The sequence below is a fragment of the Pseudoalteromonas sp. AWH4_217 genome, from assembly GCF_056161105.1.
The window spans coordinates 1-115,343 of sequence record NZ_JBSWYM010000007.1 but is presented as its reverse complement, the minus strand read 5'-3'; the positions used below and the strand labels follow the sequence as shown (position 1 = coordinate 115,343).

Below are 115,343 nucleotides of genomic sequence, written 5' to 3'. Positions count from 1 at the left end.
GTAAACAGATAAACGTAACCATTGATTCTGTGGAAAACTGGGAAGCGGCTGCGCATTTTGGGAATAAGTTGAAATACGCCCCCAAACGCGACAATGCCTGCACCGATTGCGTGGGCAGCAAAAGCCAGGTTACCCGCAAAGTCTCCCGCATGATAGGGGGTCGCCCCCATTACCTCCCAGCGATTCCAGATCTCCATATTGTCATTGATCACTGAAAATCCGTAAAACTTGATGATGTAATAAAAGAAAAACCATTGCCCAAGCAGCACGGATAGAAACCAGAATATCACACTGCAACTGAGTGCGTTCCTGGCGGTCTGTAATGACAGAGGCTGGCGCGACTTTATTGTGGTTGTTTTTTTAATCGCTTCTGCTGGAGAAGCATTTTCGAGTGTTTTGTCCATTTTGACGTCCCCTTAGCTGTGGATATGTTGGTAAGTTTGCTGAAAGGGGAATGTTCTGTCGTTCGAATGGGCCTTTTAGAACCTAATTTATAAGACAGGGTACAAGAAAGCAGGCGCTTAAAGCGATGCTCAGTCGACGAGAAGCCGGTTGGGAAAACAGCTTTAAAAGCAGGGGGACGGTATCAAAATTAAGAATTATAACTATATTAATCAAATGACTAGTGTTTTTCTATCGTGTTTTTACTGATAGCAGGTAGCCCTCATCTACCTGCTTTTACATCGTCTAAATAATTTGCTTGGTGAACGTCGCCCAGCGGTCAGTTAACCGGGTTTATAGTTATGAAACTGGCGTAGCTTGTTGCTGAGAGGGGGCTGATTTAACCCTTTTTCCGTTGAGCAAAACACCTATCAAAGTGTGTCTGACCAGTAGCTGGTAGCTCAGCAGACCGAGGGCCATGGTTGCAGACACGGCGACGAGTATTTTAAGCCAGGGCGACAAAGCGGTATTACTCAGTGGGAACTGGATATACATTAGCACAGGTACATGGATCAGGTAGATCCAGTAAGAGGCATCCGACAAATATTTGTTTAGCTGACTGAATCGGTTGAGCCATTTATAGCCTGCCAAAAAGGCCACACCAGTCCAGGCCACAATCGCAATCGACTGAGCGATGACAACATAGATATCTATCTGCTCAGGTGTTGTTACTCCTGTATTGGCCGCGCGAATTATGGCTTCCAATGAGGGAGAAGGTGGCATGAGATAAAAATAAGGCACTAATGACAGACACGCTATTATCAGCAAGGGACTAAAGTATCGGGCATACTGCTGCACCCGGATATAATGGTGGTAAAGTCCGCCACCGACCAGGAAGAGAACGCCGTAAAAACCATAGGACCAAAGCTCTGGGTAGAGTTTATCGGGAGCCGGGAATGGCACCAGCTGCTGATATAGTGCGACCGTAAGCAAAATGGGTAAAGCCACAAGCAGAAAAGCCGGGCGGACAACCACTGCCAATATCGACTGATACAGACTGGCGTGTTTTTGCAACAGCCAAAATAGTAAACAGAACTGGGTCAGATTCCATAAAAACCATAAATGCATAGTCGAGATAATAGGCTCTTTCACAGACTGAAAAACCGTAAACAGGGCTGGTTTTTCGTGAGTAATTTCAGCTCCCCAGCCAAGTGCGTGGAACAGCACCAGCATGGTCAGAGGAAAAAACACCACAAATGGCAGCAATAAGCGCTTAAGGCGATTAATAATAAAGCCATTGCCACCGCGTTTACTGATAAGCAGGGCTGCACAAAACCCGGCGATGACAAAAAACAGCGGCATTCTGAATAAGTGGGACCAGATAGCAAAGTAGTCAAAAGCAACGTGGTTGGTCGGATCGGCGGTAAACCAGATATTTGAAAAGTAAGGGCCATAGGCCAGCGCAGCATGAAACACGACACCCAGTAACAAAGCCAGACTACGCAGGTTGTCTATATAATGAAAACGAGGAGAAGATTGCATAACGTTTGTCCTTAAAAACTGCAACTTTGCACAGATTATCACCAAATGTCTTGAGAGAACAACTATATAGGAACAGTGTGTGGTTGAGAGTTTTGTTATGGACTGGAGAAGTAAAAGTGGCTGTTTGATTTGTGTGAGTGGTGTTGTTTTTTTATTTTTGCAGTGTTAGTTTTGTGTGTGTTGATTTCTAACAAGAAATTGACAGGCTTATCCATCTGTGAGTAATTCTTCGGATGGTTAGATATAAACACAAAACAACAATGATTAGTGTAGAAAGGAATGACCATGAAATTAAAAATCAAAAAAAATAGCATCAAAAACCTGTCTAAAACTAAAGACCAGCTAAATCAAGAACAAACTGCGCAAATCGCGGGCGGCTATTTAAGTCAGGCCTGGTATGGTAGTTGTGGCCCGTTTTCTTGTATCCGAAAATAATACTTAGCTCCGTCTAAGTGAATTGGCTCATTTACCCGCATTAGATGAGCCATCTTGCAAAAAAGGGCTGCATTTTGTGTTTTCTGTGGCTTCCCGATATTTTGATTCTATTACCTTCCATTAATGAAAATCCGCTGCTTTACTATTCTTCCGGGTATGCGGCGCCTGTAAATATGCACTATCGTGATTAGTTCACAACATTCTTTGTAGTATTGCTCGTCCACCAAGCTGATGCTTTATCACAGCCAAAATATGTAAAGTGATCATGAACAGCAATAAAATATTGCTGATCACATGTAGTCGGGCAAATACGTCCTGCAGGCTCGTGGTGCTGAGCAAAGGCGGCACAGTAAACAGGCCAAACACGCAGAACGAGTGCCGCATCATTAATACACCGGAGCACATCACAATAGTCGTGAGTAAGTAAATGAACTTATGTGCTGCACAGGCAAGCTTTGCCTGATGTTGATTGAGTTGTTCGAGCTGGGTCGGTGGTGTGCAGGTAATTCTATGTGCCAGACGCCAGAGGAATAGCGGAAAATAGACGAAGGTCAAAGAGACATTGAAGGTACTGAGTGTTTTCTTGATTATGTTGTCCACTTCAAATAAAGCCATGTAAAAACCAGAAAGCATTGCCCACAGGATCACGGCGGCTGAGATCCAGTGAAGTGCACGTGCCGTGCGGTCAAACTTATCTGTAGAAGTTGTGTAGGTCATTTTAGCAGTCCTTTTTTTACTCACGCTACGCTGTGGAGAGTTAAAACACGGTTAAAACTCCGATGCACTGAACCTGGTACCATGGCGGTTGAACCGGGCAGTGTGTCTGTGTGGCCATTCCATCATCCGTAAACCAGTCTGAGTCGGCATATTCACCCATTTCGTACTAAAGTTTAGAAGGTCACTGCGCGAAATTGAGATGTCTGAATATGAAAAAAAATAAAGTACTAAGTGTTATCGGATCAATGCCTTGCATTATCCTCGATGCGAACAAAGCCGTGTGCCAGGTTGCTGTAAAAGTAGCAGGTGGCGTCGCATGACTGGCTATTTTATACAGGCTTTTATTTATCTGGCAGCCGCCGTCATTATGGTGCCGCTGGCAAAAAAACTGGGACTGGGCTCGGTACTTGGCTACCTCATTGCCGGGGTGATTATTGGTCCTTTGTCCGGGATGGTAGGCGAAGAAACCATAACAATTCAGCATTTTGCTGAGTTTGGGGTGGTTATGATGTTGTTTCTGGTCGGACTGGAGCTGCACCCTCAGATGCTTTGGCAAATGCGTCACCGATTATTAGGCCTGGGCGGGTTACAGGTCACCGGTAGCGCCGCTCTTTTGGCGCTCATTGCTTGGTTACAGGGCCAGCCTGTGAGCGTCGCAGTGGCAATCGGCTTGGTATTCTCTTTGTCGTCTACTGCAATTGTACTGCAAACCTTTAATGAAAAAGGCCTGACAAAGACAGAAGGCGGGCACAATGCCTTTTCAGTGTTGCTGATGCAAGATATTGCCGTGATCCCCATACTGGCATTTATTCCGGTTCTGGCACTGCCCGAGTTGGTCAGTGCTGCACAGACGATGCAAACCACGGCGCAGCACCATGAATCACTGAGCTTAGTGGCTGGGTTGCCAACCTGGGCCTATGCCGGTGCGATTTTTGCCAGCATCGCAGGGGTTGTCGTGATAGGGCATTACCTGAGTCGCCCCTTGTTTCATTATGTTGCTAACTCAGGGCTACGGGAGATCTTTGTTGCAACCGCCTTGTTGCTTGTCATTGGTATTGCCGCTTTGATGAGCCTGGTGGGGTTATCCCCGGCTTTAGGCACCTTTCTGGCGGGTGTGGTACTGGCCAACAGTGAATTTCGTCATGAGCTGGAATCAAATATTGAGCCCTTCAAGGGCTTATTGCTGGGGCTGTTTTTCATTACAGTTGGGGCAGGTATTAACTTTGCCATACTGTCTGAGCATCTGCTCCTAATCATCACACTCACACTAACGGTGATGCTGGTCAAAGCTGGCGTACTGTGGGCGCTGGCAATGCTGTTCAAAATTCGCAACAGTGATCGCTGGTTATTTGCTCTGAGTTTGTCTCAGGCTGGCGAGTTTGGTTTTGTACTTTTGAGTTATGCATTGCAAAACCATGTTATTCCGGCCGCGACTGTGAGCTTGCTACAACTCGTTGTGGCCTTATCCATGTTTCTGACACCTATGCTGTTTATTCTCTACGACAAAGTCATATTACCGCGCTATCAGCAGACCACTAATCCTCAGGCATATGATGATATCCAGGAGCAGGGTCAGGTGATTATTGCGGGGATTGGTCGATTTGGTCAGATTGTAAACCGATTACTGATCGCCAATGGCGTACACACAGTGGTCATGGATCTCGATGTGAATCAGGTTGAGTCAATGCGTCGGATACAGGTCAAAGCCTACTTTGGAGATGCGACACGGCCTGAGCTATTGCACACAGCCGGTATTGAACAGGCCGCGTTACTGGTTGTTGCCATTGATGATCGGGAAAGTGCCAGAGCACTGGTGCATGCAGTTAAGCAAAACCACCCAGGCGTAATCGTACTGGCCAGGGCGTTCGACAGGGGTCATCACTATGAATTGAAACACGCCGGTGCCGATGTGATTGTCAGTGAGACGTATCATTCAGCATTAGACTTGGGGGCTAGCGCACTGACTTGCCTTGGTTTTGAACCTGCACTTGCCGAGCAGAAAAAACAGGCTTTCTGGGAAACCGAAAAAGCAGCATCGGAGCAACTGTATGATACCTGGCAACATGGCAGTGAAGGGCAGCAGTACGACCACGATTATCGTAAGCTCTTTATCCAGACTGAAGAGGCCATCAAACAAGCGATGCAATCCGACATCGCCGATGAACAGGGGCATGGAGGTAAAGGGCGCTGAGTAGGATCTACAGCACCAATACTGGCGCAGACAATGGCAGAGCTGATATGCTACGCGCTTTTAGCGACAACTGAGTAAAAAACATGATTGACGACAAAGAACTGATCAGCACGCTGGATGAACTGGAGGCCTTTTTGAGGTTGGTGGAAAGTGGCGGTCTGGGCCTGAATAATGCCGCAGGTGTTGCACTGGCGACCAATAATAGCAATGGTCGACCGTTTGTAGCAGTACTGGATGACAATCATCAGCTGATCCTCGGCCGCTGGGTCACTCAGGACGTGTTTGACAATGGTAAAGACCTAGTACGTCAGGGGCCGAAAAAAAGCCACTAAAATTCCACCGCTCAGATGTATCGGGTCGCTTTGATTTGTTTGTGACGAACTCAATACGGGTAAATTTGAGTATAGTTTTATTCGCGACTACCAACCGAGCAGCCGCTAAGATAAGCGGCTCTCATCCAGATGGAAAAATGCGACCTGATCGGTCAGTACTCGTGCCTGGTTTTCCATGGTTTTACCCGACTTTGACGTGGTTTCCACCAAAGAGACATTTTGTTGGGTAATGCCATCCATTTGCGCAATGGTTGAACATACTGCGGCGATACCGGATGCCTGCTCCTTACTGGCATCGTCAATGTTGGCGACCATGTCGCTGACCTGTGCAATCGACTCCGTCAACTCATCGAAAGTTGTACCAGACTCGTAAACCAGTTTGCTGCCTTCGCTCACAGCATCGACGCTGTTTTTGATGAGTGTTTTTATCTCTTTGGCTGCGCTGGCACTGCGTTGTGCCAGGTTACGCACTTCACTGGCCACGACAGCAAACCCTCTGCCTGCCTCACCCGCTCTGGCAGCTTCAACGGATGCATTCAGTGCCAGCAGGTTGGTTTGAAAGGCAATTTCATCAATCACGCCAACGATATCGGAGATTTTTCGGCTGTAGTCTTCGATATTGCCGACAGCACTGATGGCATCCTCAATGGTGTGCTTACCACTAACCGCTTTTTCACGGACAACCGTTGCCCGTTCAGAAGCTGTGGTTGCGCTGATCGCATTGTTTTTCACGGTTGCGGTAAGTTGTTCCATAGTGGCCGCTGTTTGCTCCAGACTGGCTGCCTGACTTTCAACACGGCTATTGAGCTCTTCATTATTGCTGGCGATTTGTCTGGCGATGTCAAACACTTGTGCAGCACCGTTGTTAATTGTCTGCACCAGCTCACTGAGTTTATCAAACAGTCCATTCATCGCCTTGGTAAGGACAGAGAAATCCTCTCCCAGTTCTGCCGTGATACGATGGGTTAAATCGCCTTGCTCAAGCGCAAAAATAGCATCTTTGATATGCTGTACGGCTTGCTTTTGCGCCGTGATATCTGTGGCATATTTAACGACTTTGACCGGGCGACCATGCTGGTCCAGTATGGGGTTATAGGTTGCCTGTATCCAGACCTCAGTCCCATCTTTGGCAATTCGCATGTACTGTCCTGAGTCAAATTCACCACGGTTGAGCTGCGCCCAGAACCTTTGATACTCGTCACTTTGCGCCTGTTCCGCGGTGGCAAACATACGGTGATGCTGGCCTTTTACCTCGTCGAGTGTATACCCCATGGTGGCCAAAAACAGGTCATTGGCCCAGACAATAGTGCCGTCCATTTCAAACTCAATCACCGCCTGAGATTTATGAATAGCCTTTACTTGTCCCTCCAGATCTGCCGCTATCTGTTTCTGACGCGTGATATCCATGGCGTATTTAACGACTTTTAGGGGGTTACCTTCATCATCACGGATGAGATTGTAAGTTGCGCTGATCCAGATTGGTTTGGCATGTTTACCAAGTCGAAAAAACTCACCAGACTGAAAATGGCCGTTTTTAAGGTCAGCCCAAAACTGCTGATACTCTTCGCTTTGCGCATATCCGGACTCAACAAACAGTCGGTGGTGTTGCCCGATGACCTCCTCTTTTTGGTAACCCATCGCTTCTAGAAAGTTGTCATTGGCGTCTAAAATGGTGCCATCTAACTCGAATTGGATCACCGCCTGGGAGCGGTTTATGGCATCTATCTGACCCTGTGCTTCAAAAGCCCTGAGTTTGTCTGCGGTGATGTCAGAGGCGAACTTCATGATCTTCCAGAGCCGGCCATTTTCATCGTAGAGAGGGGTATAGTGTGCCTGGATCCAGACGGGATCGCCGCGCTTATTGATTCTCTTAAATTCTCCAGACTGCAGTTCGCCCCGTCCCAACGCCTGCCAAAAAGCGGTGTACTCGTCACTGACAGCATCTGCCGCAGTGACAAACATCCGATGGTGCTGCCCCTGGATCTCCGTCAGCTGATAGCCCATGACATCGAGAAAGTTCTGGTTTGCGGTCACTATGGTGCCATCCAGGGTGAACTCAATAACCGCCTGTGCATCGCGGATCCCGTCAATCTGGCTGGTCAGGTTGATCAGGGTTTGGCGCTGCTTTGAAATATCGCTGGCATACAGCAGGATTTTCGATATTTGTTGCCGGCTGTTTGCCACGGGAACGAGCTTAGCATGTAACCAGGTGAACGTTTGTTCATCAATTTGCCAGTTAAGGTCACATTCAACAGACTCGCCCGCACAAAGTGCTTCCCAGTGGGTTTCATCAAGCGGCTTGTTGACCACAAACTGCTGATAATGCTCATTGAGCAAATGCTGTTTTGGGGTTCCCACCAGGTTTGAAAAATGGTTATTGGCATTGAGCATGGTGCCCCGCAGGTCCAGCTCTGCCAAGGCTTGTGCGTCTGACAGCGCCTGAGTGATTAACGCGCTGTCCATCAAAGGCTGATACTGTGCAGTAACGTCCTGAAGCACAGCAAAGGACTGTGTACTATCTGCCAAACAAAATTGCACTGAGACGGTGTACAGAGACCCTTCGGTATTATGCATGCTACAAATCAGGGCTGTATGTTGTTCAGGGCTTCGCAGTGCATCACAAAGCGCCTGATACTCGCTTTGATGATTGCACAAGGCCGACAGCGTTTTGGGGACCGCGCTGTTTGCTAAGGCCAGCATCGCCCTGAAAGCCTGACTGGAAGCGAGTATATTGCCCTGCTGGTCGAGTTTTAGCCAAGGTAATGTTTGCGGTAAGGTGACTTGTGGTTCGGAAGTTTTTGTTTTAGCAAAGCCAAAGAGCGCCATATCACATCCCAGTATGTTGTCATTTATCTATAAACACTATAGACAAGGAATAACAGGGCACCAAAGTTTGACATATTAGATTCTGTTTTTATGGGGCTGGCATTTGGTATGCAGCCCCAGCACATGAGTCTCAGGTATCGCTTTCGTTGACCAGAATAACCTTACGATGCGGGAAGGGGATCTCGATGTTGGCCTTATCGAGTGCTTTTTTCACCTGTTCAGGCACGGAATAGAGCACATCAAAGTAATGTGCACCTTGGCAAAATGGCCTGACCAAAAAGTCGACAGAGCTATTGTTGAGTGACTCCACTTCAACAAAAGGTGCAGGCTCCGATAAAATATGAGGATGAGCCTGCAATACGGATTGGATCACGGCTCTGGCATCATCAATACTCTCACTGTACGCAATGCCAAACCGCATATCAACACCACGAATACTGTGATGGGAATGATTAACAATTTTGCTGCCCCATATATGACTGTTCGGGATCACTATCTGCTGGTTATCAAAGGTCTGCAATATCGTAGTAAACATATCAATTTCAGTCACTTTACCAAACTGGCCTGCGGTGTCGATAAAGTCATTGACCTTGTAGGGGCGGAAAATGAGCAGCATGACGCCCGCTGCGAGGTTGGATAAAGTGCCTTGCAGTGCCAGTCCCACCGCAAGCCCGGCGGCACCGAGCAATGCAATGATCGACGCGGTTTGCACGCCGAAACGGTTAAGCACTGCGATGCCGACAAAGGCCAGCACAGTGTATTTGGCGACACTACCAAAGAATTTAAATAACGTGTCATCCAGCTTATCGTAGCGATTCGCAACAGACACCACGGCTTTATAAGCCTTGCCCGCCAGCCAGATGCCAATGATCAGAATGAACAATGCCAGTACTAAGTTAGTCGCCCAGTCAACGGCCACAGGTAAATATTGATTGATATCGATTTGTTCTAGAAAGCTGTCCATAGACCAACCTCGGTATTAGAGTTTAATGAATCGCCTTTGTGCGCTTAAAAACTAGTTGCTAACCCGAGATTGTTCAACCTGAATGGGATTAGATTGCAAAGGAGGAGAGGATTTGCAGCAGCAGGGAGAGTGTGCATTCCCTCCTGCTGCGCAGCACTATACCAGCCCCATAGTCACGCCAGCCAGTATAAAAGTGATCACCAGCCAGACAATATGCAGCTTCAGTTGTTTTAACAGGTAAAAACCCACCAGGACAAGGGCTATGTCTTGTGCTGACTGCACTGCACTGGTAAAGACTGGCTGATAGAGGGCTGCCACCAACAGGCCAACCACGGCGGCATTGACGCCGCTCAGTGCGCCTGCAATGGCGGGGCGTGAGGACAGTAGTTGCCAGTTTTTGAGCACCCCCAGCAATAACAAAAAGCCAGGCAGAAACACGGCCAAAGTTGCCAGTAGTGCACCTGTGATTGGGTTTGCTGGCATGAGTGTATAGCCGAGGTAAGTTGCAAATGTGAACATCGGGCCGGGAACAGCCTGAGCTGCCCCATAGCCGGTTAAAAATGCATCCTGACTGAGGCCGTCGCCAAGGATATTTTGCAGTAGTGGCAGCACCACATGACCACCCCCAAACACCAGGCTGCCAGCCTGATAAAAGTCATTAAACAGGGCAACAGACGGGTTCATATGGGCAACAAAAGGCAGGCCTAAGAATAAGCCGGCAAATATAGCCAAAGGCAGCCAGTTAGCCTTAAAAGGTGAACCGGGACGTGTCGTCTGGGTGTTCCCTTTCAGGTAAAGCATACCAACCAGAGCCGCCAGGATCAGTACACCCATTTGAGTCATAATTCCCGGCAGCAGCAACAGGGCTATTGCCGTGATCAAACACAGGCTGACTGTGAGCGTGCTTTTGCAAAAGTTTTTATACATTCCCCAGGCGGCATCAGCAACGACCACAATGGCAAGCAGTTTCAGACCATGCACCAGGTTCTGAAACACATCCGTGTCAGTGACATGGCTGGCCATCAGGGCAAGGAGCACCATGATCATGACCGACGGTAAAGTGAAACCAAAGAAGGCCGCACAGGCGCCTCCCAGACCACCGCGTTTGTAGCCAAGCGCAAAGCCGACCTGACTTGAGCCCGGGCCGGGTAAGAACTGGCTCAACGCTACCAGCTGAGCATAGTCAGCATCATCCAGCCACTTGAGTTTCTCCACAAAGGTTTGGCGAAAATAACCAATGTGGGCAGCCGGGCCACCAAAGCTTATCCAGCCGAGTAAAAAGAAGGTTTTAAAAATAGTGAACATAGTAGCGTGTGCTCTGTTATCAGGACTGACGATAGAGTAAAAAATGACGTAGAATGATTCAAATTAATAGTTTTGATTCAGACTATGAACTATATAGGATTGAGAGTATGAGCTTCAATGATGTGCCATGGCGCCAGATAGATCTCAATTTACTGGTCGCATTTGCCTATTTATATCGTTGTCGCAGTGTCAGTCAGGCGGCCGAGCAAAGTTGTGTCAGTCAGTCGGCAATGAGCCACAGCCTGGCAAGACTAAGGCGCTTGTTTGACGACGAGCTGTTTGAGCGCAAAGGACATGTCATGGAGCCCACCGAATATGCCCATCAGATCGCCCCTGCTCTGGAGCAGCTGCTGGATACTTTGTCCGAGACGTTGCTCAATAAAGCTCAGTTTGTGCCGCAAAAGTATGACGGGGTTTGCCGCATCGGCCTGACTGATTATGCTGAACTCAACTTTGCGCCTGTGATTTACGATCGCATTCGTGCAGAGGCGCCTGAAGCGCAGATCAGTTTTGTTAACGTCAATCGCAGCAACTACATTACCCTGACCGAGAAAGAGAAGTTGGATCTGGTTATTGGCAGCATTACCGAACCAGACGAGTCTTTTGACAGTCTTATCTTGTACACAGAGCGTCATGTCTGTCTGGCAGACCCTGTACAGTTTGCAACACAAATACCTCTGGATCTGGCGGCCTTCGCTGAGACTGAGCATGCCCTGGTCAGTCCGGATGGGCGTTTAACCACTCAGGTGGACCAGTTGCTGGCCAGAGCGGGATTAACCCGCCGGGTAACTGTGGCGAGTCGTAATTTTCTGACGATACAACGCTTGCTCAGACAGCGCCGCCTGGTTGCCATTGTGCCATTAAAAATGGCGCAACTGGCATGTGAAGATGCAGGCCTGAGGTACTTTGATCCACCATTGCCAGTGCCGGACTTCGACATTGCTATGTTGTGGCTGAAGAAACGTCAGCTGGATGACAAAAGTGTATGGCTCAGAGGATTAATAGGAAATGCGCTGGCAGAGCCGACTGTGGTTGATGATACAGAAAAGTGAGCGGGCTGTGGCTAGTAGCAAATAACTAAGGTGGCTATGGCGCGAGTCCATAGCCTGGTCGGCTACCGGCCGTTGCACTCATTGGTAGGGCAATCTTCCGTGTAGGAATCATCACATTCACCCGTCCCACTGGTGTTTTGGCACTGATCTACAATGGAGAAATGACCTCCTGCAATCTGGCGAGTGGCGGCTTTGTTGAGATGCGTGCTGTCCAGCGTCAGTGACTTCAGAGGTTTTTTTTGTAAAGTGAGTATCATCTTAATTTCCTTGATTAGTCTATTCGTGTGTAAGGGCTAGATGCCACCGCAGTGATTGGGGCAGGCTTGCCCTCCGGACATATTGGAGGGGCCAAACCCACCAAATACTTGTGGTGTGAGTTGCAGTTTTAATGCCTGCTCTTGCGCAGATAATGTCTTCAACTTTTTCTTAACCAGACTTATTTTCATTTTATTTTCCTTATAATGTTCAACTGTACCTTATATCGGTTTAACCCTAACACAGTTAGAATGAATCGGGCAACTATAGCGTATATTCGCCGATATCCAGATATTAAAGGTCTATGCTGATGGGAGCCGATGAGGCTCCATCGGCACGACACGCCTCCAGCAAATGTTCACTGAAAACCCCTGCTGCAACGACTATCTCTGTAGTTTTATTTTGGATCTCCTTCAGGCGTTCGGCAAAGTGTTGCATGCGCTGTGTTGAGACTGATGGCCTTACTGTACAACTGCGAATAATCGCCAGGCTTATTTCATTGATGGCACTGGCTTGTGCCAGAGTTGTCTGCAGTCCATGCAACGTCGGGGTTTTGGCAAGCAGAGGCGCTAATAAACGGTAATCAGTATGCCAGGCTTTAAGCGTGGCGGTAATGTGCTGCAACGCGTTGCTATCGCCTTGTCTGAACTGTGCCAGTTTTTGATAGAGCATTAGCATGGTTTGATTCTCTACTGGCAGGAAGTCCACCAGCTGATCCAGGGGGGCATTTTGATGATACAGCCCCTGCTGATATTTTATGTGATGGCGGGTATAGTAGCTGGCAGGCTCCAGCTGTTCGGCAAAACGTGTCAGCACTGCCAGGTCTGCATCACTGGACTGTGAGCTGAGCAGTGATTGCAGACCCCGGCGAAACTGCTTGTCATGATGCAAGCCAATGGCATCGGCAAAAGTATACAGTGCATGAAGGCGCTGATACATGGCAGCTTCATGACTCACTTTTCGCTCTGACCAGAGACGCTCAGCGATTGTAAACAGGCGCGGCCAGCTGCGTATATCGAGGTTTTGCTCCGTCACCAACTCACTCCACAGCGTCGCCTCGCCGCCTAAAATATTGCTTTTCGCCTCTGCGTTCATGGCACTCAGGAAGGGCATATTTACAAAGTCAGCATGAGAAAAATGTGCAGCCAACTTACCTGTCACCGGATAGACTGCGTTACCAATGAGGATCCGCCCTGAAATACCTGCCGTTTTATCGAGTGTCAGCTCGGCGCGGGTCGGCCCCATCCAACTGTCAATAGTGGCATTGAGTCGCGACAGACCTGCATCGGGTGATATCAAGTGGTTATCGAGCCGGGCTTGCTTAAACGGCCTGTCATTCAGTTGTATGTAGGCATGGCGGACCGATTGTTGTTGTGTCACCAGTACCAGTTTGCCCCTGACTGCACTGCCTTTGAGCCTTGGCATGGTAAAGTCCCAGGCCTGAATCGCGTCCTGAGTGTTTACCGGGTGTGGTTGGTGCAGATCAGTATCGAACGGTTCATTACGATAGTGGTAGCTGGCAGGCTGTGGCTGGTCGATATAAAAGCCGGCTGACAACAACGCAGGGTATCCCTGAGCCGCAATTTGGCTGAGGCTGGCTTTACCGCGCCAGGATTGAACCATTACATCTTTATCCAGCGCGGGATGAAATATCTCGTCCCAGCCCATCATTTTTTTGTTGTGACTACGCAAGATGGCCTGTACTTTGTGGTTAAAATGAGCCTGAAGATCGGCATTCGTATTAAGCTTATGCTGATGCATATATGACTGCACACGCTCACTGTTCTGCCAATGTTTTGGATCTACTTCATCGCCCCCAATATGCAAATAAGGATCAGGAAAGAGCTCGGCCAGTTCAGCGACAATGGCGTTAATAAAGGTATAGACCTCGGGTTTACTGGGGTCCAGCAATGGCTCAAACACGCCCCATCCATCTTCCATCTGATAGGGGTTCACTTCTGTCATCAGCTCGGGATAGGCAACCGCAATTGCAGAGGCATGCCCGGGCACGTCAAATTCAGGGACCACCCGGATCCCAAGGTTGCTGGCGTATTCAACAACCTGCCGGATTTCGGCCCGGGTATAATACTGACCGTCTGACGCAAGCTGGTGTAGCCTGGGATACGCTTTGGATACGAAGCGCCAGCCCTGATCATCCGTCAGGTGCCAGTGAAAGACATTGAGCTTAGCTGCGGCCATACCACGCAACTGACGCTTAATTGCCGGAACCGAAATAAAATGGCGGACGCTGTCGAGCAGCAGTCCACGCCAGGGAAATCGGGGGCTATCTTCTATATGCAGAAGCGCCAGTTCGCGACTGTCGCGGGCAAAATAGAGTAGCTGACTGAGAGTGGCCAGCGCATGCAAGGCACCAAAATCACTCGGCGCGCTAATCGTTATGCCAGTTTGGGTGATACTGAGTTGATAGTGTTCATTCTGCCCGAGTTGTGGATGCTGGTGAGAGGCACCTTGTGGAGTCTGTACAGTCACAACTAAGGGCAATGAGGGCTCGGAGGCGGCAGCCGACACCTGATAGCCAAACTCAATGAATTGCTCTCGATAGTAAGCCTGAATAAATGCGCTGCGCTGAGCTGACAGACCATTTAGCGACAGTATTAACGGCCGGTCTAATGTAAGTGTTTGTGCCGACTGCACGAGTGAGGTGGGCGCAGGCATCAAAATTGGCGTGTGGTTATGCGCCTGAACCTGCCCAGTAGTAAGCATCATTAAGCAAATAAACACGCTATAAAGCAAAGCCTTAAGATGAGTCATCATAGTGATCATGTCCCTGAAAACATCGAGCAAAAAGAGGTCTATAAAATCGTGTTTATGGGAACAGTGCAAATGAGAGATTTTCAATCAGTCAGGTAGTGTTGCCTAAGCGTTGTAATCCTGCGTACTGTTTTCAGCGCAAATCCGGATTAGTACCATTAAAGCGATTAACAAAGCCAGCTCAGGACTTTTGCAATGCCCAGACCTTAAGTGTTAACTGGCCATTGCCGAATTCAAAGAGCCTGCACAAAAGCGGGAGCTGATTAACATGTCAAACAGCGGGGCGATCGAAAACCAGGATTATGACAGTAAAACTAATGTGTTAAAAGAAACGACTCGCTACCCATGCCCATTCCCAGAGTAGGGTCGGGGTACCTCTCTTGAGATCACTGGTTAGCCTGTTTAATAAACAGTGAGCCTCAGCCGGTATGACCACCGGCTGAGACCATGATTAGAGTTCATTAAAGACTTTGGCTCGCAGTGCTTCGCGAAACGCGTTAACCATATTGTGCTTGTCTTGTTCTGTTTGGCGGTTAAATACGCGGTTGTAGAATATGCTGATGCTGACGTCTTCTTTCGGGTAGTAATAGCTTCTTGATATATAGCCATTGTTGTAACCGCCATGCGTATAAGCCACTTTACCTGACAAAGACGAAAAAGTGCTTTCTTCTGTTTTGCGCACAATCCCGGCACCGTACTCCCTGGTTGCATCCATGGTGTTCAGGTTTTCGAGCATTTGCATTTTAATCGCCGCGTTAAACGGTGCCTGGGTTTTACCAAAGGCGCTGAAAAACAAGCTAAGATCTTTTGGTGTGCTCACCATTCCCCCATCTGCAGCTCGATACCCCAGCTTGATGTGGCGGTAGCTAGTGAGGCCGTCCTCTTCCATTTCATAGCCATGTACCAGTTCGCCAACCACAGCTTCCCTCTGATAGTAATAGGTTTCGGTCATCCCCAGTGGCTCCAGGATCTGCTGGCGAATCGCAATAGCAAGGTCGTAGCCCAGTAAGTCATCCAATATTATCCCCAGCAACAGGTAGTTTGTGTTGGAGTAGTCGAAACGACTATCGACTTCAAACTGTGCTGGTTCATCATAAATATAGCTCAACATTTCAGTGACTTGCCAATCATGATTGGGCTCTGCTTTGATTTTATGCCAGAACTGCGGAACACTCAGATAGTCCTTCAGGCCGCTAGTATGACGCAGCAGATGACGGACCCGGATGGTACTGGTATTAGGCAAACGAGCGTTAATCTCTTCGGGCAGGTAAGTGTTGATTGGGCTGTCAAGGTCGAGCTGGCCTTGCTGGGCCATGAGGTGTGCCAGCGTCGAGACAAAGCTCTTAGTATTACTGGCAATACGGAACAGATGCGCCGGTTTGAGTGGTTCATTGGTGTCTTTATTGGCCAGGCCACTGGTGTAGGTTGAAGACCACCCAGGTGTATCTATATAAACCGATACGCCAGTTAATCCTGCGTCAACGACCTGATCAAGCAGGCTTTGATAATCAGCATGGATATCAAACTGAATAGGCTGACTGGAATCACTGAGCGTGACGGGCATATCAGCCGACTTAGGCTTTGAGGAATGGGTCACGTTATTATCACTGCCGCAGCCACTGAGCATCAGACAGGCGGTACAAACCATCATTGAAGGAACTTTCATAGCTTTGCCTCTTGTTGTTTTATTCCGGTTATATCAGCCACTTTGCAGGCGAGTGTCCTGATCGATAAGGAAACACAAGTATAAGGTTCAGAAGAGGCGAAGATATCAATTTAAGGTATTGAATTTAAAAGTTAACTTATTTCCATTGGCTATGATTGAAGTGGAAGAGTCAACGCTTGATTTAGCGCTGACCCTGAGCTGGCAGGTGGAAGACGCTCACAATTACAGGCGCTTTATTTCTATCATACCTATGTAGTCACCTGACTGGGCATGCACCCCTTGTGAAAAATCGCTGTCACTGGGGTCGCTGGTAAGTAACATTATCGGCTCCGCGGGGCTGGTGGCCTGGTTCGCTGAACTAAACCGCGGTCCGCTGTCGCTGCCTGCATCATACACCTTAAGCTGAATGGTCTGACTGTCAATCCACTGATTGTCTGTGAACAAAGGGAAGCTTTCTAGGCCTATAAACCAGTCCGGACTCGGGGCGACCATGGAAACGACGCTCAACAGAGGGAATTGCTGACTGGCTTCAAAGGTAAATGTGACGCTTTTGGCACTGCCTGAGACGCCTGATTCATCAATGAGATAATTTGAATGTCCTGCGTTCTGAATGGTACTGATTTCGTCTTTTAGTGCGGTCTTAGATCCTGTTTCAGCCATGCTGACCATACCGGCAGAGGCCGTGGTGTTAGGTTTAAAGATAAACCCGTCTTGATTATGGGTGAGTCCGACCAAAGGAGAAAAGTGCGAATTACCCGGGAAGTTGGTGGGAAAATTGTCGGACTCCCAGGTCCGGGTAAATGTGAGTTGATAAGTCACGGTTTCTGCAGCCTGATCACCATTATTGGCATCTGTGCTGTCGTTGCCACTGGTGTCTGAGTCTGAGCTTGTATCCGTATTATTTTGCGTATTTGTGCTGGTCGTATCACTGGCCTCTGTGTTTACCGTGTTACTGGTGCTGGTTGGTTCTCCACCACTCCCTCCACCACAAGCACTCAGAGTAAATAATACCAGTGCGCAAAAAGGTATACTTGCTATGTTCATATTGGCCTCGTGTTAGTGAGTCAGAATGTCGACAAGAAGACCCGACAACCGGCAAGGTTATTTCACTTTTTGTACAATAAATGTACTTTTAATTTTGCGGCAGGTTATTAAAGACGCCAGTGGTGTATGCGTCCAGTATCTTTAGTTTGTACCTACATGAGAGATCCTCAACTGTTTTTCTACAACGAGTATGTAACACTCTTAAGGCATTTCGTTATTCAAGGAACCTATATGAAATCTCTAATTTTAACGGCACTTTTGAGTGGCACAGCCATGGCTAATCCTTTATTGGGCAGCTGGGAATTCGTCGAAGGACAGTATGCAACAGAATCGGGTATCGTCTCTGCCAAGGCGCCCGAGCTAACCTCTGTTAAATTGATCACACCCACGCACCATAGCTACATCACCCAAAGCCAGGGGAAATTCAAATACGCGGGTGGAGGAACCTATGTACTCAAAGGTAACCAATTTATTGAGACCTACGAGTATGGCAATGTCAGTACTCTGTTGGGCAGAGAGATGGCCTTTACTTATAAGGTTGAAGGAGAGCTGTGGCACCATGAATTGTATGAAAATGGCAAGTTTGTGGAGCGGGAGATTTGGAAGAAAATAAAATAGCTTGGCTATTTCGTCAATGTGCGGACACTTCATATGGCATATCTAATTTGTTGTGTTATTTGCAATTATAGGTGTCCCCCCTAGACTAACAGTAAGGTCAGTGTGGTACCGGGGGCGTCATGAAACTTTTTGCATGTATGGGGGTGGTGATCTGGCTGTCCATAATATCACCCGTCAAAGCGGCAACAGTACAGGTCGTCACCGAATATTTATACCCGTACCAAATCAAAAATGAAGATGGCAGTTTAGGTGGATTTATGACTGAAGTCGTTCACGCGCTGTGCCAGCAGGCCGGTGATATACCCGATATTAGCGTGATGCCCTGGGCGCGTGCCTACCAGACAGCCGTGACGACAAAAAATACACTGATCTATTCGATAGTTCACACCGAAGCCAGAAGTCCCTATTTTCACTGGATTGGTGAAGTCAAAACGGATCCTATCTATTTATGGGGTCTGGCTCGACGCTTTCCCGCGCAATCTGACTCGCTGCTGTTACTTAAAAATCATCGGGTGGCGGTTCTGAGAGGCTCTAATGTTGCTCAGTATCTGGCAAAACGTCAGTTTTCTCATCTTAAACCACTCAGTTATGAAGATCAGCTGCTGCGGATGTTGGAAAAAGACCGCCTTGACCTGGTGGTCGGGACTGAACAAACCATCTGGCAACGGGCGAACAAGGCTGGTATGGATTTCAATACCCTGGCCAAAGTTGCGGAGCTGACAGAGCTCAATACAAACCTCAGTATTGCCTTCAACATTGCCTCTGACCCTGAGCTGGTTGCCCGCTACCGTGATGCGTTTTCGACCATCAGCAGTAACGGCAAGTTAGCGGGGATACAGCAAAAATGGTTTGACTATATTCAGGTTGCAAAACACTAAGCCAGACCCGGTATAGTCCCGGGTCTGGCTGCGCTATTTACTATAGAATTTTACTTACTAGAGAGTGTCACCCAAAGACACAGGTGCTGAGGTTTGTGCTTTGATGGCATCGAGGACACCGACCAGCGTTGCATGCTGACTATCCGGGTGTGCACGAAGACTGATACTGGTAAGTTCGCCTTGCGCACCAAGACGGGCAATATTGATACTGACAGTATCTATATCGATTTTTCTGTTGTTTAGATAAATCTGGTTTTTTGCGTCAATCGTAAAGACGGGTGTCAGGCTCGGCACAATTGAGGTTACGGCCTGATCGGTTCGATTGATTGGCAGGGCAGTTTCCCGCATAAAACTTGCGGTAACGATAAAGAAGATCAGTAGAATAAAGACAATATCCAACATGGGGTTCATGTCTACGGTTACGTCAGAAGCGCCAGAATGATGTGCAGATTTAGTCATAATGTTAGGTCCTTTTTTGTTATTTCCTTTTCAGCGTAGACCCTATATGTTAGTTTAGGTTTAATGTACCGTTAATGTTTACAAACTTTTACTTTAGCCTGAGTTTGACGCTGTGTACGCGCATATATCAATTAAACATCACCGATTTTGGGGCTAAGGACTCAATTTGCATTTATATCGTCATTTAGTACTAAAGTTTAACGGTTATGGGTCGATTACGATTATAATGTAAGCCATTGTTGTTAGTTTAAGCGTTTGGCTTAAGCGACAAGTTAAGACATCTATAAGGAAAATAGCATGAAAGTGAACACGCACAGTGGCGGGCCTGCAGCGCAACTTGATCTGCAAAGCAAGGTGGCCTCTTCAGGTAACCTTAAAGACGCAAAACAGCCCGTTTCCAGCTCACCCGGCTCAGCACAAAGCACACTTGCCAAAGATGTATATCACGGCGCACAAGCGCCATCACCGGCACTCGTTTATGATCGGCCTCTGACTATCACCTCATCGGAAAACCAAGAAACACCAGAGCAATACAGTGAGCGAATGGATGCTGCAACTGGACTATTGTTTGCTGTTTCGATCCCTAAAATTGCAGAGGATATGAGTGCTGAGTTTGCCAAAGTGACTAAGGAAATTGAGCAACTATCTCCGGGGCTGAGTGACAAAGGCTGGGGCTTTTCCGTCAATGAAGACGGGGCACTGGTGGTCAGCGGTGATGACCTGACAGACAGTGAAAAGCAACTGCTCGAAGAGAAGCTGAATGAAAACGAAGAGCTCGTGGCTTTGGCAAAAACCTTTCAGGATACAATGATGGAAGGGATTGAGTTGCTTAAAGGCCCCAATGAAAGTGGGGACTACTGGGCCAAATACGATATTAATCGCAGCAACTTTGCCGACATTATCGACTTTAAAGCACTGATGGAAGAAAGTAGCCAGAGTGACGCGCAAGTTAAACTGGGTGATGCGAGACTTAACCAGTTTACACTTGTAGATAGTATTGGTGGTCAGTTGCAGCGTAATGCCAGACAGCTATAACTGCTTTTGATACGGAACAGGCCAGCAGACTGGCCTGTTTTGATGTTGGATTAATTACGAGTGCTCGATACTAAATCCTGATCACACAAGTGACCAATGTAGACATATGGGTGCTGAGTACCACCGATGCCAATGACTTTCTCTTCATAAGAATCGATTTCAATCCGCCATGCACCGACCAGGAAGTCTGTGCGCCAGGTATTTCTGTAGCCCATGCTGTATGACGAGTGCTCTACGGTGTAATCACTAAAGCAACGGCCTAAGTTAACACCACCAGATGCTTTACCATTTGCATCAGATGTTACGACAAAATCTTCATATGGGTTTCTGACGTCATCAATTGAGTCAAAATCTCGGATCAGCTTAAACGTGGCTTCAGCGCCTTCGACAGGGTGGCCTTTGGAGTCATTCAACGTGACTGTCCAGTTAAGATCCCGGTATGCCTGAGTGGTCAGGTAGGGGGCTTTAAATGCTGAATATGGGATCCGCTCTACCCCATGTTCGCCACTGACCGAGTCATGGGAAAACGACGCGACCACTGAGCCCAATACGAGAGTATATTGATTAGCCGGGTTATTTTGTAGATTTGGGTTGCCACTCACCCGAACTACAACACTTTGGTTTTCCTGCAGCTGAGAAATAGTCTCGGCTTTGTTTACGGCGACGGGTTGCCAGTTACCACCATTGTATATTTCCAGTACAAACTCATCCGTTTTCGCTTCGTCCTCGAGTTTTACAATGAGGTCCTGGCCCCGCACGGCGGTGAAGGCGAAATAGTCGTAGTCGAATACGTTGTCTATGTTTCCTTTCACACGGTTTTGTTTGTCGGGCAACATGGTGACAGTCGCAATTGAGTCATTCGCTTCAAAGTCGTCAAGCTGAGCCTGAGTAGATGATATGGCGCCAAACTTGATATCGGAGCTATCCGTTGCTATCACATCCATCAGCCAATAGTAATGACCAGGCTCCGTCAGAGCGGCGGCCAACTCATCGGCATTCGCTGCATTGGCAGAATTGGCCATCAGGGTAAAGGTATTGTCCGGGTTGTGACGCACTATGCTGAGATTAATATTGGTGTCGGCTGACTGACCGAATAGAAACGCTGTCGTTTTACCAGGCTCTGTGACTTCAAAGTGAAAACAAGGTTTCTGTCCTACCGTCATACCGCCGAAAGGGTAAACGGTGTTGAGTGACAAAGTCTGACACATGGGGGTGATGGTACTGGCTGCAGGGGTATCTGCCTGGGCCGCACGTATAACCGAGTTAAATAAGTGTGTTTTGGGTGTCATGTCCAGTGTTGACGACTGAGCTGTGACTTTGGCTCCTGTGCTAAGGTGATACAATGCATCTGTGGGTAATTGTGATGCAAGAGCTAGGGTAGGCATGCATGCTAAAACACTCAATGTTTGCATTAATTTCATAATCAAATATTTCCTTTTTGTTTTTTATGTCGTTCATCGACGGTTCCAAAAGTGGAACCTTTTGCATTATGCATATCCCTATTTTAAATACAATATAATGAGTTTAATTGTTTGATTTAAGACAAAAATAGTAATTGATCAGTCTCTAAAGTGGTCGATAACATGCTCAGAGGATTGCGGGGAAAGCAGCCAGTGCAAAGCGCACCGGCTGTATCAGGTAATTTTAGCGTTTCTTCTTTTTGCCCTGCACGGCTTTGAAGCGCGGGTTATCTTTGCAGATCACATACACGCGACCGCGGCGTTTGACGACCTGACAACCCGGGCGGGATTTGGCACTTTTTAATGAACTGAGTACTTTCATGGTGATTATCCCTTTTTGCCAGCAAGATTCTTAAAGCGGCGATTGAATTGTGCAACCCGACCATCGCTGGCAACCAGTTTCTGCTTACCGGTATAGAAAGGGTGAGATTCACTGGAAACGTCAATAGGTACATACGGATAAGTCACGCCGTCTACTTCTACTGTGCGATCGGTTTTAATCGTGGAACCAACGATAAAATACTTGTCTACCGAGGTATCGTGAAAGGCAACTAAGTGGTAATCAGGATGGATATCTGGCTTCATTTTCTTCTCCAACAATTCAGTGCGTGTGTTATATCATAACAAAACATAAATGGGAATGGTAAATGAAAGTAATTCGCAATTGTATCTCCGGGTGGGGAAGAATTGGTTTATACCAATTTGCTTAATCAAGTGTTCTATTTTGAGGCGAGAAAATAGGCTCGATAACAAGGCGAAAATTTTGCTATTTAGTTGTTCTAAATGAGAAATTTTTAACGCCGTTAGCGCCCTATTTGCTCCTTCAAATTGAACAGGTATTAAGTGAAATTGGTATTAGGTGTGGCTACTTGAGATGGCATTTGAACATGTCATCTCAAGTAGCTAAGTGCAGGTCAGGGCAAGGCGTTAACGGGTAAGTTTACGGGCTCTGAAATTGCGTCCTTTCATTTTTCCGTCGCTGATGACCTTAACAGCCTGATTGGCGTACTTACGCTCCACGGCAACATATGAGGACATAGCTGTGACCTTTATCTTACCTATTTGATCGCCACGCAATACCTGGTTAGCGGTCAGTGCACCCAGGATATCACCCGGACGCAGTTTGGCTTTTTTGCCGCCATCAATTTGTATGGTTACCATAGGGGCACGTTTAACTTGATTCGCAAGCACCTGCTCGCCAGGCACAGGAGTCGGTTCAATCTCCAGGCTGAGGTAATCTTCCAGCATATTCACTTTATGGGACTCTTTATAGCTCATCAGTGAACAGGCGACGCCGGTTTTGCCAGCCCGGCCGGTACGTCCGATTCGGTGGACATGTACCTCGGGATCATGGGCTATATGATAGTTGATAACCATATCAACATGGTCAACATCGATACCCCGTGCCGCCACATCGGTTGCAACCAGGATGGTTAAACTGCGATTCGCAAAGCGTACCAGCGTTTTATCACGATCTTTCTGATCCAGGTCGCCATGCAGGGCCGCGCTGTCAACGCCATAGCTCTGCAACATATCACTGACATCCTGACACTGTGCTTTGGTATTACAAAACACCACCGCTGCCTCGGGCTGAAACTGACACAGTAGCTTATGAAGTGCAGCATCCCTCGCTTCATTGTCGGCCACTTCATAGAAGTGCTGCTCTATGGTGCTGTGATCATGCTGTGCAACAACTTCCACTTTAACCGGGTCGCGCATAATATGACCCACCAGTTGCTCAATTTTGGCCGGGTAGGTGGCGCTGAATAACAGGTTCTGACGCTGGGGTGGGCAGTGTGACACGATACAGTCCAGCGCTTCTTCAAAGCCCATTTCCAGCATACGATCTGCTTCGTCCAGGACAAAGGTATTGACCTCATCCAATGACAGACGCCCCTTACGCAGGTGCTCCTCAAGGCGACCAGGTGTTCCAACCACGATATGGGCACCATGCTCCAGCGAGCCAATTTGTGGCCCCATGGGAGCGCCGCCGCACAAGGTCAGTACTTTGATATTATGGATGGCACGTGCCAGCTTTCTAATCTCTACGGCAACCTGATCTGCCAGCTCGCGGGTAGGGCAAACCACCAGGGCTTGCACCCTAAAGCGTTTTACTCTCAGGTTGCTAAGCAAACCAAGGGCAAATGCCGCGGTTTTACCAGAACCGGTTTTTCCCTGACCTATGACATCTTTGCCGGCCAGGATCTGTGGCAAGGTCTGGGCCTGAATTTCTGTCATGGTGTGATAGCCAAGCGAGGTCAGGTTATCTAACAAAGACGGTGATAGATTGATACTGGAAAAGGGCGTAGAGGTACTCATAGCGGGCTTCTTTTTAATTGAAAGAGTGAGTATAACATGACACGCAGGCAGAGCGCGCAATACCGTGCCTGCCTGGTGACATAGGGTGTCGAGATTTAAAGCGCTCCGAGAGGCTCTTTAGTTTGGCTTTTTCTGTGCCGCAGATTTATTGCCGCCGGGTTTGCTCTGATTATTGGCAGGACGTCTTCTGCGGCGTTTTGGCGCAGCGGTTTTATCATTTCCGGATTGCGACTTTTGGCCGTTTCTGGGCTTGTCTGCCTGTTTGCGCTGTGCGGATTGCTCCGCTGTGGCTGCTTTGGGTTTCTTAGGCTTTTTCGGTTTTTTTGGCTTAATCGGACGAGTGTCCAGTTTTGACTCAGGCACCGGGTTTTGTGGCTCGAATCCAGGCTCTACAACGCGTGGGATCAACTGCTGGATCAAGCGCTCAATGCCGAACAGATCGCTGGCAACATCTTCACTGACAAACGAGACAGCCTCACCGGTGGCACCGGCACGACCGGTACGGCCGATACGATGTACGTAGTCCTCGTACACATTGGGCAGGTCAAAGTTGACGACGTGGGGTAATTCCTGGATATCCAGGCCTCGTGCCACAATGTCAGTGGCCACTAAGACGCGTAACTCACCATTTTTAAAGCCTGCAAGTGCCTTCATTCGCGCACTCTGGCTCTTATTGCCGTGGATCGCTGCGGCGTTAATTTTACTCTTTTCGAGGTCGCGTACCAGGCGATTAGCGCCATGTTTGGTGCGGGTAAAGACCAGCACCTGTTGCCAGCCATGTGTGTTAATCAGGTGTTTGAGCAAGGCGGTACGACGGCTTTTATCTATCGGGTAGGCCCACTGAGTGACGCTTTTGGCGGTGCTGTTGGCCGGTGCCACGGAAATCTCAACGGGATCCTGAATAAGTCCCTTGGCGAGGGAGCGGATCTCATCAGAAAATGTGGCCGAGAATAGTAAATTCTGGCGTTGTGATGGCAGCAACTTAATTAGGCGTTTAATGTCGTGGATAAACCCCATATCCAGCATTCTGTCGGCTTCGTCGAGCACAAAAATGTCTAACTGATCGAACTTCACCGCATTTTGTTGGTATAAGTCGAGCAACCGCCCCGGTGTCGCCACCAGTACATCGGCCCCTTTGCGTAGCTTCATCATTTGCGGGTTGATCTTCACGCCACCGTAGACAACCTGGCAGGACAAAGTCAGGTGTTTACTATACAGTTCAACACTTTGCCAGACCTGATCCGCCAGCTCGCGGGTCGGTGTCAGGATCAGTGCTCTGACTTGGTTGGCTTTTACTTTTGGTTTGCTGCTCAACAGCTCCAGCATGGGCAGGGTAAAGCCTGCTGTTTTGCCTGTGCCTGTCTGGGCTGCGGCCATAATATCCCGGCCTTGTAAAATGGCTGGGATGGCTTGCTCCTGAATAGGGGTTGGTGTTGAGTAACCCTGATCGGCTACGGCTTGATTAATTTCGGGAGATAAGCCAAGACTGCTGAAGCTCATGTTTGTGTACTCTGAAGAATGCGGGCCGGAAGAGTACAAGATTTACCCCAACATAGCAATTTTTGTCATCAGTTTGATGTGGATATATGCGCGCGATATACGCACATTATGAGTGCCTTGAAGATCAGTCCCGGCTCAGTTTAACGATTACTCAATCCGGTGAGTGAAAGCGTGTAAGTGAGCAAATACGACTAATGCGAAACCCGGCACCAGAGATGAATATGATCACGTCTTTTATATAGGGGTGAAGCCTGGACTCAGGAAGGCGTGATGACACTCGAAATGCCAGGCATTTCATTTTATGACTGGAGCTCACTGTTCGGTCAATAGTTCAGCAACGGGGATCTGGTAAAAACGAGCCAGGTCGCCTGCTGTGCGGTAATATACCCGGTTACCGCACTCGGCACGTTTCAGCGTGGCAATTGACACACATAAAGCCTGATCCTGGCAAGCGCATGCCAGTTTCTCCTGACTCAGGCCGAGACCTTTTCTTAGCTCCTTGAGCCGATGACAATTGAGTTTGACTCTACCGTCCATTGAAGTGCTCCTGACTGGTTTGGATGCTAAGGCTAGCAGCCCTGAACGCTTTTTGCCAAATTGTTAAAGCCAATTAAAGTGTCCACTTTTTACTACACACTGTCAGCATTTTTTCACCCTAATGTCTTAGATTTAGGGGCAAAGAAACTGATACCAAACTGATACTAAACTGATACCAACAAGCGTGTGATTCGCATCTACACTGAGTGCCAGTTGAATAAGCCCCGCATGGTGCGGGATTACTGGAAATAATAAGGAAACAATTATGTCTCAGACAGTTCATAACCTGGGTGCCTATGGTTCAGTTGTACTGGCGAAAGATTTCAGCAAAGACTTTATCAATGCGTTTGAGCACATTAATCAGCGCGATGGTGTAAAAATCACCCCACTGGCAGGCCAGTCTCAAGTAGTTAATGGTATTAACTATGCGTTCTACTGTTTGGTTGAGCCAGTTGTTGCGCCGGACGTGGCAAAAGTGAACAAACTTGAGCTTATCGTGATCCATGCGCTGGATGACAAATACACCGAAACAGCAGAGCGTATATTAAGTCGTCCCGTACTTGTTCCACCTATCGGTTCGTTCGATGGTGTAGCACTGCGTGATGAGTTCACCGATGCTGAAAAAGCGGCGGCTGAGCAGATTGAATCACTGGTTGGTGTACGTTATGACATTCTGGCGGCTCAGCAACAGGTTGTTGCAGGTCTGAACTTTGTATTCTATACAGTGGCTACACCAGCCACACGTAATGGCCAGGCTTTCTTCGCTGAAATTGAAGCGCACCGAAACTTGGACGGCAGACTTGAAAACTTCAATCTGATCCCGGTTCAGCCATAACCTTAACTTTTGGCAACGTTGATGTTTTGCCGCCCGGTTGATCCCGGGCGGCTTTTTCGTTTTTGCCTGTCTGTCAAGGGTAGCGTAACCTCAAGGCCGGTTGGTTTATAAAGTCATGATGGGCTGTGTCGTCAGAAGCCAATAAAGCAAGTTTGAAGGAACTCATGCACGAGCACACTTGTACCCGGATGTCTTAATCATTGCTTGCTATACTGAGTGGAAACACTCTGAGGGAACCAACAATGAGAGTCATTCTGCTCGCTATTTTACTGTTTACAGCACAGGCTTCAGCCGATGAAAAACAAGCCCCACCACTGAACCCCGCTTACAAAGGGGAGCATGGTATGGCGCTGATGAACCGAGGTTCACGCATTTATGCGACTAACTTTCCGTCGTACGGCTTACCCAATGATATCCATGTCGTTTACCGACTGGAGAACCCGGATGTGGCTTTTCTGAGTCTGGTTCGTGATGCCAAGCTAATCACCATTAAACCGGAGCCGTTTAATTTGCAACGACTGGAGCGGGGAGAGGAAGTTATGATCACCGCAGATGTTTATGAGGGACATTATGCGCGTGGAGGCAGGCTGGTATACCCACAAAGACAGTTGGTGCTCAGTGATAAACTTTTTGCCCGAAAGCTCAGCAAGTTGGAGCCTGCGTCGCAGTGGCATGAGTATGACATGATTGAAATCAACAAAACGGAACGTATATATGTCCACAAAATACAGCAAAGACCCAGTTTTAACCACCTGATTTTTGTAGACTTAACGGGGGCGTGCCTGCAAAAATTCCGGGCTTCTAAACGGGTACCCAGCGAAGGTGAATTGGCTTATAAGTTTATTAACTGCGGGACACTGAAACAGCTTTTCTATGATGCTGAGAGTTATATGTGACAGGCGGCATAGAGCCGCCCACTTACCCACAGTAGTGTGTGCCTTTTACCTTAAAGTATAATATTTAAGGAGATGTTCGATGTTGTTGTTCATAGCCATCGCCTGACGCGAGTGCGGTAATCCTCGTAATGTTCAGCAAATTTATTATGCATAGCCCGTTCTTCATGGCGTATGTACCAAAAATCGACCACCACCACAAATAACAGGGTTAACCCGAGTGACCACAGCGTTGCACCACACAGCAGCGCACAGCCGAATAGCGCACTACTCAAACCCAGGTACATTGGGTTCCGCGAATAAGCGAATGGCCCCTGTGTGATCAATTTATCCGGTTCGCCAAAGGTCATGATGTTTGTCTCAGCCTGCTTAAAAAGCCCTTTAGCCGCTTGTGCCAGAAAAAGACCGCCAAGTAAGAAAGGTAGCCCGAGCAGGTTGTAAGGGGTGAGTAGAAGGTGTGTCAGTTCGTTATACCAGCAACCGACTATGATTATAGATACAAAAAAAATCAGTAATATTGGGGGCAGTAATCGCTGCATTGTGGATCTCCATTCATTGAGGGGGTTGAGGCACTCTAGCAAGCGGTTTGCAACGTGGCCTTAACCTAAGTTAAGCCCATTTGATTTCTTATTCGGGACAAGGCAACGTCGGTGATCCCCAGATACATGGCAACCTGGCGTAATGGGATCTGGTGGTAGGTATCGCTGAATTCGAGCAAAAACGCCTGATAGCGCTCGGTGGCACTTTGCATCAAAAAAGCCGCTTCGCGTTTTTCTTTTTTAATCACCAGACGCTCGTACAGATGCCGGACAAAAGTGGCTACTTCGACGTGCTGTTCCGACAATTCGAGCAGTGTGCTGTAGTTGATAACCGCAGTGGTACAGTGGGTGATGGCTTGCGTGGCAAATGGGCTGGGGCAACCGGTCACCAATGAGCTGACGCTGGTAAATGCGCCGCCTGGCTGGACCAGAGATTTATTGCGCTCGTTACCTTGGCGATCCAGATAGAAATAGCGGCCAATACCGTCAAGTAGAAAAGAGACGGTTTTAACCCTGTCGCCACAGGCAAAAATTGCGGTGTTGGGCGGGTAATGCTGAATGGACATAGCGTGTGACAGGCGAGATATCAAAGACTGTTCGAGGGGGGAGATCTGGTTCAGTGTACTGTGTAGTAAAGCAAAATGAGACATGTCCATTGTGTTTCTAATTCCATTTTTTTGGGGTTATTATGCATGTTCATGGTGGGAGCACCAAGGGAAATCATGACCACACGGTAGCCGTTTGCCTATGGCGCAAGGTAGAGCCCGACAGTGGGCTCTGATATGGCTGATGTTGTGTCGTCCAGCGGGCGTAGTGACAATCAGACGATGGTTTACTGCGCAGGCTCTGAATGGGTTGTGCCAACGTTCAGGTGAACTTTTATAATCACGGCCTTTTAAAAATTCGAGATTTGCGGCTCAAAGTGCACCCGCATGGAATACAAAGGGCCGCACAAGTAGCCCTTTTTGGTTGGGTCGAGTTAAAGCGGATTGCCGTTTTTGTCAAAGGCATCAAACTGGTGGCCATCAGGCCCACCATCTCGGGGTGGGATGAGCACATCTATAGCGTTGCTGCCAGCCACCGCATTGGGGTCGGTGAGTGAGCGCAAGAAGGTGGCCAGGTAATGTATTTCATCACTGGTGAAGTGTTTGATGATGGCATCATCGCCTCTGTCTGAATTTGCTCTGTTCTCGGCGTTAAGTGCCAGAACAAACTCTTCGCCTCCACCAACAATCTCGCGGCACTGCGCTGTTGTCAGGTGCTGAAATTGTGGCAGCTGGCAGGTTTCAACATTGTGATAAAAGCTTTCCAGAGAACCTGTTACGTCATTATAGTGTTCGATAACACGCTCTAGTGTGGGGAAAACACCTTTATCGCCGTAAGGCGCAGTGATCCCAACATTGAGCAGGCTCGGCATGCGGAACTGGTTTTTGGCATTACCATCGGCGACGGCGTTAGGCCCAATCTGCGGGTAAAGCGGACCGCGGGTTTTTTCCGGGGTAAACATCACGCCATCGTGGCAGTTAGCGCATCCTGCTGAGGTGTAAAACAGTAATGCTCCGCGTTTTTCTGTATTGTTGAGGCGAGCCATGTCACCTTCGATGTAGTTGAAAAAAGGATTGTCGATAAACAAGAATGAGGCCTGATAAGCCGCAAGTGCTCTGGCGATACGCAAGAAATCAATCTGCTCGTCGCCGTAGGCTGCTGCGAAGTGGCTTTTCCATTCATCGGCCAGACGGCTGGCAATAAATTCACGATAGACTTGCGGGGATTCAAAGCTGGTTGGATCGCCCATTTCAGCGGCTGCGGTGACAGGGAAATGAGCCTGAGCCATTAACAGACGCAAGGGATCTGTATTGGCAACCTGGCTGTTCATCAGTCGGGTTACGTCATCTTCTGGGGTCATAATCGGGGCCGTGGATACCAGGCCCACTTCACTTTCACGGTTGCTCTGACGCAGTTTTACCCTTTGATCCCAGAACATACTGTTGACCCACAGGGCCGTGTTGCAGATCTGCGGCGAACTGCGTCCAACAGAAGGGATAGTACTGCCGTCGGTGCGGCCCAGTCCGATGACATCTGGGTTCTCAGCATTGACGCCGATGGATAAAGACAGGCCATCGCCTCCACAACCTTGTGCAGGGTGGTGGCAAGAAGCGCAGGAGGTATCATAGTTTTGACTCAGCGCCTTACTAAAGAACAGTCGTTTACCCAGATCAATCAGTTTCGGGTCTTCCTGTCGACGATAGCGGGCCACATAGGCCTGCATATCTTCCAGCCCCTGCTGCAACTCATAATGTTCAATGACTTTGCCCATGCAGGTATCGAGCTGCTCATCCGTTACGGCATTGAGGTCGTTAGTACCGCACAAATCGACCAAACGCGCAATGCCAATATTTATTACTGAACCATTGCGCATGCCATCATTGCTATCACTTGCCAGCGTAGTCACCGTTTCGGTGTTTGACGGTTCACTGGTGAGCTTGTTTTTATCTTTACCCTTGGCAAAAGCTTGCACAAAGTAGCTGTATTCAGTACCCGCCATCGCACTGTCATCCTGGTAAAAGGTGAGTGTGGTTCGGGCAATGCGTTTGCCATCCCGATAGATGCGATAGCCTTTAATGTTGCTGGTATCTTCCGGTGCCTGCCAGCTTAGCGCAACTTGATTGCTGCTGTGTACTTTTGCTGTGAACTGTTGTGGGGTGGGGAGTAGGTTGGTGTCTGCCTGAACGAATGTTGACCATAAGCTCATAGGCAGCAACCATAGCCCGAATATTCTTGCTTTCATAGGTATGATCCTTAACAACAGTGTGTGGTTGGGTAGCGCTTGCACACTGCTGTCTGTAACGTAACTGAGAGTGTGTATTGCCCCCGCGGCATATCGCCGGGAAGGTCATTATTGTGTGGAATATAAAATTGCGATTCCAACATTAGTGTAGGAATGAAATAAGGAAGAAATGTGTATATTTTGACTTTTTAGTCATCCTTTATTCTGTTTTTTGCCATTTTGTATCTAGAGCATTTATTCAAAAGTGACGTTTTGCCCCTGAGGTATAAAACTTTCTAGATCAGCGTGTTACCATGTTCCGATATTGACATACATAAGCAAATTGGGTCAGCCCACATTAAGTGTGGGCTTATCATTTAGAATGCAGCTGATAAGGGATGTTAAAAATTCTAAAGTGGGATCTTTTGTATCACCAAATTGAACAGGTAATTATTTTCACGTTCAGTTCGTTTGACCGTCATAAGCGCCTGCTCCTGTGTACTTTTTCGTTTAAACAGGCCATCTTTGTGATTAAGCGGGTGATCCGGAAAGTACAGTTGAGTCAGTAGCGTGTCATAACCCAGCTTAGACGCTTTAAGGTGAATATGCGGTGTACGTTGACTACTGGCATTGAGCGGGTAGGCACCCGGGAATACGGTTTTGAAACGAAACCGCCCTTGTTTGCCACTTTGTATAATGGCCCAGGCCTGAAAGTGTTCATCGATAGGTGCCTCGCTGGTATCGTGAGGGTGATGATACTTACCAAAAGCATTCGCCTGCCACAAGTCTAACGTGACATCTTCAACGGTATGTCCCTCGTGATCAAATACTTGCCCGGCTATTTCTATATGCGTTCCCTGAGCCACACCTGATTTTCCGGCCACCTGGGTCAGATCAGCATCCTGGTCTTTTTGTGGGATAATGGGGTAATAGGGCCCTTCCATTTCTCTGGGAGTCAGCATTGTTTGAGCCTGTGCGGCGGAGGCAAAAGCACCTGCCAGCGTGCCTGCTGCGAGATTTTTAATAAAGTGACGTCTGGAATTGTGCGACATAAAACACCTGAATTTACGTTGTTATCTGCTATTCAGCTTAGGATGCGGTGTATTCTGATGTCTTATTAAAAAGCTATTTTTTACTTAAATAGATTTATGTTTGGTGCAAGTAAGTCTATAACAATTTGTAATATATAGTTTTATTTCCGATCTGCGTCACTTTTACCAGTGAATGCGTCTTTGGAACAGTTTGGGCTTAGCTTAGGTTAAATGTGCCTCCATATGCTTTTGGGTTCTTGAGTTGATGTACCGATCACGGTTTTTCTACAACCAGATAAGTGTGAACCTCTGGGTACTGGTCGAACTCTAAATGTCTGATAATGCAGCCCATGTCGATGAATAGTTGTAAGAACCCGGTTACACCAAGTGACGAATAGTAAACCTCTGGCCCCATAGCATTGTTAGTGTGGCAACCAGCCTGCGTTGTGCCACCAAATGAAAATATAAACACGCCTCCGGGGTTGAGGCTGTTGATGATCTTAGCGAGCGCCGGCTTTTGCTCCGATAAAGGTATGTGCCAGATGCTGTCCCATGCTGTTATAAAGTCATATTTATCTGGCAACATGTAGGTGCAAATATCACCCTGCACAAAAGAAATATCTGGATGCTTACGCCTTGCCAGAGCGAGCATCTTTTCTGAAATATCTAAACCAGTTGGCTTAAAGCCTTCATTAACCAGCAACTCGATAAAACGACCGGTGCAACCGCAACCAATATCCAGCGCATTGCCGCGATGTTTAACAAAACGAATCGCCCTCTGGTGTTGTGCAATGCCATTGGTCATATCAAACTCCTCACGCTCCCAGAGGTGGGTAATTTGATTGTAGGCTTTTCCTATTTCTTTTGGCTTCATGGCTGGTTTTCTGAAGTTAAAACACCTATGGGTTTACTTACAACGAGTGCCGTTATCAACAAACCGATACGCCACAAACTGATTCTTTCCATTATTGGGCTGATTCGGAAAAACTGGAGCATGCTCAAAACGGCCATTTAAAACATCATGCCAAAAACACCTTACTTGTTTTTGGGGATGACTTTCTGAAATCGTCTCTAACTTTGACCGAATATCCTCGTCATCCAACAACAGCTCTGCAAATGTAAAAGTAACATCTATCTCATAAGCGCTCATGTTATTGTTGTCCAACATATCGAGTATGACAGGCTTATATTCTGTTTTGTTTTCCATAAATATCTGTACAGCACCATCATCCCAACCTGAGCCCATTAAGTTCATCTTATGTAATAGAAAGATTTGCACAGTCTTGCTCGTCAAAACAGCGATATAAAGCAATAACAGTAAGAGTAATAAGTTTCTAAAAAACTTGACTAAAGCCACGGTATTCCTTTGTTGTATAAAGCTAAGTAGAGCACTTTATCAAGGTTGAACCTTTGATCAAGTGCTGTGTCCAATTACCAGGCTAAACTAAATGCTGAAGTATCAGCCTTCTAAGTCTTTTAGGGTGTGAAGAAATAGAGCGATTGGGGATGGTACTTTTTTAAGTCCATCTGCCGGTTCTTGCATCAACTTCCCTCCGGGCGTCTTTTTGGAAAGATCATAGAGCAGTGTTGTTAGGTACTCGCCTTGAACACTGTGGCTTAATCAGTCACCGCCGCCGCCATCAGAGCTTCCACCGCCGCCAGAATCGTCGTTACTCAGCTCTATACTAACTCTGGTTTTACCTTTTGATGTGCTGAAGGAGCTCAGAATGAAAACAACACCTCCAGCGGCCAATAACCAGCCTATTTGTTCCGGTGACGTTGAAGTCAGTTTTTCATATCCGATATAAGTAAGCGCACAGCCTGCAATAAATGGTATTAATTTCATCAGATTACTCTTCCAGTTGAAGCCCTGTATTATTGATAAAACACCCACTCCAGAAATTGTGCGTTATACCAAAGCAGGTGATATTGACATAAGTACTTTCGGGCAACTCCCTCAAGCTGAGTGTCTTTTATTTCAGAATTAACGCCCTCATTTTGGGTTGTGACGATATAGAGTTGTCATTTTTCCATTGCTACTCTTAAAAGTAAAAACTTTGTCATTTAGCTTAATGATTTCATCGCACCAATGCGTACCAGTAGGTATAAATTCAGGGTGAGATGTTTTGCTGATGGTTAAACAGCTACTAAGCTTAAACTTATGTTTTACTTGATAGGTTCCCTCGAGCTTGTACTTTACTGGTGTCTCGGGAATTTGCCCCCAAGATTTAAGGCTGCCATCAGCGAAGTACTGATCATATCCCCAAAATGTTTTCCCTCCATCTTCTGAGTTTCCCCAAATTCCAATCAAGTCTTTTGGATTTATTTCGCTCGCATTCGATGAAGATATACCAATAAATAAAGCTGTTAAAAAGATAAGTTTTTTCACCGTTCCTTCCTAAAAATTATAGTTGTGCACTCACCACAATTAATCTGTTGGTACACCGTCTGACTATATTGAAAGTCAGCCATTTAAGGTTATATGGGGTTTTAACCTATCAACAATCACAGGGCTCCTCAAGCGGCTTTACTTTGCGCAAAGCAAGCTCAGCGGTAAAGGAGGCTAATCAGATCCCGCATGTCAATCGCTACTTTCATGTTTAGTTAGTGCTTAGAACAATAGCTCGCAGCAATTTGGCCTTATCTTCCATATCAGCTCAGGTATGCCTGTTTATTGTTATCTAGCCACGTTCGGCTATTCCTTGTTCCAGGCACTCAGAATTTAGTCTGCCCTGCGGGCTAATCACACTACGCACGGCGATAAATAAGCATACGGCAATAGACACACTCATCATGACCCAGACGGCAATCATGATCATCACCTGATATTTGATGGCGACCATGGGGCTGGCACCGCCGAGGATCTGGCCGGTCATCATGCCGGGCAGCGATACCAGGCCTGTAGTGGCCATGGTTGCCAGAATAGGTGCCAGTGCTTTTTGCAGCGCATTTTGTACAAAGGGCAAAGTGGCCTCGCGCACCTGTGCACCCAGTGACAGTGCGGCTTCATATTCAGGCCAGCGGGTTTTAAAAGCATCGAAAAAGTGTTGCAGGCAAACGATGTTGGCATTGAGGCTATTGCCCAGCAACATACCGGCCAGCGGGATCAGGTACTGTGCATGGTAATAGGGCGTTGGCTGGATAATCACCAGGGTGACAAAGCTTAACAGGGGTAAGAGTCCGGCACACAACCCGGTAAACACGGCCACAAAGAGCGGACGCCTGGGCAGCCGGGCTTTACTGACAATAGCGCTACTGCCGATGAGTAGCATCACCAATAACCAGGCGAGGTTCACCCAGAGATTATTGAGGGTAAACAGATATTCCAGATACAGGCCGACCAGTAATAACTGTACGGCCATGCGGATCAGTCCAATCACGGCTTCTTTGCCAATATTGAGCTGATACAGCGCGTTGATAGCAAAGGGCAGCAGCAGGGTCAGGCTAAACAAGCCCAGCTGCCACCACTGGATGTCGATTACCTGTTGCATCTGGGTGTCTGGCTAATATAAGTGTTTTAATTACAGTCGATTATTACACACAATTATTATACAGAAAGCCATTTAAAATCACCCGGTGGCCTTACTTGCGAAATAAGCTGCTATTGCAAATCACTCTGCCAGTAGTTTGCTTACCCGGGCGTGCTCGGCTTTCGCTTCGGTCATGATTCGGTCGATCAAGACCTCAACGGGTTCGATGTCACGGATCATTCCCTGTGACTGGCCAATAAACTGGACGCCGCGTTCCAGATCGCCCCTGATTGTGGCGGCTTCCAGCTTTTCGGTGGCGGCGCCAAAGAGGGTCAGCATACGGATTTTGTCGAACTGAGCCAGTAAGCCCAGTAGTAATTTCCACAGCGGCATATCGACCATTTTTGAGGCTTTAAAGGACTTAAAAACGGCCACGATGGGGTTCATCGGGCGGCGGGTGGCTTTTTCTGCCATCGGGGTTTTCATTACCCGGGCGTAGAGGCCATCGAAGTTCTTAGAATAAATGGTGTCGGCGACCTTTTTATCGACCACCGCCTGTTTAACATTCTGATGGACCGGGCTTTGTGTGCTGGTTGCCAGCCGAGAGCCCATGGCAACGGCATCGGCCCCCAGCGCCAGTGCCGCCAGCAGGCCTTTGCCATCGGAAAATCCACCTGCCGCGATAACGGGAATGTCGACCAGCTCAACAATGTTGGGCACTAAGCAAAGGGATGTGACTTCACCGCCATGCGCGGCGGCTTCGTGGCCGGTCACCAGCAGGGCATCAGCGCCACTTTTTTGCGCGGCCAGCGCGTGTTTTTCGGTTACGACTGTGGCGATGGTTTTGCCGCCGTAACGTTTTACGGCTTCCACTATCCAGTCGCCTTTACCCAACGAAAAGTTAATCACCGGTACTTGCTCAGCCAGCGCGACTTTGGCGTTTTCTTTTGCGCCGGGCATCAGCAAGGTGATCCCAACGCCAAAGGGTTTGTCGGTGAGGGTGCGAATTTTGGCAATGGCCTGACGGGTTTGCTCCTGCGTCAATGGTCCGGTGGCTAAGATCCCCAGGCCGCCGGCATTGGATACCGCTGCAACCAGCTCAGGAACTGAGATCCAGCTCATGCCAGGTAAGACGATGGGTTTTTCTATGCCCAGTAAGTCGGTAATAGGTGTTTTCATGTTGATGATTTTAACTGGTCTGACGTGTTGTAAGCATACCGGGAAAATCGCTCAGAAGAAAAGTGAATATTGCACCAAAGCGCACATTCGACGGTTAGGGCGTTTTCTCTTGCACGGATAGTTGTACATCCTTTTGTGTATCGACTTTTTTCTTACGCTTCTTTTTTAGTCGTTTGAGTTCGGCCTTTTTTACGTGTTTGGCAATCCACTTGGCCATTTTGCCCATCAGTATGGGCGGAAAGTCGTGCCCCAGGCCCTCTACCACTTTTAGCCGTGCCTTGCGGATCTCGGCGGCGGTTTGCTCACCTGCCGTGAGCGGAAAAATCGGGTCGTGGGTGCCGTGGATCACTAAGGTTGGCGCCTTGATCCGGGTTAACAGGTGGCGTCGGTCGCCGCTCGCGGTGATGGCGGCCAGCTGGCGTTTAAACCCAGCCGGATTATGGGCCCGGCTGATATGCATGGTGGCCTGCTCTCGCAGAGTGTGTTCGTCTCGCGGATAGGCGGGGCTGCCAATCAGCTGATTAAGCCTTACATTATATGAAATCGCGGCCTGTCGACAGTTATCGCGGGGCGTGATACGTGCCAGTTTGATCAGAACCCCCAGGCTTTTCCCTGAGATCAACTGGTTGTTTGAGTTAGACATGATTGAGGTCAGGCTGAGCACTTTTTTGCGCTGCTTGGCGGCCAAAATCTGCGCTATCATACCACCCATAGACGCGCCAACCAGGTGAGCTTTTTTAATTTTCAGTGCCTTCATCAGTGCCAGTACATCGTCTGCCATATCTTCGAGCGAGTAGGGCGCTTGTTTTCCAAAGGGGACCTTGCGGCGTAACCAGGTTTTAAACAGGTTAGGGGTGCCGTAGTCGTCCAGATGGCTCGACAAGCCGCTGTCGCGGTTATCGAAGCGGATCACTCTGAAGCCTTTGTCTACCAGACCAAAATACAGCTCATCGGGCCACACCGTCATTTGTGCGCCCAGCCCCATGATCAAAATAATGGCGGGTGCATGTCGGTTACCACAATCCTGATAGCTCAGGGTAATGCCGTTTGAGGTTTTAATGCTGCGCATAGGGTTTTTTAGTGCGACTCTACGGTTAAGAAAAAAGTATAGCGCATAGAGAGTTACAATCTTGAGCTGAAGGCGAAATGAACAAGAAAATTTTTACGAAAAAAGTAAAAAATTGACTTGCGTACGAGGGGGAATACATCAATAATCAGCGCGCCACAGCTGGTGGTTATTTAAACTAAATTCAGGAGCAAAAAGAGTATGGCAAGCAAACGCAGCCAGTCCCACGAACATTTACGGGGCGACATAAAAGACAACGCTTTAAAAGCATTGGTAACCAGCCCGCTGTTTAGAAGCAAAGTAGAGAAAAGCAAAAAAGGCAAAGGCAGCTACCGTCGTAAGGACAAACACCAGGGCCGAGAGCCTTACCTTATGGCAGCTTAGGCGAGCAATAAGATAAGGCTTTCGACAAACAGCTGTTATATTACTAAGCTTGTGGCTGATTAAATAAAAAGGAGCAACCAGATGGGACTATTAAGTGGGTTACTAGGCAATGCCAGCGAAGTAGACAGCGATGAGCTGGATAAGCTACTCAACGACACCCTGATTGAAGGGGAAAGTGTAGCGCAGGCGTACAAAGTGATCCGGGATATGTTTGTGTTTACGAACAAGCGCCTGATCCTGATAGACAAGCAGGGAGTCACTGGCTCGAAAGTCGAGATGCTGAGCATTCCGTACGGTAAAATCACCAAATTTAGCAAAGAGTCGGCGGGTCATTTCGATCTCGACGCGGAGCTGAAAATTTGGATTGGCTCAGAGCCCGAGCCGCTGACCAAAGAGTTTAAAGCGGGCGATAACATCAATCAGGTGTATAAAATCATTTCTCAGTATTGCCTGTAAACGCAATACCATAGGTTTTTGCAAAGAGGTCACCACGGGCCTTATCCAGGATAAGTGCCCGGGAGTCCGGTACTCTTTGCAGCCACCCTCGCTCAAGTGCATCATTTAAAATCCAGTGTCCCAGGCTACCTGCCAGATGGTTACGCCGTTCACTCCAGTCCAGACACGATTTACAGATCGGGCGCTTTTTTTTCCTAAGCGTTTGAACGCAGACACCCAGTTGCTCAAAAAAGGCGATCCCCTTTGGAGTCAGCAGGGTTTCAGCTTGTTTGTCCTCTATGTAGTTAGCTTCAGCCAGCGCGTCATAAAGCTGTATACCCAGCTCACCCGCAATATGGTCATAACAGACGCGTGCTTGTCGTAAGTAGGGGTCCGCTGGCCCTGTGTGTGTTTTCAGTGTTATTTCACTACTGAGCGTCAGGAGTTGCTCAATTAACCCTGCAACCTTCAGGCTTTTAAGCTGGAAGTATTTGTGCCTGCCTTGTTTTCTGACCGCCAGTAGCGAGCCTTCAACCAATTTCGCCAAATGGCTGCTGGCAGTCTGAGCAGTTATATCCGCTTCTAATGACAGCTCCGTTGCTGTCAGCGCTTTACCCGACATGAGAGCGATGAGCATACGGGCTCTGGCGGGCTCGCCAATTAAACTGGCAATCAGGGTGATGTCGGGTTCGTGCATAGGAATAGTTCGATACAGGCCGAAGCATAGCTATTGGGTGGTCTGTATAGTGCCTAAAAACACTAACGGAGACAATGTACTATGATCACTTGTTTTATCGAATATCAGTTAGACCCGAGCAAACTGGCGCTGTTTGAGCAATATGCCCGAAACTGGGGGGAGGTCATCCCAAGGTGTGGCGGAGAGCTGGTTGGCTACTTTTTGCCACACGAAGGCACCAATTTTGTGGCTTATGGCTTGATCAATTTTGCCAGCCTGGCCGAATACGAGGCGTATCGGGTTCGACTCAAGGCAGATCAGCAAGGGCGGGATAATTTTAACTTTGCCCTTAAAGAGCGGTTTATTTTGCAGGAAAAACGCAGCTTCTTATCTTGTGTTCCGCAGACGTTTTTGCAGGGAGTGAACGCACAGTGATAGCCGTTATTTTTGAAGTGACCCCGCACAGAGAAAAGCGGCAGGTTTATCTAGATGTTGCGGCGGACCTTAAATCCAGGCTACAAGAGATAGACGGGTTTATATCCATAGAAAGGTATCAAAGCCTGAGCGACTCCGATCGGTTATTGTCACTTTCATTCTGGCGTGGTGAGGCGGCGGTACAACAATGGCGAACACAGGAAGAGCACCGAGCAGCCCAGCAACAGGGACGGGAGCACATCTTTGAGCATTATCGCATTCGCGTGGCTGCGGTGGCGCGCGATTACGGCAGCCATGACCGGAAACAGGTGCCTTAGCTAACCGTCTGAGGCAACTCAATCACCATTTTCAACCCGCCCAGCTCACTGTGCTGGGCATAAATGGTGCCCTGATGCGCTTCAATCAGGCTCTTGCAAATAGCCAGGCCCAAACCTGAGCCGCCTGTACGTCGGCTGCGAGATTTTTCTACCCTGAAAAGCCGTTCGAATATTTCGCTCAGGTGCTCATCTGCAACACCCGGTGCGGTATCTTCCAGGGTGATGTAGATGTGCTTTTGCTGCTGCCAGACTGTCAGCCGCTGTTTACCTGGTTTATCCGTATATAGCGTACTGTTGGCAATCAAATTAGTGAGCACTTGCTTGATGCGATCAACATCCCAGCTGACAGTGACTGCACCGGTGAGCTGAATGCGGGCTTCCCAATCAAAGCCTTTGCCATGCGTAAACTGAGCAAATTCCTGCTCCCACAGTACCATCACTTCTGTCAGGTTACATTGCACCAGGTTCAGGTGCAAACTTTGCGAGTCGGCCATCGCCAGTTGATGAATATCCGAGATAAGGCGGTTGATGTCCGAAAGCTTACGGTTGATGGTGTTGTAAGAGGCGTCTACATCCTGAGCGATATTGAATTGCAACGCCTCAACCTGCAACTGTAAGGCGGTCAGTGGTGTGCGGATCTCATGGGACACATCTGCCAGCATCGCATTCTTTTTATCCACGACTTCTTGTAATAGTGTTGCCCGCTCCGCCGCCAGTTTGCGCTTTTTAACCTGCCGATAGGCAAGTGCTGAAATCAGAATAAACAAGGCAGCTGACGCCAACCACCAGGCGCGCAGCTGCCACTCTCTTTGGCTGAGTTCAGCCTGATGAAGCGCTCTGTCCAGGTTCAGGCTTTCAATTTCCTGCTGCTTGCGCATAAACTCAACTTTGCTTTGCAGGGCTGCCAGAGTGAGATTATGCTGGTTCTGCCCCAGAGCATCACTCAATGTGTGGAAAGCCTGAGTTTCGGTCAGTGCCTGCTGATGTAACTCAAGTGCCTCAAAAGAGATTGCGCGCAACTCATGGAGTTCAAGCCGATGTTTTTTGTCCTGCATTGAAGTGGCAGCAGCCAGTGCTGTGTCGCTCAGTGCGATAGCGTCATCATGGTGTTGTTGTGCCTGCGCCAACTTGATAGTGCTGATCTGCAATAGGACCTCGATTGAGTCAAACTGGTGCTTTTTGGCCAGTGCCAACCCTTGCTCCAAATGTGTTTGTGCTTTACTGAGGTTATTTTGCTTCAGTGCAATTAGGCCTTGCAGGTTGAGCACTCTGGCTTGGCCGGTTTTTGAGTCAACCTCCAGGTAGAGCCCGTACGCTTTGCGTGCATATTGCTGTGCAGTCTCATATTCCTGACGTTCCAGTTCGATATAGCCTATCTTCATGGCACTGTTGCCAATGTGTAATTTATTACCGCCTCGTTCATCAAGTGTATGAGCCTGTTGAAAGTGCGGTAGGGCTTGCTCGAAGTTATCCATTTTCCGATACACTTCGCCCGTTTCGTATAAGGCATCGGCAATACTCGCTCTATCATCCAGTTTAGTGGCCAGCTCAAATACCTGGGTCAAAGTCGCCAGAGCGGTGGTGTAATCACCTAAAATAGCCTGGATAATCCCCAAATTTTGTAAAGCACTGAGATAGAGTAAGTCTTCACCGAGATCCCGTAACACATTGGTTGAGCGCTGAGCGATTTGCAGTGCCTCGATATATTTATCCTGACGTCTAAGAACAGAAGATATTCGTTCATATGACCTGGCCATTAACTCGTTATGGCCAATAGCCAGGGCATCCTCAAGTGCATCTCGGTAGTGCTGCTCAGCCTGAGGAAAATGGTTTTGCTGGTCTTCTATGTAACCTAGCAAAAGCTTTGAAAATACAGGGTAGTATGCATCTTCAAGTTGTATTGAGCGAGTGGAGAGCTGATTTGCTGTAGCTTTAGCCGCCTCATAATCCCCCTGACGTATATACAAAAAAAACAAGGATTCAAGGGCCTGAAAGTGTATATCGGGTGCATCGTGTACAGGCATGTCAAGCAATGACAGATAGGCGTCTATGGCTTCTTGCTGGTTAAGCGTTTGCGCATGTGCCAATTGCTGGCGTGCTGTTTGAACAGCTTCTGATGGTGGGGCTGCTGTGCTGTTTTCAGCGTAAACTATCGGCACGTCGGACATGATGAGTAGTATTATCAGCGTGCCTTTTTGAAGCCATGCAAGCGGGTGGGAAAAGCCTAATACGCGGCGGGTAATACAGATATTCAGCATTGTTTCCTCAAAGCAAACACGCACACAGGGCGAGCAAATTATGCTGATATACTAACCCGATTTATCCCGTGCTCTCAATAGCTATAACTTTTCCAGGCGGGCGACGAGCTCTTTGGCCGGTACGTAGCCAGGTAACGCTTCTCCATTTGGTAGCAAAATGGTTGGCGTGGACTGAAAGCCAAATTGCCTGGCCAGTGCGACCTGGGTATCCAGTGAGTGTTTACACGCTGCGTTTTCAGCTGGGGTTGGCGTGCTGCGCATGGCTGCGTCCATTGCCTCGTTAGGCCTTTTAGCACAAAGGGTTGCTGCTGTTTTTTCGTAGGCTGGACTGCCTGCGCGACCTCTGGGGATCATAACGTAATGGACGGTGACGCCCAGCTGATTCAATGCAGGCAACTCTTTGTGGAACTTACGACAATAAGGGCAGTCGATATCGGTAAACACAGTTATACTATATTGCTCGTTGTTTGCCGGGTAAGTAAGTAGTTGCTCATAAGGGATGTTAGCCATGTTCTGCTGGTTGGCGATTTGCTGTATTTTGGCAATATGATCCACCCGGTTACGCACATCAATGACACGACCACTGAACAGGTAATTGCCATCTTTTGATAGCAGTAAGTGTTCATTGCCCAGGGTGAGGCGATAGAAATCGTCCGAGTAAGGGTGCAGTTTAAAGTCAATGTCTGTCCCCGTCAGCGCCCGCAATTTATTTTTTGCTTTTTCCATAGGGGTAACAGGTGTCTCAGAGACTGGGCTTAGCGACTGGGCAGCCAGAGGTGGGGCGCTTAGCAGGGCTGTACCAAGCAGTAAGGTAGCAAACTTACAAGACAAATTCATGGTGATTATTTCCGGTTGTGATTAAGTTACACCGGTTATAGCGTGTGTTGCCACACAGGACTTATAAATTCGTCTTAAGCTACCTATAATATTCTATCAAACTAATAAAATCAGCATCTTAAGCCAATCTCTCGCGACTTGTCTGAACGTCATGGTTTGCAGGACATAAGCGCATAGAGGTCGGTCCCGGCTGGGTAAGCTGCTTGCACAGGGTCGCCTGCTGCGGGTGTGAGTCTGGTGTTGTGACCAGTTGTACCGTAGCGTTTTGTAATTTGGGTGAGTGCAAAGGTGTGGGTTGCGCCAGAAGCAAGTCGGCGATCCGCTGTTGCATGACCACAGCACTGCAAATTGCCTGTTCATCTATGGCCTGTTGTCCCTGAATGGCAAAATCCAGTGCTTCAGTAAATCGGGCCTGGCTGGCAGATAGACGGCTCAGCACGTCGGATGCCTGAGAAAAATAATAGCTATTGGCCAAAGTATGTTTAACAACATTATTGGCATAATGTTGTGCCTGTGCAGTGTCTTTGAGTTGCAGCAGGGTTTCAGCCATCAGTAACTGAGCTTCGATTGAGTCCGGGTTTTCCTGAAGACTGAATGTCAGCCATTGCTGTGCGTGTGCGTAGTCCTGTTGCTCAAAGGCAATGATGGCCTTGTGATAAGCCGTCAGCGCGGGCAGAAAGGTTGGTGTTGTGGTTGCACTATGCTGACTGTTTAGATAGGCGGTGCTGACGGTACCCAGAGACAATACCACTGAGGCCGCCAGAGCCGCTAGCTGGCGCATTGAGCGAGCAGAGACTCGTTTGGTCTTTACCTGCCAGCAGTAACCCTGATTTGGGTAGGTGCGGATCAATTCCTGCTCAGGTGCCAGCTTTCTGAGCTCGCTGATCAGCTGAAATAAACGGTGGTCTTGTACATAGGTATGGCCCCAGACCGCTTCAATGATCTGCTGTTTGGTGACAAGAATATTGGCATGTTGTAACAGGTAGCCTAGCACCTGGGCGGCTTTTGGGCGCAGTTCCAGCGTCTGTTTTCCTTGCTTAAGCGTATGGGTCTGGCAGTCGAAACGGTATGATAAAAAGCGGTACTCGGCCATGTCAGTCCTTCGGGAATGTCCACAATATAGGCCTAACCTTATCATAAAGATGAGAAAAAACGAGTACAGTGGCAGGATTTGTTTTCGCTTGCGAATAAGGTATAACAAAGACACTTTTGCTTTCAAACCGAGCGCTTACTATGTTGCGTCTTGTCATTCAACTGTTTCCCGTATGGGCCATTGCACTAAGTGTGTGTGCATTCTATTCACCGGCGCCATTTGCTTCCTTAAAGACCGCCATTATTCCTCTGCTGGCGTTCATCATGCTGACCATGGGATTAACCCTGACACCTGGAGACTTTCGCCATGTTCTCAGCCAGCCTAAAGCTGTGCTGACGGGACTTGTCTTGCAGTTTAGCGTGATGCCTGTGGTGGCCCTGTTGATTGCTATGTTGTTTCAGTTTGATGCTGATCTGACTCTGGGCATGGTGCTGGTTGGGTGTGTCGCCGGAGGCACGGCTAGCAATGTGATGTGTTTTCTGGCCAAAGGCGATGTCGCTTTATCTATTTCCATGACAGCCATGAGTACCTTGGCTGGCGTGATCCTGACCCCCTTGCTGGTTGAGTTACTGGCCGGTCAGGTGGTGGATATTCCGCTGGCCGGAATGATGCTGAACTTACTCAAAATCGTGTTGTTCCCGGTACTGGCAGGCGTGTTGATCAATCATTTTTTCAGCACGGCAGTGAAAAGACTCGCACCGTTATTACCCCTGTTTTCCGTGGCTGCTATCGTGCTGATCATCGCGATTGTGGTGGCGTTAAATGCTGCTACCTTGCCAACCATAGGGCCAATTGTGGCGTTGGCTGTGGTGCTGCACAATACGACAGGGTTGTCACTTGGGTACCTGGTTGCCAGACAGCTGGGTTTACCTGAAAAAAGTTGCCGAACGATAGCACTGGAAGTGGGGTTACAAAACTCGGGTCTGGCGGTTGCGCTGGCGATGAAGTTTTTTGCCCCGGCCAGCGCGCTGGCCGGGACTTTGTTTTCAATTTGGCACAATGTCAGTGGCTCCGTGCTGGCTGCCTGGTGGCGAAAGCGCAGCCGTGATGCTCAACCTCTGCCAGCCCAGCCGCCACAAGAAGTGCCGGATGCTTAGATAGAAATCATGATCAGGCCTAGAGCACAGAGAATGGTCAGACCGATAAAAAGATTAGCAATGTTACTGGTGTCACCAACCGGCTCAATACGAACTTCAGGTTCTGGCATCTCTTTATGGGTCATGTTGTAAAAGTCGGGATGACCCACCTGCTCCTCCAGCTCCTGATCTTCCGCCCAGTCAAAGTGCAGGTTCAAAAATACCAGGACTTCTATATCCAGTGGAGTGACCTCAGCTCGCTCCGACTTTTGATAGTTCAGTATGGCGTAAAATATCCGGTGCGAGGCTGCTCGACGGTTTTGCACATCCACGCAGGCAGGGTGCTCAATCAGTAACTGCCAGGCGCCTTGCTGATTGCGGCGATAGGAGTTATCCAGCAGCTCCGCCAGCTCTTCTTCAAACTCCTGCATTTCCTGATTGTTAGCAGGTGTGCTCGGTTCAACATGGCTTACGTGTTGTTCCTGGACGGAAAAATCGGGTTGCTCCGGTGCTTCGGGTAAAGTGGCTGGGGGCGCAGCTTCTGGTTCAGCCTGTGTGTCAGGCTGGCTGTGCAGCGCATCTGTTGAGCCCAGTTTCACGCGTTGCTGTGGTTGCTCTTCCAGATAAGCTAAAGCCGCGTCGTAGGCCGCACGCAGTTGTTGAAACCCCTCAGGGTCTTCATCGGGTTTACATAACTTAAGCTTACTTGTGTAGGCACGTTTTATGGTTTTTTTATCGGCACCGGGGTCAATGCCCAGTACTTCCCAGGGATTGTCTGTCACTTTTACTCACCTAATTCTTCTAAAAACCGGGTAATTTCCTGATATGCCTGATCGATACGCTGGCTGTCCTGACTGCTTAGCGCAGCTTCCCAGTACGTGATTAATTCTGCGATTTGCTCACGGTATTGGGCACGGCTTTGTTCGTAGATGCGCTCCAGTTTCGCCATCAGCAGTCGGTTACGTTGCTGCGCTCTTGGGTGCACTTTGAGCTTTTGCATTTTCTCTTTTAGCTGGCTCTTTTCCCTGTCCGTCAGCGTGGACGATGATTGCTCAAAGGTCTGGCTGAAAGTTTGCTGTGTGCTTTCTACCGTAATGTCTACGTCCAGCAGGCCACTGATATCGTAAGTAAAGCGTACCCGGATCATTTTGTCACCAATGTCGCCTGACTTGGGCAGCGGCACATCAATTTCACCCAGTTTGATATTATTTTTGACATAGCGGCTTTCACCCTGAAACACCGTCACCAACAGCTGCTTTTGATCTTTGTGGACAGGAAAAAAAGTACGCTCTTTGCTGCATGGTAAGACCGTGTTGCGCTCGATAATGGGGGTAAAGTATCCACCGACCTTGCCATCGGTATCGTGTTCATTGTGGGTATCAGTGCCCAGGCTGAATGCAGAAACGTCGGTCAGCACCACATCATCCAGGGCGTCATTTTTATCCACCAGACCAGCCTGAATACCCGCGCCAAGAGCAACTACCAGATCAGGGTCGAGCTGGGTGGTTGGAAAGCACTTGAGCGCTTTGATAAGGCATTGTTTATAGATATTCATGCGCGATGCGCCGCCAACCATCACAATGTGGTCTATGTCTGAAGGGCTCAGACCTGCGTCATTAAATGCCCGCTCAATGGGTGAGAGTAAGCGGTTTAGCAGCGGCTGACAGATGTCGCGCATTTTCTCTTCAGTGAGCTCGTAGCTCAAGGTTTGTCCGTCTAGTTCTATATCAAAGCTTGATTGCTTTTCGCCACTCAAACGACATTTACACTCGTCAATCAAACGGGTCAGGTTTTGTTGCTGATGTTCGTTAAGTTGCTGGGGTTCCAGCTGGTGCTGGCGCAAAAAATCTGAAATCAGCAAGCCGGTAAAGTCTTCACCACCCAGGTGATTGTCGCCCGCGGATGCTTTGACTTCCATCACCCGGTCGAAGTATTCCAAAATGGTCACATCAAAGGTGCCGCCGCCCAGGTCCAGGATCAGATAATGGGTGTCATCTTCTTCGGATTGCAGGCCATAGGCCAGCGCCGCCGCCGTGGGTTCATTGATCAACCGCAACACCTCCAGACCGGCGAGTTCGGCTGCCAGTTTGGTGGCCTTGCGCTGATAATCGTTAAAGTAGGCTGGCACACTGATCACGGCTTGCGTCACAGGCTGTGACAACTGGGCTTCGGCATCTGCTTTAAGAGATTTGAGCACCAGGGATGATAACTCAGCAGCGCTATAATGTTGCTTGCCCAGTGTTACGGTACGCTGCGTACCCATATAGCGTTTAAATAGCGCGGTGGTTTGCAATGGGTGTGAGATCAGCCGCTCCTTTGCCGATTTGCCTACCAATACTTCGCCGCTGTTGTCGATACCAACTACTGAGGGTGTCAAATAATCGCCCAAAGAGTTGGGGATTAACACACTTTGTTCGCCATCCCAATAACTGACTGCACTATTGGTTGTGCCTAAGTCGATACCTACCGTGATCATCACTACTTCCTGAGTTTGTAAAATCAGCGCTTAGTGTATTGACTTTGGGTATGGGAGTAAATCACTGCTACCGTTTTTGCATTTATTTTCTTATAGTCGTAAATCGATGAAAAAATATTCCAGGTAGTTGTACGTCTATTCTGTACACCTTGTCAGTGCATGGCGCAGGTTCTTGGAGCTTGTACGCGTGCTTTGCAGCATAAAAGGTAACGAATTTTTTCAGTTTCAGCTAAGAAGAGGTATCTCAGTTATGTTTCCACAAGCGCCCAGTGCCGTTGTGATGATCCGGCCACACCATTTTTTGCCCAATGAAGAAACCCGGGCCGACAACAGCTTTCAGTCTCAGGACCAGCAATTTGACGGCGGCATCAGTCAACAGGCCTATGAACAAGTATCGCGTGTGGCAGAGCAGTTGGAGGAGGCGGGAGTAAGGGTGCACTTATTTGAAGATCTGGGCACGGATACGCCCGATTCAGTATTTCCTAATAACTGGTTTTCGACGCATGCAGGAGGACAAATTGCCATTTACCCTATGTATGCGAAAAATCGTCGCAGGGAGCGTCGCACAGACATTATAGAGCTGCTTAAACGTGAGTATCGGGTACAAGATGTAATCGACTATTCTGGTCTGGAATACGACGATCTGTTCCTGGAAGGCACGGGGGCTATGGTGCTTGACCATATCGAGCGTGTTGCTTATACGGCGCGATCTAAACGCACGGATTCACATGTGCTTGAGCGTTTTTGTAGTCACTTTAATTTCGAACCTATGGTATTTGATGCCATCAGTGAGCAGGGCGTGCCTGTCTATCACACCAATGTCCTTTTATGTGTTGGCAGTGATTACGCGTTGGGTGGGTTTGACATGATTGTGGATCCAAAACGGCGCGCAGAAATTAAACAAAGATTGCAGCTCGCAGGTAAAAAGCTGATAGAGTTGAGTGAGGCACAAATCAATGCGTTTTGTGGCAACGCCCTGGAACTTAGCTCAGACAAGGGTCGTATTTTGGCGCTGTCACAAACGGCATATGATGCACTGGCGGCAGAACAAATAGCGGTACTAGAATCATGTGTCAGCTTATTGCCGCTGAACGTCTCTGCGATAGAACTCGCGGGCGGTTCGGTGCGCTGTATGCTGGCGGGTGTGCACTTGTCCCGGCGTTAGACGCCGGGAACAGTAACAATAATTACAACAGGCAGGTGAGTATGATGGCATTTATTGTAGACCCGATTAACAATCTTCTTTGGGGACAGGGCCAGATACTTATTTACCTGCTGCTGATCGCCGGAGTGTGGTTTACCTGGCGACTGAGATGTGTCCAGTTTCGCCATTTTGGCCACATGTTCAGCGTGATGAAAGGTAGCATGAGTGGAGACAGTTCTGGGATCAGTTCTTTTGCTGCATTGTGTACCGGCCTATCTGCGCGGGTGGGCACAGGAAATCTCGCCGGCGTCGCAATGGCTATATCTCTGGGCGGTAGCGGTGCGGTATTCTGGATGTGGGTCATTGCGCTGCTTGGCATGGCGACCGGGTTTGCGGAAAGTGTCTTAGGTCAGTTGTATAAAGTCCGCGATGAGCATCGTGAGTTTCGCGGCGGTCCTGCCTATTACATTCGTGCTGGCCTGGGTAAGCCTAAACTGGCGGTGGTGTTTGCGCTGTGTTTATTCCTGGGATATGGCTTTAGTTTCAGCGCCATGCAGGCTAATACAATTGCTGAGGCACTCAATAATACCTTTGCCATTAATCCGCTTTATACAGGCCTGGTGATTGCCGCGCTGGCTGGCATGATAGTGTATGGCGGCTTGCGCAGTATCGCCCGGTTTGCTGAACTGATCGTGCCATTTATGGGCCTGGCGTTTGTCGCAACGGCTCTGGTGATCTTAATTATCAATATTACCCAAGTACCTGCTATGTTGCTGGATATTATTCAGTCGGCATTTGGCCTGACCGAAGCCGGTGCAGGGGCATTGGGCGCTGCCATTAAAAATGGTATTCAGCGAGGTTTGTATTCAAACGAAGCCGGGGCAGGCAGTGTTCCCCATGCTGCTGCAGGCGCGACACCTGTGCCCAATCATCCGGTTGCACAGGGATATGTGCAAATGCTCGGTGTGTTTATAGATACTCTGGTGTTATGTAGCTGTACTGCTGTGGTGGTGCTATTGTCAGGGTTACCTGTCAGCGGCGAAATGGCGGGGATCAGTCTCACTCAAAACGCCATGCAATCGCACTTTGGAGAAGCGGGCGAGTATCTGATAGCAGCTGCAATTACCTTGTTTGCTTTTACCTCCGTGGTGGCCAATTACGCTTATGCAGAGAGCAATCTGCACTTATTTAAATTGGATAACAAAGCTGGGCGCCTTGGTTACACGACGGTTTACCTGGCTATGGTATTGTGGGGCGCAAGCGCTACCTTACAACAAGTCTGGAGCCTGGCAGACATGGCACTGGGGTTAATGACCTTAGTGAATATTTACGCCATCATTCAGCTCACCCCGACCATTATGAGTCTGACCAAAGACTATCAGACCCAGAAAAAGTCAGCCCAGACAATCCACTTCGACCCCACCAATGTCCACTACCAAGGCTCCCTACACGAGGATGTTTGGGTTCAGCAAGACCGAAGCAAAGCTTCGCAGCTTGCTGAACGCTCAGCCATGGATGGATGAGCCGGAAGCCCTCCACAAGGAGGTGTTTCTACTCGTAGCTAAGATTAAGTATCTCTTTTTTGCGAATTGTGGTGCAAAGTCAGGCTTCAGCTTGGTCTTTGCGTAAGGTGAAATGAGCCATTTTTACTGCTGCTAGGTAAGTAAAGCCACAAACCATGACAGAGAAATCAGCCCACTCGGATTACAACTTTGTATACTTACCGCCATCATGTGTTTGATACTGGCGCTGCCCATAAACTATTCGCAGTGTGATTTGTGATGTTAGCCTGTAAGCACATACCGGATCCAAGCCGGCATGACCATGGTGTAGGTTGTTCATGTTTACAGATTGACTGTGAGCATCAGCATACTAAGCTTTGTCATTGTGCATGATGTGTAATCTACCAGGTATTCATGTGGTTTGTGTTCACCCCAGAGTGTCGTCATAGCTCGGAGGTGAGCACTTCATACTCACTGTTTTCACAGTATTGAACTGAATTGCTACTCCAATATCGCAAACCCGCGAAATTCTCCAACCCGTAAAAAAGATCATAAACTTTCTAAACCACAGAGCCTTTTGGCTCGTAATGTCACTAACAAATAAAGCTGGACCAGTCCTGAGAGCACATAATGCAGTTAACGAATGATGAGCAATCAAGAGTCATCGAGATGGCGTGGGAAGACAGAACGCCGTTTGAAGCCATTGAGCAGCAATTCGGATTAAACGAATCGGCGCTGGTCCGACTAATGCGTACTCACCTTAAGCCTGCCAGTTTTCGACAGTGGCGCAAGCGGGTGAGTGGTCGGGCAACCAAGCACGGTAAGTTACGACCAACAGGGGTTTCCAGAGGTTATTGCCCGACACAATATAAGCATCGCTAAGCAGAGCGCGTAATTTAAGCAGGCTGGCTATCAGGCGTGGCAGCTGGGCGTCTGCGGATAAAAAAGGCACTCAGAATGCTCAGTAGCAACACTGTTGCTAAGCCGATCGCCCACAATAGGATGCCTGAGCGCGGTGCGCTTTGCACCTGATAGCTGGCATTAAAGCTCAGGCTTAAAGGCGTTTGGGCTGTGTAAGTGTATTTTTCGCCGTTTCGGGTGCCAAATTCTGCAACCTGAATAGACAGCTGGGTTTCACTGGTATTGGCTGGAGCAGTGAAGTACAGCCGGGCAAGGCGACCGCTACCGGCAGCACTTTGTGCTGGTGCGACCTGGCTTGCGATATACTGGATCTGTCCTGTTTGCAGATCCGCTTGGTTACGCAGGGTGTAAAGGTGTTTCTTATTGAGAAAGTCACCCTGTTCCAGTTGTGTGCCCTTGGCTTTAGCGTCCTGATCAATAAGGGTGACAGACTTGGCGTCGTAGCTTAGGGTTAGCTGTACGCCGTAGACTTCAGGCAGGTTTTCCGCCATCACATCCACATAAAATTCGCTGCCGGTTTTGATTTGTGAGTTAGACGTTTTAAGGTAAATACGCCCTTGCTCTGCAAAAGCACTCAGGCTCAACAGTAACGCCGCAATACACACCATATATTTCATCTTGTTGCTCCTTAAAATTGTTGTAAAGGGGTTAGAGTTAAACCCTAACCCCATGTATTAATTACCAGCTTTGTGGTCCTTGCTTACCAAAGTTGGCACCCAATAAAGTGAGATCCTGCAGGTTGATTGCAGTGTCGCGGTTAAAGTCGGCGGCCATCACATAGCCGTTTTGTTCGCCTTCAACAGAGCGATAAGCCCCCAGCAGTAGCGTCAGATCAGCAATGTCGATGTGGTTGTCGCCATTGCTGTCACCACCCACCAGGTTGATCTGACCAAAGTCGATATCGGCCTGGCCCGCCGCCAGGTTGACCTGCTTTTCGGCCGTGAGGTATCCCGGAGCACTTAAGGTCATAGTGACGTCACCCAGACCAACGCGCACAGAGAAACTGCCATCCGGGTTGATGGTGACGCGCTGTCCGTTAATTAAGAGCGTGACAAAGATGTAGTCGCCAGCGGTGCTCAGGTTGGAAATATTACCCGTTAAGGTGACGGACTCCGCGATGGTGAAGGTGTAGTCGGTACTGTTTTGTAGCAGGTAATTGCCTTGCTGGTCGGTCATTTGTGCTTGCAAGTTTAGATTAACGGTACCCGCTTGCTCAGCAATCAGAGTGACAGCGGCAAAGTCGCCTTCGCCCGATTTAGCGGTGGCCGGGGCCATCAGCGCCAGTGCGCCATCCCATTGGTTGTCGCTAATACCCATGGGTACAGACAGGCGCTCATCTGAAGGCAGGAACTCGCCATATTCACCACCAGAGATACGAGCTTTGCTGGTGTCACTCAGGCTGACGACGGCATCCAGACCATAAATGTCAGTACCTGATACTTGCAGGGGTAGTGTGACAACATCGCCTTGCAGCACCTCTGTTTGTGGCAATGAGAGTGTCATTGTATCGGCTTGTACTGCTTCTAGCTGGAATCTCTGAGCATAAATATCGTAATCATCGGATGCTAATCGACTAGACCAGCTAACGACAAAATCATTGTCGCTGATTGCGCTAATGACAGGAGCTATTTGACGGTCTTCGGTGGTTGTGTTAACTAAGAATTCACTACCATTGCGACTGTCATCGCTGTTAAATGCTTGCGCAAATATTCCTTCCCAAGAGCCATCCTGCTGATAGCTTTGCCATGTAATAACATAGCCTCCATTGTCAAGCGCTGTTGCTGAAGGAAGTGACATGTTGCTATCTGTATGCGAATTAACCAGAATATCTGCACCGGCAAGGGTGCCATCTGCACGAATGCGGCGGGCATATATGCTTGGTTTATTTGAACTGGGGTTTGTGCTCTGCCACGCAACGATCAAATCATCATTTGCCAGGCGGATGATTATCGGTGTCCAAAAACCACTAGAAGCCTTGTCACTGACACGGATGACAGCTCCTCTGGTTGAACCATCTGAATTGTAAATTTGTGCGTCAACGCCGCTTGATGAACGCTTTGCCAGAATGAAGCCATTTGCCTCTAACCCAGCTGTGCTTGAGTAGCGCCAGGCTTCGTCCAAAGATATTGTTGAGTTCACCGGTGAGCCTTCGGCACTATAGGTTTTTAAAAGTAACTGATTAGTATAGGTTATCTGGTTGTATTCAGCCCAGCTGAGCACGAAACCGCCGTCGTCGAGAGCACTTATGAAAAGGTCGTTTACGTTTCTTGCGCTAGTTGAGTGTGCAGATATTGTGTTTCCTAACGCAGTCCCATTTATGTTAAAACGCTGCGCCAATACAGTAGAGCCTCCTGGCCCACCTCCTGAGCTTGTCTGCCAGGCAACGACAAAACTGCCGTCTTTCAGAGTCGCGACTACAGGTGTCTCCTGAGCTCCATAAACATCCGCGTTTACCCTGAACTCGTTTCCTACGAGCTCACCTGAAGTGTTGTAACGCTGTGCATAAATGCCGTCACTGTTGCCATCCTGCTCAGCACTTTCCCATACTATGATGAAATGTCCGTTACTGAGGCGGCTTATGGAGGAGCCTATCTGGACATCAGCAGTATGCGTATTGACCAAAAATTCATTACCAACTTTTATAGGTGTTTGTGCCTGGCTAAGAAAGGGCAGGCTTGATAAAAAAACGGGCAACGTTGCACGAACAATACGTGTGCCCAGAGAGAGGGTTTGGGCTGAGGTAGCTCGTTTTTCTGTTGCTTTTTGAAGTACCATTTTCATTGTCGTTTCCTTGAATGCGTTGGGTAAGAAGTATTGCAAGTACACTTCATCGAAATGCCGGCATAAATTACAAATACAGCTTGCCGATGTGAATAGGGTGTTTACCCTATTTCACTTTGTGCATGGTTGCTTTGAACATTGGGGTGATCTAATGGAACACCCCGCGTTATTACTACCAGCTTTGTGGTCCTTGTTTACCAAAGTTGGCACCCAGCAAGGTTAAATCCCGCAGGTTGATAGCGCCGTCGCGGTTAAAGTCGGCGGCCATCACATAGCCATTTTGGTGGCCTTCAACAGAGCGATAAGCCCCCAGCAGTAGTGTCAGGTCGGCAATGTCGATGTGGTTGTCACCATTGCTGTCACCACCCACCAGATTGATCTGACCAAAGTCAATATCGGCCTGACCTGCCGCCAGGTTGACCTGTTTTTCGGCCGTAAGATACCCAGGTGCACTTAACGCCATAGTCACGTCACCCAGGCCAATGCGCACAGAGAAACTGCCATCCGGGTTGATGGTGACGCGCTGTCCGTTAATTAAGAGCGTCACAAAGATGTAGTCGCCAGCGGTGCTCAGGCTGGAAATATTACCCGTTAAGGTGACGGACTCCGCGATGGTGAATGTGTAGTCGGTACTGTTTTGTAGCAGGTAATTGCCTTGCGAGTCGGTCATTTGCGCTTGCAAGGTTAGGTTGACGGTACCCGCTTGTTCAGCAATCAGGGTGACAGCGGCAAACTCACCTTCGCCCGATTTGGCGGTGGCGGGGGCCATCAGTGCCAGCGCGCCATCCCATTGGCTGTCGTAGATACCCATAGGCACGGACAAACGTTCATCCGACGGCAGGAACTCACCATATTCCCCGCCAGAAATACGGGCTTTGGTGGTATCGCTTACGCTAACAACTGCATCCAGGCCATAAATATCGGTACCTGATACGTGTAGAGGCAGTGTGATAACATCGCCTTGCAGCACTGTGGACTGAGGCATGGAGAGTGTCATGGTATCGGCTTGTACTGCTTCTAACTGGAATCTCTGTGCTCTGATATCGTAATTACCTGACGATTCTTCATGTCTCCAGCCAATGACAAAGTCATTATTACCCGTCACGCTAACAACTGGTTGAAGTTGCTCGCGATCTGTCATGGTATTGACCTGTATTTCTTCGCCAACTTTGCTGTCTTCGGCCGAAAAAGTCTGAGCAAACACCCCTCCTTCACTGCCATCCTGCCCATCACTCACCCAGCTGATAACATAGCCACCATTTTCCAGCGCGTCAATCGTAGGGGTTTCCTGTGTACCGGTACTATGGGTATTTACTCTAAACTCAGTGCCTTTGGCAGTCCCACTGTCGTCAAAGCGTCTGGCATAGATGCTGGTCTGGTTGCTGCTTTGCCAGGTGACGATTAAATCGCCATTGTTTAAGCGGCTAATGGCGGGTGATGAGTGTTGATAACTTGAATTTTGACTGACGGGAAATGCAGCACCAATGCTTTTTCCATCGGCATCATATCGCCGAGCAAAAACACCTTTGGCATCTCCAGCGCTTTGCCAAGCAATTACCAAACCTCCGTTATTTGTGCTGGCGACGGCTGGGTGGAGAGTATTGTATGGCATTGCAATTTCAGAGCCTACACTATTGCCGTTAGCGTCGAAGACTTGAGCTTTTACCCTGTTGCGCTGCTCGTTGCCTGGGCCATTCTTTTCTTCCATACTAACAATATACCCGCCGTTGCTGAGCGGGGTAATGGCTATATCACCGAAAAAATCAGCCGAGCCATTATGTATCACTGATTCATTTCCCAGAGGGCTACCGTTGGCTTGGAAGCGTTTTGCATGAAGGGTGCTTCTCCCCGCTCCCTCATTTTTACGCCACACAATTACAAAGCTACCGTCGTTTAACTGAGCAACTTGAGGTGCTGGTTGAGTATAGGTGTTTGCGCTATTGACTTTAAACTCGTCACCAAGGGGCTGACCGACAGCATTAAAGCGTTGGGCATAGATACCATAACTATTGCCATCCTGACCGTAGCTACTCCAGGCAAATATATAGCCGCCATTATTGAGCTTACTAACCGCTGGTGAGCTTTGAGAATTTTCGGTGAAACTATTAACGGTATAAGCTGCACCTGCTTTAAGTGGTGTCTGTGCATAGCTGAGTAGTGGCAATCCGCACATGCCGATCAAAAGCGCTTTACGGGTGATTTGTGCTAACACACTAAGTGGCGCCTTGCGATTTGTAGCGTGTTTTGCTGATCTCGATTTCATTGTCTGTTCCTTGAATTCCTATTGATATCAAATTGCATTTGCATCTCGATGAAATGCCCGGCCAAGGTACAAGTTTGATTTGCTGATATAAATAGGGTATTCCCCCTAATAGCTATCCTGGGACAGAAAAAAGGACAGCCGGGCTTACCCTCGTTAGGTGCTCATGCAGGTACTGCGAGCCTTAGTTTACAACGATAAGCCTTCCTCAATCGCAAAACGCACCAGCTGAGCTGTTTTTTTAAATCCCAGTTTTTTCATAACCCGGGTACGGTGCGCATCTACTGTTTTGGCGGAGATAAACAGGGCCTCTCCAATTTCCTTGTTGGTTTGGCCCAGGGATATATGGTGAATAATTTCTTTTTCCCGAATGGTTAACTCAAAATCTGCTTTGTTATTACGATAACTTTGTAATTCAGATTGATGACTGGCACTGATATATTGCCTGCCAGTGTGTACAGTCTGAATGGCTCTGATAAGTGAATGAAATGCGTCGCTTTTGGGTAAGTACCCATGTGCGCCCGCCTCGAGTGCATTGTCGATCACTTTTATGTCGCTATGCATAGTGAGTAAAATCACTCGGGTTTTAAGGTCTCTCGCTTTGATGCGCTGGCACACACTGAGGCCGCTGACTTCGCCCATTGTGATATCAAGAATCGCGATATCCGGTTCATGTTTAAGAATGCACTGCCAGGCCAGTTTACCTGAATCGACATCAGCAATGACAGTGCCGACCTTGGCTGCTTGGATCAGTGCAAGCAGTCCCTGCCTGACGATATGGTGGTCATCCGCAACGATGATTTTCATTATTGTTTTTATTGATGGGTAATTTCTTATATTTCAACATATTACTGACTCACTTTGAAATATTATCGGTACTGAGCAAAAAATTGTTTTAAATATTAACTGTTTTTATATACAGTTGTGTATATGCAGTGTATTTGTTAACAAAACAGGAAAAAAATGAAGTATATGGGAAGTTGTCACTGTAAAGCGGTGCAGTTTGAATTTGAAAGTGAGAAGCTCACAGAAGCGTTACAATGCAATTGCTCTGTTTGCATAAGAAAAAACGCCATAATGTCGAAGCAAAGCTTCTCGGAACATGCCTTCACACTGTTGTCGGGTAAAGACAGTTTAAGTACCTATCACTGGGGCGATTGTGATGTTAATCACTATTTTTGTAAGGTGTGTGGTATCTACCCCTTTCATGATACCAGCTATGAGCCGGGCTGTTACCGGGTCAATCTGGGTTGTGTCGATGGACTTGATCCAAGGGCGCTTGTAATTACTGAGTTTGATGGTAGAAATCAGTTGTAAAGCAAATAGCCGCCTTGTGGCGGCTATTTGGCTATTTCACGGGTTAGTTTGCTAACAGAACTTAAAACTCCATCTGAAAAGTCAAAGAGACCTGACGAGACTTACCAATGTATTGCTGACCATAACTGGTGAACGTCTTGCCCTCGTTGTCGGCTTCTTTGAAATAACTGCGGATATAATCTTTGTCGAATAAGTTTCTGACATCCAGACGCACGCTGTAGTTATCCCATTTGTAACCTACTTGTGAGTTCACAATTAAGCGCTCATCGTTCACTGGTTCATTATTTAGGGCATACTTGTCCGCTTCCAATGACACTTTAGGGTTCATATAAGCTAAGCTTGACCCTGTGTATTTGGCGTTCACGTTAATGTACAGACCACTGTCAAAGGTGTAGTTGGATGCCACATTGGCTGTCCGTTTAGGTGCATCGGCAAACGGACGACCGGTCTGTGGGCCAAATTCCGTGAACTTGGTTTTTGCCAGACCAGCCCCCGCGGTTATCGACCAATTTTTGCTTGGGTAAAAGAATACCTCTGCTTCCCAGCCCCTTACCTCAGATTCACCGGCATTGACGGTTTCTGTGTCGTACAGTGCACCAGAAAGGCGCTGTTTTACCTGCTGGTCTTTCCATTCCAGCATAAATGCGTTGGCATTGACTACCAGTTTGCCATCCAGCCATACGGAGCGGAACGATAACTCATAGTTGTCGGTGTACTCTGGCTCGTAACTAAAGATACGAGAGCGGGCCATGTTAAAGCCCACCCCACCTGAGCGGTATCCTTTTTGGTAAATAAAGCTGGTCGATATATCCTGATTAAAGTGATAAGTCGCCCCCAGTTTGGGTAACCAGGCATTAAAGTCTTCAGTCGACTCAGGCTCTACGCCAGAGGCTGAGGCAGCAAATCCATTCAGATAAGCATTGATCCCAGTCACAAGCGGGCTCAGTTGCGCTGGTACCTGAGTTGGGTCAGGTAAGTGGTTATCTATAGTGTAAGCGTTGTCTGCGCTATTGGTTTGCTCTTCTGTGTCGTATCGCAGGCCAGCCAGTAGATCGATTTGATCTGTGACTGACCAGGTTACATCACCATAAATCGCCGCAGTCTTGATTTTTTGTGTTAAACCGTAGTTCATATTAAGGACAACGGGGTCGATATTAGGATACAAAGGCGCAGCCATCGCTGCCGTTTGCGCTGCAACTTCGACAGGTAGCCCTTGTTGCATGAGCAATCCGGTAACAGCCGTTGTAAAGTCCGATACACCCACCGCTTGTTGCAGGGTCAGGATACGTTGTCCCTCAGCCCGGTCATCAACATCAACTTGTGATGCGTACAAGCCAAATGCGGCCTGAATGTCGTCAGATTCATAGGTTAATCTGAGTTCCTGACTAAAGGTCTCATCCGTACGGCGATTGGCATTGTCTTTAACTATCTGGGTAGGTTGCATATCGCCATCCCAGTTATAGCCATAGTCAGATTCGTTGTATGTGGTAATGGAGTGGAATGACGTTGTCTCATTCACATCCCAGGTAACTTCCAGGTTATAGATATCGGTTTTGGTTTCTTCCCAGATTGGGGAGTTGAAATCTACGGTACGGTCAAACGGAGACTCACCAAAGTCGTAAAGACTCCAGAAAACACCGAAGCGATTGTCATTGTTGGTGTAAGTCAGTAGCACATCGATGTCGTCGTTTGGTTCAAACAGCACTTTGGTGCGCAGGGTCTGACTTTCTTCGAAATTAGACGTATCACCGCGAGTAATGTTGTCAATGTCACCGTCGGTTTCTTTGTCTTCATAGCTGATTCTGAATGCCAGCATATCGTCTATCAGGCCCATACCACCGGCGAACGCAAATTCCTGCTGACCATGCTGGCCAACGGTGGCTTTAAATTTAGCGGATGGCTCATAGGTTGGGTCTTGCGAGCGGATCATAATGGCACCCGCCAGCGCGTTGCGCCCTTGCAGAGTCGACTGGGGACCCCGGAACACTTCAACCTGTGCCAGATCCCAGACAGACAATCCGCCACTTTTAACCATGCGAAATGGCAACGGTGCACCATCGAGGTACATACTGGTTAAGAAGCTACTGCCGCCACCTGATACAGAGAACGAATCAATGCCACGTATTCTGAAGCCATCATTAAAGTCGCCTGATACGTTTGGCATCATGGAAAAGACATCATTGATATTCTGTAGATTGTGCTGTTCCATGTCCTTGCTGGTAACGACTGCAACACTGCTTGGGGTATCTTGCAAAGTCCGGTCTATTTTTTGACCTTGTACAACAATTACATCCAGTTCTTTTGTTTCATCTGCAATAGCGGTTGATGCAGTAGCGACAGAAACCAGTGCTAAACCAACAGATTTAGCCAGAATATTCAATTTCATACGTTAAGCTTCCAGAGAGTTTAGAGAGTTAAATCATTTTTCGGGAATAATACTTGATTATTCTAAAAATACAAATGATATCCACTATCATTTGCAAATGCGGACCTAAATAATCTCTTTCGTTTATCTGACCGTTCGGTAGTCAATTGATTCGACAATCTGATGGTTTGCACAGCAGCGATGGTGCTGATGCCGAGTTAGAACTTCTGGTTGGGGCATCTCATTGACAGGACTTGATTTGCAATGCAGGCTGGTTAACAGTCATTCACGAAAAGGAGTGCACCCATTGGCTTAATGCCAGGCGGGGTTTTATGGAATGTGGCGAAACAAACCGTGAATTGGGTAGTGCGCAACATCAGAATCAGAACTTTCTAAAATCAGGCTTTTCTAAATAAATCATACCTCTAAATGTTTTTGTCTCGTATTTTTGTAGCATCGCAGTCACCTGTTTCGGCTTTTTGTCGCATTTTATTTGAGCGCCAACGCACACTTATTGCACTGCCTCTGCAAGTAACATACGGTTAATAAGTTTTTTGAAGTGTTATGTTGTAACGCTTTGGGTAATCGACACAATAATAATAGGGAAAATGTATGCAACAACTAAAACTTGGCCGCGCGATGCGCATTGCCTTGCTGGGTGCAGCCACGACACTGTGCAGCCTGCCTGGCCTGGCCGCCAAAAGTGATGAAGGGGTGTTATCAGCTGCCACCTTCAAGGGGCTGGAGCTGAGAAATATCGGGCCGGGCTTTATGTCGGGCCGTATTGCGGATATTGCCATCGACCCCAAAGATACCAGTGTTTGGTATGTGGGTGTGGGCTCCGGCGGGGTATGGAAAACCAATAATGCCGGTGTGACCTGGCAGCCTGTTTTTGACGATCAGCCGGTATATTCGATTGGTGCAGTGGTGCTGGATCCAAATAACAGCAATACTGTTTGGGTCGGCACAGGAGAGAACGTTGGGGGTCGCCATGTCAGCTTTGGTGACGGTATCTATGTGAGTCATGACGGCGGCGCAAGCTGGACCAATATGGGCCTGAAAAACTCTGGCCATATTTCAGAAATTATCGTGCATCCAACGGATTCAAATATCGTCTGGGTAGCCGCTCAGGGGCCGCTATGGAGCAAAGGTGGTCAGCGCGGATTGTATAAAACCATCGATGGCGGTAAAACCTGGGACAAAGTACTGGGTGACAATGACTGGACGGGTGTAACCGATGTCGCAATCGATCCGCGCGATCCGAATGTACTGTATGCCGCCACCTGGCAGCGCCACCGAACTGTAGCTGCGTATTATGGCGGCGGCCCGGGTTCCGGGCTACATAAATCAACCGACGGTGGTAAAACCTGGCAAAAACTATCTCAGGGATTGCCTAACGGGGAAATGGGTAAAATTGGCCTGGAAGTTTCGCCCATCAATCCGGATGTGGTATATGCCGCCATTGAACTAGACCGCCGTACCGGGGCGGTATACCGCTCTGCTGATCGTGGTGCGTCCTGGGTTAAAGGTGCCGATGCGGTAGCAGGTGGCACCGGACCGCACTACTATCAGGAGCTCTATGCCAGCCCCCATTACTTCGATCATATCTATCTTGCTGGTGTGCGTTTACACGAGTCAAAAGATGGTGGTAAGTCTTTCAAAAGAATGGAAGAAAAAGACAAGCATGGCGATAACCATGCAATGGAATTTATCGCGGGTGACAAAAATTACATGATGGTGGGGTCAGATGGTGGTTTATATGAAAGCTTTGACAGCGGCACCCACTGGCGTTACCACGAAAATCTGCCTGTGACTCAGTACTACAAACTGGCACTGGATGACGACAAGCCGTTTTATAATATTTACGGTGGAACACAGGATAACAATACTCAGGGTGGCCCGTCTCGTACACTCAACAGCCATGGTATTCTGAACACCGACTGGAAAGTGGTGTTATTTGGTGATGGCCACCAGCCAGCAACCGAGCCTGGTAATCCGGATATTGTGTATGCCCAATGGCAGCAGGGTAACCTGACCCGTTATGACCGCACTACGGGTGAGATGGTGTATATCAAGCCGCAGCCTGGCAAAGGTGAAAAGCCCGAGCGCTTTAACTGGGATGCCCCTATTCTGGTCAGCCCACACAAGCCATCGCGTTTATATTTTGCCTCACACCGGGTGTGGCAATCTGAAGACCGTGGCGACAGCTGGACGCCAATCTCGGGCGATCTGACCAAAAATCGTGAGCGTATTCATCAGCCTATTATGGGTGGTAAGCAAGGCTGGGACGGCGCCTGGGACATGTTTGCGATGTCGCAGTACAGCACCATTACCTCTTTGTCGGAGTCGCCATTGGTCGAAGGCCTGTTATATGCAGGTACCGATGATGGCCATATTCAGATCACCGAAAATGGTGGCAAATCCTGGCGCAAGGTGGATGTAAAACGCCTGCCTAAGGTGCCAGATACGGCATTTATCAACGACATTAAAGCCGATCTGTTCGACCCGGATACGGTCTATATTGCGCTGGATAACCACAAATTTGGCGACTATAAGCCTTACTTACTGAAAAGTACCAACCGTGGTAAATCCTGGAAGTCGATTGCCAGCAATCTGCCTGATAAGCACTTAGTGTGGCGTGTGGTACAGGATCACGTTGATCCGGACCTGTTGTTTGCCGGTACTGAATTCGGCCTGTTTTTCACCATTGATGGCGGTAAGCGTTGGGTAGAGCTGACGGGCAACGTACCGACTATTTCGTTCCGCGACCTGGCCATTCAGCGTCGTGAAAACGACTTAGTGGGTGCCAGCTTTGGCCGCGGCTTCTTTGTACTGGATGACTATCGGGCACTACGAAATCTGTCGGAAGATAAGCTGGCGCAGGAGTCTCTGTTATTCCCGACCCGAGATGCACTTTGGTACATCCAGCGCACCCCGCTGGGCGGTGGAGAAGTGGGCACTCAGGGCGGTAATAAGTACCGTGCACCTAACCCGGACTTTGGTGCCACCTTCACCTACTACCTCAAAGACGACATTAAAAGCCTGAAGGCACAGCGTCAGGCAAAAGAAAAAGCGCTGAAAGAAGACAAAAAGTCATTTGGTGTCCCTTCGTGGGAATCGCTGGAAGCAGAAAAACGTCAGCAACAGCCGGCAGTGTGGTTTACTGTGCGTGATGCGCAAGGCAATGTGATCCGCAAGTTACAGGGCAAGGCCAAAAAAGGTCTGCACCGTATCAGCTGGGATCTGCGCTGGCCAGCACATCAGGCCATTGGCATGCAGGGCAATTATTTCTCGCCGAATCCGCAAGGCCCACTGGTTACGCCAGGCACTTACAGTGTCAGCATGAGCAAAGAAGTAGACGGTCAGGTAACTCAGTTGCAGGCACCGCAAACTTTTGAGGTGGTACAGCTGAATCAGCGCAACGCGCTGAAGGAAATTGATGGCGAAAAAGTAGCAGCCTTCTGGAAAGAAGTGGCAGACGTTCAGCGTGTGGCCAGTGCCACAGGTCAGGCACTGGGTAAAGCAGTGAAACGTCTGGATATGCTGGAACAGTCGCTGGATCGCACCTCAGTGGCACCGGGTGAGTTTGACAGTCAGTTTGCAAACATTCGCAACCAGCTGTTGGCACTGGATAGCCGTCTGAATGGTAATCCAGCGAAAAACCAGGTGGGTGCCTGGAATGACACGCCCACTGTCGGTGACCGTCTGTTCCATGCACTGCTGGGAACCGGTCTGTCCACCTACGGACCTACGCCTTCCATTCGCACCAGCTTGGACCTGGCAACGGAAGAACTCAGAGCGATCCGCAACGAATTGCAGATCATGCTGAGCGACACCATTCCGGCATTTGAGCAGCAGTTGCAGGCCAAAGGTGCCCCCTGGGTACCAGGCCAATCACTGCCGCAGATCTAATCTGCCATTGATGATAGTGAACTGAAAAAAGGGCTCAGCTGAGCCCTTTTTTGTTGCTGTTATTAACCTCTTCTGGTGGGAAAAAGTGTCGATAGCAAAAGCCCTCTCAACGCTTAGTAACTGGTTTAAAAACGTTAAAGTAGCTGACAGATCAGCGAATTGGCAGTTATTTGAGCGCTTTCGTCCTCGAGGTTTAAGTCAACAGGTAATTGAACAAGCTCTGTCGCTTGCCCGGGAGCAGCATTGCTATAAGGTGGGACTGCTCTTTGGTGCAACACGCACCAGTGCCCACACGCTATACGTTAAGGTTGGATGTAAAGCGGGTGTCGAAAACGGGTTTGTTATTAAGAATCCGATGGCAGCAAATTAAAAGGATCGGGTTGCCCCTTTAATGGGTAAATTTATTCGCAGAGCTTTCGTCTTTATGCTGTTATATGTCATTATTTTTTACCTATGAATATCGTGAACTTATGGTCCTCTGGACTGGTACAGGACAAACCTCGCGAGAGCGGCGCCCTGCTAGGTGAGTATCAGCACCCTTATTTTAATAAACGTTTTTCTCTAAAGCTGATTGGTCGCAATGACTTAGCACGTTTTTGTCGTTGGATGAATGACCCCAGAGTTGCGCAGTTCTGGCAACAGGCCTGGAGTGAAGAAAAACAGTGGCAGTATCTGAGTGATAAACTTGCTGATGCCCATACTTTACCCCTGATTGGTTATCTGGACGACCAGCCCTTTGCTTATCTGGAAGTTTACTGGGCAGCCAGAGACAAGCTGGCAGGTTATTATGATGCGGCGCCCTATGATCGGGGGATACATCTGCTGGTGGGGGAGCAAAGCTGCCGGGGACCGGATAACTTTCGCTGCTGGATGACCTGCCTCAGCCATTTAATCTATCAAAGCCAGCCTAAGACCCGGCGCATTGTGCTTGAACCCAGAGCCGATAACACTCGTCTGATGAAGTACATGGCAGGGCTGGGCTATCACAAACAGTTTGAGTTTGACTTTCCCCATAAACGTGCCGCACTACTGATGGGGCACAGGGCGCATTTCTATGAGCATATTTTTGCTAAATATGACGAGTGTGAGTCTGTTGCTTAGGCCATTGGCATACTCCAGATGAAGGTGTATGGTGCTATAACAATGTCTGCAAAGGAGTATCAATATGGACCATACACAAGCTCATGCTTATCTGCTCAATAAACCCTTTTCTTCCGTTGGTCAGCCTTTTGGGCCCGGTGTTGATGTGTTTAAAGTGAAAGACAAGATGTTTGCGACACTTGCTCCGGGCAAATATGACGAAGGAGAGATCCGTCACTGGTGGTTGAATCTGAAGTGCGATCCGGATGAAGCGCATGCTTTGCGGGACATTTTTGATGCGGTTATTCCCGGTTACCATATGAACAAACGGTTGTGGAATACGGTGATCCTGGATGGCTCTGTGCCTCGTGGAGAAATAGAACGCATGATAGATAACTCGTTCTTGCTGGTGGTGCAAAAAATGACCAAGAAGCAGCGCGAGGCCATCATGGTGCATCTTTAGTTTTTTATACTTAATTGGGTTATTCTTATTGGCGAATAGGATAATAACAATTACATGGCACTATGCGTTACCAGTTTGATGACTTTGAGTTCGACAGCACTGATTTGATTTTGCATCGCGCAGGTGAAGCGCAGGCAATTCGTCACAATGAAGCGAAACTGCTGGCTTTACTGCTGGAAAATACGCATCGCGTGCTCAGCAAAGAAGAGATACTGAATGAGGTTTGGCAGGGGAAAGTGGTCTCTGATCAGGCTGTATTTCAAAATATCAGCCATCTACGGGCTGTATTCGGCAACGATTCTATCAAAACCTATGCAAAGCGAGGTTATCAGTGGCAACGTCCGGTAAATGATCCGGTAAATGATCCGGTAACAGGTCCAAATTCAGGTCTTAGTGATGTTCAGGTAAAACCGGGCGTCACATCCGTTGCAGCGTCAGCCCCGGGAGATCGCTCTGGGATCAAGTGGCTAGGTATATCATTGTGCTGTTTATTGATCCTGGTTGCTGTGGTTTTTATCAGCCAGAGCGACGAGCCAGAGCAAGCGTCCTTTGCGCTGACGTACCTGCCTTTTGAAGGTGCCGAGCTTGAAAAGTGGCAATTGCAAGATACAGCCCGGCTGGACATTACTGCTCTTTCCACGCTCTCTGCTGCGCACTTCAGAACATCACAGGAACTGGTTTATCCCAAGATTGCGGCGCAGCATCCGGTGATCCTCACGGCCAGTGTGCGCCAGATTGATGCCTTCTGGTACCTGACTTTTTGGTTAAAGGGCCCGGCAGGGCAATGGCAGGGCGTATTGCATGGTGAAACACCTGAAGCGGTGCAGCAGCAGCTCTATCATCATCTCACCCAGCCTGTGGTCCGGTCTTTACTGCAAAACCCTCATTCTCCGGACCTGAAGCTGGCTATGCTGACTCAGGCTCATCAGGGAGCACCGGAAGATTTGATCCTGTTGGGCGCCTTGGTTAATGCCTACCTCGATGTTCGGGAGCTGGAAAAAGCGATGGCAATGGCTGAGAAACTGGCGGTGCTGGCCAAAGCGCAAACTAATTCACAGCAACTGGGCCGTGCACTGGCCTATCAGGGCGAAATTCTGTTGCGTAAAAACCTGGTCGACCTTAGCCTGATTAGGTTAGATGCTGCGCTGGAGGCGCTGGCAATGAGCCAGGATCTGAGGGCACAGGCAGATGTCTGGCACAGTCGATCCTGGTTACATCATTTACAACGGGATTATGAGCAGGTCAAAGCCAGTTTGTTGCACTCGGCACAGCTGGCACGGCAGGCGAAGGACATTGCCAGGGAGTTGGATGCCCTGACTTACCTGTCGATTATGGCGAGTAAAAACCAGCAGGATAATGACAAATATCTTTACCTGCGGCAGGCGGAGGAGAAAATGCGGCACTATGCATTGCCGATTTACCACTTTGCTAAAGTGCCTTTCCACTATGCCATTTTTGCAGACAAGCCGGCTGACAAAGAGCCTCACTACCGACGGGTGCTTGAATATACCGCACTGACGCCGAACCATTGGGTGGCTCAGTCCAGTCGTAAATCGTTGGTTCGCTACTATCTGAGTGAAGGGCGCTATGACGAGGCCAAGTCTCTGATTGACAGTGTGAGCCAGGACAATGCAGAAAATGCCTACCTGGCGGTGATGTACGCTGCGGCTGCGCAAACTCAGGCCGAGCTTCTGCCCCTTGCGCTGCGTGCCTTTGAGCTGGCGCAGTTATCGGGAGATCGTCGGATTGGTCTCGATGTGGCCTTGTTGCTGTGCCAGATGCCGGTAGAATCGGGTGTAAATAGCGATTTCTATGCGCACTATATCAGCGAGCACGCGACACCAGACTGGCGAACTCAAAATGAAGCACAGTTACTGGCACTCAATCTGAATTCAGTGGGTGTTGAATGACGTGCCAGACTCAGCGGCTATCAGGGCCCTGAATCTGGCTGATTAAGGAGTTGTTAGTAAACGAAAGGGATCAGTTTTTTGGTTTTTGCCGCGTACTGATCAAACTTCTCGCCATATCGCTCTGATAGGTAGCTATCAAGTGCTGGGATATGGAAGCTGATGAAAGAGTAAGCCATAAAGAAAGGCAGCAGCAGCGTCCAGTAGTTGTAGCTCAGCAAGCACCAGCCCGTGAACAGCACCACATCACCGAAGTAGTTAATGTGCATTGAATGTTTAAACAGTCCTTCGGTGTAGCACTGACCTTTGTTGGCCGGGTCCTGTTTCCACCATTTGCGCTGGATCTCTGAGCCACTATTGAGGTAAGAGCCAACCGCCAGCAAAACCAGCGCAACGATATCCAGCGTACCGAACGGAATAGCCTCACTTCTGAATGCGCCGCCGCCCACCAGTAACAGACCGATTTCAAACAGGGCCATAAAACACAGCAGGCCCAGCGCTTCACCCCAGTCAATTCTGCGCTGTAACAGATATAGCACAGTAATGGCATGGCGTATCCAGTAGACAAATACACAGCCAAGCATGATCAGGGCTCTGTCCTGATCAACCAATACCCACTGTTGAGAGAATAGTTGACCAATGTGAGTCCAGCCATCGGCCATTGCCAGCCAGGCACAGAAAAGGACCAGGCCAAAGTGCAGACCGACAAAAGTCCATCTTTGCGCCAGCGTGCGGCCGTGTTCGCGGTTGACCCCGCCTCCGGCGTTTTGACTGTCCGGGGTCTGATTTACTGTTTCCATGTTTTTTCCTTCAATCATATTAACTTAGAATTAGATGTTGGTTGCTACTGGGGCTCAGCAGTCAGTTCAACAGGTTGCACTGGACGGGTGCGGTAGAGCATGTAGTTGCACAAAGAGAGCAGTGCCAGCGTGGCGGTGCCCAGAGTTATCCAGTCTGCTTGATTAGTATCGATAGCCCAATACAAAATTAACCCGTACAGCAGCTGAGTGACCGCTTCCATATGCAGGCCCAGCTTGGCGCCGTCAAAGACCAGGCCGTTGAAATGACACAGCCAGAAAAACAACAGAGACATACTCACCAAAGGTAAGGTTGGCAGATCTCCAAAGTAACTCATCAGGTAGGTAAACAACACCACTATGCTGCTAAAGCGTACAAATGCAGTCCATTTGGTGCGTTTGCAAATATACGGATCTTTGGGTTTAAAATCTTTAGAGCGTACTTTGGCGCTGAGTGAGTAAAAGTCGGCTTTATTAGCCTTTTTAGGTAGCCAGGCTGGTGGTGCAAAAATAGAGCAGAACACTTCAAAGACTGAGCTGGAACATTTGATCTTTTGCCAGATGGTTTTTAAATAGTAGGAGTTGATCACCAGAGGACTAAAACTGGGATATGACTCGCGCACGCCATATACCACTGGATCGTCATCCAGTTCTCGTTGGTACGTGCCAAACAAGCGGTCCCAGATGATCAGAATACCGCCATAGTTTTTGTCTATATAGGCGCGATTGCGGGCATGGTGGACACGGTGCAGCGAAGGCGTATTGAAGATTTTATCGGCGCGGGGCGTCTTTTTCAGATACTTGGTATGAATGCAAAATGCCCAGATGATTTGCGTATAGCTGGCTGCCAGGAATACTTCCAGCGAAATACCCATAAACGCCATCGGGATAAAAGTCATCCACATAGTCAGTTCAGTGAAATAGCTGATCCGAATGGACACGCCAAAATTAAAGTTTTCCGCGGTATGATGCACCAGGTGATCGGCCCAAAACAGCCCTATCATGTGGTGAAAGCGATGATTCCAGTAGTATAAAAAGTCATAGACAAAGAATGCCAATACGTAAATTAGGGGGTTGCTCTGATCCAGGTTAAACAGGCGATACTCATTATAAACCAGGGTATAAAGTGCCACGACAGCGAGCAGAAAAATAAATGATAAACCCAGATTGCCAAGCGCAATGGTGGCATTTGTGAGTGTATCGTTAAGGCGATAGTTTTTTTGCTTACGCAAAAAGTTGATGGTTGCCAGAATAAATAGCGGCCCCAGATAGAAGGGCAGGGTATACATTACTTCTTCGGTAAAGTTGAGATCCATGTTAATCCCTTAGTGTGTCGTCTGAATAAGTGTACGGCTTACCATGCAAAGGCAGATAAGTGCGCATATCTCACCCATATCGCCACAATGGATGTGTTGTAAGCATCTAGTTGTGGTAGAGAGGTAAAATATTTATATCTATGTTAACATTAATTTATCTTTTATTTCACGTTTTTTGTGTTACGCCACATTACAGTGAACAGTATTCTGTTGCAGAGTCTTTACTTTCATCCTATTTCAAAGCTGAGCGTTTGGTTAACATTATGTTTTCTGAATGTGAATAAAAAATGGATCTAGAATAAATCTTTTGTTTTCATTTCTAAGAGGGAATAAAACTTGAGTATTTGCTCAACCTACGTTTAACCGTGCCGATAGAGTCTTTGGGATATAAACAAGGAAATGAAAACAATGAAAAAGCATATATTACCGTTACTGAGTTTGATGGCACCAGCCGTAGTTGTGCAGGCCGCTGATACGCCTACAAAAGTTGTCAGTCAGAACTTTGATAACGGTTATGTCGGGCTATTTGTAGCAGATGGCACATTGAGCCAGTTTGAAACCTCTGCGTTGGATCCGATCAGTGGGCAACAAAGCCTGGCAATGACCAGTGAGGGTCATTATCGCGTAGGTACAGAAATGCTGTTGATGCGTACTTTTTCACAGGCCAGTACACTCAGCGTTTCTTTTGATCTCAGCACGCCATTTACAGATGAAGCTCAGAAAATGCCTTATGCACTGGCACAGTGCGTATTTGAGATTGAATATGCAGATGGCAATACTTACCAGTCATATGTGTCACGTAACGATGATATTCCGACCTACAAAGACAGTGTCTATTCACACGATTGTCATATGACTGTGCCCGAAGGGAAGTCTGTGTTTAAAGTTACCTGGTTCCTCGAAAGCTATGCAGCACCGGGTGAAACTGTGTATCTGGATAACCTGGAACTCAAATTGTTTGAGGGAACCCATCAGCAAAATGCAGCAGTGGAGTTATTCAGAGAAGGGCGAGAGTTTTCGGCCTGGACGGATGAACAGATCTCTACCTATTTTAGCAATGCGCCGATTTTAGAGCAGATGAATGGCACTGCAAGTTTGCGTTTGGCCCAAACCAGCAATGGCAGCTACAAAACGCGCTTTGTGTTACCAGAGCCAGAATTTTCTCACACTTACCCTGAGTATGTTGTTTATCAGACGAGTATTACTAACCCAGGGTCCCAGCCAGTGAGTGCACAGCTATATGCCAGTGTCAGCTATCAAAAGCAGTTCCGCGGTGGCGATCACAGTGCTGCGTTTGCGCCTAGTTATTATATTGCGCCGAATAGTACAGCCTTGGTACCCGTTATCGTTGATTTAGGAAAGGACGGTCTGACAACCGATATTACATCTACCGAACTGCGTATTGAGTCTGATGGAGCGGTATTATTAAATAGTCTCACAATGCATTCTGGAACCAGCTTATCAGATGGTCTGGTGACCATTGCGACGTCTGGTTTCGAAGCCGACGCGGGCGGCTTTGAAACCAGTACACCACAAGACGTCACCCTGATTAATCAGAGTCAACAGGTGATCAGCGGTGAGCAAAGCCTGGGTTTTGAGATGAGCCCCTGGCGTCAGGCGGGTTTTACTCATTACTTTGGTTGGGGCAATCAATATTATGCAGACAAAGTCTATACTCAGCTTGCTGTGCAGTTGCAAGAAGCTGAGAAGGAGACCCCTGTCAGAGTCTGTACAGATGTCTATTACATGGGAGGAAGCAAAGACAGCAACTGTGAAGAGCGTATTCTGGGCGTTGGCAGCTTCGCGTTGCATGATGTATTCCCGGTTGACTCCACAAAAGCATTGTACCGGATTCTGGTTAGAGTGCGTGCTTATGGTAATGTCAGTATTAAAGGTGAAATGGACAACTTTGTATTGGGTTACTGGCCTGCGATACCTCCACAGTAACGGGTATACGCGAAGCGCACAGACTTATCGGTGCGCTTCGTACAGAGCAGCTAATGAGCACAATTGTTATGATGAGCTGTTAAGCAGAGTTTATAACGCTTATTGGATCTTATGATAAATACCATAAAACAGGGTTTGCCAGGACTTGCCGTTATTACTGGAAGACTGCCAGTGCTGGTGAACCGTGTCGTTCTTTTTAGGTTGCCAGGTAATGCGATGTAAAACGGGCTTACCCTCACTGTCCTGCCCGGGACCTTGCAATATCATGCCGTTATTGTCCCTGTTGCCATTGAGCTGCAGCAGTAACCCCGCGTTGTCAGTCCAGCTCTGGTGCCACTGTTGTTGTTGCTTGTCGAAGATATTCAGACTTTTACCCTGATAGCCGGAAACAGCCTGATATTCTTCTAAAATCACACACCCATTGAGTATCTTAGTGATTTTGCTGTTGCCTGCAAATTGCCCCTTGGACATGACCCGCCATTCCCCTATCCAAAAATCAAAGGCATGATACTGAGGGCTGTCACATAACGAACGCGCATGGACAGAGGCGGCGCAGCAGGTGAGTAAAAGCGAACATAGGATCTTTTTGAACATGTGGCGATACATTCCGTATTGTGGACTATCTGAGTGACAGTCAAATCCGCAATTCTTAATAAAAATAGTCAGTTTTACGCGAATTAGGCAAGGTGGGGAAAGCGAGTTTCCCCAAATTCATCGTTATTCTTGATGCAGTGCCAGCCAGTTGAGCTTCCAGTTGGTGTCGTGAGAGTGGAGTTTTAGTTTATGTTTACCCGCAGCCAGATAAATACGTTCTCCTTGCTGTGTTTGCCAGTCATGGTATCCGCCTGTACCACGGACCGTGTGCGCAGAGATTGGTTTGTCATCGATTTTAACGGTAAACCCTTTGCCGTCGCGGGGTCCGGCGATACGGTAGCTAAGACGATAGTAGCCACTTTTGCTAACGTTGATCTGATAATCAAGCTGAGCATCCTCAGCAATGCCATCGCCACCGGTCAGATTTAAGCGTCCATCTGTGTCTGAAGTGCGGGCGGTATTAGCACCAGTCACGGCGTAAGCATACTCTGCCTCGATGCGACCTGGCACCGACAGCGCTTTGCCGCTGGTTTTGACCAGGTTGCTGTAATTACTTTGCAGGTTGCGACGCACTGCAACTACCGTATATTCGTATACATTGGGAGAGGCATTGGCATCGGTAAACTGAGTATCAATGACATTGTCGGCAATCAGTTCAAACATCGAGCCTGCGCTGTGATTGCGATAGATTCGATAACCTGAGATATCCTTTTGCGTACTGCGGTCCCAGCTCAATGTGGCGTACCCATTGTTCTGCGACAGGGTTAAGTTAGTCACCGGCTGAGGGTAGGCAAACTGCTGATCCCGGCGTCGCTGCTCCTTTTTTTGTACCATGAGGAGTTGCTGCTGGAATCGATGGGAGGCTTTGCTTTGCTTCGGCGCAGGACCGTCCAGTGCGACACGAAACCCTTCGGCGGCACCAGCAAAGTCTTCGGGCATACTTCCGCGACGGGTAACCGGCCAGATATTCCAGTGCCAGCTGCTGCCTCTTACCGAGCGGCGTTCGCATTGACCTGATTGAAAGGCGCGGCCATTTTCGCTGGCTTGCTGATAATTGTCCTGGTAGCAATCACCCAGTATTTCAGCGACATTGCTGAGCATATCGTGCAAACCGTAGGGGTTTGGCTGGTACATACCGACGACACTGGCATAGGTCGCGTGATCAACGCAATCGGCAAACCCGTCAACAAAGTTCACATAAGTACTGTTGGTGGTGCGTTGTAGCTCGTTTTCACCACTGAGATCTGCTGTATTCTCGTACTGACACACCGAAGGATGCTTGGGGTCATCGCCAAAGTAAAAGCCGCTTGTTGCCCCCCCACGTGCTGCATACTCCCATTCCGCTTCACTGGGTAGTCGATAGGGCTTCCCCGTCGTTTTTGCCAGCCAGTCTACATAAGCTTTGGCGCCAGTCCAGCTTACGCAGATAGCAGGCTGGAAATCGTTGACTGTCAGGCTGTTGTTATCCCAGCTGCCCGGTGTGTTGCCAATAAACCAGCTATCAAGTTGGTGATAGCATTCCTGGGGCGCCACAAAACCTGTGGCTTCGACGAAGCGTCGGTACTCTCTGACCGTCACTTCATATTTGCCCAGACTGAACTCGGGCAGTGTGACCGGGTGAACGGGCTGGCTGTTTTCATTGTCAGAGCTGCCCATTGCGAAACTGCCTGCCGGAAGTGTGACCATAATGGGCTCAATGGGGGAGGGAGAATTCCCAGCTAGTGTCGGTGCACAGATTGTCAGCAATATCAGTGTTGAACAGGGGAGTGTGATTTTCATGATTATTTTTCCTGTAAAAAAGACGCTTTCACCATGCCTAACCAGCGAGGGTGAAATCCTAGCGATTTTTTACAAAGTGAGAAAAATAGAAATATTTTAGATTGGGTTAAATAGAAATTATCAACTAACGTATTGATATATTTGTTTATTTAATTTTTGGAGGCGCTGCGAAATTTAAGTCAGCGTGAAAATGCAGGGAAGGTAAATGAAACACGTTGAAAGAAACTCTGGCCGCAGGGTACGGCCAGATAAACAGGCTTACTGTTCAGCAGCCTGTTTTGCCAGGTACTCGTCATAAGTCCCCTGGAAGTCAATGATCTGACCGTCTTTAATTTCCCAGATACGGGTGGCCAAAGACGATACGAACTGGCGGTCGTGTGACACGAAGAACAAGGTGCCTTCGTACTGTTCCAGTGCCATATTCAATGATTCAATGGATTCCATGTCCATGTGGTTGGTCGGTTCATCCATCAACAGAATGTTAGGCTTGTGCATCATCAGCTTACCAAACAGCATGCGACCTTGCTCACCCCCGGAAATCACCTTAACTGACTTTTTAATGTCGTTTTGTGAGAACAGCATACGACCCAGGAAACCCCGTACGACCTGCTCGTCGTCACCTTCCTGCTGCCATTGTTCCATCCACTGAAACAGGTCCAGGTCTTTTTCGAACTCGTCCGCGTGATCCTGGGCATAGTAGCCAATGTTGGCGTTCTCAGACCACTTAAACGCGCCCGACTTAGGCGCCATACGCCCGGCCAGGGTGTTAAGCAAGGTTGTTTTACCTACGCCGTTTTCACCAATGATGGCGACTTTTTCACCCACTTCAACTAAGCCATTGAGGCCACTAAACAGCACCTCTTCATAACCTTGCGACAGGGTTTCCAGCTCCAGCGCATTGCGGAACAATTGTTTGGACTGCTCGAAGCGAATAAACGGGTTTTGACGGCTTGAAGCTTTGACTTCTTCCAGCTGGATCTTATCAATCTGTTTGGCACGCGACGTGGCTTGCTTCGCTTTAGAGGCATTCGCCGAGAAGCGAGAAACAAACTGCTGAAGTTCAGTGATCTGGGCTTTCTTCTTGGCGTTGTCAGCAAGCAGACGCTCCCGCGCCTGAGTGGCTGCCAGCATGTATTCGTCATAGTTGCCCGGATAAATACGCAGCTCACCATAGTCGATATCGGCCATGTGGGTACATACCGAGTTCAAAAAGTGACGGTCGTGCGAGATGATGATCATGGTGCAGTCACGCTGATTCAGTACGTCTTCCAGCCACTTGATGGTATAAATGTCCAGGTTGTTGGTCGGTTCGTCGAGCAGCATGATATCTGGTTCGGCAAACAGTACCTGAGCCAGCAATACCCGCAGTTTCCAGCCTGGTGCCACCTCTGACATAGGTCCGTAGTGTTGCTCTGTTGGGATGCCCACGCCCAGCAACAGCTCACCGGCTTTGGCTTCGGCGGCATACCCATCCATTTCTGCGAATTGAGTTTCAAGGTCGGCGACTTTCATGCCGTCTTCTTCACTCATTTCCGGCAAAGCATAAATGCGGTCGCGTTCCTGTTTCACTTCCCATAGCTCTTTGTGACCCATGATCACCGTATCGACCACCGAGAATTCCTCGTAGGCAAACTGATCCTGGTTTAGCTTGGCAATGCGCTCATTCGGATCATAAGAGACGTTGCCTGCGCTGGCCTCCAGTTCTTTGCTGAGGATCTTCATAAAGGTCGATTTACCACAGCCATTGGCACCGATCAGACCGTAGCGATTACCGTCGCCAAATTTGACCGAGATATTTTCAAACAGCGGCTTGGCGCCAAACTGCATGGTGATGTTGTTACAAGACAGCATAAGGGGTGCTCATTAAATTCAATTGCCGCGATTTTAGCATTAAATCGCGGCTGGGGGGGAAGGTTATTGCAGTATAACCTGATATGGCTTTATATAGGCTGGCAGCGAGTAATCAGGGTTTTTTGCGAAGTGCAAACGCGATTGCGCACAAACCCAGGCCAGCAATAAACAGGAACAATCTCCAGAGATTGTTTTCCAAAACAAACTGTGAATGGCTTTTGAGTGTAACCCCATCTTCTTTGATTACTTCATACACGGTATATGCCGAAATATCAGCGCGATACTTGACCAGTAATTGCACATTGTCGCCCGGCTTTAGAGGCGCATTGGTTTTTTTGTGCAACACCATTTGGGTACTGCCGGTGTTTATCTTGATGAAATAGCACTTAGCTTTACCGCAGGCGGTACTGGACAAATAGGGTTCTCCCAACTGACCTGACACCTCTCTTAAGGAGGTTTTATCGGGCAGGTCCAACAGAAACAGGCTCAGTATAATCATCAGCAAACCAATTCCCAGTATGTTGGCTAAACCTTGCTGCCTATCGTCTTCATCTGTGTATTCCGTGATGGGCGAGGTATAAGGTTCTTTGTTCATTCTTATTCTCTAAATTCGTCTGCCAGCTGGCGGAGTGTGTCAGCCACACTGTCTTCTGTCAGGCGGATGAAATCACAATTTGGCGCTATTTGTTCGCCGACAACATAGGCTTGCCGGGCTGCTTCGAGCATGGCAATGTCATTGACGTCGTTACCAAAACACACGGTTTGCTGCATATTCAGGCCAAGCTCCAGCAGTGCCGTGAGCTTGTTGCTGTGTGCGGGCACCAGGTCAAAGCAATGATGGCCATTGTGATGATAGATTTCAAAGTTGTTTAGTGTCTGTTCACACACTTGCTTGACCTGATCATGATGCTCATCCTCTAACACCAGCAATTTCACGATGGGCTCTTGTCTTAGTGTCTGATTGTTGCCCGGTGGGATGCCAAGTTCGGCCACATGTTGATGAAAATGGTGAGGCTTATCGGAGATGGCATACTGCCAGTGTCCGTCAAATAAGTACGCTATCTCGTTGTTATCCAGCCAGCAGAGCAGGGTTTGCACCTGAACGGGGTCGAAGCTATGGGCTTTGATCACGGCTTTGTTCTGACTGAACATGGCGCCATTACAACCAATGATGGGGTGATGCCAGAAGCATTCAGGCAACACCGGCAAGGTATCTCTGAGTGGCCGGGCTGTGGCAAAATACAAGTTGCCACCACTGCGCTCCAGCGCCAGCAGGGCATGTTTAATGTCGTCTTGCATGCGCTGAGCATGGAATACGGTGGTGCCATCCAAATCAAAAACAAAATTCATAGTTACTTCCGGGTACAAAATCGAGTGTTTACTTTGCCAAACTGACAACTTAGTATTTTAGTCATTGGCTCAAAATATTTAAATATTGGCTTAAATTTGACATTGAATACTGGTAAACCTGCCCCGGTGCGATTTGCACTGAATCAGTCCGTACGGGTGAAACATATTGCTGAGCAGGGTGTCCTGTTTGAGTGGCATCAGCATGACTGCTTCGAGTTGATCCTGACACTGGGTGCCCGAGGTCGTGGATTTATTGGCGAGGCGATCCATGAGTTTGCTGACATAGATCTGGCCCTGATCGCACCGGGCGTATCTCATACCTGGGATTGCCAGGTACCCTATGAGACAGCTGAACTGGTAGTCGTGGTGTTGTGGCCAAAGGCTTTGCTGGGGGGCCGGATCCCTGAATTGGCAGCAATGCAGCACTGGCTGGATGGCATTGAAAGTGGCCTGGTGTTTAATCGAGAGACCGCTGAGCGTGTCCGTGAATCCTGTCTGGCGCTTCACGCTGCAAGTCCGCTGCGTCGGATAACTTTATTGTGTGAGATCCTGGATGAACTACAGGCCAGCCCGGCAATCGGGTTCCAATCTGGCTATTCGCGTAACAGTGAGCGTCTGGCCAGTGTGCAGGCATTTATTGCCAGCCGGGTTGATGAGCAACCAAGCCTGGCTGAATGTGCAAGCTATGTTAATGTCAGCACTGCAACCTTAAAGCGCTGGTTTCAAAATGAGCTTGGCTATTCGTTTTCACAGTACTGTGCATTACTGCGTTGTCAACGTGCTCAGCATTTGTTGGCGACGGAGCACCGTCCGATTAGCGTGGTGGCACAGCAATGTGGCTTTAGCAGTGCGGCGTATTTCAATCAGTTTTTTAAAACTCAGACGGGCATGACGCCCACCGCATATCGCCGTCAGTTTAGTTGGCGAAAGCGCTAGTGGACTGGGTCAGCAATGTCATTCGGAATAAGCCTCAAGTCCTCCAGTACCACTAGTTGCTCACTCTGTTCGTTCAATGTAAATGATAACTGGCAAGGATCGCAGGTAAGTGCTTTATCCTCGATATAGTCTGGAGAGATTTCCAGATGGTACGCCCCTTGTTTGAGCTTATCAAAAAAGAAAAACCCGTCTGGCTCTGTGTAAAGTACTGTTTTTTCGCCACTTGTCAGGCGGGTCAGTGCAATCGGGATCCGGCCACTGATATCGGCCTCTTCGCCATTTTTATTCGTCAGTATGATCAGACCCTCGGCCTCAAACTGCAGGTGAAAGGGGATGTCGAGTGTCTGGTTTGCCCCAGGGTGCAGGTTGGCTTCAATCAGGCCAAACTCAGGTTGCAGGTAGAGTGCATCCATTTCGTTGTGTTCTATCTCTAAGGTGGCCGGGCGGTTGCCTGGCAGATATAACAAGGTTTTTTCATCTCCCTGTTCCAGCATGTCGGCCTCATTGCCATTATGCATAATGGTGACATGAGGCAGATGGGGTTCGGAAGCGTCAAAGCGTTGGTTGCTGTTTCTGTCATAGAATGCACGAATTTTCAGTGCGCTGTTGTGTCGGGCGCTCTGGCTGGTCATAGTGTTCAATGGGCTGGGACCATAGAATGAAAATGAGCACGACAGACCAAATTGCCAGCCACTGGCTTCGTGATAGGCGGCATTGGCGCTGATAGCCAGACTATCAAAGGTTTTGGACAGGGTCAGTGATGAGACATTACGGCGCTCAGACAGTGATCGTCTCAGCTGCAAGGTACCATAATATCCGGCAAACTGATGGGCGTAACTTAAAGCGAGCGTGTTCAGTTCAAATAGCCCCCGGGTCTTATTCCAGTTGAGTCTGGCTCTGCCCCAGTTACCGCTCAAACTACCTATCAGTGAATAGCTTTGTTCTCTGGAGTCGCCGCCTTCAATGTGGCCGAAGCTGCCGGCGAGGCTACCGGACCCTGAACGATAGCTGAGATAAGTATCCAAAGATTTGAACTGCACTTTGTTTATCCGGCTGAGGCCAAACGAGGAGCTGGCCTGCCAGTCGGAGAGATTAAGTTCATAGCTTAATGTATTGATCTTTTCTGAGCCAAAGAGGCCAACTCCTTTTTGTGCGGACAGGCTGACGTTGTGTACTTCACTAAGCGGCTTGAGCAACTTAAAGTCATAATACCAGTGTTCGTCTTTACCTGCTTTGACATGCCATTTTGCCTTACCCGGCTGCCCAATACGCTCCCAGCCGAGATAATACAATGACTTTTTTTGTCGCAGGTTGTGCAGCCACTCTTTGCCAAAATTGATCTCATCCTGATCGGTCAGGACATAGTTAAACTGCGGGTTGATGTACTTTTCTTCGGGATTAAAACGTGTTTTTCTCAGTACAGAGGCCTTTGTTGTATAGGCGGTCAGGGTTGGATACCACTGTCCGGCGTTATAACCTGACTTAGCTTGCGTCATGACCTCTCGACGTTCACGCCGTCCGTCGGGATGCTGGATCATCAGATGATAGCTATGCTCTGAGTTATAAATCTGCAGTGGGCGAAAGCGATACTGGCCACTGTCATTAACACGTACTAAATCAAATAATGCGTCGTTACGGTATAGTTCGACATCACTGCCGGGCTCTGCGTGACCTTCAATAATCAGCGGCTTGCCAGCTGCACTGTGCTGTGTCCCGTATTGAATACCCAGGCCGCCGCCGCTGCTATCAAGTAACACACCTGAAATTCCCTGCAAGTCACCAACCTGGTATTCAATCTTATCGGAAAGTTCTCGTGTGAGCAGTAATTTGCCGTTGAGCTGATCCTGATTAGATTCGGTCAGGACAATGTTCGCCTGGTGATGTGCTAAGTCCTGATTTATTGTCACATAGGCGGTTGAGTTTGTATTGTGCTTACTTTGTGAAGCAGACAGCTGTACATCGACATAGGGTGCTGTGTACCACTGGTACTGGTCTTTTAACACCACCTGATTGGCACGTTTTTTATTCATGGCCGTCAGGATGAGTTTGCGCTCTTCGCGCTTTTTTTCCAGGGACTTAGGGTGTCGTTGTTGTGTGTCAACAATGAGTACCTGAGTTCGGGCATTGAAGGTTGACGCTATGTTGAGCTGGCTTAGCTGATCTGTCCTGATATGGGGCTCACCATTCAGAGTGACTATGCTCTCCTCATCGACGGAGAAGTTCACGGTTTCCCCCCACAACTGACCTGACACTTTTTTACCGACAAAATCGATGGTTAACTCACTGGCCAGCAAGGTGTTCAGATTGGCCTGTGATACAAAGTAATGGTCGTAATCTGGGGTAATGAGTTCTGTGCCCTCAGGAAAGATTTGCTTATCAATATACAGATCAGCAAAGATAAAATCGGCGACATCGCCTACTTCCCGAGAGTAGACCAAGGAGGAAAAGCACAATAAGAAAAAGAGATAAAGATACTGCATGCAAAAGGCCCGGCTGGGCCGGACCTTTAGAAAATGATGGGGATCTTACTGGTAAGCCGCAACAAAATCATAAGTAAATGTTTTGGTACCAGGTGCGTTGATGGCAATATCTTTGTCTTCAAGCATTACCACTGCTGACATTGAGACTGACGCCTCACCACCTGCACTCAGCTGAACTGCTGAAGAGAAAGGTGTCAGAGCAAATCTCAGCCCGTCCTGAATTTGGTCAGGCGCAGAATATGAGTAGCTCACAATTGCACGAGGGGTACCTCGTACGGTGAAGATACCTTGCTGACCACCTACATTAGGATCGTTACATAACGCTGAAGCAGTAGGATTAGCAAAGGGCGTGTCTACCGCATAACAGCCGTCACCATTTTTAGATGCTTCGTTTACCAGTAGCTCCGGGAAACTCATTGGCGTTGTTTGCTCGATTTGGATTGGTGCACGTTCCACGACCAGATTAACATCAACCTGATAAGTTGCTGCCACAGAACCAAAACTCATAGCTAATAGTGCGATTGCGCTGGAGGTTTTTTTTAGCATTGTTTATTTCCTTAATTATTATTGGTATACCGCAGTAACTGTGTAGCTGAAAGCGTACTCCCCGCTGCCTGTTTCATAGGCGTTACTGAGTGTTACAATACCTCCTGCACTAAACGTGCCAACTCCTGATTTTTTTATTCTTACGCGCTTATTAAAGCCTCCTGATTTGTTTTGTACTGTAAAGGTTAAACCCTGCTTTGTTTCGTTTCCATATACTTCTATGTCCACGTAACTCCTGGGCTGGCCAGTGATTTCGAATTCAGCTTTATAGCCTCTTAAACCCGGGCAAAGTGACTTTTTAACTGTTTTATTATTTTTTCGCCCATTCGCCTTACAGGTGGCGCCTTCCCAGGTTGCGGGGGTCTGTTTAAGTGGTGGGAAGGTTAGAGGTGTCAATAAATTGATGCTGATCCCGGTGGAAAGAGTTTGATTTTGTTGCTGTTGCTTCAGATATGTCAAAGTATCGACTTCCTCAGCGGTCGTCGATAACAGAGCAAAGCTGGTCAACAAACTGGCTATCATTATTTCAGCATTTGCTCAGAAATAGTGACGGTTTGCTCCTTCAGGAGTTCTTTAGATTCAACATCTTCCAGACGTAATGTCAGTTTTTTGTCGATCAGGGACTGATATTCAAGCGGAACAGACATATCACGCTGGCTTAACTCGGGATATAAGCTGAACTGGTTGATACGAAAAAGCTCTTCTTCGCCTTCCATCACAACCAAATTTGCGCTGGTATGGCCCGGACCCTGTTTATGCAAGCTGACGAGCATATTTTTGGTATCTTTGCTGAAGGCCACAGCACCGAAAGTCAGTTCTGTGCTGGATGACGTATTCTTGATAAAAACAGGAATAATCACTTTGTAATTGGCTCGTACTGTAACGGCACCACTTTGTGGTTGTGACGAACTGGCGCTGAGCGCTTCAACCATCAGGTGGGCACGAAACTCACCGTCAGGGATTTTGCCTTTTTTCATCAGGCGGATTTTTTGAAATTGTTTGGGCAATACGTCTTTGGCAACCCTGGGACCTACACGAAGGTAAGGCTTGGCAGAGAACTGATATTGATCGGCGATTTTCAGGGAGCCCGTAGCATCCATTTTCATATCTATCAGTGAGACCCGGTAACTCTGCAGGCTGTCTGAGGTATTGTAGATGCGTAACTCACCGCGGCGAGTTTCCTGGTCAAGAACCACCCGATGCCTGTCCAGTTTAAAGGTTGAAGCCCATGCCTGAGAAGTCAGGGCCGAAAGTAGCAGTACCAATGTGAAAAATGCTTTGTTCATATAAGGTGCTCTTTGAATTATTAGTTTGATGAGCGCAGCTAAAGTGCCGGTATCATATCCTAATCAGATTTGACTGCAACCATTAGACTGTGAGGGAAGAGTAAGCCAGGGGGAGCCGGCGCTATCTGCCGGCAGGCTCACAGGTTAGTTTTCAGGCATTACTTGAGAGCCAACCTGACTGGAGCTGGGTTGTTCTGTGGCTTGCTTCATACCTCCCAGGAAGGTCAGGTGTCCAAGGAAATCGGGCAGTATACGTTCACTATTGTAATCGCGAATGTCGTCAATTTGCCTGTCATGCAATGCCTGTAACAAGGGGGGAATCGCAAGGTTGGTCCAGCTTTCCAGCGCATCGGAACGCACGAACTGCTCGTTAAAGTGCTCTGCGTCATCAAGTAATTGTTCCCAGAGCTGTTGTTGTATTTGTGGTGGCGTGCCTGCTGTATGTTCCAGTGCATCATTGATCCATCCCAGCCCATATTCGTCGTATGCGGTGAGAATATCGGAGTAAAGACGCCCGCGGTCGGATTCGCTGGGGGGCAGGTCCTGTTGCACAACCACATCATTCTTTTCCGTCTGGTAGTATTGGCGGTGTGCGGACAGGTCAACTTGTTGACTCAAATAAGCGAACACATTGTGCTCACTTTCTTTGTCTACTTCGTTCAGCATGGCCAGCATACTGTGTTTCTCAAAAGGTTTTATAACGGTTGCCATATCCAGTATGCCACGACTCTGAGAGAAGGTACTTTCCTGCAAATGCGTGTTTAGGGTGCTCAGGTCATCTCCTTTAAATTTTCCACTAATGAGTAAGTCGGTATAGCTGTGTAACAATTGCAGATTTTCCGGTGGCTGAGCCAGCTCATACTTCCAGTATTTATCCCGGTCAGATGAGGTCATCAAAATACGCTCACGCCCTTCTTCATCCACACCCACTGGCGAGGTGGGGGCCTGATAGGTGTCACCTTGTTCAGCCAGGCTGGCGAATGTCTGCAAAGTGTCGTAAAGAATGCCATCGGGCAGACTTGAGAGGGCCTCAACAAGCTCGTCGGGCACATGTCTGCGTTTCTCTAGTGCAAATATCGAGGTATTACCTGCGTCTATCAAAATATCTGCAAGCTGGGAGAGTGCATTGTCGTCCAGACGCTCAGCCAGGGATAAAAGCGATTTACTGGGCTTGATATGTTCGAGCTTATTTCTTTGCTCGGGTGGCAGGCGATCAAGCTGGGCTAAAAAGGCATTGATATCGTCTTTATCAGTCAGGTCGCCATAAGCATATTGAGTACTCAGCTGGCCATGCTCATTCTTAGTCATTTCCTGACTGGTAATATGAAAGCGTTTGAAACCGATATAGTCCGGCAGTTGTGCACTTGGCCTTGGATAGGTAAATGCCGCGGCGAAGTCGTTCCCATGCTCCGGTTGCAGTATCGTGAATTGAGCGTCGTTAAGCGGGGTATCATCGGGGGCGCTGGCTGAGAGTGCCTGACTCTGTATACGTTCAGACAGTGCCTGCGAGTTTTCAGCGATAGGGTTGTGCCCGGCAATCGCAGTTTTGCCTGCGTCGCTGTGAAAGTGAAGCTTCATAAATAACCTTATCCTTGTTACTTAAAGTTAAATGGTTATCGGCCGATTGCACCAGGACTTTAAGATGGGAACGAAAACCCCGGTGGGTAACGATGAAAACCGTCAAAATCTCCTTTGCTTAATGGCAACCCCGCCGCGCGGAGGATCGCGTAGGACATTGAAAAATGGAAAAGAAAATTAGGCCAGGCGTAGAATTGAAAATACTTGTCAGGCTCTAGTGTATGCGTCGCAAACCCAGCCACGAATGTGATGCTGGCGGGCATTGATTCCCAGGGATCGCTGCGCAAATTAGTCAGATACTCTATGGTGTCATTCAGTTCCTCTAATAGATTACTCACGCTGATCGTCGGACGCTTAAAGCTGATCACTTCTTTATTGAAAAGTGGGCAGCAGCAGCGCAGTGATAATGCCGCAGCCGTGGATATCTGTTGATGCAGTGGGAACATATCTGGGCACAGTCGCTGAGTCAGCAAGTCGTCGGTCATGTCCTCACGTTGCATAATGGCTTGCAGCTGGTTCAGATAATGTAAAAAAGGCTCAATAATATTGCTCATGTTTCCCTCGCTTGGACAAATCAAAATACAGGTTAAAGAAACTTTCTAGTCGGCCGATAATTTCTCTTGTTTTGTTAACAAAACAACATGCTCGGATTATTGCTTAATTATTATTTTCAAATACCTAGAACAAATGTAGTAGATAAATTAAGTCGAGTTATTAGTTTAATGGAACGTTAAAAAACGTGACTTTAAATGGTTTTTTGTGTACCTTCTTGAGTTCGTTGGTCAGCTGTGTCCGGACTTTATTTTAGACATTAGCCCGTAAAGCTGCCAGCACGGTACACAGGGGGACAGGCATTCCCTGTGCGTGTCTGTTGAAGTGAGGTGCATTCTTGCTTCTCACCAATAAGAATAAAGACAAACCATAAGGAAATTTTATGCTTAAAATGTCAAAGCTGGCGAAAGCTTATTACACGGATACAGTAAAAACTCAGGCGCTGCAACCATTTGACCTGGAAGTACAGCAAGGCGAGTTTGTTGCTGTGATCGGCCCGTCTGGTTCAGGAAAAACCACTTTTCTAAATATTGCGGGGCTACTGGAAGACTATTGTGAAGGCCAGTACACACTGGACGGTAAAGATGTAACGGGTCTGTCAGATAAGCAAAAATCACGCTTACGAAATGAAAAGATAGGTTTTATTTTTCAAGGGTTTAATCTAATCCCTGAACTCAACTTGTTCGACAACGTAGAAATGCCACTACGTTATCGCAGCTTTAGCGCCAGTGAGCGTAAGCAGCGCGTGATGGATGCGCTTCAGCAGGTCGGCCTGGCGAGCCGCAAAGACCATTACCCCCAGCAACTATCCGGTGGACAGCAGCAGCGTGTTGCTATAGCGCGTGCACTTGCCGGCAGCCCCGCATTTTTATTAGCGGATGAACCAACAGGTAATCTGGATTCTAAAATGGCGGATGGCATCATGTCTTTGCTTAAAGACATTAATGCTAAAGGGACCAGTATTTTAATGGTGACGCACGACACCGAGCAGGCCAGTCAGGCGCAGCGGATCATTGAGATAAAAGATGGTGTATTGAGCGAACGTCGTGCCCCAGAGCAAGCAATTGCTTAGGATTACATATGCTAACTTATTACTTTAAGCTGGCCTGGCTCAGCTTACGTAAGACACCCTTATTGAGTGTACTTATGGTAAGCACGATCGCATTAGGTATTGCTGCCGCGATGGTGACCTACACCGTCAGTTATATGAAAACCAAAGACCCTTTGCCTGGTAAAAGTGACCGTGTTTTCACCGTACAGTTAAGTGTCTGGGGTCCTGATCAGCCTTACCGTACGGCCGATGGTCAGGAAGAGATTCCGGAAATGGTTTCCTATCGGGATGCTAAAAACCTCAAAGCAGCTGGTAAAGCGCATCGTGAGTCGGCACTTGGCTTGTTTAAAATGATGAGTCGTGCTGAAGAACAAGCTCAACGCGATGCGCAGATGCGGATGATACGTACTACCCACAACGACTTCTTTGCGATGTTCGATGTGCCCTTTTTGTATGGTGGCGCTTGGTCTGAGCAGGATGATAGTGCAGGGAATCAGGTTGTTGTTATCACGAAAGCATTGAATGAAGAGCTGTTTGGTGGTGCTAACTCTGTAGGGCGCCACATCGTTTTGGGTGACTCCCTGATGCAAGTCGTAGGGGTAATAGACGACTGGTTCCCTATCCCGAAATTCTACTACTTATCTTCTCACGCCTATCGCGATCCTGAGTCAATTTTTACTCCACTTGAATACCAGATAAATCAGGAGATTTTCTCTCGCAATGACGTGACCTGGGCGTGCTGGCAGGATATTGAAGATGTTTCGTTCAGCGACTTTATGGCGTCAGATTGTATTTGGTTATTCTATTGGGTTGAGCTGGAATCGAGCGCAGACAGAGCTCAGTATATGGACTTTATTAACGCCTATGTTGAACAGCAAAAACAGGCAGGTCGTTTTGCCAGAGAGAACCTCAGCCGATTATTTACCATAGACGAGTATCTGCGCTGGGCAAAAGTCCTCAGTAACGAAAATGATATGGCGGTGTGGCTGGCATTTGCATTTTTACTGGCCTGCTTACTTAATTGTATGAGTCTGATGATGACTAAGTTTTATGGCAAAGGGAGTGAAATAGGGCTCCGGCGAGCGGTTGGTGCCAGTCGCCACGATATTTGCTGGCAATTTTTGTGTGAAGCTTTCCTGATTGGTTTGTTTGGTGGTGTGCTGGGTCTGCTGTTTGCGCAGCTGGGACTGCACCTGGTACAGCAAATATTTACTTACCTTAATGCCACCATCATGCAAATGGATTTGCGGATTATGCTCATGACACTTGGGTTGTCTATTGTGACCAGTATTCTCTTTGGGCTGTGGCCGATTTATCGAGCCGCTCAGATCCAGCCCTCTAGTCAACTTAAGAGTCTGTAGGAGCGGATCATGAAAGATTTTACCGTGATTCTTAAAACGATATGGCGCAGCAAGACCTCCCCTTTACTATTGATATTGCAAATAGCTGTGACCTTTACGATATTTGTCAACGCCGTTTATATGGTCTCACAAAAGCACGATAAAGTGACGGCCCCCAGTGGCCTCAATGAGTCTCAGGTGTTTTCGTTGTTTATTAATCTGCAGGAAAAGGGCGATGCCCGGGTGGCGGAGTTTGAGCAGGTCATAAGAGATATCAAGGGCCTGGGAACGGTAGACAATGCCATTCCTGTGACATCAGTCCCTATGAGCGGGTTTGGACGGTCTGTTGATATTGGTTACGGGCCTGCAGATGAGGATAAGCTCACCGCAAGCGGTTACTATGGCAGTAACTTCGACAGTCGCGACACACTGGACCTGGATCTCATTGCGGGACAATGGTTTGAACAAAGCGATGTTTCGCATTCCTATTTTGGCGCACAATCTGGCGGAAAAGTGGTGGTTTCCAGAGCTCTTGCGCAAACATTGCACCCTGATAACTGGCGAGATGTCCTGGGCAAGACTTTGTATGTTCAGAATGAGCCGCAACAGGTGATTGGGGTGGTAGACAATCTTAAAGCTGTATGGAGTTTTTGGCGACTGTTCGATCACGTGGTGTTGTCACCAACGTTCGAAGTTCATGACAAGGTTGGCATTATGGTGAAAGCACAACCAGGTGTACTGGAGCAAGCAATGTCTGATGTGAAGGCCTTGCTGCTGGCGACGCCAGGCAGGCAAATTGACAAGCTCAAGCCTTTTAGCCAGACGCGCGAAGAGAGCTATCGCACTGATGTTGCGGAGCTGAAAACTCTGAAGCTGGTATTGGTGGGACTGTTAGTACTGACTATGCTGGCGATATTTGGTCAGGCGCGCTTTGCCATCCTGAAGCGACGTAAACAAATTGGCACTCGTCGTGCGTTGGGCGCTAACCGGGTACAGGTATTACGTTATTATCTAATGGAAAATCTCATTGTTACACTTGTCGGGGTGGCCATTGGTGTGATCTGTGCGGTATTAGTTAACACCCAGTTGGTGAGCTATTTTGGCTTAGTCCCTGTTCCGGCATATTATCTGCTGATTGGCGCAGTGATTATGCTATCCGCAGGACAGCTTGCCGTGATCCAGCCAGCCTGGCAGGCTGCACGTGTATCGCCTGCACTGGCAACACGTAGCGTTTAAATCAGCGGCCGCATGATGTGGCCTCTGATCAAAGGAAATACTATATAATAAAAAAGGAATAAGTATGTTACTTCATTGTATGCAACGGGAGTTGTGTGTTCTCTGCACGGGGTCTCGTCGGCATGTCTGCAGGGGGTGGATATGTTGATTGGATACTATTTCAAACTGGCCTGGATAAGTCTTAAAAAGACGCCTCTGTTAAGCGCTCTTATGATCGGTACCATTGCGATGGGCATTGCGGCTACCATGATCACCTCTACTGTTAGTATCATGATGGCAAAGGACCCGTTACCCGAGAAAAGTGAACGCACCTTCTCAGTGCGTTTAAGTAGTTGGAGTCCGGATAAAGCCTACCAGATATCCCGGGGGGAAGAAGTGATCCCTCCTATGCTGACTTACATGGATACGATGAACCTGCTGGAGGAAGCGAAAGGGCAACGTCAAACCGCTGTGGTTATGTATAAAAATATGGTACGCAGTGAGTTTCAGACAGATAAAGAAGCTAAAATGTTGCGCGTCAATTCAGTCAACAATGACTTTTTTGATATGTTCAATGTCCCTTTCTTGTATGGCTCCCCCTGGTCTGATCTCGAAGACAAAGAAGGGGCTGCGCTGGTGGTGTTAGATAAGCAAACAAACGATCGACTATTTTCCGGGGCTAACTCCGTGGGCCAGCATATCTTAATCGGTAAACATCTGGCTCGGATCGTTGGGGTGCTTGACAGCTGGTCGCCGCTTCCTCAGGTATTTCACGGACGCCAACACGCACACAGCCTGCCCTTTCCCATATTCACCCCATTCCAGTTTCAGATAAACAATAACTTATTGTCAAAGGGCGAAATGAGCTGGCAATGCTGGGCGCCACTGGATGACAGTTCACTGGAGACATTCCTGGCCTCTGAGTGTGTCTGGATCCGTTACTGGGTGGAGTTGTCGTCAGCGGCACAACGCAGCGATTACATGGATCACATTAACGCGTATGTAGAGCAACAAAAAGGGTCAGGGCGCTTTGCTCGTGAAAACCTCAGCAAGGTTTTTAACATCAAGGAATCGCTTAAAGAAGATAAGATCGTAGAAGAAGACGACTTTATTGCTGTTTGGCTGGCCTTTGCATTTTTGGTGGCTTGCTTACTCAATTGTATGGGTCTGATGCTCATCAAGTTCTATGGTAAAGGGGCTGAAGTGGGACTGCGCAGAGCGGTCGGAGCCAGCAAGCAACATATTGCTATCCAATTTGGTTGTGAGACGGTGCTTATCGGTACCATAGGAGGCTTTCTGGGCCTGGCACTGGCTCAGCTTGGCTTGCGCTTAACCGCCGATATTTTTGCTCATTTACCAGAGGGCTTGATGCAGATGACTCTCCCATTGGTAATTATGACAGTGGTGCTGGCGGTGGTGAGCAGCACGGTGTTTGGATTGTGGCCTATCTATCGGGCCGCTCAGATCCAGCCTTCGGCTCAATTAAAGAGTCTATAGGAGTCGTCACATGAAAGATTTAAAACCGATTTTGAGTACGCTCTGGCGTTCTAAATCAGCACCATTGTTACTGATTTTACAAATAGCCGTGACCTTTACTATTTTGGTTAATGCTGTGTACCTGATCATTCAGAAGGAAGCGCTGCTGATTGAGCCAAGTGGCCTGGATGAAGAGGTGATTTTTACACTACACACTAACGTACAAAGTAGTGAAGCTGAGGAAATGATCGCACTGGTTAAGCAGGACTTACGGGATGTTCGGGCTCTTCCAAGTGTTGAAAATGTTACGGTGATGAATTCATTTCCACTTAGCGACTGGGGAAGTTATGCACCGACGGGATTAGGGCCCACCGAAGAAGATATGAATATCTATACGGGTTATTTCACCGGCGATGAACATGCCATTGCGACTATGGGGTTAGAGCTGATAGCCGGAGAAGGACCAAGCGAGGGAGAAGTCCAGGATTCGATAGACTTTAGCGCTAACGCGACGCAAACAGTGGTATCCAAGGGATTTGCTGAATTGTATTATCCGGATGACTGGCGTGCGATCCTGGGGACTACCGTTTATCTCAATTATGAGCCTTTTATTGTTAAAGGGGTCGTCAAAGATCTGAAGTCTGTCTGGCCTGGCTGGTATTCCCATGCCAATACAGTATTGATCCCATTACGGCACATTAGTAGCAACTATAAAATGTTGATTCGCTCAAGACCAGGAGAGCTGGAACAGGCAAAACAACAGGTGGTCAAAGCGCTGATGAAAACACCGGGCCGTCATTTGGATAAAATGATGGACTATCAGCAGATCCGCGCGGACAAGTTTAAATCGGAAACGGCTGCAATTAAGACGCTGTACTGGGTGATTGTCGGGCTGGTACTTTTGACCTTGCTGGGCATATTCGGCCAGGCTAGGTTTACTGTGGTTAAACGTCGCAAGCAAATTGGCACCCGTAGAGCATTGGGGGCCAGCCGGGCAGACATACTGCGTTATTGCATGGCAGAAAACGCCATTGTGACATCAGTGGGCATTGTGGTCGGTGTCATCTGTGCATTGCTTGCAAATGTACAGTTAGTTAACCACTTTGATATGGCGCCGGTGCCGGTAGTCTATCTGTTTCAGGTGGCGGGTGTCATCCTGATTGTGGGACAGCTGGCTGTATGTCAACCGGCCTGGATGGCTGCGAGGGTCTCTCCTGCATTGGCAACGCGCAGTGTCTGATACCCCTGGAGAGATCTGGCACCATACCGAAAATCGATAAAATTTCCCCAAAAGAGTTCACAGGTACTCTTTTGGGGGTTATTCATGTCAATTTATAGTTATTTTGTAATTTTGTTCTAACATTATATGAAACTAATGTTATCAGGAATGAAGTTATGCACCAGACTGGCTTACTACCAGCCGCAGATATTTGCTCTGAATCAATCAATAACAATGGCTGTTACGGTGTTGTTAAATATACACTGGGTGAGCAGAGTGTTTATGTTAAACAGGTGTTTATCAATCGACTTGGCGGTGGGGTAAAACCCGACCTCAGTGCAGATGACATAGAGTTCTTCCGTTATCTGGATTCTATTTTACGGTATTGCTATGTGCTGGTGTACGTCAGAAATGCCTCTACGGGCGATTATGACAGTGCCATTTTTCTTGACGATTATGAAGCTATTCAGGGGATCAGCAAAGAAGAGGCGCAGCAGCGCCTGGTTGATTTAAATACGGTCGTAAATTATCTAAAAACCGCGATGAAATGACCGGCAAACATCAGGGGTGTATCACAATATGCTGCTGATCACAGTGTTCTGCCAGACAAGCCGTGATAACCACATCTCCCAGATAATCTGACAACGACAAAGTCGCATCGGCATGTGGTACATGATTGATGTACCAACGCACAGCATCTGAGGGTGCACTCTCTGCCCCCGTTACTGCTAACCTTAATTCTGATACTTGTTCCCTGTAATAATGCTGACCACTACGTGGCTGAGTGATGCGGATCTGGGTTTCGCTGTGTTGTAAAAAAGGTGCATTATTGGACGCCAGCCAGGTAGCAAGCTCTGTCGGCCAGCGGGGCTCAGTGACGAAATCTCCTTCACTGTGCATAGTTGGTGGTGTCATGCCATTTAGGGTATATGCCTGCAGCTGTTTGTGACATACATCAGCAGGTGTATTGTTACTTGCAAGGCCGCCTGGCCAGCAGATCTGCATTGATATGACCTGCTCTGGCTTTGCAAGTCTTTGGATGTCTTGGGGCAATAGGTCGAACACATCAAACATCAGCGGCGCGGCGCGCGTTGCACCCAGATATCCAACCACCGGGCTGGCATCCGGCCGGCCCACCCAAACTGCCACGGTATAGTCCGGGCTGACACCGACTGACCAGAAATCCCGATAGCCGTAACTTGTCCCGGTTTTCCAGGCTATTTTACGTCGGTTGCTGGGGACAACCCGATCCGGTGCAGAAAGTTGGCTCAGCATATCAAAGGTGATCCAGCTTGCTGCGGGCGAGAGCAGCGAAAATTCCGGGCGAGGATAACCTGGGTTGTCCGAAACAAGCGATAAGTCTTGCACTTTGCCCTGGCTTGCCAGCGAACGATATAAACGTGCCAGCTCCATTAACTCTATGCCTGTGCCACCGAGTCCGACAGCCAGATTGGCATCCTGATGATGCAATTGAACCTGCGCATTGCGCAACTGGTGTTCAAAGCGCTCGGCACCCATCCGGTTTAATAGCTGAATAGCAGGGACATTGAGAGAGTGTTGCAGCGCTTTGGTAGCACTGACGGCACCACTAAAACGTCCTGTTAAGTTTTGTGGTTTATAGCCATCGAAATTACTTGGAATATCGCTCATCAGGCTCTGGCTGTGGATCAGGCCAAGGTCCAGGCCCAGTCCATAGATAAAAGGTTTGAGTGTTGAGCCAGGCGAGCGTACTGCACGGATCATATCGACATGGGCAAAACGACTGTCGTCGTTAAAATCAACGGAACCCTGATAGGCCAGCACTTCGGCGCGCTGATTGTGCACGACTAGTACGGCTGCCGAGCTCTTGCCGGTTAATCTGGGTTTGGTATTTGCCAGCAATTGACTCAGGCGTTGTTGTAAATCGTAGTCCAGCGTTGTGCGGATCACATGCTGACGGGGGTTTTGATGCTTTAGTCTGCGGCTTAACAAGGGCGCCAGCGGGGCCTGTACAGTGTGCTCCAAACGCACCGCTTCCTGGCTAAGCAAAGTGAGTTGTTCTGGTGAGAGCAACTGACTGCCGGCCAGGCGTCTGAGCACCTTGTTTCTCATTGCTTTGGCACGGTCAGGGTACCGATCCGGACGATTGTATGAAGGCTTTTGTGGCAACACGACGAGTAGAGCAGACTGATTAATCGAAAGTGAGCGAGCGGGCTTGTTAAAATAACGCCGTGAGGCAGCTTCGACGCCTTCTATGTTGCCGCCAAAGGGTGCCAGATTGAGATACAAAGTCAGGATTTCGGACTTGTTGTAGTGCCATTCCAGTTGCAGTGCTCTGGCGATTTGCTTCAATTTCCCTGCAACGGAGCGCTCGTGTGGGTCCAGCAGTCTGGCAACCTGCATGGTCAGTGTAGAACCGCCGGAGATAATTCGGCCATATGCCAGCCATTGCCACAATGCTCGACAAAGGGCGAACGGATTCACACCTGGGTGATAATAAAACCAACGGTCCTCGTAATCCAGTAAGGCTGTCAGATAAAAAGGGTCGACGTCCGAGACCGTGACCTGATAGCGATGTACACCACGGGCATCACTGAATGACCGTAGCTGCTGCCCATCACGGGATGTCACAACGGTTGCTGGTCCATCCGGGTAGGGCGCAGGCAAGGGGTAATGCCAATCCAGCCACTGCAGCAGAAGCAGGCATAGCATCCCAGTACACAGTGCAAACCGAAAAGTACGCAACGGTTGCGCTGCTCTAATGGCCATTATTATTGCGCTCACATGGCATCTTAGCGAACGACCTCCATTTGATAGGGGTATTGCCAGTAAATCACATGTTTATGAGGTCGGTACATGGACTCAAGGTAACTTGGAGGTACCTGATACAGGCCGGGCACTTCGGCGCGCAGTATATAGGCAAACTGGTATTTACGGGTTGTGAGCTTGAGCGCGGCCACAAAGCGGTCGTTGCGATATTCTGTGTGGTCTGTGGTGGCCAGCTTGACGTGTTCCGGTAATAGCTGGGATACCGGCGGGCCTTGCATCAGGGCCGGGTTTTCCAATACAAACCCGGCCGGAATACGTTCAATCAGCAGGGCATCCGGAACCGGTTCTTTGGTTTGAATATCGAGAACGACCATCAGTCGCTCACCCACTTTGAAGCGTGCTGTGTCCAGCGGTTGTCCGTTCAGGTCAAACAGGCGTCTGATCATACGTTTGGTATCCAGCGTATTAAAGGGACTGATTTCATTGGCAATACTGGGGTCCAGCTGCAGTCGGCCTTTGGCCATTAATTGCAGGTAAAGCGGGTCGTCATTCGGGTTACTGAGTGTCATTGTCTGCGACAGTGTGTGACTCACCACTTCAGGCGCAAGTGTCTGTTCACCATCAATCTCTAGTCGCACAGGGTGATGAGCGTTTGCTTCACTGATATGCACGGCGGTGCGCAGTAAAGCCGCGCGCTCCTGTGTGCTGAGCCAGGTTTTCAGAGCCTGATCGGGGAGCTGTTCAAGTAACTGAGTTTGTAATGTGCGAGACTGAGAACGCAGCGCAGTATGTCTTGCCAGCCTGGTCAGTACAAGAGCTGACTGGGCATCGTCACGTAAGGTTGACCCATAATCTGCAAAATAATCGGCCGTGCGATGAAAAGTGCGTGCTTGTCTGAGCAAAGCTGCGGCTTGCTGGATTGCTCCCACGTCGGCCAATGCAGACGCCATATGCAGCAGACTTAACCTGGAGGGATATTCAGTGATACGCATTGATTCCAGATCACTGTAGCTTAATTGGCCACGCTGACTGGCTAGGTAAGCTGCAAAGCTCTTTGCGGCGGTTGCCTCAAATGCGTCCTGACTCAGGTCATCGACTGTGCTATCCCGGGTGTATCTGAGCATGCGATAGTGGGCCCGATTGAGCATGCTTGGCGGCACTGTGCCCGGAAAAGCCGCGTGTGCCTGAGTCAAAAACTCGGTGATATAGGCACTTAACCAGGGCTGTTCATTTCCCTGGGCATCCCACAGTGCGAACCCTCCGCTGGGTTTTTGCATGGTCTTCAGTCGTTGAACGGATTGGCTGATCAGTGTACGCGGATCGTCAAGTTGCCCGGCCTTTGCCTGCTCACTGTCCAAAGCTTGCAGTAGCAAGCCGTCAAGTTGAGGGTGCTTAAGTAAAAAGGGCCAGGCTTTACTGGTGGTTTGCTCCGCGCATCCATAAGGGTAGGCACGCAGCGCAGATGCATATTCTCTGATGGGGAGTCTGGGCGTATGGCTGGCATATAAGGTGCCAGGGTCTGTCTCATCGACGTGCAGCCCCTGCCAAAGCATTGAATCGACCTGATAAGTTTGTCCGGGCATTAACATGAGCGTGGTCGCCTGCACCAGCTGAGGTTCAATTGCTGTGATGGGCACAGACCAGCTGCGTGTTTGCGAGATCTCTGCGCCCTGCAACTCAATTTGTACCGTTGCGGTATGCGACCAGGGAGTGGCGCCAACAAGTACGCGCATGGAGCGACTCCAATGGGCCTGGTCGTCCAGGGTTACCGTAAAAGTGTGTTCATCAACAAATTGCACCGGGCCTGAGGGCTGGACCGTGACAGACAGAGTCTGTTCACGGCCACTGACGTTGTGCAGGTCCAGCGTGACAGAAGTCTCATCTTTGGGCACCAAAAAACGCGGCACGCTCAGTTCTGCGATCACCGGCGCACTAACCGGGCGAGCTTCGACCTTGTGGCCAACCTGAGTGTGATTGAAAGCGGTTGCGACGATTTGTACTTCACCATTGTAATCAGGCATATCCACTGTAATGCTGGCTTTGCCGTCAATCAGTTGGACCGGCTGGGTCATCAGGATCACGGTTTTACTCTCGACCAGATTATCGTTGCGGTTGTCACTGCGCTCATTATTGTCACTGCCAAAGCGAGACTGGGCAAACGGGTCAGGACGGTTATCATAACGTCGTGAATACAAGTCAATCACATCGCCACCGTAGCGACGTTGATTGAACAGATAGTGATGCGGGTCGACCGGATAATAACGGCTTAGATTCAGGATCCCTTTGTCGACAACCGACAGTGTGACCCAGCTTTGCTCAGCCTGTGAGCCAGCGATATCTGAAGTTTGAATTGCCACGGTTAGTGGCTTAAGCGGTTCAATCTTATCCGGTAAAGTCAGGTCCAGTTTCAGTTCCCGGTCCTCGCGTGACAGCCTGACAGGAACAATACCAAAGTGGCGTTGCAGTGTGCTGGACTGCCCGCTTAGCAAGGTGGCACTGAGATAGAGGTCGTGGCGAGCCAGCGATTTATCGAGCGGGATGCGTAGCGTCGTTTTACCTTTACTAACAGACTGGCTTTGCGTCCAAAGTACACTGTCGGCTTCGAGTGCCAGCTGTAGCTGTCCATCGGCCGGTGCATCCAGGTCAACGACCAATATGTCACCTGCCTGATAATGGCGTTTATCCAGCTGCATTGACAGGTGCTGTGGTTTGGCTTTGAGCTGCTGATACCCCCGGTGCCAGCCAGCATAAAAGTCATAAACTGTTTTGACTTTGCTCTGCTTGTCTGTAATCGTCAGGCGGTAGTTCCCCCAGTCGACGGGGAATTGCACCGTGTGGCTGTCCTGATTAAGCACCACGGTTTGTTTTGCTTCACTGCGCCACTGTGGCTGAGACTGACGGCGCCAGCCTATGCCTTCTTCATAAAACCAGAAATAGCGACCCTGATCGTAACTGAGTTCGACGTCCAGCTCTCCACTTGTTAAGTGCTGGCCATCTGGGCTGAGTAGCGCCAGTTCAAACTGCGCGTCTGAGGCATATTTGAATTCGGCCTGGGCAGGCTTAACTGCGGGTAATGGGCTGGATTTCCAGCTAGTATAGCTGAGTTGTCGTTGCACTGCGGCGCCGCCAGACTCCAGCAGGCTGAGGCTCACCTGAGTTTCTACCGGGCTTTTGAGCATATCGGCACTCACAGTGGGCAGGGATAGGGCCAGCTTGCCTTGTTCAGATAAGCGCTGCTCAGGCAACGTCTGAAAGCGGTTGCTGAGATAAAAATCTTCACCAACGAAGAAGTCAGCAAATGGGCCCGGGTAATGACGTACCGCTCGATGCACAAGGCTTGCTTTTAAGGTGTTTCCAACGGCGGGGCTGCCGAATAAATAGCGCCCCTGCACCGTTATTGGCATGGATTTACCTGCTGTAACAAATGCCTCTTGTCCACTGAAGGTCAGGTCCATGCGCTCTGGTACAAACTCTTCCAGCTGAAATTCAAAGTGACCTATGGCAGAGCGAGCGGTTGGGTCAAGCATCACAGAGACTTTATAGCGTCCGGTTGGCCAGCCTTGGTCGGTATATAAGTGTTTATTGAAAAAGCCCGCGGCACCCGGTGTCAGCTGTGTGCGCAGTATCTCCTCCTGCAAGGGGTTAGTTACAGTCAAAGTGACAGGCTGCTCTGTGATGGCAACACCATCGGCATCGCGCAGTAAAATATTAATGGGCAGCGTCTCGCCGGGTTTAACCAGATCCCGGTTACTGTAAATATATGCCTCCATATCCTGGTAGGGGCGGCCGCCAACCTGGTAATCCGATAAATCCAATGGCACTTCTTTGATAGGCAACAGCGCATACTCAGGCTCGCCCCCATTATTGGTATATTCAGCGACTACGATGTCGTCTCGATGCAGCTGGATATCAAAGTGCACAGCACCATGCTGATCGGTTTTTGTCTCTCTCAGTAATTCATGCTTGCGAAAGGCCTTAACTTTGGCGTTTTTTATCGGACGTCCTGTAGACAGGCGGTTGATCTGTATGCTGGCGTGTTGCTTAAACACTTTTGCCTGAATGCCCAGATCGGTCAGCAGCAGATGCTTTGCCTGTAACTCATTAAACATACCAGGAGCTTTGAGCACGACGATATACCAGCCGCTGGACAGCGACTTTGGAATCGGTAATCGGGCCGACTGAATACCAGGCTGAGTGTTTTTGGGTAGGGTAAATCTGTCGGCAAAAACGCTGTCATAGGTATATTGCAGTCGATCCAGTGAACTCGGATACAGCTTATCTGTCAGATAATAGCGGCTGAGGAAGTCATGTGCGCTGGTGAGGCGCAGCAATTCTACATCGACTGCGTCTATATGCTGGTAGGTGATTGGAATGGACTGGCCGCTTCCTTTGGCGACCAGAGGTCCCGAACCAACAATGGCCAGCTTAGGTTGTTGCATCACTTTGGCCTGCGCCTGAACCGCGTTTTGCAGCAACAAAATAAAAAAGAGAAAGAACACGGCTATGGGATTGAAAGGGGGTTTGCCCGACATGCTAAAGCTCCTTGGGTCTGCGTAGGGTGCGGGTGAGTACTGAGAATATCCTTGGTTGCCAGTAGCGGCTTGACCAGTAATGGCATTTTAAGATCATATCATATACCGGATTATCAATCTGGGGGAAAGTATCGCGATAAGAGAGTGTAGTCTATCAGAGTGAATACCAGGTGAAGCGCTGAGCATTGCCCTAGTGCAGGATCAGCAGGTAAAATGATGGATTGATAGAGTTGAACAGTGGCACGCACTTAGGGTGTCTGGGTAGAGTAAAAATGATATTACCGGTTATTTTATGTGGTGGATCCGGAACCCGGCTTTGGCCCTTGTCCCGCGAACGTTTTCCAAAACAGTTTTTGCAGCTCGGTTCCTCACATTCACTGTTGCAAGACACATTACTGCGACTGGAACCGGACAGCCATCAACCGGCACTATTGATCTGTAACGAGGAGCACCGGTTTATTTGTGCAGAGCAAGTGCGTGCGATTGGCTATCAGCCGGGCGGGATCATACTGGAGCCCAAAGGGCGTAATACAGCCCCAGCCATAGCACTGGCAGCGCTCAAAGCTCGAAGCCTGGGAGATGATCCTGTCTTGTTAGTTTTGGCATCAGACCACTATATTGGGGATGTCACGGCCTTCAGGCGAAGCATTAATCAAGGTCTGGCATTGGCACACAGTGGCAAACTGGTGACGTTCGGTATTACACCCGACAGCCCACACTCCGGCTATGGATATATTCAATGTGGTTCACCGCTTAAGAATGACAACGGTCAGGTGATTGGTGCTGGAGTTGCTGCTTTTGTCGAAAAACCTGATGCTCCAACCGCGCAGCGTTACCTTGATAACGGAAATTACCTTTGGAACAGTGGAATGTTTTTGTTTAAAGCCAGCGATTATCTGGCTGAGTTGGCGCTGTACCGGCCCGATATTCTGCAAGCCTGTGAACAGGCGATGGCGCAACTGCATCCTGATCTGGATTTTACCCGAATAAACCGCGATGCTTTTTTAGCATCTCCAGCCGAATCGATAGACTATGCCGTAATGGAGCACACCGAGCGTGCAGCCGTGGTGCCCATGAATGCAAGCTGGAACGACATTGGCAGCTTTGAGGCACTTTGGCAAACTTTGCCCAAAGATACTGACCGCAATGTTCACCTTGGCGATGTTACAGCGTTGGATTCACAGGATAATTTAGTGATTACCCAGGACCGGCTGGTGGCAACGCTAGGCGTGCAGGACCTGGTGGTGGTTGATACCAAAGATACGCTCCTGGTGGCTCATCGAAGTCAGAGCCAGGCTATCAAATCACTGGTCGATGAGCTGAAAAGCCGCGATGTAGCACAAGTGACTGAGCACAGAGAAGTTTACCGTCCCTGGGGTAAATATGACATTGTGGATCGGGACGAGCGTTTTTTAGTCAAGCGGATCACAGTACGACCGGGGCATAGCTTGTCACGGCAATTACATTATCACCGCGCTGAGCACTGGGTGGTGGTGTCTGGTACGGCAGCGGTAGAAATTGGCGAAGAACGTCGTTTACTGAGCGAGGACCAATCCGTGTTTATCCCAGCAACGGTTGTACATCGGCTTAGCAACCCTGGCAAAGTAGATTTGCAGCTGATTGAGGTGCAGTCAGGCAGCTATCTGGAAGAGGATGATATTGTCCGGTTTGAAGATGATTACACCCGGGGAAATCAGGATGTCAGCTGATTGCGCACACCTCATTGCGCAAAGTGGTATTCAGTTTGGCACTAGTGGTGCCAGGGGGCTAAATAACCAGTTTACTGCTCAGGTCTGTCAGGCATTTATGGTGGCGATGATTGAGCAACTGAGCGCACGCTACCATTTCGATGCGGTGGTGTTGGGTATGGATAATCGTCCCTCCAGTCCACTGATTACTCAGTATTGTATCAGTGCCTTGCGTGCCCTTGGTATTAAGGTGCGTTTTGGTGGTGTGTTGCCGACGCCCGCACTGGCTTTGTATGCACAGCAAAATGCGATGGCAGCGGTGATGGTCACAGGCAGCCACATACCCCATGATCGTAACGGATTAAAATTTTACCATCCCCATGGCGAGATAGATAAGGTCGATGAAGCCGCGATACTGGCTTGTCGCTCGGGCGTTGGTTCTTTGACCATACAACCACTTCCAGCCCCTGACAGTCAGATTACTGCTCCTTATCTGTCCCGGGTGATTGATGTTTTTCCCGCCGATTTATGTGCAGGGCTGAGGATTGGTCTGTATGAACATACCAGTGCCGGCCGCGAGCTATACGCATCTGTATTACGAACTCTGGGGGCGCAGGTTATCTGCCTGGGTCGCAGTGAGGAGTTTGTTCCGATTGATACAGAAGCCCTCAGCGAACAAGATATAGCAAAAGCCGAGCGTTGGACCAAAGAGCATCAGCTGGATTTGTTATTCAGCACCGATGGAGACGGCGACAGGCCAATGATAGCAGATCATACCGGGCAGTGGCACAGGGGTGATATGCTCGGGCTGTTAAGTGCCAAAGCGCTGGGTATTGAGGCACTCAGTGTACCGCTCAATTGTAATTCTTCGCTAGAGCTAAGTGGCGAATTTAAGCAGATTCAGCGCACACGGATTGGTTCTCCTTTTGTGATCGAGCAGGTATATGCTCTGGCAGAGCGTTATGGGACGGTTGCCGGCTTTGAAGCCAATGGCGGTTTTTTACTGGGGTCAGATATCACCTTAGGGGGTAAGGCCATGGTGCGCTTGCCGACCCGGGATGCCTTACTCCCTCTGCTGGCTATCCTCTATTTGAGCAAGCAATGTGGCGCCAATCTGGCTCAGCTAATGTCTCAGTATGAAAGTCGCTTTACTGCCAGCCATCGCCTGCAGGGTATCGAAAAAGCCAGCTCAGATCGCCTGTTAACTTTACTTCAGGAGCAACCACTGCGGCTTGCAACTATGCTGGCGTGTCGTGATACACCCAAAGTTCTGAGCACGTTGGATGGGATTCGCTTTGCACTGGATGCCGAGCGCATCGTTCACTTAAGGCAATCGGGCAACGCGCCCGAGCTGCGATGTTATGCCGAAGCACCTTCGCAGCAGCAGGCGAATGAACTGGTTGAAACGCTGTTAAGTGCAGTGGTGCAATACTTATCTAGTCTAGGCCTGAACCAGGCAGTTAATCTTAGTGAGTAAGTCCTGCGGTGCGGTGTCCCGGGTGTCATTCAGGTATTCCTCAAACGGAGGGAAATCCATCAGTTCCAGACCGCTCTGCGGCAGCCATTGGCCAAACAACCAGTTATAGGGTTGCTCCAGTTCGCTGTAATCACCCTTGAAGGTCAGCGAGACCAGCTTACCTGCCGGAATGGTCACGGCTTCAAAGGTCTCTTTATCGAACTCAGTGCCAGAGGCCAGAGTGATACATGCCATGGCCCTGAGGTTGTCCTGATCTACCGTTTGCGGGTCGTCATAGTAAATACCAAAGTAACGAGTCTGCTCGTTGATAAGGCCTGTACTGCCAGCCATCATACCGAGCTTTTCGAAGGTTTTACCTATCTGCATATAGTCCCCCCGGTGCGCCAGGCCAATAAGGGTTAATGCATTTTGTTGCGTTTGTTCTACCTGATACATAGTGTTGTACTCCTGTGGTTGAGCCGGATAAAACGCAGCGCTGTGCAGTGGATCGCCTTGCTGTTGCTGACGAAATTGATTGGGCGTCATGCCATAATGGCGGCTGAATGCCCGGTTAAAGGCTTCAACGCTGCCATAGTTTACCCGTCTGGCTATCTGCTGCTGTGTCAGTGTGCTGCGAACTAAATAGGATGCCGCCTTCAACATGCGCATACGCCTGACAGTGGCGTTTACCGGTTCACCCATAAACTCGCGAAAAATGCGATGGAAGTGGTAACAGGACATACAGGCCACGTCGGCCAGTGTGTTCACGTCCAGGTCCTGCTCAACATGGTCGTACATATAGTCAATCACACGCAGCAGCCGCTGCTGATAGTGATTAAGTGTGGTGGCACGTGTTGTCATGTTGCTTTTCTCGCTTGGGTTATTGGTAAATCAGTCTAGCACTCAGTTGATACATATTGCTGTTGCTGGCGACGGAATTTAGCGTATACCAGAGGCGATTGATAATGTTTGCGCACTTGGCATAGTTCACAAATTGAGGCCAACGGCTAATTGCTTTACACTGGCTCACGTGTATCACATGGATAATGCATTGGGAGATCCTATGAAATGTACAAGTTGTGGTGAGGGCCAATTGCGCCCCGGGTTTATTGAAGGCTTATTTCGGGCACATAGCTGTGACCACTGCCAGGGTGATTGGATCCTCATAGAAGATTATGTGGCGTGGAAAGAGCGTAATCCGGACTATCATTTTGCTGAGCACATTGAGTTTGGCGAAGATGCGCAGGACAGTAAACGTGCATTGCTTTGTCCGGTATCGGGCACTTTGATGAGAAAATTCAGGATCAGTGCAACGAGTGCGCACCGGGTTGATTACAGCGTCGCAACTGGTGGCCTCTGGCTAGATAAGGGGGAGTGGCAATTACTCAAAGCAGAGGGCCTGGCTGGCGCGTTAAATCAGCTGGTAACCCAGCAGTGGCAGCAGCAAATTCGCGAAAACACCAGCCAGCAAAACTTTGCTGATATCTATAAAGGTAAGTTTGGCGACGATACCTATCAGCGATTGCGCGAGACTCGAGACTGGCTGATTAACCATCCTCAGAAAGCAGATCTGAGAGCCTACCTAATGGCGGAAGACCCCTATTCAGCCGAGCGTTAAGCGCACTGCATGTATAAAAGTGGCTACAATTCACACTGTTTAGCCACTTGCGCAGGCTGGACATTGCTTCTACTACGCAGTGTCAGCCAGCACGACAGATTTCATAGCCACAGTAGAGGCGAAAAGGAGAAAACCTTGCCACAACTGGGTATGACCCGGACGATATAGAGGCTGTCGACAAGGCTCTCATACGGCTGTTTTAGAGACTGGTTTGTGCCAACAAAGACTGCCACCAGAGTCGATTTATGTAGGCCTGGTTAATGGTGATCACTTCGCCAGGGGTTGGCGTGTTGATAACCACCCCTTGTTGCTGAGCGGCTTTGAGCACTCGCTCCAGAGGGTCGTACCAGCTGTGGAAGGCCAGATCAAAGGTCCCGTTATGAATGGGGATCATGATTTTGCCACGCAGATCCAGATGTGCCTGCACGCTTTGCTCAGGGGTCATATGAATATCTGCCCAGTCGCTATCATAGGCGCCTGTTTCTATCAGGGTATAGTCAAACGGACCATAGCGTTCACCAATAACTTTAAAGCCCGGAAAATAGCCTGAATCACCGCTGAAATACAGGCTCTCATGAGCCGTTTTTATAACCCAGGAACCCCATAGGGTACGATTTGCGTCACTCAGGCCGCGTCCGGAAAAGTGTTGGGTCGGCGTAAAGGCCAGCATGACATCCTGCTCATGTTGCTCCTGCCACCAATCAAATGAGTGAATTTTTTCTGCTTCTATACCCCAGCGAACCAAATCACCCTCCACACCCAGTGGTACCAGAAACTGACGTGTTTTTGCGTTGAGTTGTTTCACAGCGTCTTTGTCGAGGTGGTCATAATGGTTATGCGAGATCAGCACTTTTTCTATCGGTGGCAGAGCATCAAGCGAAATTGGTGGCTGATGAAAGCGGCTTGGCCCGATAAATGAAAAAGGCGAAGCGCGCTCAGAGAAAACCGGATCCAGCAACCAATAAGCGCCATTCACTTTTAGCAGCACTGAGGAATGGCCCAGCTTGATGATATGAATTCCTGAGTCTGACAAGGCATCCAGCTTAGCACGGGTAATCGTTTCTACTGGTAAGGCTTGCTTGGGCTCAGCGGCGATTTTAGTTTCGGTAAAAAAGCGCCAGGTGATCGCCAGCGTTTTGCTCAGACTGGTCGGCATGGTTGGGTGCAGGTTTTTAAACCGGCCGCCTTGAAAATGCTCAGACTGATAATTCTGAGACGGTACGTGTGCATTGAGATTAGAGATCATGGAACAGCCCCCTGTAATGCTGCCTAAAACAACGGCAAAAATAACAAACCACTTCTTCATTGTGCTACCCAAAAGTAAACTACACTGTGCAGTTTACTTTTGTTTTGGCGCAAAAGTAAACTAAAAAGTGTAAATTTTTATGGTTCGGTCATTAAGTGGCTGACTGATAACACTTAATCACTATGTCGTGGTGCTGAAAATAGTTGCCTGAGTTTATTTTTGAGTCCCCTGGCTTTTTTCAGCTTGTTGAGTAACACCCGACATTCATGGAAATTGATAGACAGGAGGGTCTCTTTTGGTGCACTGCCGACGATCCCATAGCGGATCTTTTCTTCGGGCTGTATATCGATATAGGTGCCAAACAATTTGTCCCAGATGATCAATACGCCAGCAAAATTTTTGTCCAGATAACAAGGGTTGCTGGCATGGTGAATACGATGATGCGTTGGAGTATTAAATACCCATTCGAGCCAGCCAAGCTGACCGACAAGCTGCGTATGAACAAAAAACTGATAGGCGAGGTTAATGGCAACGATAGCCAGCACTGACTCGGGTGAAAAGCCCAACAAGATCATCGGGGTCCAGAAAAGCCACATTCCAACAACCGGGTACAATAAGCTTTGGCGAAAGGCGGTCGAGAAGTTCATATGCTTTGAACTGTGATGGACCACATGCGCCAGCCACAGCCAGTGTACTTTATGGGATGTACGATGAAACCAGTAATATAAAAAGTCCTGGAGTAAAAATGCGCCAACCAGGTTTAGAGGTGTCAGCGGCACGTCAAACAAGGCAAAAGTATGGAGCCAATAGAACAGCGGCATCAACAGGATTAAGGCCAGCATATCACTGCCCTGGTGCAGTAAAGCAAGTGCTACATTGTACAAGCTATCCCTGAGGCGATAATGCCGCCGGGCAACGCGGTACTCTGCTGCAATGGCAACAATAAAAACCGGACTGAGAAGCAGTAAAATAAGTTCAACAGGGAGCATACAGGGCCTCCAGTCGGGTCAATGCAAGGTTGATATCTCGTGTAACAACACGGCGAAGCACAAAGCCTGGTAAATACCTGGGCGCCGCAAAGCGTACATGGTAATCAACCCCGGTGGACTGCTTGTCAGTACTGCGACGCAGACGGATCTCGCCATGATGTTGCTTAACCGGGAAGTCGCCAACGATCTGATAGCGAATCGCATGTTCGTCGGCGTGCAGGATCTGCTCATAAAATCGGATCCCGAGCATGCTGACTTCCCGGATACAGCCACTGCCGCCCCGGATAGCTGGGTGGACAGCACTCTGAACGACTTTAAATCGCGCGTTAAAAAAACGACCCAACTGTTGGTGGTCCAGCAGGGTTTCGAGCACTGTATGGGGCTCAGCAGGGATCACTTTTTGACAAAGAATGTTGACCATAGATAGTTCCTTACGCATCGTTTTGTCTAGTGTAAGTAAGGTTTATCTGGCAATCTTGCGAATAGGCGACGTAAATTTGTCCAAATACGACATGGAAAATACTTTAGACAAAAATTACTTTAATGGTGTGCTGCTTTATCTGGAGCATCAGGGGGTGACTCTGGACAGTACTTTAGTTCAGTCTAAGACTATCGAGTCTGAATTAGGTACCCGAGTCCCGTTAGCTGATTACGAACAGGCTTTGCAGTTAGGGGCTGAGCGAACCGGCGACCCTCTGTTTGGCTTTCACCTTGGTCAATATATACAGTCTGCTGATTATGGGGTATTGGGTTACTTGGTGGAAAGCTGTGAAAACTTAAACCAGGCACTGTCGGCGCTGCTGCGCTACGATCAGCTGGTGGCCAGTATAGCGCAGGCTATTTTTCATCGCGAGGGCGCACTGGCAGTGATTGACTGGCTGCCAAATTCACAGGCTTCTCGCCATGTCATTCTGCGTAATCTGACCGGTTGGGTAGCTATGGTACGTACTCTGGTCCCTAAGCCTGTTTCACCCGAGTATATCAATTTAACCTGCACATTAAGTGAAGCAGAACTGTCGGTACTGGCTGGCTGGTTTGGTTGTGAGGTATTTGGCAATCAGCCTCGTAACCAGATAGCATTTCCACACGCTTATCTGTTGCTGCCTTTCAGGCGTGCTAATCAAGTGATGCGCGAGGAGCTGCTGCGGCTTTCAGATAAGGCGCTGATACAATTGCAACAGCACCAGTCGCTTGCGATGCAGATCCGCATTATGCTGGCTGCCAGCGTCGATCTGGGTCAGTGTCAGTTGAGCGAGATAGCAGCAGCCCTGAATAAATCGGGACGTCAGATACAAAGGCAGTTAAAACAATGTGATACCAGTTATTCTCAGCTGTTGACTGAAGAGCGGCTCAGACGTACTCAAGACTTGCTGGGTACTATGCCATTGGCTGAATTGGCAAGGGAGTTAGGGTTTAACGAGCAGGCTGCGTTTAACAAAGCCTTTAAGCGCTGGTATGGGTGTTCACCGGGGGTGTTCAGAAAACACAGTGGTAATAAACCACAGAATTGAAGCCAGTCTGGGGTCACGGGGCATTTTTAGCCCCGTTATCCGAAGTATTAAGTGAAATTGGTATTACCAGGTAATACACACAGAGCCACCGCCAGTACCAGGTTCTGGCTGCTGGTCCATATGACAGCCCGCACCACCTGAACATGCACCGTTACCACCACCAACCTGTGGCGTCATTTTGTTGTTGATTGTGTGAGATTGCTGAGACAGGTTTTTGTAGTTCTTCTTGGTCAGAGTTAACTTCATGATTAGTCCTTTTATAATTGAGTTGATTATATGCCAGCCTCTACAATTAGTTTGCAGAGCTGTACAGAATTTATACTGAACTATAAACGGCTAGTTGTATAGGTTGAATGTTAACCAGTGTAAATAAATTGTTTTTGATCTGCCAAGGAGGGGTTGGCAGATCAGGAGATACGCGTTACAGCGACTCGCTATATTCTGTCAGGATTTGCTCAATCCAGGCAGCGATGCGTTCGTCACTCTTTTCGTACTGGCTGTCTTCGTCCAGGGCAAGGCCTACAAACTGGCTTTTATCTTCCGTAAGTGCTTTAGAGGCTTCAAACTCATAATCGGCAGTATTGGGCCAGTAGCCTATAAAGTTAACACCTTGTGGGGCAATTTTATCGTGCAACATACCTAGTGCATCTTGAAACCACTGTCCATAGCCTTGCTGGTCACCCATACCAAACAGTGCGATGGTTTTGCCTGTGAGATCAACCTCGTCGATATCATCCCAGTGCGATTCCCAGTCTTCCTGCAACTCGCCGAAATCCCAGGTTGAGATACCAAAAATCACAAAGTCGAATTGCTCTGCGTTTTTTAACGGCTCATCTTTGATATTGTGGAGCGACAGAATGTCTTTACCTATGATCTCCTGCATTTTTTCTGCTGCCATTTCTGTGTAGCAGGTAGTTGAACCGTAAAATAACCCGATCTGCATAGTAGTCTTCGCTCAATTGGCTGTTATTATATGGCGCGAAGTCTACCTTATGGTGTAATGAATTGATACAGGCGGCCCGTGACCGATTTAGAAATATCTGACCCAAGCATGCACAACAATAGTGAACTGATAGAATCTTTCCTTGATATGCTCTTTCTGGAGCAGGGACTCAGCGACAACACCCTGGCTGCCTACCGTGCAGACCTGGATAAGTTTGTACGTTACGTTAGTGCGCATCATGATAACAAACCTCTGTTAACTATCAGTGGTGCGGATGTAGAGGCCTATCTGGCCTACCGGGTAGACGAAGGGCTCAAACCACGCAGCACCGCCCGTGCAATGAGTGCACTCAAGCGTTTTTATGCCTACTGGGTGACCAAGCAGGCAATCGCAGCGAGCCCTTTGACCCACATTGCCCAGCCTAAATTATCGCAATCTCTGCCAAAAACGCTCAGTGAAGAGGAAGTCGAGGCCTTACTCAGTGCCCCCGATGTAGAAGACCCTATGGGTCTCAGAGATAAAGCTATGCTGGAGCTGTTGTACGCAACGGGATTGCGAGTCACTGAATTGGTTGGCCTGCGGATGGAACAAATAAACCTGAGACAAGCAGTATTATTGGTGCGAGGTAAAGGCGGAAAAGAAAGGCTGGTCCCGATGGGAGAAGAAGCATTGCACTGGGTCGAACAATTTTTAAAGGTTGGTCGTGCTCAAATGGTCAAACACGCTAATGACTTTGTTTTCCCATCTAAACGGGGGATTGGCATGACGAGGCAAACTTTTTGGCATCGCATCAAACACTATGCTATGTTGGCAGACGTTAAGTCACCGTTATCGCCACACACGCTGCGTCATGCGTTTGCAACACATTTGCTAAATCATGGGGCGGATCTTCGAGTTGTACAAATGATGTTAGGCCATAGCGATTTGTCGACAACCCAGATTTATACGCATGTTGCCAGTGAGCGACTGAAAACGCTTCATCAGCAACATCATCCTAGGGCGTGATGGAATTTATTCGCAGTAATCCGGTCCTAGTGATTAACCAGAGCAATTTTACGAGAAAAACATGAAAAAGTTACTTTTAGCAGCGTCGCTTGCTTTCAGTGTGGGTGCTTTTGCCGACACAACACAAGAAGTCTCTCCGATGGCGGTGAGCCCTATCGCGTCTCAGTTTGCTGAGCTGGGTTTATCCGTAAAGAGCGTATCGGACAGTCCAATCTCGGGCCTTAAAACTGTGATCACCGACAAAGGCGTATTCTATGCCAGTCCGAATGGTCAATATCTGGTGCAGGGCACTATGATTGATGTGGCGAACCGCCGTAACATCACAGAGGATGCGCTGAGCGACGTACGTAAGAGTGGTGTCGCGCAATATCAGGATTCAATGATAGTGTACAAAGCCGAGAACGAAAAACACCAGATCACCGTTTTCACTGACATTACCTGCGGCTACTGCCGTAAACTACACCGTGAGCTGGAAGACTATCTGGCGGCCGGTATTACTGTTAAGTACCTGGCATTTCCACGTGGCGGCCTCAGTGGTAATGGCTACAAGAGTCTGATGAACGTCTGGTGCGCTGAGGATGCGGCATCAGCTATGACTGAAGCGAAGGCGGGTAATGAGGTACCGGACGTTAAAAATTGTCAGGCTCCGGTTGCTGAGCATTACCAGCTAGGTCAGAGCTTTGGTATTTCTGGTACTCCGGCTATCGTGTTGGAAGATGGCAGTATGATCCCTGGCTATCAGCCGGCTGACGCGTTGGCAAAAATATTAAATCAGGGAAGTAAAAAATCCTAAATCTGAGGTATACTCTCAGCATTTCTAAAAAGGCCTGCGGGCCTTTTTTGCTTTGTGGAGTTGTCCTTCACATTATCAGGTAGTTCAGAGAGTGTTATGCAAACAGAGATCCGGCCCAGATTACGCGTCGATGACAGTCATTTACCCGCCCATCTTCACCCGGTTATTAAACAGGTTTATGCTGCAAGGGGTGTGAAAGACGCCGTAGAACTTGATAACAGTGCGGCTACCTTGCTGGATTTTCGTCTGTTTCGTGACATGGACAAGGCCTGTGCCTTGCTTGAAACGGCGCTGCATCAGCAGCAAAGCGTGCTAATTGTCGGGGATTTCGATGCCGATGGTGCAACCAGCACCGCGGTGTTAATGGAAGGGCTACGCTTGTTTGGATTGCAACGGGTTGACTATCTGGTGCCAGATCGTTTCAGTCTGGGGTATGGATTGAGTCCTGCATTGGCAGAGCAAATTGTTCAGCTGGCACCGCAACTGGTGATCACGGTCGACAATGGAATTTCCTGTCTCGCGGGCATAGATATCGTTAAGCAGGCCGGTATTTCGGTACTGGTTACCGATCATCACTTACAGGGCGAGCAACTACCCAATGCCGATGCCATCGTTAACCCGAACCGCCACGATTGCCAGTTTCCTTCAAAATCCATTGCCGGAGTTGGCGTGGCGTTTTATCTGCTGGTGGCGTTTCGTCATCATTTGCGTGAGTCGGGCTATTTTGAGCGCCAGGGACTCACTCAGCCCAACCTTGCGTCCTTGCTGGACATTGTTGCTCTGGGCACTGTGGCGGATGTGGTCGCGCTGGATGCTAATAACCGGACTTTGGTACATCAGGGTCTGGCACGTATTCGCAAAGGTCAGACCCGGCCCGGGATCAGAGCATTGATTGAAGTGGCGAACCGCACCGCGACCAGGCTCAATGCCAGCGATTTTGGTTTTGCACTGGCGCCAAGACTAAATGCCGCAGGCAGGCTGGATGACATGAGCCTGGGGATTGCTTGCCTGTTATCCAAAGAAGAGCATCAGGCACGGCGCATCGCCGCTCAGCTGGACAGCCTCAATCAGGAAAGACGCGAGATTGAACAGGGTATGCAGCAAGAAGCGCAGGCGGTACTAGAGCGCCTGGTCGCAGCCCAGCAAAGCATTCCCGATGCGGTGTGTTTATATCAGGACGACTGGCATCAGGGGGTTATTGGGATCCTCGCGGGCAGATTGAAAGAAAAGTATCACCGTCCGGCGATTATTTTTGCCCAGGGCGATAACGACGAAATTAAAGGGTCGTGCCGCTCGATTGAAGGCTTACACATGCGCGATTTGCTGGAGCAGATCAACACCCGTCACCCGGACTTAATCGTTAAATTTGGCGGTCATGCGATGGCGGCCGGATTGACTATCAGAGAGGCAGACTTTAGCGACTTTAAACACACCTTTGAAACCCTGGTCAGCGAAACCCTCAGCGAAGAGCATAAGCAGTCGGTATTACTAACCGACGGTGAATTGCCGGCTGAGTGTTTTAATATGGACTTTGCCATGTTACTGCAACAGGCAGGCCCCTGGGGACAGCATTTCCCTGAGCCGGTGTTTAGTGGTGTGTTTGAGCTGGTGCAGCAGCGTATTGTGGGCGATAAGCACCTTAAGCTGGTGCTTAAACACGCAAGCGGTAAACTGGTAGATGCCATTGCGTTTAACGTCGATGTGCGTGCCTGGCCTAACACGGCTGCACAGGCCGCTGAGCTGGCTTATCAGCTGGATATCAACGAGTTTCGTGGTAAGTTTACGCTGCAATTAATCGTCAGAGAGATCCGTGCCTGCTAACAATTGCGATAAAGGCACAAAATGTTCTTATCTGGGGCTGATATCTATGCCTATTATTTGTTAGTATTGGCCGTTTAGACCGCTTATATAATCTTTAGACACAGCGGTCACACTATTTTCAGTCCAGTGGCACACAATTTTTGTCATTGGCTGCGTCACCATCACGTAAATTGGAGTAATGTGAATGTTTGAAGTGAATCCTGTGATTAATCAAATCAAGGAAATTCGCGAACGTACTGAACTTCTTCGGGGGTATCTTTGACTATGCTCTGAAACAAGAGCGGTTAGAAGAAGTTAATGCGGAACTAGAAGATCCAGCCGTCTGGAATGAGCCTGAAAAGGCACAAGCGCTGGGCCGAGAAAAGTCGAGCCTGGAAACCATAGTCGAAACCATAGACAACCTGGTAAGCGGTGCAGATGATGCCGAAGGCCTGGTTGAGCTGGCTGTCGAAGCAGAAGACGAAGAAACCTTTGCAGAAGCAGAGCAGGAAGTACTGGGCTTGAATGCCCAGCTTGAAAAGCTGGAGTTCCGCCGCATGTTCTCTGGTGCGCAGGATAGCAACGATGCCTATCTCGATCTGCAAGCTGGTTCCGGTGGTACAGAGGCCCAGGACTGGTGCAACATGTTGTTGCGTATGTATCTGCGTTGGGCGGAAGCGAAAGGCTTTAAAACCGAAATCGTTGAAGCAACCGATGGTGACGTAGCGGGGATCAAAGGGGCAACACTGCGTGTCAGCGGTGAATATGCTTACGGTTGGCTGCGCACAGAAACCGGTGTACACCGTTTGGTTCGTAAGAGCCCGTTCGACTCAGGAGGCCGTCGTCATACATCATTTGCTTCAGCATTTGTGTATCCGGAAATCGACGACAACATAGAGATTGACATCAACCCGGCAGACTTACGCATCGACGTATACCGTGCATCGGGTGCCGGTGGTCAGCATGTTAACCGGACAGAATCTGCGGTACGTATTACTCACTTGCCAACCAATACCGTGGTGCAGTGTCAGAACGATCGTTCACAGCATAAAAACAAAGATCAGGCCATGAAACAGTTAAAAGCAAAACTGTTTGAGCTGGAGCTGCAAAAGCAAAACGCTGAAAAGCAGGCCCAGGAAGATGCCAAATCAGACATTGGTTGGGGCAGCCAGATCCGTTCTTATGTACTGGATGACTCTCGTATTAAAGACCTGCGCACCGGTGTTGAGAACCGTAATACCCAGGCGGTCCTGGACGGTGATCTAGACAAATTTATCGAAGCCAGCCTGAAATCAGGCCTATAATCAACAAGCTAAACTAAGAGCTAAAAAATGACAGAGCAAATCCAAGACGAGAATAAACTCATTGCTGAGCGTCGTGCTAAATTGGATGCAATTCGTGATAATTGCAGCGCCAATGGCCATCCGAACACCTTCCGCCGTGAAGACTATACGGCTGATCTACAGGCTAAGTTTGGTGATAAGTCAAAAGAAGAGCTGGTTGAGTTAGATCATCAGGTCTCTGTGGCTGGCCGTATCCTTGCCAAACGTGGTCCTTTCCTTGTTTTACAAGACATGAAAGGTCGTATTCAGGCATATGCGTCTAAAGACGTACAAAAAGAGCTGAAAGCCAAATATGGTCAGCTGGACATCGGCGACATCATTGGTGTGTCTGGTCCGCTACACAAATCTGGTAAAGGCGATTTGTATGTGGATATGGTGCAGTACGAGCTACTGACCAAGTCACTGCGTCCACTGCCAGAGAAATTCCACGGCTTAACGGACCAGGAAGCTAAGTATCGTCAGCGTTATGTTGATCTGATCACTAACATGGAAACCCGTGAGACCTTCCGTATTCGCTCTAAAGTGATTGAAGGCATTCGTCGCTTCCTAGCTGAGCGTGACTTTATGGAGGTTGAAACGCCAATGCTGCAGGTGATCCCGGGTGGTGCAACAGCACGTCCGTTCGTGACTCACCACAATGCGCTGGACATCGACATGTATCTGCGTATCGCGCCAGAGCTTTATCTTAAGCGTCTGGTTGTGGGCGGCTTTGATCGCGTTTTCGAGATCAACCGTAACTTCCGTAACGAAGGTCTGTCGACTCGTCACAACCCGGAATTCACTATGATTGAATTCTATCAGGCGTACGCAGATTACAACGATCTGATGAACCTGACAGAAGACATGTTGCGTACTGTGGCACAGGACGTACTGGGTACTACTACTGTGGTTAACACGGTGAAGAACGCAGAAGGCGAAGTGCTTGAAACCATCGAGTATGATTTCGGTAAAGCGTTTGAGCGTTTGTCTATGGCGGATGCGATCATCAAGTACGGTCCGGACGCTGAAGCTTCGGCTCACATCTTTAAAGATCCAGAAAACCACTTTGACGAACTAGTCGCGTACGCGAAGAAAGTACACGTGAAGATCCCTGAGAAATGTGTGTGGGGTGCCGGCAAGTTCCTGTGTGAAATCTTTGAAGAAACCGCTGAGCATAAACTGATCCAGCCAACTTTCATCACGGAATATCCGTGGGAAGTGTCGCCGCTGGCACGTCGTAATGATGAAAACCCATTTATCACTGATCGCTTTGAGTTCTTCGTTGGTGGTCGTGAGCTGGCAAATGGCTTCTCGGAGCTCAATGATGCAGAAGATCAGGCTGCACGTTTTGCCCGTCAGGTTGAAGAAAAAGATGCAGGTGATGACGAAGCAATGCACTTCGATGATGACTACATCCGTGCACTTGAATACGGCTTGCCACCAACGGCAGGTGAGGGGATTGGTATTGACCGTCTGGTGATGCTATTTACTGACTCTCCGACTATCAAAGACGTTATCCTGTTCCCGCATATGCGACCTCAGGCTGACTAAGCCAGTCATTCAGAACAAACGAATTAGAAAAGCGCCTTTGGCGCTTTTCTTTTATGTATGTAAGAGATATCTGCTATGAGCCCGTTTAAGTCTCAAGATATTTATAAAAGCACAATAAAATCAGGAATAAGCTGGATAAGAATCTCTACAGGCCAAATTTGGATTTGAGGATGACTGCTGGCATATCCAGTGCATTTGCCTATACTGCTGTGATTATGAAAGGATGCAAAAGACCTCTGACCATGTCGCAACAAAAGTCAAAAGCACAACACGAACAGGCAAGGATGAATTACTGCCGTAGCTGTATCAGTGAATTTCAGCGTTTAGGCTATGTAGATGCCTTTATTTCGGAAGAAACCTCCCGCAAGCAATCCCTTTTGGACCACTTTAATATACAGTCAGACCCTAAAAGTGACTAATTTATGACAAATTAATCGGCAAAGCGCTTTAAAACACACCAAGCTGAACAATCTATCACCATACAGTGCTTTTTTACAAGAAAAGTATTTGACATATTTTCACGGTTCTATATTATACGCCCCACAAAGACGGAGAGGTGGCCGAGTGGCTGAAGGCGCTCCCCTGCTAAGGGAGTATAGGGTTTGTAGCCCTATCGAGGGTTCGAATCCCTCCTTCTCCGCCATTTATTTAAATGGTGTCTTTGTAGTAAAACGGACGCGTAGCTCAGCTGGATAGAGTACCTGGCTACGAACCAGGCGGTCGGAGGTTCGAATCCTCCCGCGTCCGCCACTTCTCTTAAGTGGTTAAATAAAAAGAGTCGGAATCAGGAAGTCGGAGGTTCCCTCTCCATAAAGTACGTCCCGGTCCGCCATCTTTCTCAGATGGTAAAAACAGAGATTACTTATTCAGGTAATAAAATTGAATAAATACGGACGCGTAGCTCAGCTGGATAGAGTACCTGGCTACGAACCAGGCGGTCGGAGGTTCGAATCCTCCCGCGTCCGCCACTTTTCTTAAGTGGTTAAATAAAGAGACTACAGCAATTCAGGTAGTAAAATAGAATTGAACGACGGACGCGTAGCTCAGCTGGATAGAGTACCTGGCTACGAACCAGGCGGTCGGAGGTTCGAATCCTCCCGCGTCCGCCACTTCTCTTAAGT

General features: G+C 48.6%; 101 protein-coding genes and 4 tRNA genes (1 of these 105 running past the window's edge). 44 read left to right on the top strand and 61 right to left on the bottom strand.

What is annotated here, in order from left to right:
* Together ACXAH1_RS10340 and ACXAH1_RS10335 are read right to left on the bottom strand one after the other, a co-directional pair.
* Window positions 1–404: the 5' end (the start) of a DUF2306 domain-containing protein gene (locus ACXAH1_RS10340; protein WP_475196514.1), read on the bottom strand. Its footprint begins 487 nt before the window's first position; 404 of the gene's 891 nt are visible here — the first part of the coding sequence; it begins with the start codon at window positions 402–404; its stop codon lies off the left edge, out of view.
* A 337-nt stretch (window positions 405–741) separates the two neighbouring features.
* A complete protein-coding gene (locus tag ACXAH1_RS10335; RefSeq protein ID WP_475196513.1) occupies window positions 742–1,923 on the bottom strand; it encodes an acyltransferase family protein in 1,182 nt (393 codons plus the stop codon).
* 285 nt (window positions 1,924–2,208) lie between these two features.
* Here ACXAH1_RS10335 and ACXAH1_RS10330 point away from each other — a divergent pair, with 285 nt between their 5' ends.
* Window positions 2,209–2,358, top strand: a complete 150-nt coding sequence (locus tag ACXAH1_RS10330) for a hypothetical protein (RefSeq protein ID WP_475196511.1) — start codon at window positions 2,209–2,211, stop codon at window positions 2,356–2,358.
* Window positions 2,359–2,550: 192 nt separating this feature from the next.
* Here ACXAH1_RS10330 and ACXAH1_RS10325 read toward each other — a convergent pair whose 3' ends face one another.
* Window positions 2,551–3,075, bottom strand: a complete 525-nt coding sequence (locus ACXAH1_RS10325) for a cytochrome b (protein ID WP_475196510.1) — start codon at window positions 3,073–3,075, stop codon at window positions 2,551–2,553.
* A gap of 316 nt (window positions 3,076–3,391) precedes the next feature.
* Between ACXAH1_RS10325 and ACXAH1_RS10320 the strand changes: the two genes are divergently transcribed.
* Window positions 3,392–5,266, top strand: a complete 1,875-nt coding sequence (locus ACXAH1_RS10320) for a monovalent cation:proton antiporter-2 (CPA2) family protein (RefSeq protein ID WP_475196508.1) — start codon at window positions 3,392–3,394, stop codon at window positions 5,264–5,266.
* Between the two features lie 83 nt (window positions 5,267–5,349).
* Window positions 5,350–5,598, top strand: coding sequence for a hypothetical protein (locus ACXAH1_RS10315; RefSeq protein WP_138553245.1), 249 nt, complete (start codon window positions 5,350–5,352; stop codon window positions 5,596–5,598).
* Between the two features lie 105 nt (window positions 5,599–5,703).
* On the opposite strand, the gene ACXAH1_RS10310 is transcribed toward ACXAH1_RS10315, so the two are convergent.
* From ACXAH1_RS10310 to chrA, 3 genes are all read right to left on the bottom strand, one after another.
* Window positions 5,704–8,424 carry a PAS domain S-box protein gene (locus ACXAH1_RS10310; protein WP_475196504.1) on the bottom strand — a complete coding sequence of 907 codons (2,721 nt, stop codon included), beginning with the start codon at window positions 8,422–8,424 and terminating at the stop codon, window positions 5,704–5,706.
* 130 nt (window positions 8,425–8,554) lie between these two features.
* Entirely contained in the window at window positions 8,555–9,388 is an 834-nt protein-coding gene (locus tag ACXAH1_RS10305) for a mechanosensitive ion channel family protein (RefSeq protein WP_475196503.1), read from the bottom strand.
* A gap of 156 nt (window positions 9,389–9,544) precedes the next feature.
* Window positions 9,545–10,693 carry a chromate efflux transporter gene (chrA, locus tag ACXAH1_RS10300; protein WP_475196502.1) on the bottom strand — a complete coding sequence of 383 codons (1,149 nt, stop codon included), beginning with the start codon at window positions 10,691–10,693 and terminating at the stop codon, window positions 9,545–9,547.
* A 107-nt stretch (window positions 10,694–10,800) separates the two neighbouring features.
* Between chrA and ACXAH1_RS10295 the strand changes: the two genes are divergently transcribed.
* Window positions 10,801–11,745 (top strand): LysR family transcriptional regulator, encoded by a 945-nt coding sequence (locus ACXAH1_RS10295; RefSeq protein ID WP_475196500.1) that lies wholly within the window; start codon window positions 10,801–10,803, stop codon window positions 11,743–11,745.
* A 62-nt stretch (window positions 11,746–11,807) separates the two neighbouring features.
* Here the strand turns inward: ACXAH1_RS10295 and ACXAH1_RS10290 are convergent, their stop codons facing one another.
* The 5 genes from ACXAH1_RS10290 to ACXAH1_RS10270 all read right to left on the bottom strand — a co-directional run bounded on the left by ACXAH1_RS10290 (window position 11,808) and on the right by ACXAH1_RS10270 (window position 17,482).
* Window positions 11,808–12,002, bottom strand: coding sequence for a hypothetical protein (locus ACXAH1_RS10290; RefSeq protein WP_253047670.1), 195 nt, complete (start codon window positions 12,000–12,002; stop codon window positions 11,808–11,810).
* A gap of 36 nt (window positions 12,003–12,038) precedes the next feature.
* Window positions 12,039–12,191, bottom strand: a complete 153-nt coding sequence (locus tag ACXAH1_RS10285; protein WP_253047668.1) for a hypothetical protein — start codon at window positions 12,189–12,191, stop codon at window positions 12,039–12,041.
* Between the two features lie 103 nt (window positions 12,192–12,294).
* Entirely contained in the window at window positions 12,295–14,775 is a 2,481-nt protein-coding gene (locus tag ACXAH1_RS10280) for a beta-N-acetylhexosaminidase (protein ID WP_475196498.1), read from the bottom strand.
* 448 nt (window positions 14,776–15,223) lie between these two features.
* A complete protein-coding gene (locus ACXAH1_RS10275; RefSeq protein ID WP_475196497.1) occupies window positions 15,224–16,438 on the bottom strand; it encodes a serine hydrolase domain-containing protein in 1,215 nt (404 codons plus the stop codon).
* A gap of 222 nt (window positions 16,439–16,660) precedes the next feature.
* Complete coding sequence (locus ACXAH1_RS10270; protein WP_475196495.1) at window positions 16,661–17,482, bottom strand: spondin domain-containing protein; 822 nt, start codon at window positions 17,480–17,482, stop codon at window positions 16,661–16,663.
* A 231-nt stretch (window positions 17,483–17,713) separates the two neighbouring features.
* Here ACXAH1_RS10270 and ACXAH1_RS10265 point away from each other — a divergent pair, with 231 nt between their 5' ends.
* Together ACXAH1_RS10265 and ACXAH1_RS10260 are read left to right on the top strand one after the other, a co-directional pair.
* Complete coding sequence (locus ACXAH1_RS10265) at window positions 17,714–18,100, top strand: hypothetical protein (protein WP_138553253.1); 387 nt, start codon at window positions 17,714–17,716, stop codon at window positions 18,098–18,100.
* A gap of 119 nt (window positions 18,101–18,219) precedes the next feature.
* Window positions 18,220–18,978: a substrate-binding periplasmic protein gene (locus ACXAH1_RS10260; protein WP_475196492.1), complete on the top strand. Its 759-nt coding sequence runs from the start codon at window positions 18,220–18,222 to the stop codon at window positions 18,976–18,978.
* Between the two features lie 57 nt (window positions 18,979–19,035).
* Here the strand turns inward: ACXAH1_RS10260 and ACXAH1_RS10255 are convergent, their stop codons facing one another.
* The gene (locus ACXAH1_RS10255) at window positions 19,036–19,437 is read right to left on the bottom strand and encodes an ExbD/TolR family protein (protein ID WP_138553255.1); all 402 of its coding nucleotides are present in this window, start codon (window positions 19,435–19,437) and stop codon (window positions 19,036–19,038) included.
* A gap of 297 nt (window positions 19,438–19,734) precedes the next feature.
* Here ACXAH1_RS10255 and ACXAH1_RS10250 point away from each other — a divergent pair, with 297 nt between their 5' ends.
* Window positions 19,735–20,472, top strand: a complete 738-nt coding sequence (locus ACXAH1_RS10250) for a hypothetical protein (protein ID WP_475196490.1) — start codon at window positions 19,735–19,737, stop codon at window positions 20,470–20,472.
* A 50-nt stretch (window positions 20,473–20,522) separates the two neighbouring features.
* On the opposite strand, the gene ACXAH1_RS10245 is transcribed toward ACXAH1_RS10250, so the two are convergent.
* The 6 genes from ACXAH1_RS10245 to ACXAH1_RS10220 all read right to left on the bottom strand — a co-directional run bounded on the left by ACXAH1_RS10245 (window position 20,523) and on the right by ACXAH1_RS10220 (window position 26,288).
* The gene (locus ACXAH1_RS10245) at window positions 20,523–21,893 is read right to left on the bottom strand and encodes a hypothetical protein (protein ID WP_253047644.1); all 1,371 of its coding nucleotides are present in this window, start codon (window positions 21,891–21,893) and stop codon (window positions 20,523–20,525) included.
* A gap of 223 nt (window positions 21,894–22,116) precedes the next feature.
* On the bottom strand, window positions 22,117–22,254 hold the full coding sequence (ykgO, locus tag ACXAH1_RS10240) for a type B 50S ribosomal protein L36 (RefSeq protein WP_046003577.1): 138 nt from the start codon (window positions 22,252–22,254) through the stop codon (window positions 22,117–22,119).
* 5 nt (window positions 22,255–22,259) lie between these two features.
* Window positions 22,260–22,517 carry a type B 50S ribosomal protein L31 gene (locus ACXAH1_RS10235; RefSeq protein WP_010384175.1) on the bottom strand — a complete coding sequence of 86 codons (258 nt, stop codon included), beginning with the start codon at window positions 22,515–22,517 and terminating at the stop codon, window positions 22,260–22,262.
* A gap of 342 nt (window positions 22,518–22,859) precedes the next feature.
* Window positions 22,860–24,251 (bottom strand): ATP-dependent RNA helicase DbpA, encoded by a 1,392-nt coding sequence (gene dbpA, locus ACXAH1_RS10230; RefSeq protein ID WP_475196487.1) that lies wholly within the window; start codon window positions 24,249–24,251, stop codon window positions 22,860–22,862.
* Between the two features lie 117 nt (window positions 24,252–24,368).
* On the bottom strand, window positions 24,369–25,751 hold the full coding sequence (locus ACXAH1_RS10225) for a DEAD/DEAH box helicase (RefSeq protein WP_475196483.1): 1,383 nt from the start codon (window positions 25,749–25,751) through the stop codon (window positions 24,369–24,371).
* Between the two features lie 312 nt (window positions 25,752–26,063).
* Window positions 26,064–26,288 carry a helix-turn-helix domain-containing protein gene (locus ACXAH1_RS10220; protein WP_253047635.1) on the bottom strand — a complete coding sequence of 75 codons (225 nt, stop codon included), beginning with the start codon at window positions 26,286–26,288 and terminating at the stop codon, window positions 26,064–26,066.
* 265 nt (window positions 26,289–26,553) lie between these two features.
* Between ACXAH1_RS10220 and ACXAH1_RS10215 the strand changes: the two genes are divergently transcribed.
* Window positions 26,554–27,123 carry a hypothetical protein gene (locus ACXAH1_RS10215; protein ID WP_475196481.1) on the top strand — a complete coding sequence of 190 codons (570 nt, stop codon included), beginning with the start codon at window positions 26,554–26,556 and terminating at the stop codon, window positions 27,121–27,123.
* Window positions 27,124–27,365: 242 nt separating this feature from the next.
* Complete coding sequence (locus tag ACXAH1_RS10210) at window positions 27,366–28,019, top strand: hypothetical protein (protein WP_253047629.1); 654 nt, start codon at window positions 27,366–27,368, stop codon at window positions 28,017–28,019.
* An 89-nt stretch (window positions 28,020–28,108) separates the two neighbouring features.
* Here the strand turns inward: ACXAH1_RS10210 and ACXAH1_RS10205 are convergent, their stop codons facing one another.
* The 11 genes from ACXAH1_RS10205 to ACXAH1_RS10155 form a co-directional block, all read right to left on the bottom strand.
* On the bottom strand, window positions 28,109–28,555 hold the full coding sequence (locus ACXAH1_RS10205; RefSeq protein WP_475196479.1) for a methyltransferase family protein: 447 nt from the start codon (window positions 28,553–28,555) through the stop codon (window positions 28,109–28,111).
* Between the two features lie 65 nt (window positions 28,556–28,620).
* On the bottom strand, window positions 28,621–29,211 hold the full coding sequence (locus tag ACXAH1_RS10200; RefSeq protein WP_475196478.1) for a Crp/Fnr family transcriptional regulator: 591 nt from the start codon (window positions 29,209–29,211) through the stop codon (window positions 28,621–28,623).
* A gap of 323 nt (window positions 29,212–29,534) precedes the next feature.
* Window positions 29,535–31,343: a cytochrome-c peroxidase gene (locus ACXAH1_RS10195; protein WP_475196476.1), complete on the bottom strand. Its 1,809-nt coding sequence runs from the start codon at window positions 31,341–31,343 to the stop codon at window positions 29,535–29,537.
* A gap of 389 nt (window positions 31,344–31,732) precedes the next feature.
* A complete protein-coding gene (locus ACXAH1_RS10190; protein WP_475196475.1) occupies window positions 31,733–32,374 on the bottom strand; it encodes a dioxygenase family protein in 642 nt (213 codons plus the stop codon).
* Window positions 32,375–32,627: 253 nt separating this feature from the next.
* On the bottom strand, window positions 32,628–33,227 hold the full coding sequence (locus ACXAH1_RS10185) for a class I SAM-dependent DNA methyltransferase (protein WP_475196473.1): 600 nt from the start codon (window positions 33,225–33,227) through the stop codon (window positions 32,628–32,630).
* 33 nt (window positions 33,228–33,260) lie between these two features.
* Window positions 33,261–33,710, bottom strand: coding sequence for a hypothetical protein (locus ACXAH1_RS10180; protein ID WP_475196470.1), 450 nt, complete (start codon window positions 33,708–33,710; stop codon window positions 33,261–33,263).
* A 264-nt stretch (window positions 33,711–33,974) separates the two neighbouring features.
* Window positions 33,975–34,199 (bottom strand): hypothetical protein, encoded by a 225-nt coding sequence (locus ACXAH1_RS10175; protein WP_475196469.1) that lies wholly within the window; start codon window positions 34,197–34,199, stop codon window positions 33,975–33,977.
* A gap of 147 nt (window positions 34,200–34,346) precedes the next feature.
* Window positions 34,347–34,742, bottom strand: coding sequence for a hypothetical protein (locus ACXAH1_RS10170; RefSeq protein WP_475196465.1), 396 nt, complete (start codon window positions 34,740–34,742; stop codon window positions 34,347–34,349).
* Window positions 34,743–35,034: 292 nt separating this feature from the next.
* Window positions 35,035–35,844, bottom strand: a complete 810-nt coding sequence (locus ACXAH1_RS10165; protein WP_475196463.1) for an ABC transporter permease — start codon at window positions 35,842–35,844, stop codon at window positions 35,035–35,037.
* 120 nt (window positions 35,845–35,964) lie between these two features.
* Window positions 35,965–37,002 carry an NAD(P)H-dependent flavin oxidoreductase gene (locus ACXAH1_RS10160; RefSeq protein ID WP_475196462.1) on the bottom strand — a complete coding sequence of 346 codons (1,038 nt, stop codon included), beginning with the start codon at window positions 37,000–37,002 and terminating at the stop codon, window positions 35,965–35,967.
* A gap of 94 nt (window positions 37,003–37,096) precedes the next feature.
* Complete coding sequence (locus ACXAH1_RS10155) at window positions 37,097–38,071, bottom strand: alpha/beta fold hydrolase (protein WP_475196460.1); 975 nt, start codon at window positions 38,069–38,071, stop codon at window positions 37,097–37,099.
* 198 nt (window positions 38,072–38,269) lie between these two features.
* On the opposite strand from ACXAH1_RS10155, the gene ACXAH1_RS10150 reads away from it, so the two are divergent.
* Together ACXAH1_RS10150 and ACXAH1_RS10145 are read left to right on the top strand one after the other, a co-directional pair.
* Window positions 38,270–38,452, top strand: coding sequence for an alternative ribosome-rescue factor A (locus ACXAH1_RS10150; RefSeq protein ID WP_046003563.1), 183 nt, complete (start codon window positions 38,270–38,272; stop codon window positions 38,450–38,452).
* Between the two features lie 81 nt (window positions 38,453–38,533).
* Window positions 38,534–38,908: a PH domain-containing protein gene (locus ACXAH1_RS10145; RefSeq protein ID WP_046003562.1), complete on the top strand. Its 375-nt coding sequence runs from the start codon at window positions 38,534–38,536 to the stop codon at window positions 38,906–38,908.
* Here the strand turns inward: ACXAH1_RS10145 and ACXAH1_RS10140 are convergent.
* Window positions 38,886–39,584 (bottom strand): ArsR/SmtB family transcription factor, encoded by a 699-nt coding sequence (locus ACXAH1_RS10140; RefSeq protein ID WP_475196457.1) that lies wholly within the window; start codon window positions 39,582–39,584, stop codon window positions 38,886–38,888. The genes ACXAH1_RS10145 and ACXAH1_RS10140 overlap by 23 nt on opposite strands.
* 81 nt (window positions 39,585–39,665) lie before the next feature.
* On the opposite strand from ACXAH1_RS10140, the gene ACXAH1_RS10135 reads away from it, so the two are divergent.
* Together ACXAH1_RS10135 and ACXAH1_RS10130 are read left to right on the top strand one after the other, a co-directional pair.
* Window positions 39,666–39,998, top strand: coding sequence for an NIPSNAP family protein (locus tag ACXAH1_RS10135; protein WP_475196456.1), 333 nt, complete (start codon window positions 39,666–39,668; stop codon window positions 39,996–39,998).
* Window positions 39,995–40,315 carry an antibiotic biosynthesis monooxygenase family protein gene (locus ACXAH1_RS10130; protein ID WP_475196455.1) on the top strand — a complete coding sequence of 107 codons (321 nt, stop codon included), beginning with the start codon at window positions 39,995–39,997 and terminating at the stop codon, window positions 40,313–40,315. Before ACXAH1_RS10135 ends, ACXAH1_RS10130 begins: the two co-directional genes overlap by 4 nt.
* Here the strand turns inward: ACXAH1_RS10130 and ACXAH1_RS10125 are convergent.
* From ACXAH1_RS10125 to ACXAH1_RS10115, 3 genes are all read right to left on the bottom strand, one after another.
* Window positions 40,312–42,573 (bottom strand): tetratricopeptide repeat protein, encoded by a 2,262-nt coding sequence (locus ACXAH1_RS10125; protein ID WP_475196453.1) that lies wholly within the window; start codon window positions 42,571–42,573, stop codon window positions 40,312–40,314. The genes ACXAH1_RS10130 and ACXAH1_RS10125 overlap by 4 nt on opposite strands.
* A gap of 81 nt (window positions 42,574–42,654) precedes the next feature.
* Entirely contained in the window at window positions 42,655–43,410 is a 756-nt protein-coding gene (locus tag ACXAH1_RS10120) for a DsbC family protein (RefSeq protein WP_475196452.1), read from the bottom strand.
* Between the two features lie 118 nt (window positions 43,411–43,528).
* Window positions 43,529–44,503, bottom strand: coding sequence for a winged helix-turn-helix domain-containing protein (locus ACXAH1_RS10115; protein WP_475196450.1), 975 nt, complete (start codon window positions 44,501–44,503; stop codon window positions 43,529–43,531).
* 140 nt (window positions 44,504–44,643) lie between these two features.
* On the opposite strand from ACXAH1_RS10115, the gene ACXAH1_RS10110 reads away from it, so the two are divergent.
* Window positions 44,644–45,600, top strand: a complete 957-nt coding sequence (locus tag ACXAH1_RS10110) for a bile acid:sodium symporter family protein (RefSeq protein ID WP_475196449.1) — start codon at window positions 44,644–44,646, stop codon at window positions 45,598–45,600.
* Here ACXAH1_RS10110 and ACXAH1_RS10105 read toward each other — a convergent pair.
* Window positions 45,597–46,361: a J domain-containing protein gene (locus ACXAH1_RS10105; protein WP_475196447.1), complete on the bottom strand. Its 765-nt coding sequence runs from the start codon at window positions 46,359–46,361 to the stop codon at window positions 45,597–45,599. The genes ACXAH1_RS10110 and ACXAH1_RS10105 overlap by 4 nt on opposite strands.
* Window positions 46,362–46,363: 2 nt before the next feature.
* On the bottom strand, window positions 46,364–48,055 hold the full coding sequence (locus ACXAH1_RS10100) for an Hsp70 family protein (protein WP_475196446.1): 1,692 nt from the start codon (window positions 48,053–48,055) through the stop codon (window positions 46,364–46,366).
* A 250-nt stretch (window positions 48,056–48,305) separates the two neighbouring features.
* On the opposite strand from ACXAH1_RS10100, the gene ctlX reads away from it, so the two are divergent.
* From ctlX to ACXAH1_RS10085, 3 genes are all read left to right on the top strand, one after another.
* Complete coding sequence (ctlX, locus tag ACXAH1_RS10095; protein ID WP_253047571.1) at window positions 48,306–49,220, top strand: citrulline utilization hydrolase CtlX; 915 nt, start codon at window positions 48,306–48,308, stop codon at window positions 49,218–49,220.
* Window positions 49,221–49,261: 41 nt separating this feature from the next.
* Window positions 49,262–50,722, top strand: a complete 1,461-nt coding sequence (locus ACXAH1_RS10090; RefSeq protein ID WP_475196442.1) for an alanine/glycine:cation symporter family protein — start codon at window positions 49,262–49,264, stop codon at window positions 50,720–50,722.
* 609 nt (window positions 50,723–51,331) lie between these two features.
* A complete protein-coding gene (locus tag ACXAH1_RS10085) occupies window positions 51,332–51,583 on the top strand; it encodes a TIGR03643 family protein (protein ID WP_475196440.1) in 252 nt (83 codons plus the stop codon).
* Between the two features lie 14 nt (window positions 51,584–51,597).
* Here ACXAH1_RS10085 and ACXAH1_RS10080 read toward each other — a convergent pair whose 3' ends face one another.
* From ACXAH1_RS10080 to ACXAH1_RS10065, 4 genes are all read right to left on the bottom strand, one after another.
* Window positions 51,598–52,239, bottom strand: a complete 642-nt coding sequence (locus ACXAH1_RS10080; protein ID WP_475196439.1) for a cohesin domain-containing protein — start codon at window positions 52,237–52,239, stop codon at window positions 51,598–51,600.
* Window positions 52,240–52,300: 61 nt separating this feature from the next.
* Window positions 52,301–54,403 carry a dockerin type I domain-containing protein gene (locus ACXAH1_RS10075; RefSeq protein WP_475196437.1) on the bottom strand — a complete coding sequence of 701 codons (2,103 nt, stop codon included), beginning with the start codon at window positions 54,401–54,403 and terminating at the stop codon, window positions 52,301–52,303.
* 172 nt (window positions 54,404–54,575) lie between these two features.
* A complete protein-coding gene (locus ACXAH1_RS10070; RefSeq protein WP_475196436.1) occupies window positions 54,576–56,666 on the bottom strand; it encodes a dockerin type I domain-containing protein in 2,091 nt (696 codons plus the stop codon).
* 186 nt (window positions 56,667–56,852) lie between these two features.
* Window positions 56,853–57,470, bottom strand: coding sequence for a response regulator (locus tag ACXAH1_RS10065; RefSeq protein ID WP_475196434.1), 618 nt, complete (start codon window positions 57,468–57,470; stop codon window positions 56,853–56,855).
* A 156-nt stretch (window positions 57,471–57,626) separates the two neighbouring features.
* On the opposite strand from ACXAH1_RS10065, the gene ACXAH1_RS10060 reads away from it, so the two are divergent.
* Window positions 57,627–57,980, top strand: a complete 354-nt coding sequence (locus tag ACXAH1_RS10060) for a GFA family protein (protein ID WP_475196433.1) — start codon at window positions 57,627–57,629, stop codon at window positions 57,978–57,980.
* 61 nt (window positions 57,981–58,041) lie between these two features.
* Here the strand turns inward: ACXAH1_RS10060 and ACXAH1_RS10055 are convergent, their stop codons facing one another.
* Entirely contained in the window at window positions 58,042–60,366 is a 2,325-nt protein-coding gene (locus tag ACXAH1_RS10055) for a TonB-dependent receptor (RefSeq protein ID WP_475196431.1), read from the bottom strand.
* A gap of 591 nt (window positions 60,367–60,957) precedes the next feature.
* Here ACXAH1_RS10055 and ACXAH1_RS10050 point away from each other — a divergent pair.
* The 5 genes from ACXAH1_RS10050 (at window position 60,958) to ACXAH1_RS10030 (ending at window position 67,710) form a co-directional block, all read left to right on the top strand.
* The gene (locus ACXAH1_RS10050) at window positions 60,958–64,257 is read left to right on the top strand and encodes a VPS10 domain-containing protein (RefSeq protein ID WP_475196430.1); all 3,300 of its coding nucleotides are present in this window, start codon (window positions 60,958–60,960) and stop codon (window positions 64,255–64,257) included.
* Between the two features lie 85 nt (window positions 64,258–64,342).
* Window positions 64,343–64,627: a hypothetical protein gene (locus tag ACXAH1_RS10045; protein ID WP_475196428.1), complete on the top strand. Its 285-nt coding sequence runs from the start codon at window positions 64,343–64,345 to the stop codon at window positions 64,625–64,627.
* A gap of 92 nt (window positions 64,628–64,719) precedes the next feature.
* Window positions 64,720–65,358 carry a GNAT family N-acetyltransferase gene (locus ACXAH1_RS10040; protein ID WP_475196427.1) on the top strand — a complete coding sequence of 213 codons (639 nt, stop codon included), beginning with the start codon at window positions 64,720–64,722 and terminating at the stop codon, window positions 65,356–65,358.
* A gap of 64 nt (window positions 65,359–65,422) precedes the next feature.
* A complete protein-coding gene (locus ACXAH1_RS10035; RefSeq protein WP_475196426.1) occupies window positions 65,423–65,800 on the top strand; it encodes an MmcQ/YjbR family DNA-binding protein in 378 nt (125 codons plus the stop codon).
* 62 nt (window positions 65,801–65,862) lie between these two features.
* Window positions 65,863–67,710 carry a winged helix-turn-helix domain-containing protein gene (locus tag ACXAH1_RS10030; RefSeq protein WP_475196424.1) on the top strand — a complete coding sequence of 616 codons (1,848 nt, stop codon included), beginning with the start codon at window positions 65,863–65,865 and terminating at the stop codon, window positions 67,708–67,710.
* Window positions 67,711–67,763: 53 nt separating this feature from the next.
* Here the strand turns inward: ACXAH1_RS10030 and ACXAH1_RS10025 are convergent, their stop codons facing one another.
* Both ACXAH1_RS10025 and ACXAH1_RS10020 read right to left on the bottom strand, forming a co-directional pair.
* Window positions 67,764–68,507 (bottom strand): DUF1295 domain-containing protein, encoded by a 744-nt coding sequence (locus tag ACXAH1_RS10025; RefSeq protein WP_475196423.1) that lies wholly within the window; start codon window positions 68,505–68,507, stop codon window positions 67,764–67,766.
* 44 nt (window positions 68,508–68,551) lie between these two features.
* Entirely contained in the window at window positions 68,552–69,820 is a 1,269-nt protein-coding gene (locus tag ACXAH1_RS10020; RefSeq protein ID WP_253048581.1) for a sterol desaturase family protein, read from the bottom strand.
* A 408-nt stretch (window positions 69,821–70,228) separates the two neighbouring features.
* On the opposite strand from ACXAH1_RS10020, the gene ACXAH1_RS10015 reads away from it, so the two are divergent.
* Window positions 70,229–71,767, top strand: coding sequence for a hypothetical protein (locus ACXAH1_RS10015; RefSeq protein ID WP_475196421.1), 1,539 nt, complete (start codon window positions 70,229–70,231; stop codon window positions 71,765–71,767).
* A gap of 99 nt (window positions 71,768–71,866) precedes the next feature.
* Here the strand turns inward: ACXAH1_RS10015 and ACXAH1_RS10010 are convergent, their stop codons facing one another.
* From ACXAH1_RS10010 to ACXAH1_RS09990, 5 genes are all read right to left on the bottom strand, one after another.
* Window positions 71,867–72,238, bottom strand: a complete 372-nt coding sequence (locus ACXAH1_RS10010; protein WP_475196420.1) for a hypothetical protein — start codon at window positions 72,236–72,238, stop codon at window positions 71,867–71,869.
* Between the two features lie 246 nt (window positions 72,239–72,484).
* Window positions 72,485–74,140: an SUMF1/EgtB/PvdO family nonheme iron enzyme gene (locus tag ACXAH1_RS10005; protein WP_475196418.1), complete on the bottom strand. Its 1,656-nt coding sequence runs from the start codon at window positions 74,138–74,140 to the stop codon at window positions 72,485–72,487.
* A 258-nt stretch (window positions 74,141–74,398) separates the two neighbouring features.
* Entirely contained in the window at window positions 74,399–75,991 is a 1,593-nt protein-coding gene (locus ACXAH1_RS10000) for an ABC-F family ATPase (RefSeq protein ID WP_138553298.1), read from the bottom strand.
* A gap of 112 nt (window positions 75,992–76,103) precedes the next feature.
* Window positions 76,104–76,586: a hypothetical protein gene (locus ACXAH1_RS09995; protein ID WP_475196417.1), complete on the bottom strand. Its 483-nt coding sequence runs from the start codon at window positions 76,584–76,586 to the stop codon at window positions 76,104–76,106.
* Window positions 76,587–76,588: 2 nt separating this feature from the next.
* A complete protein-coding gene (locus ACXAH1_RS09990; protein ID WP_475196416.1) occupies window positions 76,589–77,341 on the bottom strand; it encodes an HAD-IIB family hydrolase in 753 nt (250 codons plus the stop codon).
* A 96-nt stretch (window positions 77,342–77,437) separates the two neighbouring features.
* Between ACXAH1_RS09990 and ACXAH1_RS09985 the strand changes: the two genes are divergently transcribed.
* Complete coding sequence (locus ACXAH1_RS09985; RefSeq protein WP_475196414.1) at window positions 77,438–78,277, top strand: AraC family transcriptional regulator; 840 nt, start codon at window positions 77,438–77,440, stop codon at window positions 78,275–78,277.
* Here ACXAH1_RS09985 and ACXAH1_RS09980 read toward each other — a convergent pair.
* The 6 genes from ACXAH1_RS09980 to ACXAH1_RS09955 all read right to left on the bottom strand — a co-directional run bounded on the left by ACXAH1_RS09980 (window position 78,274) and on the right by ACXAH1_RS09955 (window position 84,721).
* Window positions 78,274–80,757: a hypothetical protein gene (locus ACXAH1_RS09980; RefSeq protein WP_475196412.1), complete on the bottom strand. Its 2,484-nt coding sequence runs from the start codon at window positions 80,755–80,757 to the stop codon at window positions 78,274–78,276. The two genes, ACXAH1_RS09985 and ACXAH1_RS09980, sit on opposite strands and share 4 nt — an antisense overlap.
* A 45-nt stretch (window positions 80,758–80,802) precedes the next feature.
* The gene (locus ACXAH1_RS09975) at window positions 80,803–81,303 is read right to left on the bottom strand and encodes a hypothetical protein (RefSeq protein ID WP_138544846.1); all 501 of its coding nucleotides are present in this window, start codon (window positions 81,301–81,303) and stop codon (window positions 80,803–80,805) included.
* A gap of 18 nt (window positions 81,304–81,321) precedes the next feature.
* Window positions 81,322–81,813, bottom strand: a complete 492-nt coding sequence (locus ACXAH1_RS09970) for a DUF4402 domain-containing protein (RefSeq protein WP_475196410.1) — start codon at window positions 81,811–81,813, stop codon at window positions 81,322–81,324.
* An 11-nt stretch (window positions 81,814–81,824) separates the two neighbouring features.
* Complete coding sequence (locus tag ACXAH1_RS09965; RefSeq protein WP_475196408.1) at window positions 81,825–82,589, bottom strand: fimbrial biogenesis chaperone; 765 nt, start codon at window positions 82,587–82,589, stop codon at window positions 81,825–81,827.
* Window positions 82,590–82,733: 144 nt separating this feature from the next.
* Window positions 82,734–84,167 (bottom strand): hypothetical protein, encoded by a 1,434-nt coding sequence (locus ACXAH1_RS09960; RefSeq protein WP_475196407.1) that lies wholly within the window; start codon window positions 84,165–84,167, stop codon window positions 82,734–82,736.
* 59 nt (window positions 84,168–84,226) lie between these two features.
* Window positions 84,227–84,721 carry a DUF1993 family protein gene (locus ACXAH1_RS09955; protein WP_475196406.1) on the bottom strand — a complete coding sequence of 165 codons (495 nt, stop codon included), beginning with the start codon at window positions 84,719–84,721 and terminating at the stop codon, window positions 84,227–84,229.
* Window positions 84,722–85,101: 380 nt separating this feature from the next.
* On the opposite strand from ACXAH1_RS09955, the gene ACXAH1_RS09950 reads away from it, so the two are divergent.
* The 6 genes from ACXAH1_RS09950 to ACXAH1_RS09925 all read left to right on the top strand — a co-directional run bounded on the left by ACXAH1_RS09950 (window position 85,102) and on the right by ACXAH1_RS09925 (window position 91,571).
* Window positions 85,102–85,791, top strand: a complete 690-nt coding sequence (locus ACXAH1_RS09950) for an ABC transporter ATP-binding protein (RefSeq protein WP_475196405.1) — start codon at window positions 85,102–85,104, stop codon at window positions 85,789–85,791.
* A gap of 8 nt (window positions 85,792–85,799) precedes the next feature.
* Entirely contained in the window at window positions 85,800–87,131 is a 1,332-nt protein-coding gene (locus ACXAH1_RS09945) for an ABC transporter permease (RefSeq protein ID WP_475196403.1), read from the top strand.
* Between the two features lie 9 nt (window positions 87,132–87,140).
* Window positions 87,141–88,346: an ABC transporter permease gene (locus ACXAH1_RS09940; protein WP_475196401.1), complete on the top strand. Its 1,206-nt coding sequence runs from the start codon at window positions 87,141–87,143 to the stop codon at window positions 88,344–88,346.
* 141 nt (window positions 88,347–88,487) lie between these two features.
* Complete coding sequence (locus ACXAH1_RS09935; RefSeq protein ID WP_475196399.1) at window positions 88,488–89,822, top strand: ABC transporter permease; 1,335 nt, start codon at window positions 88,488–88,490, stop codon at window positions 89,820–89,822.
* 10 nt (window positions 89,823–89,832) lie between these two features.
* Window positions 89,833–91,041, top strand: coding sequence for an ABC transporter permease (locus ACXAH1_RS09930; protein ID WP_475196397.1), 1,209 nt, complete (start codon window positions 89,833–89,835; stop codon window positions 91,039–91,041).
* Window positions 91,042–91,196: 155 nt separating this feature from the next.
* Window positions 91,197–91,571: a hypothetical protein gene (locus ACXAH1_RS09925; RefSeq protein WP_138553312.1), complete on the top strand. Its 375-nt coding sequence runs from the start codon at window positions 91,197–91,199 to the stop codon at window positions 91,569–91,571.
* A gap of 10 nt (window positions 91,572–91,581) precedes the next feature.
* Here the strand turns inward: ACXAH1_RS09925 and pbpC are convergent, their stop codons facing one another.
* Complete coding sequence (gene pbpC / locus ACXAH1_RS09920) at window positions 91,582–93,783, bottom strand: penicillin-binding protein 1C (protein WP_475196395.1); 2,202 nt, start codon at window positions 93,781–93,783, stop codon at window positions 91,582–91,584.
* An 8-nt stretch (window positions 93,784–93,791) separates the two neighbouring features.
* Entirely contained in the window at window positions 93,792–98,300 is a 4,509-nt protein-coding gene (locus ACXAH1_RS09915; protein ID WP_475196394.1) for an alpha-2-macroglobulin family protein, read from the bottom strand.
* Between the two features lie 272 nt (window positions 98,301–98,572).
* Between ACXAH1_RS09915 and ACXAH1_RS09910 the strand changes: the two genes are divergently transcribed.
* Together ACXAH1_RS09910 and ACXAH1_RS09905 are read left to right on the top strand one after the other, a co-directional pair.
* Window positions 98,573–100,009, top strand: a complete 1,437-nt coding sequence (locus ACXAH1_RS09910) for a mannose-1-phosphate guanylyltransferase/mannose-6-phosphate isomerase (RefSeq protein ID WP_475196392.1) — start codon at window positions 98,573–98,575, stop codon at window positions 100,007–100,009.
* Window positions 99,999–101,465, top strand: a complete 1,467-nt coding sequence (locus ACXAH1_RS09905) for a phosphohexomutase domain-containing protein (RefSeq protein WP_475196391.1) — start codon at window positions 99,999–100,001, stop codon at window positions 101,463–101,465. Before ACXAH1_RS09910 ends, ACXAH1_RS09905 begins: the two co-directional genes overlap by 11 nt.
* Here the strand turns inward: ACXAH1_RS09905 and ACXAH1_RS09900 are convergent.
* Window positions 101,430–102,305, bottom strand: a complete 876-nt coding sequence (locus ACXAH1_RS09900; protein ID WP_054015509.1) for an AraC family transcriptional regulator — start codon at window positions 102,303–102,305, stop codon at window positions 101,430–101,432. The two genes, ACXAH1_RS09905 and ACXAH1_RS09900, sit on opposite strands and share 36 nt — an antisense overlap.
* A gap of 202 nt (window positions 102,306–102,507) precedes the next feature.
* Between ACXAH1_RS09900 and ACXAH1_RS09895 the strand changes: the two genes are divergently transcribed.
* A complete protein-coding gene (locus tag ACXAH1_RS09895; protein ID WP_475196389.1) occupies window positions 102,508–103,062 on the top strand; it encodes a zf-TFIIB domain-containing protein in 555 nt (184 codons plus the stop codon).
* 199 nt (window positions 103,063–103,261) lie between these two features.
* Here the strand turns inward: ACXAH1_RS09895 and ACXAH1_RS09890 are convergent, their stop codons facing one another.
* From ACXAH1_RS09890 to ACXAH1_RS09880, 3 genes are all read right to left on the bottom strand, one after another.
* Entirely contained in the window at window positions 103,262–104,368 is a 1,107-nt protein-coding gene (locus ACXAH1_RS09890; RefSeq protein WP_475196387.1) for an MBL fold metallo-hydrolase, read from the bottom strand.
* A 113-nt stretch (window positions 104,369–104,481) separates the two neighbouring features.
* Entirely contained in the window at window positions 104,482–105,297 is an 816-nt protein-coding gene (locus tag ACXAH1_RS09885; RefSeq protein ID WP_475196386.1) for a sterol desaturase family protein, read from the bottom strand.
* On the bottom strand, window positions 105,284–105,718 hold the full coding sequence (locus ACXAH1_RS09880) for an SRPBCC family protein (protein WP_475196384.1): 435 nt from the start codon (window positions 105,716–105,718) through the stop codon (window positions 105,284–105,286). Before ACXAH1_RS09880 ends, ACXAH1_RS09885 begins: the two co-directional genes overlap by 14 nt.
* A gap of 76 nt (window positions 105,719–105,794) precedes the next feature.
* Between ACXAH1_RS09880 and ACXAH1_RS09875 the strand changes: the two genes are divergently transcribed.
* Window positions 105,795–106,808, top strand: a complete 1,014-nt coding sequence (locus tag ACXAH1_RS09875; RefSeq protein ID WP_475196383.1) for an AraC family transcriptional regulator — start codon at window positions 105,795–105,797, stop codon at window positions 106,806–106,808.
* A gap of 63 nt (window positions 106,809–106,871) precedes the next feature.
* Here ACXAH1_RS09875 and ACXAH1_RS09870 read toward each other — a convergent pair whose 3' ends face one another.
* Window positions 106,872–107,054, bottom strand: a complete 183-nt coding sequence (locus ACXAH1_RS09870; RefSeq protein WP_253048531.1) for a hypothetical protein — start codon at window positions 107,052–107,054, stop codon at window positions 106,872–106,874.
* A 175-nt stretch (window positions 107,055–107,229) separates the two neighbouring features.
* Window positions 107,230–107,751: a flavodoxin FldB gene (gene fldB, locus ACXAH1_RS09865; RefSeq protein WP_475196381.1), complete on the bottom strand. Its 522-nt coding sequence runs from the start codon at window positions 107,749–107,751 to the stop codon at window positions 107,230–107,232.
* 108 nt (window positions 107,752–107,859) lie between these two features.
* Between fldB and xerD the strand changes: the two genes are divergently transcribed.
* From xerD to ACXAH1_RS09820, 9 genes are all read left to right on the top strand, one after another.
* The gene (gene xerD, locus ACXAH1_RS09860) at window positions 107,860–108,756 is read left to right on the top strand and encodes a site-specific tyrosine recombinase XerD (RefSeq protein ID WP_475196741.1); all 897 of its coding nucleotides are present in this window, start codon (window positions 107,860–107,862) and stop codon (window positions 108,754–108,756) included.
* 61 nt (window positions 108,757–108,817) lie between these two features.
* Entirely contained in the window at window positions 108,818–109,549 is a 732-nt protein-coding gene (dsbC, locus tag ACXAH1_RS09855; protein ID WP_475196379.1) for a bifunctional protein-disulfide isomerase/oxidoreductase DsbC, read from the top strand.
* A 96-nt stretch (window positions 109,550–109,645) separates the two neighbouring features.
* Window positions 109,646–111,370, top strand: a complete 1,725-nt coding sequence (recJ, locus tag ACXAH1_RS09850) for a single-stranded-DNA-specific exonuclease RecJ (RefSeq protein ID WP_475196378.1) — start codon at window positions 109,646–109,648, stop codon at window positions 111,368–111,370.
* Between the two features lie 184 nt (window positions 111,371–111,554).
* Window positions 111,555–112,653, top strand: a protein-coding gene (gene prfB, locus ACXAH1_RS09845; RefSeq protein ID WP_138544869.1) for a peptide chain release factor 2 whose coding sequence is annotated in 2 segments (ribosomal slippage) — window positions 111,555–111,629 and window positions 111,631–112,653 — 1,098 coding nt in all. Because the reading frame shifts where the segments join, the coding sequence is not laid out codon by codon here.
* Window positions 112,654–112,680: 27 nt separating this feature from the next.
* Entirely contained in the window at window positions 112,681–114,222 is a 1,542-nt protein-coding gene (lysS, locus tag ACXAH1_RS09840) for a lysine--tRNA ligase (RefSeq protein WP_253048522.1), read from the top strand.
* A gap of 550 nt (window positions 114,223–114,772) precedes the next feature.
* A tRNA-Ser gene (locus ACXAH1_RS09835) sits at window positions 114,773–114,865 on the top strand.
* A gap of 30 nt (window positions 114,866–114,895) precedes the next feature.
* Window positions 114,896–114,972, top strand: a tRNA-Arg gene (locus ACXAH1_RS09830).
* 141 nt (window positions 114,973–115,113) lie between these two features.
* Window positions 115,114–115,190, top strand: a tRNA-Arg gene (locus ACXAH1_RS09825).
* A gap of 64 nt (window positions 115,191–115,254) precedes the next feature.
* A tRNA-Arg gene (locus ACXAH1_RS09820) sits at window positions 115,255–115,331 on the top strand.
* Window positions 115,332–115,343 lie beyond the last annotated feature (12 nt).

Coding starts and splice junctions, on each gene's coding strand:
- ACXAH1_RS10335 (WP_475196513.1), bottom strand. CDS start 1,923: ATGCAATCTTCTCCTCGTTTTCATTATATAGACAACCTGCGTAGTCTG.
- ACXAH1_RS10330 (WP_475196511.1), top strand. CDS start 2,209: ATGAAATTAAAAATCAAAAAAAATAGCATCAAAAACCTGTCTAAAACT.
- ACXAH1_RS10325 (WP_475196510.1), bottom strand. CDS start 3,075: ATGACCTACACAACTTCTACAGATAAGTTTGACCGCACGGCACGTGCA.
- ACXAH1_RS10320 (WP_475196508.1), top strand. CDS start 3,392: ATGACTGGCTATTTTATACAGGCTTTTATTTATCTGGCAGCCGCCGTC.
- ACXAH1_RS10315 (WP_138553245.1), top strand. CDS start 5,350: ATGATTGACGACAAAGAACTGATCAGCACGCTGGATGAACTGGAGGCC.
- ACXAH1_RS10310 (WP_475196504.1), bottom strand. CDS start 8,424: ATGGCGCTCTTTGGCTTTGCTAAAACAAAAACTTCCGAACCACAAGTC.
- ACXAH1_RS10305 (WP_475196503.1), bottom strand. CDS start 9,388: ATGGACAGCTTTCTAGAACAAATCGATATCAATCAATATTTACCTGTG.
- chrA (WP_475196502.1), bottom strand. CDS start 10,693: ATGTTCACTATTTTTAAAACCTTCTTTTTACTCGGCTGGATAAGCTTT.
- ACXAH1_RS10295 (WP_475196500.1), top strand. CDS start 10,801: ATGAGCTTCAATGATGTGCCATGGCGCCAGATAGATCTCAATTTACTG.
- ACXAH1_RS10290 (WP_253047670.1), bottom strand. CDS start 12,002: ATGATACTCACTTTACAAAAAAAACCTCTGAAGTCACTGACGCTGGAC.
- ACXAH1_RS10285 (WP_253047668.1), bottom strand. CDS start 12,191: ATGAAAATAAGTCTGGTTAAGAAAAAGTTGAAGACATTATCTGCGCAA.
- ACXAH1_RS10280 (WP_475196498.1), bottom strand. CDS start 14,775: ATGATGACTCATCTTAAGGCTTTGCTTTATAGCGTGTTTATTTGCTTA.
- ACXAH1_RS10275 (WP_475196497.1), bottom strand. CDS start 16,438: ATGAAAGTTCCTTCAATGATGGTTTGTACCGCCTGTCTGATGCTCAGT.
- ACXAH1_RS10270 (WP_475196495.1), bottom strand. CDS start 17,482: ATGAACATAGCAAGTATACCTTTTTGCGCACTGGTATTATTTACTCTG.
- ACXAH1_RS10265 (WP_138553253.1), top strand. CDS start 17,714: ATGAAATCTCTAATTTTAACGGCACTTTTGAGTGGCACAGCCATGGCT.
- ACXAH1_RS10260 (WP_475196492.1), top strand. CDS start 18,220: ATGAAACTTTTTGCATGTATGGGGGTGGTGATCTGGCTGTCCATAATA.
- ACXAH1_RS10255 (WP_138553255.1), bottom strand. CDS start 19,437: ATGACTAAATCTGCACATCATTCTGGCGCTTCTGACGTAACCGTAGAC.
- ACXAH1_RS10250 (WP_475196490.1), top strand. CDS start 19,735: ATGAAAGTGAACACGCACAGTGGCGGGCCTGCAGCGCAACTTGATCTG.
- ACXAH1_RS10245 (WP_253047644.1), bottom strand. CDS start 21,893: ATGAAATTAATGCAAACATTGAGTGTTTTAGCATGCATGCCTACCCTA.
- ykgO (WP_046003577.1), bottom strand. CDS start 22,254: ATGAAAGTACTCAGTTCATTAAAAAGTGCCAAATCCCGCCCGGGTTGT.
- ACXAH1_RS10235 (WP_010384175.1), bottom strand. CDS start 22,517: ATGAAGCCAGATATCCATCCTGATTACCACTTAGTTGCCTTTCACGAT.
- dbpA (WP_475196487.1), bottom strand. CDS start 24,251: ATGAGTACCTCTACGCCCTTTTCCAGTATCAATCTATCACCGTCTTTG.
- ACXAH1_RS10225 (WP_475196483.1), bottom strand. CDS start 25,751: ATGAGCTTCAGCAGTCTTGGCTTATCTCCCGAAATTAATCAAGCCGTA.
- ACXAH1_RS10220 (WP_253047635.1), bottom strand. CDS start 26,288: ATGGACGGTAGAGTCAAACTCAATTGTCATCGGCTCAAGGAGCTAAGA.
- ACXAH1_RS10215 (WP_475196481.1), top strand. CDS start 26,554: ATGTCTCAGACAGTTCATAACCTGGGTGCCTATGGTTCAGTTGTACTG.
- ACXAH1_RS10210 (WP_253047629.1), top strand. CDS start 27,366: ATGAGAGTCATTCTGCTCGCTATTTTACTGTTTACAGCACAGGCTTCA.
- ACXAH1_RS10205 (WP_475196479.1), bottom strand. CDS start 28,555: ATGCAGCGATTACTGCCCCCAATATTACTGATTTTTTTTGTATCTATA.
- ACXAH1_RS10200 (WP_475196478.1), bottom strand. CDS start 29,211: ATGGACATGTCTCATTTTGCTTTACTACACAGTACACTGAACCAGATC.
- ACXAH1_RS10195 (WP_475196476.1), bottom strand. CDS start 31,343: ATGAAAGCAAGAATATTCGGGCTATGGTTGCTGCCTATGAGCTTATGG.
- ACXAH1_RS10190 (WP_475196475.1), bottom strand. CDS start 32,374: ATGTCGCACAATTCCAGACGTCACTTTATTAAAAATCTCGCAGCAGGC.
- ACXAH1_RS10185 (WP_475196473.1), bottom strand. CDS start 33,227: ATGAAGCCAAAAGAAATAGGAAAAGCCTACAATCAAATTACCCACCTC.
- ACXAH1_RS10175 (WP_475196469.1), bottom strand. CDS start 34,199: ATGAAATTAATACCATTTATTGCAGGCTGTGCGCTTACTTATATCGGA.
- ACXAH1_RS10165 (WP_475196463.1), bottom strand. CDS start 35,844: ATGCAACAGGTAATCGACATCCAGTGGTGGCAGCTGGGCTTGTTTAGC.
- ACXAH1_RS10160 (WP_475196462.1), bottom strand. CDS start 37,002: ATGAAAACACCTATTACCGACTTACTGGGCATAGAAAAACCCATCGTC.
- ACXAH1_RS10155 (WP_475196460.1), bottom strand. CDS start 38,071: ATGCGCAGCATTAAAACCTCAAACGGCATTACCCTGAGCTATCAGGAT.
- ACXAH1_RS10150 (WP_046003563.1), top strand. CDS start 38,270: ATGGCAAGCAAACGCAGCCAGTCCCACGAACATTTACGGGGCGACATA.
- ACXAH1_RS10145 (WP_046003562.1), top strand. CDS start 38,534: ATGGGACTATTAAGTGGGTTACTAGGCAATGCCAGCGAAGTAGACAGC.
- ACXAH1_RS10140 (WP_475196457.1), bottom strand. CDS start 39,584: ATGCACGAACCCGACATCACCCTGATTGCCAGTTTAATTGGCGAGCCC.
- ACXAH1_RS10135 (WP_475196456.1), top strand. CDS start 39,666: ATGATCACTTGTTTTATCGAATATCAGTTAGACCCGAGCAAACTGGCG.
- ACXAH1_RS10125 (WP_475196453.1), bottom strand. CDS start 42,573: ATGCTGAATATCTGTATTACCCGCCGCGTATTAGGCTTTTCCCACCCG.
- ACXAH1_RS10120 (WP_475196452.1), bottom strand. CDS start 43,410: ATGAATTTGTCTTGTAAGTTTGCTACCTTACTGCTTGGTACAGCCCTG.
- ACXAH1_RS10115 (WP_475196450.1), bottom strand. CDS start 44,503: ATGGCCGAGTACCGCTTTTTATCATACCGTTTCGACTGCCAGACCCAT.
- ACXAH1_RS10110 (WP_475196449.1), top strand. CDS start 44,644: ATGTTGCGTCTTGTCATTCAACTGTTTCCCGTATGGGCCATTGCACTA.
- ACXAH1_RS10100 (WP_475196446.1), bottom strand. CDS start 48,055: ATGATCACGGTAGGTATCGACTTAGGCACAACCAATAGTGCAGTCAGT.
- ctlX (WP_253047571.1), top strand. CDS start 48,306: ATGTTTCCACAAGCGCCCAGTGCCGTTGTGATGATCCGGCCACACCAT.
- ACXAH1_RS10090 (WP_475196442.1), top strand. CDS start 49,262: ATGATGGCATTTATTGTAGACCCGATTAACAATCTTCTTTGGGGACAG.
- ACXAH1_RS10085 (WP_475196440.1), top strand. CDS start 51,332: ATGCAGTTAACGAATGATGAGCAATCAAGAGTCATCGAGATGGCGTGG.
- ACXAH1_RS10080 (WP_475196439.1), bottom strand. CDS start 52,239: ATGAAATATATGGTGTGTATTGCGGCGTTACTGTTGAGCCTGAGTGCT.
- ACXAH1_RS10075 (WP_475196437.1), bottom strand. CDS start 54,403: ATGAAAATGGTACTTCAAAAAGCAACAGAAAAACGAGCTACCTCAGCC.
- ACXAH1_RS10070 (WP_475196436.1), bottom strand. CDS start 56,666: ATGAAATCGAGATCAGCAAAACACGCTACAAATCGCAAGGCGCCACTT.
- ACXAH1_RS10065 (WP_475196434.1), bottom strand. CDS start 57,470: ATGAAAATCATCGTTGCGGATGACCACCATATCGTCAGGCAGGGACTG.
- ACXAH1_RS10060 (WP_475196433.1), top strand. CDS start 57,627: ATGAAGTATATGGGAAGTTGTCACTGTAAAGCGGTGCAGTTTGAATTT.
- ACXAH1_RS10055 (WP_475196431.1), bottom strand. CDS start 60,366: ATGAAATTGAATATTCTGGCTAAATCTGTTGGTTTAGCACTGGTTTCT.
- ACXAH1_RS10050 (WP_475196430.1), top strand. CDS start 60,958: ATGCAACAACTAAAACTTGGCCGCGCGATGCGCATTGCCTTGCTGGGT.
- ACXAH1_RS10035 (WP_475196426.1), top strand. CDS start 65,423: ATGGACCATACACAAGCTCATGCTTATCTGCTCAATAAACCCTTTTCT.
- ACXAH1_RS10030 (WP_475196424.1), top strand. CDS start 65,863: ATGCGTTACCAGTTTGATGACTTTGAGTTCGACAGCACTGATTTGATT.
- ACXAH1_RS10025 (WP_475196423.1), bottom strand. CDS start 68,507: ATGGAAACAGTAAATCAGACCCCGGACAGTCAAAACGCCGGAGGCGGG.
- ACXAH1_RS10020 (WP_253048581.1), bottom strand. CDS start 69,820: ATGGATCTCAACTTTACCGAAGAAGTAATGTATACCCTGCCCTTCTAT.
- ACXAH1_RS10015 (WP_475196421.1), top strand. CDS start 70,229: ATGAAAAAGCATATATTACCGTTACTGAGTTTGATGGCACCAGCCGTA.
- ACXAH1_RS10010 (WP_475196420.1), bottom strand. CDS start 72,238: ATGTCCAAGGGGCAATTTGCAGGCAACAGCAAAATCACTAAGATACTC.
- ACXAH1_RS10005 (WP_475196418.1), bottom strand. CDS start 74,140: ATGAAAATCACACTCCCCTGTTCAACACTGATATTGCTGACAATCTGT.
- ACXAH1_RS10000 (WP_138553298.1), bottom strand. CDS start 75,991: ATGCTGTCTTGTAACAACATCACCATGCAGTTTGGCGCCAAGCCGCTG.
- ACXAH1_RS09995 (WP_475196417.1), bottom strand. CDS start 76,586: ATGAACAAAGAACCTTATACCTCGCCCATCACGGAATACACAGATGAA.
- ACXAH1_RS09990 (WP_475196416.1), bottom strand. CDS start 77,341: ATGAATTTTGTTTTTGATTTGGATGGCACCACCGTATTCCATGCTCAG.
- ACXAH1_RS09980 (WP_475196412.1), bottom strand. CDS start 80,757: ATGCAGTATCTTTATCTCTTTTTCTTATTGTGCTTTTCCTCCTTGGTC.
- ACXAH1_RS09975 (WP_138544846.1), bottom strand. CDS start 81,303: ATGCTAAAAAAAACCTCCAGCGCAATCGCACTATTAGCTATGAGTTTT.
- ACXAH1_RS09965 (WP_475196408.1), bottom strand. CDS start 82,589: ATGAACAAAGCATTTTTCACATTGGTACTGCTACTTTCGGCCCTGACT.
- ACXAH1_RS09960 (WP_475196407.1), bottom strand. CDS start 84,167: ATGAAGCTTCACTTTCACAGCGACGCAGGCAAAACTGCGATTGCCGGG.
- ACXAH1_RS09955 (WP_475196406.1), bottom strand. CDS start 84,721: ATGAGCAATATTATTGAGCCTTTTTTACATTATCTGAACCAGCTGCAA.
- ACXAH1_RS09950 (WP_475196405.1), top strand. CDS start 85,102: ATGCTTAAAATGTCAAAGCTGGCGAAAGCTTATTACACGGATACAGTA.
- ACXAH1_RS09945 (WP_475196403.1), top strand. CDS start 85,800: ATGCTAACTTATTACTTTAAGCTGGCCTGGCTCAGCTTACGTAAGACA.
- ACXAH1_RS09940 (WP_475196401.1), top strand. CDS start 87,141: ATGAAAGATTTTACCGTGATTCTTAAAACGATATGGCGCAGCAAGACC.
- ACXAH1_RS09935 (WP_475196399.1), top strand. CDS start 88,488: ATGTTGATTGGATACTATTTCAAACTGGCCTGGATAAGTCTTAAAAAG.
- ACXAH1_RS09930 (WP_475196397.1), top strand. CDS start 89,833: ATGAAAGATTTAAAACCGATTTTGAGTACGCTCTGGCGTTCTAAATCA.
- ACXAH1_RS09925 (WP_138553312.1), top strand. CDS start 91,197: ATGCACCAGACTGGCTTACTACCAGCCGCAGATATTTGCTCTGAATCA.
- ACXAH1_RS09915 (WP_475196394.1), bottom strand. CDS start 98,300: ATGTCGGGCAAACCCCCTTTCAATCCCATAGCCGTGTTCTTTCTCTTT.
- ACXAH1_RS09910 (WP_475196392.1), top strand. CDS start 98,573: ATGATATTACCGGTTATTTTATGTGGTGGATCCGGAACCCGGCTTTGG.
- ACXAH1_RS09905 (WP_475196391.1), top strand. CDS start 99,999: ATGTCAGCTGATTGCGCACACCTCATTGCGCAAAGTGGTATTCAGTTT.
- ACXAH1_RS09900 (WP_054015509.1), bottom strand. CDS start 102,305: ATGACAACACGTGCCACCACACTTAATCACTATCAGCAGCGGCTGCTG.
- ACXAH1_RS09895 (WP_475196389.1), top strand. CDS start 102,508: ATGAAATGTACAAGTTGTGGTGAGGGCCAATTGCGCCCCGGGTTTATT.
- ACXAH1_RS09890 (WP_475196387.1), bottom strand. CDS start 104,368: ATGAAGAAGTGGTTTGTTATTTTTGCCGTTGTTTTAGGCAGCATTACA.
- ACXAH1_RS09885 (WP_475196386.1), bottom strand. CDS start 105,297: ATGCTCCCTGTTGAACTTATTTTACTGCTTCTCAGTCCGGTTTTTATT.
- ACXAH1_RS09880 (WP_475196384.1), bottom strand. CDS start 105,718: ATGGTCAACATTCTTTGTCAAAAAGTGATCCCTGCTGAGCCCCATACA.
- ACXAH1_RS09870 (WP_253048531.1), bottom strand. CDS start 107,054: ATGAAGTTAACTCTGACCAAGAAGAACTACAAAAACCTGTCTCAGCAA.
- fldB (WP_475196381.1), bottom strand. CDS start 107,751: ATGCAGATCGGGTTATTTTACGGTTCAACTACCTGCTACACAGAAATG.
- xerD (WP_475196741.1), top strand. CDS start 107,860: ATGCACAACAATAGTGAACTGATAGAATCTTTCCTTGATATGCTCTTT.
- dsbC (WP_475196379.1), top strand. CDS start 108,818: ATGAAAAAGTTACTTTTAGCAGCGTCGCTTGCTTTCAGTGTGGGTGCT.
- recJ (WP_475196378.1), top strand. CDS start 109,646: ATGCAAACAGAGATCCGGCCCAGATTACGCGTCGATGACAGTCATTTA.
- lysS (WP_253048522.1), top strand. CDS start 112,681: ATGACAGAGCAAATCCAAGACGAGAATAAACTCATTGCTGAGCGTCGT.